Source organism: Pseudomonas sp. AC169, from assembly GCF_979258515.1.
This window is the reverse complement of record NZ_OZ409866.1, coordinates 890,784-1,005,524: the sequence shown is the minus strand read 5'-3', so window position 1 is coordinate 1,005,524 and position 114,741 is coordinate 890,784. Positions and strand designations below refer to the sequence as shown.

Genomic DNA, 114,741 nt, shown 5'->3' with positions numbered 1-114,741 from the left:
GCCGCAGGTACCAAGGAAAGGGCGCTGCTGTTCGCGGGCAAAACGGATTGCCCGCAGTGCGCCGTCTTCGCTTTTGTAAGGGCTGGCGGGGACGCACCAGAAACCGTCGAAGTGCTCGAGTGGCGTATCGGCGTGGATCTGCTCGGTGGGCAACCATTCGAATTGCACGTTGCGGTCGAGGTGTTCGGCGACGAGACCGAGGGCGACGGGAATGGCTTGGTGAGCGGTGACTTGCGGATCGTAGTCGCCGATCAGGGCGATACGGATGGCGCTGTTTTCCATGGGAAGTCCCTGCGCTTGTTGATGAATGGCACTCACTATAGATTGGCGTTCACGCACTCAACATTGGCGTTTCCCCAAGTGATCAATGCAGCCACGCACTATCAGCTCGACTACCCCGATCTGGCCCTGATTCTGGCCTTGGTGCGTGGCGGCTCTCTGGCCCGGGCTTCACAGCTGTTGAAAGTCGACGTTTCGACAGTGTTCCGTGCCGTGCGCCGACTCGAAGCTGCACTCGGCCAGCAACTGTTCGAAAAAAGCCGCGCCGGTTACTTGCCGACAACCCTCGCGCAGACACTGGCCGAGCAAGCCGAACGCGCCGAACAGGCACTCGAAGCCGCGCGGATCGGCGTGGAGCAGGGCGGCGAGGTGGTCAGCGGCACGGTGCGTCTGACCTGCACTGATTCTGTGTTGCAAGGCTTGCTGCTGCCGGCACTGGCGCAGTTCATGCCGAATTACCCTGCATTGACCATCGAACTGAGCACCTCCAACGATTTCGCCAATCTCAGCCGCCGCGATGCCGACATTGCCTTGCGCCTGACGCTTACACCGCCGGAGCATCTGGTCGGACGGCAACTGGCGAAGATCTCCTACCGGGTCTGCGCCAGTGCGGGTTATCTGCAGAATGTTGATGCATCGGATCTGGCCGCGCTGACCTGGATCGCCCCGGATGACTTTCTACCCGATCACCCGACCATCGCCTGGCGTCGGCAGCACTTGCCCGGCGTCACTCCGGGCTATCGTTGCAACAGTATGTTGTCGGTGACGGAGCTGGTTCGTGCTGGTCTCGGTGTGGCGGCATTACCGGATTTTCTGATCACCGAGGGTATGCAGGCGTTGAGCGAGCCGCTGCACGGTTACGACACCGCGTTATGGCTGCTGACCCGCCCGGATTGCCGGGCGTTGCGTTCGGTGGTGACGTTGTTTGATGAGTTGGGGCGAGCGTTGCGACTACCGTAATCAGGGCCGGCCTCTTCGCGGGCAAGCCCGCTCCCACAGGTTTAGCGGTCGTACACAACACGTGTAGTCGACTTGGTCCTGTGGGAGCGAGCCTGCTCGCGAAGGCGGCGCCTCGGTTTATCGCCCAGACACAATCTTGATTCCGCCGACTATTACGAGTGACCGCACCTCACCCCGGTGCCCGCTCATTGGCAAACATGCTCACGGCATCCACCGCCTCGCTGGCGCCATCACGAATCTGCAAAATTACCGTGCCCGCCTGATTCGCCAACTCAACCCCTTCTGCCGCGCGGCCCCGGGTACCTTCCATGCTCTTGATGGCCTGCCGGGTCTCGTTCTGGATCAAACCGATCATGTTGGAGATCTCCGCCGTCGAGCCGCTGGTTCGAGCCGCCAATTGCCGCACTTCGTCAGCGACCACGGCAAATCCGCGACCTTGTTCACCGGCGCGCGCGGCTTCAATTGCGGCATTGAGCGCCAGCAGATTGGTCTGGTCGGCAATCGCGCGGATCGTGTTGACGATGGCGGTGATCTGCTCAGATCGTTCCCCAAGTTGTGCAATCAGCGTTGAAGATTCGGCAATGTCCTCGGCGATTTCACGCATTTCACTGGCGGCTTGCTGGATCACCTGCGTACCTTGCTCGGCGACTTTTCGGGTTGCCACGGAGATGTGATACGCCGCGCTGGCACTGCGTGCGTCCTGCTCGTGTTGCTCGACCCGGGCAGTCACATCCGAAGCGAATTTCACCACTTTGCACAAGCGTCCGGAAGCGTCGTAGACCGGGTTGTAGTTGGCTTCGAGCCATACGGTTTGCCCGCGTTTATCTACGCGCTCGAACTGTCCCTGGAAAAGCTCGCCCTGGTTCAAGCGCCGCCAGAAATCCTCGTAAGCGCTGCTGTTGACCAGTGCCGGCGTGCAGAACAAACGGTGATGTTTGCCTTTCAGCTCGGCGAGGGTGTAACCCATGCGCGTCAGAAAATTCTGATTGGCCGTGAGAATACTGCCATCGAGGTTGAATTCGATGACCGCCATTGCCCGGTCAATCGCCTGCAGCTTGGCGTTGGCTTCGCTTTCCTGCTGCACCTTGGCGGTCACGTCCATGGCGTACTTGACCACTTTCACCACGCGACCCGAGGCATCCTTGATCGGGTTGTAACTGGCTTCAAGCCAGATCGGCTGGCCCTTGCCGTCGACGCGTTCAAACGTACCGGACTGAAACTGGCCGTTTTTCAGGCGTGACCACAAATCAGTGTATTGAGCACTACGCCCGAATTCTGCTGTGCAAAAGCGCCGATGCGGCTGGCCGATCGCTTGTTCGGCGCTGTAACCCATGGTCTTGAGAAAGTTGTCATTGGCACGCAGCACCACGCCATCGAGGTCGAACTCGATCACCGCCATCGAGCGATTGATCGCATCGAGCAGGCCAGCTTGTTCGGTGAGGGTGCGCTGAAGATCGTCGACGACGGCTTTGTGGCGATTGAAGAACATGTTCGAAGTACTCTGAAAGTAGGGAAGATCGAGGATTCAGTCCCTATTTCCGCGCCGGCAGGCCGAATGCGCGGACGGCATTCGGCTATGACTGCTCAATGCCAGTATTCCTTAGCTGGCAGATGGCTACTTATACAAAACTTCATAAACTTGTACAAGAAAGTAATTATTTGTAATTTTGTATAACTTTTTAGGCGCTAGCGTTGTCCGCCGCGGCACGGCTCAAGGCTACGCTGATGGTGTTGCGCCCCGTATGTTTAGCGGTGTAGAGCGCTTTGTCGGCATCGTCCAGCCAGTCCAGTGCGTCCTTGTACAAGGATTGATAGCGCGCCAAACCGATACTCAGGCCCACTCGCAACTCTGGCACGTGCGGATGACGATACTGCTGCAATGCCTCGCGCAATTGCTCCATCAGGGCTTCGGCCTTGTGCAGTGGCAGTGTCGGCAGGATCACGCAGAACTCGTCACCGCCGTAGCGCCCGGCCAATTCGTACTGATCCAGCAGGCGCTTGAGCTCTTTACTCAATTGCCGCAGCACCTCATCCCCGACGATGTGCCCGAAGCTGTCGTTGATCTCCTTGAAATGGTCGATGTCGATCAATGCCAGCGTGGCTTGGCTGTTGTGTTGGCGGCACTGTTTGAATCTCAGGTGCAGCAGGTCTTTCCAGGCGCCATGGTTGACTAGGCCGGTGAGGCTGTCGGTACGGCTGAGGGCGCTCAGTGCGCGTTTGTGTTGAGAGAGTTTGATCGCCAAGCGATAACAGACCATGCCCAGTGCCAGTGGATACAGGGTGAGCATCGGCAGGCAGGCCCAAACTTGCGTTTGGGTCATCGTCAGACTGAATTTGACACCAAAGATCATCCAGCCCAGCAAAACGCCGGCGAGTTGGGCGAGGGCGCCGAACACGAACAGCCGATAGCCACCGGCGGCGACGTTGTTCATGGTCATCATCGACAGGATCGTCACGGTGGTCAGCGGACTGAACTGAAAGCACGCCGCCCAGAAACCGCCGCACAGCGAGTCGTACAGCAAATTGCGCCGTTCAGCCTGATAGGGGAAGGCCGAGCGAGTGGAGATCTGATAAGCCAGATGCGGCCAGGCAAAACCGTTGAACATCAACAACGCCCAGATCCAGCCGGGCATGTTCAGCGGAGATAAAGCCGCAGCGACGCTGAAGAATCCCACGCCCAGACCAATGGCTCTGGGCAGGTAAATACGTCTGGCGAATGACAAGCCTTTGCCGCGTTGGTTTTCCATGATGCCCTGCGCGAAATTCATCCTGAAATACTTTGCTGTATTTTCTCAGGCTAACCGTTCGTCGGTCGATTGTCGGACATTGTCATTTATTCCAACGGGAATAATCAGTGTCCTTCCGAGCCATTTAATCGGTGGCTCGCGCAGGAGAGGGGCGATTTAGAGCTGATAGTGGGCCAGAAACATTTCCAGTGCCGATTCAGCGACGGTAGCCTGCATATCGACATCTAGGGCGGCGCGGCCCATCGACATCTGCGGCCAGAAGCCAAAGGTCTTGAGCAACCCTTGCACCTGATGCGCTGCGAATTCCGGGTCGACCGGTTTCAATCGACCGTCGGCCTGCGCAGCGCGAATCCACACGGTCAGGCCTTCTTCGCGCTCGCCCATGCGCTCGACCATATTCTGCGCGCGCTCTGGCGAGTGGATGGTGGCGGCAATTGCCACCCGTGCCAGGGTCAGAAAGTTTTCGTCGGCCATCAACTGCACTTTGGCCTGGAGCATTTGCCGTAATTGTTCGCGCAAGGGCTGCTCGCGGTTGTAGGTCACTGCTTGCTCAGCGCTGATTCGTGTCCACAACTGGTTGAGAATTTCGGCAAACAACTCTTCTTTGCTGGGGAAATGGTTGTACACCGTACGCTTCGACACACCGGCGGTGGCCGCGATTTTGTCCATGCTGGTGATCTCGAAACCGTTAGCCCGGAATTCGGCAATCGCCGCCTGAATAATGGCTTCGCGTTTACGGTCGGTGAGTCGCAGTGGAGCTGTCATAAGTACGCTTCGGCAGAGAAAAGATGAAATTACACTTGGCAGTTTACTTGTCATCCGCTTTGATGCAACCTAGAAACTACACCGATCAGTGTAATGTTGCGTTAATCCTCGCAGTCTAAAAACCAGACAGTTCGGCCTATGCGTGCAGCTTTGGCCATTTATCGTCCCACCGTGGAAAAACCGTGAATTGCGCGGTTTTTCTGGAGTCATTCAGTCATGGCCAATCCAGTTTCGATCCCGGATAACACATCCACGCCTGAAGCCTCGCGGCAAAATCAGGGGCTGTTTCGCAATCACGCACCCGTGCAACGCGAAGGCCTGCGCAAAATGCTGCGGATCATGTGGAACATGATTTTCCACAAACCGCGCAACACCCGGCCCGCAGCGCCGATCCCGGTGCAGGCGTTGACTCGAGAAGCGTTGTTGGCGGCGCCCAACCACAGCGTCTATCGCCTAGGTCATTCGACCCTGCTGCTGAAACTGCGCGACAAATTTTTTATCACCGACCCAGTCTTCGCCGAGCGCGCATCGCCGGTGCAGTGGGCCGGGCCGAAACGCTTCCACCAACCACCGATCAGCATCGACCAGTTGCCACCGATCGAAGCGGTGATCCTGTCGCACAACCATTACGACCACCTCGATTACCAGGCCGTGCTCAGGCTGGCCGCCAAGACCAACCTGTTCCTGACCCCGCTGGGCGTCGGCGACACGCTGATCAAATGGGGCATCGATGCCAGCAAAGTCCGCCAGTACGATTGGTGGCAGGGCGCCGAAATTGCCGGCATCCGTTTCGTCGCCACACCGTCCCAGCACTTTTCCGGCCGTGGCCTGTTCGATGGCAACAGCTCCCTGTGGGCGTCCTGGGTGATGATCGACGGCGACACCCGGATCTTCTTCAGCGGCGACAGCGGCTACTTCGACGGCTTCAAACGCATCGGCGAACTGTACGGCCCGTTCGACCTGACCCTGATGGAAACCGGCGCTTACAACGTCGAATGGCCGCACGTGCACATGCAGCCCGAAGAAACCCTGCAAGCGCACATCGACCTAAAGGGCCGCTGGCTCTTCCCGATCCACAACGGCACCTTCGACCTGGCCATGCACGCCTGGCACGAACCGTTCGACCGGATTCTGGCACTGGCGTGGGAACGCAGTATTTCCATTACCACGCCGCAGATGGGCGAGGCGTTTAACATCGCTCAGCCGCAACGGGGTGAGGCGTGGTGGTTGGCGGTTGAAGGGGAGAGTGAGGGTGTGATGCAGAACGCCTGATCAGATGAAGACGGTTCGCGCCTAAGGGGGCGAACCGGTTGCTCCAGAAACAAGCCCTGAAATCTTACGGCTGTAATCAGCCATAGTAGTAACCGACACTTCTCGAAATTTTCCACGAAGTAATTGCTGCAGGTTCTCCAGAGGTATTCCCAGTCTTTGTGCGGCTTCAGATTCGCTTTTGTCGGTGGACTCGATGAGCGAGATCAATTTGGTCGCGTACTCGGACTTGAGCAGCATCTCGCCTGCATGCTCAAGCTCTAAATCTTGATAAACATTGCCTGTGCTTTCTTCGATCTCGCTCATGTTTTTATCCTTACTCAGCCATCGCAAAATCCCCACGCCCCATCGCTTCCGACGACACGCCCTGAACACTCGCACTACGCCCCGGTGCAAACCCGGGAAAGAACACCAGCCCCTGCGCCTCGAACCGGTAAGCCAACGCCAGTCGCGCGGCATCCGCGACATCCTGCTGCGCTTCAAACCGTTGAATGTCTTCAACCGAAACTTCAGCTTCCCGCGATAGCTGTTCCACGCTCCAGCCCAGCATCGCTCGGGCCTGGACGCTGTGCGTCGGGGTGAACTGGAAAAGGGCAATGCGTTCGAGGATGTGGTTCATCGCAAGAGAGGCCATGGTGTGCTCCGGGCTCAAGAGTGCTGATTGAAAATGTACTGTGTTTTTGTACAGTTGTTTTCGGCCGGGATCAAACGCATTTTTTGATTTGCCCTAATTTGCCGCCTCCAACCAGACGGACGGTGCCTGACCAAGGATCCGCCGGAACATCGTCGAGAACGCCGCCGGACTTTCATAACCGAAATCCAGCGCGATGCGCGTCACCGCTTCACCTGAGGCCAAACGTGCCAGCGCCAGGACCACGCAAGCTTGCTGCCGCCATTGCCTGAAACTCAGCCCGGTCTGCTGATGGAAAAGCCTGTTGAAGGTGCGCAAGCTTATGTGCAATTGATCGGCCCACTGCTGTGGTGATTGATGGGCGTACGGCTGATGCAGAAAGTTCTGACACAGAGACAGGAGTTTTCCGTCAGTCGGCAGCGGAATGTGCAACGGCAGCGGCGCACTTCGCGTCAGTTCATGCAACAAGAGATCGATCAACACGCCGTCGCGTCCGCCCAAGTCATAGGCCAGCGGCGATTCCACCGCTTCCATCAACAAATGCCGCATCAACGGCGACACACTGATCACCTGGCAACGTTCACCCAAATCCACCGCACCGGGTTCGATGTACAAGCTGCGAGTGCTGACCCCAAGCATCAATACCTCATGCGCCACCCCCGGCGGAATCCACACCGCCCGCTGCGGCGGCACCACCCAGTTGCCGTCGTGGGTGCTGACCTGCATCACCCCGGTCGCGCCGTACAACAACTGCGCCCGGCGATGCGTGTGAAAAGGCAGTAAGTGACCGTGGGAATAATCCGTACCGATCGCCACCACCACGCGCGGCGTGTCATCCAGCAGATTGATCGAAACATTGCGCATTCAGACGTTTTCCGGTGGTTGGCGTAAACGCAAACATTATTGGCTGACTTGCTGAAGCAGGCCAAGCGCTGCCGCTCTATCGTCGACCGCTCTCCCACCACGGACGCTTCGACATGTTCTATTTACTGCTGACTTTCTTCGGTTGCCTCACCGGCATCACCGCCGTCCTGTTCGGCTTCGGCGGCGGCTTCGTCGTGGTGCCGCTGCTGTATCGCATGCTCACCGCCAGCCACGGCGCCGACGACCCGATCGGCCAGTCAGCGATGCACATCGCCGTCGCCACTTCGACCTGCGTAATGATCGTCAACGCCCTGATCGCCACCGACAAACACCGCCGCGCCGGCAATCTCATCCGTGATTACCTGTGGCCGTTGGGTGGGTTCATCGGCGTGGGTGCAATCGTGGGTGCAATAGCGGCGGTGTGGGTCAGCGGCGACGTGATTCGCTATGCGTTCATCGGCTACCTCGGCGTGACCATTGGCGATTGCCTGCTGAGGCGCGGCTTCCTCACTCAGAACGCAGAGGTCATCCCACGCCGACTTGGCGCTACGGAAACTTCCGCAGGCGGTGTAGGCATCGGCGCTATCGCGACGTTTCTCGGTGTAGGAGGCAGCGTCATGACCGTGCCGTTGTTGCGTCGTTGTGGACTGAGCATGTCGCAAGCGACGTCCATGGCCAATCCGCTGAGTGTGCCGGTCGCATTGGCCGGGACGCTGACGTACATGGCGCTGGCCGGGTTCAGTCAGGCTGACCTGGGCGCATGGTTTGTCGGGTATGTGGATCTGCTGGCGTTTGCGGTGCTGACGGTTGGCTCGCTCATCGGGATTCGCTTGTCTGCGCCGTGGATTGGACGGATACCAGATCGGGTGCATGCCTGGGTCTATATTGGTTTGCTGATTATTGTGCTGCTGTGCATTTCGCTTAAATGAACCATTGCCAGGCGGCAGCAGAAGAAATCAAAATTGATAACCAACGCTGTCCTCCAGCAATGACCAGAGAACCAGGATGTTGATCTTCAATTGCACCGAAGCCGCCAGTAAGTTTTTCAGTCGTGTTCATAAAGGCAAATTGATCACTCCGGTGGACGCTAAACCCCCGACCGCAGTGATCGAAGATGATGATCCGGGCAGCTCCAACGAGCAGTGGCTCGTGCACGCGATCACCGTGCAACGCAAACACGTGTTGCTCGTCATCCATGTGCAAACCCGTTATTGCATGATCCTCGCCGATGCCAAAAAAGCCGATGCTGAAGGGTTTGTCGCTGGATTTATCGAACGTTGGCGCGAAGGCTTGCTACGCGACGCGATCAATCATGACTTCATGCAATGGGCTGACGCGGGAATTCTATCGGATCGTTTTGAAGAAGCCTGCGCAGAACATCGGTTCTATCGTCGTAGCCATCGCGGTGCACAAAAGCACATTGAGCAAATCGCCTGGTTTTTCCAGGATTGCGCTGCCGAGTGGGGCTGTTTACCGCAGGGCGAACGTGCGGCTATCGGGTTCGATGCGCAGATGAACAGTCGACTCAGAAACAGCAAAGGGCGCAAGGATTACTTCAGGCCAGATGAAGAAATGATCGCCCACTGGTTGCGCCAATATTGCGCTGTCGATGAGTCTGGCATTCAGGCCGCGCTGGAGCGACGCAAACAGGCAGAGCGGGAGATCGAGGCATTTCAGAGTGAGCTGCAATAGCCTGAAAGGTACTGCGGGCCTCGCATGCCCGGGTTGCTCTGGCCATAATTCGCAACGTTCTCTTCCGGGCAAATGCCCAGTCACTCAAGGATGAAAGATGTATCGCGGACTGGTTCGAATCTCCGGCATTTTGCTGCTCGTCGGTTTAGTGCTCTCAACCCGGATATGGGCCGACGACAACAAGCAGGTGTACACCGGCACCCTAGGCAAAGCCGCAATCGTTGTGGAAATCGACACCCGCTACAGCGAGGGGCGTTACTTCTACAAAAAGTACCGCAAAGACCTGGCGCTGGACATCAGTAGAGAGGACGACGCACTGGTGATGGTCGAAGGCCCAGCGATGGACGGCGATTCGCGCCCGACTCTGCGCTTGCAGCCGAAACTCAACGGCTGGAGCGGCGAATGGAGCAACCCGGACGGGAAGATCCTGAAGGTCGAATTACAGCCCGCCACGCTCCCTGATGTTCCCGCCGGTGCCTTGCCGTATTTCACCGAACTGCATGACAACAACCCGTACGAGTACCTACGGCTTCAGGGTCTGCAACTTGTAAAAGGCAAAACCGAAACCTTCATGGGCTACACGGTGCAATGGTGGAGCGAAGCGAAGTCGGGGGCTTCGCTGTTTGAAGTGGTATCGGGTTATTCGCCGCAAGCGCGGGAGCGCATCAATCAATATTTAATGGCACGCTTGTGGGGCGAGGTGACTTCGCATTTCGACTGCGCGGGGAGTTATTCGCAATCCAGTCAGCCGCTATGGTTGTCGTCTTCGATGATGAGTGCGCGTATTTCTACCGAATATTATTGTGGCGGTGCCTATCCGGATCAAAACAATGAATCGCTCAACTTTGATGCGCAAACAGGGAAGTTGCTGACCCTTGAGGATGTTTTGTGGGTGGGGCAGGGCAAGCCGTTTCATTATCTGGAGGGATTTGAAAGCTCCTCTAACGCATCCTCCGATGAATACTTCAACTACCGCTCCAAAGAATTCGCACCTTGGCTCGTCGCACAGTTGTTGAAGCTTTATTCAAAAGAAATGACTGTGATTGCAGAAGGCGAAAACGACTGCGGGTACGATGAGCAAGAACCATGGAAATATCCGTCCTGGTACTTCGGGGAAAAAGGCATCACCTTCGTTCCCTCATACGCACATGTCGCAGCGGTGTGCGGATACGTCGGGTGGGGCGTTCTGCCCTATGACCTGATCAAACAACACCCCGGCGGCGTTCCATTGCAACTGCCCTGAATAAAGCTGGATTCGTGCGCCGAAGGGGGTTGGAATCAGTCAGCGTGTTCGCAAGAATATGTTTCCTTTCTGTAGAAATCACATAGGGCCGAGCATGCTGATCTTTAACTGCACCGAAGCCGCCAGCAAATTCTTCAGCCGTGTCCACAAGGGCAAAAAGATCACACCGGTGGACACTAATCCGCCGTCCGCAATCATTGAAGATGATGAGTCGAACGGCGCTGACGAGCAGTGGCTGGTGCACGCGATAACGGTACAACGCAAGCATGTGTTGCTGGTCATTCACGTCCAGACCCGTTATTGCCTGATTTTCGCTGATGCGAAAAAGGCTGACACAGAAGACTTTGTTGATCGATTTGTGGATCGTTGGGTCAAGGGGATAGTGATCAACGCACATCATCATGACCTCGGGCAGTGGTTCAACCCTGGGTTGATGTTGGCGCGGCTGAAACAGACTTGTGAGCATCAACGGTTTTATCGGCGTAGTCATCGCAGCGCGCAAAAACACATTGATGAGATTGCATGGATGTTCCAGGACAAGGTCGCCCATACGGGGTCTTTGCCACCGGATGACATCACAGCGATGGTATTTGACGAGCAAATGAATGACACACCGAGGAACAGCAAGGGCGCCAAGTCTTACTACTTTCCGGATGAGGAAATGGCGCTTCACTGGCTGCGTCATTACTGCTTTCTTGATGACGTCCAGCTTCATGCTGCCAAGGAACGTCGCCAACAAATGGCTCGGAAAATTGCGGCGTTGGAGCACGAAGCCTGGCTTAAAAAGTACGAGCAAGAAAACTCGAATAGTTGAGCGGCGCAGGCCATAATCCGCAGCGTATTTTTCAGCGTCGGCGCCTGTGTGCCGACGCGACCTCCGACTCCTTCAAGGATTGATTCATGCTCAAGGGACTGATGCGCCTGGCACCATATGCCGCGGCGCTGTTCACACTGATTTCCACTGCCCATGCCGAAGATGGCCGGCGCGTATTTACCGGCACATTGGGCAAGACGGCGATTGTTGTTGAACTCAACACCACACAGCCGGATGAAGTGACTGGGCGTTATTTCTACGAGAAATATCACCGTGACCTAGCCCTCAGCGGCTCGCTACAAGACAGCACGTTGAACCTCGTCGAAGGCAATAACCGCTACGGTGACGACAAGCCGCTGCCGACCTTGAAGCTGGAAGAAACCGGCAGCGGCTGGCAGGGCGAATGGCAAAGTCCGCAGGGCAAAAAGCTGCCGGTGAAACTCACCGAGGCCAGACTTACCGCGCCCACCTCAGCAACTTTACCTTTCATTGCCGCACTGCCATACGGCGAGCCTTACGAGTATTTGCGCCTGCAGGGACTCAAGCTCAAACCAGCGAAGAAAGAAAACTTCATGGGCTACGACCTGCAATGGTGGACCGAGCCTGAGACAAAAATTTCGCTGTTTAGCGTGGAGTCCGGATTGTCGAAAGATGATCAGCAACGTGTTAACCAGCAGTTGCTCGGACGCCTCTGGAATGAAGTCATCAGTTACCACAGCTGCCAGTTGCAGGGCGGCGAAAACGTCGATTTCATGCAACAGGCAGAACCGAAAATGATCTCGCCAGCCGTGGTCAGCCTGAACATCTCAACCAGCTATTACTGCGGCGGCGCGCATCCCGACTTCGGCGATTCACCCCTCAACATTGATGTAAAAACCGGCCACCCATTGTCACTCGAAGATGTCTTTTGGGTAGGTAAGGGCACGCCGATTTTGCATGCCGAGCGCGACAGCCTGGGCGACAAACCTCTGAGCGAGACCGAAAGTGACGAGCGTTATCGGTATGTAAGCAAAGAGTTGGTACCTTGGGTGATCAAGCAATTCACCGCCCTCTACCCCACAGAAATGAAGAAACGGAGGGGAGATGATGACTGCAACTTCCAGGATGAGAGCATCTGGGGCACTTCACCTTGGTACTTCACCGAGAAGGGCTTGTACCTCGGCGCCTACTTCGCTCGCGTACAACGCTCCTGCGATAGCCCCGACTGGTCGATCCTGCCGTACTCACTCGTCAAACAACACCCCGGCGCCGCCAACCTGCAATTGCCCCAGGGCTAACCGTCACTCCAGGCCCGGCGCTTCACGAATAATGAAGTGATCCAGGTTCTCGATATTGGCATTGAAGACCTCGAAAGGCTGTTCGGGGTTCTTCTTGCCAGGCACCTGCTTCAACTCCGGCGTCACCCCATAGAAGAAACAGAACAACGCCTTGTCGCTATCCACCGCGTGCTTGATCTCTTCCAGAAACGCCTTGCGCTTGCGGTAGTTGTCGATCAACTTCTTATTCAGATAAACGCTGACCGGATACGGCTTCTTCTTACTGTCCTCGGGCTTCTTGAACCAGACCTTATCCTCGAAATCGATACGAAAACTAGCACTGTGGAAGTCCTCGATCTTCTTGATCCGCCCCCAGTAAATCAGCCCCTTGTTGTCCGTCAGATACTCGATCTTCTTGAAGAACGAACTGTACGGCGCCGAATGCTCGCCGACCTTCAACGGCATCCGCTTAAGCAACTCCTTGTCCGCGAAGTTCGAAACAAAACACTCCACCGGATGCGCAAACACACTGGTCTTGTCCGGCGCAGACTCACGACTCGCCGACTCTTTACCACTGTCCGCCGCCACCCGAACCGGATCATCGCGCAACACATCCGCCGTCCCCGCTGGCGCGACAGGCTTGCGCACATACTCACGCCGGGTCAGCAACAACTCTGAGGGGAAGTGTTCCTCACGCCCGTCATCCACCTCACCATCCGCCGTCTCAATGCCAGACGCCGACGCCTTCAAACTCACATACGGACAACCCGCCACATGCTGCGTAGTGGGCAGATTCTTGAAGTGCGGCGTGCGCACATAATTCACGTTCTTGGCGTTGAACGTACCCAACTCGTTGGAAGCCTCGAACGCCGAACGACAAGCATCGTTGGGGCACTGGAAGTGTTCCTTCGCGGAATCGAACGCCACCGTCTCATCGAAATTGAGATCGCGAACATCATAGATCGACAACTTGTCGTCGAGGCTGAGGCAGTAGGCGAGATCGAATTTCATGGTGCGGCTCGGGTCCTTGAGTGGGGGAGGGGTATTAATAGCGGGAGGCGGCGCGGGTTGCACTGATTGTTTTCAGGATGGGTGATCGAACTTGAAGCTTGCCAATTTTATGTGGCGAGAGGAGAAAGCTCCTTCGCCACTAACTTAAATCAGCTCATCAAATAACGTTTTAGGCGTTTCACTTTTTCATAAAGCGACTCGGTGAACTCATCCTTGTCGCTTGAATAGTGACAACGACGATGGCAATTCGGGCATAGGGCCACGGCATTGGTTGTCCAGTCTGGGCCATCATTGGCAAGGTGCTGAACATGGTGTACTTCGAGAAAGTGCAAACCATTTGGAAGCTTGAAAGGGGCGTCTAGCCCGCACCCTTCGCAAACAGCGTTGGCGTTTTTCAAAACCCAGAGCTTGGTCAACGGATCGCGTGAAAATGATGTTGTTGTGCCGACTGTCCGTTGCGGTTTCTCGATACCGCGTGGGGTACCAACCAGCTCACGTTGCTCCAGCCTTGAAACCTTGGCATTTAGGGCTTGGTCGTCAGCCGTTGGTGAGTAGTCGTCTGGATCGAAAGCACCCTTTGCAATCATCGCAGCGCGAACACGCTGTGCTACTCCAGCACCCAGATGTTTGGCAGGTAGGTAACCGATGATATATGGCAGACACAAATCACTGAGTTCGGTGGAGATGTTACGCATGCGGAACTCAATAGAACCTCTACTGCGATTTTTCAACACGCCTTCGCGCAGCAACCGGTTCTCGTGCGCCTTGTTCAGCCTTTGACCACTTCTTTCAAGCGCGAGCATCTTGAGGTAACCATCGACCGCTGCTTCTAGCTCTTCGTCGCTCCAATCAGTCTTTTCTTTTTCGATGTCCATAAGATCGCCGAGGGTTGAAAACCCTCGGACGATACTGAGTGGCCATTACTGCTGTCTACGAAAATTCTTACAAAAAATAGCGACGGATCTCGCATGTGATCCTACAAACGTATCGCTTACCCCATCGAATGCTTCGACGACTGAAACGCCTGAGCGACCCTCCGCCACCAAGGCTTCGCCGGGGTAGCATTTCGCGGTATTTGATCGCTCAACAAATAGGGCATATCCCGCAACCGAATCCATCCTTCATTCTGCCAATGCAACAGGCTCAGAGACATCTCCGGCCAATTCAACAAACTCAACATCGGCCGTTCTGAATGTCCCGAGTGTTCCGCATCACGCAGGGCTGGCACCACCTGATGAGTCAGCCACTCACGCAACAATCGATTCCCTGGAACGTAGTGATACACCAATAACGCGTACACACCGGATTCGCTGAGCATCAGCTGTTTTTCGGGTTGCCGGAAATACTCAATCCACAAAACGCGACGCTGATCCTTGTCCAGTTTGTTGACCATGCGTTCGCTCAGATGGACACCCATTAAGCGACCGATATCGCGAGCGCAGAACCATGGCTGGTTTTCGAGGAGGAGGGCGTGGAGAGAGAGGTTGTGGCGGGTGAAGAGTGTGGGATTGTGTGAATCAGACATGATCTACCTCCTGATGCGGAGGCGGAATTTCAGCAGTGAAGCTGTAGGTGATTTCCTTCAATAAGAAGGGAAAAGTCTTAGGCATATCCATTACCTCTACTTGATAGCTTTCTTAGGGCTAAGGCGCCGGGAGTTAAGAAACCCCAAGTAGAAGGCCGGACATATTCCCCTTACGGGTCTTGTATTAGCCCACTCCCGACATAGCAGAGGTGTTTTGCGTCCACGAGAAATCCATAGGCACAAAAAAGCCGCATCTTTCGGGAGCGGTCAGGCCGCTACTTGAGGCGTTTCTTAGGCGCCGGGAGAGCAAGGTTATTGCTCCAGTCGAGATGGGTCAAGTCAAGAAATCTTGGGGGTGGGCGTCTTTTTTCAGCCCCACCGGAGGGAGTGCAGGGCTGCTCGGTATCGCCAAAGGTAGAAAAAAAACCGTTGGTGGGTATTTCAGTAGAAACGCCCCTTCTGCCGTGAGAGACTTAGAAAATTTTGCTACATGTGGTTTTAGAGAGAGGGCGGGCGAAATGATCATTAAAAAGACGGTCAAGGCGTTGGTTGATTTTCCTAAACCTCATTATTATTAAGTAGTCGTTTACAGCTATGAATCATACTATGTTTAAAACCGGCTCTTTCGAAAGTCTATCTGCTCCTGTAGTTAAAAGTTTAAATGTGTCGGTTAGAAATAGGGAGCTGATAGGTGTTGATCTATTTGCAGGGGCCGGTGGTTTTTCACTTGCGGCTAATAATGTCGGTATTAATATAGTTGCTGCCGTCGAGTTGAACTCTAAAGCCTGTGAAACATATGCCCATAATAGTTTAAAATTAGGTAAGCCGACTCTTTATGAAAAGAATTTGCTTTCGCTAAGCCCTGACGTTCTTAAGGCTAATCACTTTTCTGACGGTAAAGGATGCGATATTTTGTTGGGTGGGCCTCCTTGTCAGGGTTTTTCGGTTCATAGAATAAAAGATGCTGGTGTAGATGACCCTCGAAATAAACTTTTGTTGCGTTATTTTGAATACGTCAAACATCTGCAGGCAAAAGTCTTTCTTATGGAAAATGTACCGGGGTTATTGTGGCCCAGACACAAACCATTTCTTGATGCGCTTTATCGGCAGGGGAAGAAAGCCGGGTACCAGCTTCATAAGCCAATTGTGATTGATGCTAGGGATTACGGTGTGCCCCAGCGTCGAAAACGTGTATTTGTTCTTGGTGTAAGAAAGGACATAAAGTTAGATATAGTTTGGCCTCCTCAGCCAACGCACGGTGATGCAAAAGCTTGTTCGGCTAATGCTGATTTACTTCCTTGGTCTCCGGCATCGACGGTTTTCTCAAAGCCATTATCTTCGGTAGATGAAAATAATCGCCACATGAATCATTCGCAAGAGTTGATTGATGTTTTTAAAAAAACGCCTATAAATGGTGGTAGTCGTAAAGATTCTGGGCGTATTTTGCCTTGTCACGGTAAGCATGACGGCCACACGGATGTGTATGGTCGGATAGACCCCAGCGAACCAGGTCCGACTATGACCACCGCGTGTATTAACCCTTCAAAGGGTAGATTTGTCCACCCAACAGAACCTCATGGCATCACTCTCAGGCATGCAGCTAGATTCCAAACATTTCCTGAGGATTTTATATTTAAAGGCGGGTTGATCGCAGCAGGTGTACAAATAGGTAATGCAGTACCAGTTCTTCTTGGTGAGGCATTATTGAAAGCTATTTCTGATTCTCTTGTATATTGTGAAGGAATATAAAACAAGATGATTGAATCGATTGCGTTTCAAACGCGCGCTAGGACAATTGACCATTTAGGCCGCGAACAGATAGCTGATTGCCCAACCGCAATTTCAGAGTTGTGGAAAAACGCATACGATGCTTATGCTCGAAATGTAGGTCTACATATTTATGATGGCGAACCTGCAATCGCTGTAATCGTAGATGACGGTCATGGAATGAGTAGGGAGGAGTTTACTAGTCGTTGGCTTGTGGTTGGCACCGAATCTAAGATGGGGGAGTCGATTACTCCCGTGGAGGATCGGGATGGATTACGGGTTAGAGTGAAGCAGGGGCAAAAAGGAATAGGCCGTTTATCATCTGCTAATCTAGGGTCTCTTCTTCTTATAGTCTCTAAAAGGCGGAATCATCAATTTGTTGCATCTCTGATTGACTGGCGGCTTTTTGAGAATCCTTACCTTTTTTTAATGGATATAGAAATTCCAGTTGTTGAGTTTTTCGAAAAGAACGAGTTGTTTACCCTGCTTCCGGAATTATATCAGCGACTACTTTCCAATGTAGGACTAGCCCCCGATAATACTGAGCGTTCTCGGCGAGTTGCTAAGGCTTGGATTGATTTTAGCTCTCTGGAGTTGTCCGACGGAAAATTAGTGACAACTCAGTCGTTAATACAGGAAACAGTCATTAGTACCACTTACGAAGAGCGACATTTTTCTGAGTGGCCTTTGTGGAAAGGTGATAAAGATCAGGGAACTATCTTAGCGATCTCTGATCTGCAATTTGATCTATTAGCCCAACTTCCACGCCCTGAGTCGGAAACTGAGTTAGACGCGACCGCGCGACAAGCTAGAGCTCAGCTTTTTCAGACCCTATCAAACTTAGCAGACCCTTTTCTGACTGACTCTGAGCGTGAGCTAGGTTACGGGGTTGAAGGGTTTTCTTGCAAGGCGACAGCTAGGGGTAACAGGCAGTTAAGAGTAATTATAGATGATGCCCCCCCGTTTGATCTTGATTGGTTATATGAACTCGAACATGTGCTTGATGGGAAGTTTGACGGCGATGGCGTGTTTAAGGGGAAAGTAAAAGCGTTTGGTAACTGGATGGATGAGGAGATTGTAATTCCTCCGGCAGTTGATATGCCAAGCCGGCGGGACACGTTGGTCGGTGAATTTTATCTCCGAATTGGTACTTATGAACAGAGATTAGACTCGACTTCTCATAGTGAGGAGGCCTATAGAAGCTTTGAATCTAAATCTGAAAGCTATGCAGGTTTCATGGTCTATCGTAATGGTTTGCGAGTTATGCCTTATGGTCGCGAGGGTAGTGATTTTTTTCAAATAGAAAAGCGTCGATCGTCTCACGCTGGCCGAGAGTTTTGGTCACTGAGGCGACTCTTCGGACGTGTCGCCTTGAAAAAAGAAAAAAATCCAAATCTTAGAGATAAGGCTGGTCGAGAAGGATTAATTGACAATAAGGCAGCAAAGGTTTTCAGAGATTTGGTTGTTCACGTGCTTAGGGTCACTGCAAAGCAGCACTTTGGAACCGATTCAGATTTACGTGATAGCATTATTCCTGATCGTATCGCAGCCTATAAAAAGCAGAAAGAGGACGCTGCGAGAAATAAACAAAAATTAAAAAGTAGAAGAGCCTTTAATTCAAAGCTCGAAAAACTCGAACCGATACAGTTAGAGTTTTCCAGTGAAGTAGATGACTTATCTGAAGATGTCGCCAATACAGTTCTGGATGAAGAAAAGGTTGTAGTTGGCTTTCGCAGTAAATTGCATGACGCCAAGCGGAAGCTAAAGGAGATGGCGATATCAGATGTACCCAGAAATTTGGGAAGTTTAGAGGAGCGCTATAATTCTTATCGTGGAAAGTCAAGGCGTATCAAAGAGATGCTTGACTTGATGGAAGATCGGCTGGGAATTGCACTTGAAATAATAAAGCCAAAATCAGCAAGGGATATCGTTTATTCCGAGCTAAGCGCGAATGCGGCTTTTCTACATAGAAGAATTCGAGGGTGGGTACAAGAAGGCAAGGGGCTGCTCAGTTCTGAGCAGGAGCGTTTGCAAGTGCTTCAGGAAGAAAGAAACAAAGCTTATCATTTAAAGATGCTTCCATTGCTCGACGATGTGGATGCTGGCTTATTAAGTTTACGTGAAGCTACCCGTCAGTTGGATGAGGAGCGTGACATTCAAGACTTGGAAAATTCCGGGCTATTTGAGTCTTATGTGTCTGCCCTCAATAGCCTGAAAGAAAGTATTGATCTTGCAGCGTTAGCGCAAAATAGCGAAGCTATAGCTGAGGAGTTAAGAGAGGAGGTAGATAGGTTGCATGGCCTCGCTCAGCTCGGGATAACTGTTGAAATTATCGGTCATGAAATTGAGGGGCTTGAGCAAGCGGTTTCAAGCAATTTGCGAAAATTTCCAGAGGACGTGAAAAACTCCGATTTGTATTGTGGAGTGCGTGATGGATACGAGGCTTTGGTTGAGCGACTAAGGTTTCTTTCACCATTAAAGCTTTCTGGCCCTAAAACTCGTGTCCGTATAACTGGTTTAATGATACTCGAGTACGTACAGGGGTTCTTTGGTGACGGGCTGGTTTCAAAAGATATTGCGTTAATAGCTACTCCAGAGTTTTTAAGATTCTCTATTATCGATCAGCCAGCGCGAATTTATCCTGTATTTATTAATTTGATAAATAATTCTGCTTACTGGGTATCCCGTTCGAACGTATTTGAAAAACAGATACTGCTCGATGTAAATGAAAGTGGCGTTTTTGTTTCAGATAATGGGCCAGGCGTCGAACTGGATGATGTGGGATATTTGTTTCAGATTTTTTTTACTCGGAAAGTGCGCGGTGGCCGAGGAGTCGGACTTTATTTGTGTCGCGCCAACTTGGCAGCAAGTGGGCATGTTATTAATTATGCATCGAAGGCTGAGTCTTTGTTGTCTGGTGCAAATTTTGTAATTAAGTTTCGAGGTGCTAAATATGACTGAGGGCGCTGTTATGATTTCACAAGCAATGGAAGATGCCGTGAATGCAGCGGCTTTCAGCTATCGGGACTTGATTAACGAGGCGTTTATCGTCCCTATAAGAAGCGCTGTCGTCGTAGATGACGAATTTCCAACGCTTGATGAATTTCTTTCGGATAATGAGGCTGCGTTGAAAAAGCCTCACGCAGAAAGAGCTAAAGATATAATTGGTTTCTGTAGAAGTCGCACGCCATACCCTTGGATAGTCGATGTTCATGATGGACGTAACATAACCATCGATGGCGAGGTCCGAAGTGCTACGCATTTTGATCACACCGATTTGTTGGTGCTGGATTACCATTTGAATGGAGATAATGAAGGCGGCGAACGGGCAATCAGCTTGCTACGTAAGCTTTCTAGTAATGAGCATTTCAATTTGGTAATTGTCTACACCAATAATGATATTGCAGATACCGTAAGAGAAATTGGTTTGGCGCTTTCCTGCTTTTCGATGTATGAAAAGTCATTTCCCGTGTTCGATAATAAATTTTTAAGTGGTGTTGTTTTAGATTGGGAGGCTGTTGAGCCGAACATAGTAAAAGAGCTTGTTAATAGTATCGATGGATTAAGCTTGATCAAGGCCTTCGCGTTGGGGGGTGAAAATCTTAAGGGTTTTGAGATAAATGAGGACTTTAGTCTTTTTTGCAGTATTTTAAACAGGTGTGAAGCTAAGTTTAACCGGCTTGACATGCTGAAGTATGTGCTGGGTGAGAAGGTTAAGTTGCTTAAGAAGGAGATGTCTGAATCCGACTATGGTTTGGTTGAGGCAGGCGAAAATACTGTTGATGACGGCACAGTTGTTAACTGGATTCGAGTAGATAGTTTGTTTATCACTGTTATAAAGAAATCTGTGGTGGCACCAAGTGAGTTCGCGAATTGTTTGATTACAGCGATAGAGGCCTGGGATCCCTCCCCTCACAGATTGATTTTGTCTCGTATGCGAGGTGAAATAAGCAAGCGCGGTATCATTGTTGAAAAGGAGGTTTTAAAGAATCCTTATCTGCAAGCAGCTTGGTTGAAAGATATTTTTGATCGACAACCGTTTGAACTTCGTACAAGTGTTAGGCGGAACATCGCAAGGCACTGGGAAAGCTTGGGTGGTAAAGTAGAGCCGGGTGTGTTGAAGTTTGCGGAACAGCTTGGGCGCTACTTGACGGATAATAGCGTGGAATCTTCTCGATACAGTGATCCTGTTGTTTTATCGAGTGTTGGTAAAATTGCACTTCATGTTAATAATTTTGTTTGTAGTAAGCCTGTCGAGGGTTATCATTTATTTACCGGGCATGTTTTTGTTGTTGGGGAAGAGTATTGGATTTGTTTGACTCCCGCTTGTGATCTGGAGCCACGTGGAGATTGTTCTATTAATGGGCACTTGGGTAATTGGAAAGCTTTTAAAGCTGCCCAGTTAATTCCAATGCCAAAGTCTGATAAGGCTTTAGAGAATGCAACTCGTGGAAATCACCTGTTCCTCAGTATTGAAGGTGAAGAACCAGTGGCATTCACGTTTTCAACGGATCCTGGTTCTGAGCAATCAATTACACCAACGTTAAGGTGGCAGCAATTTTATGCTAAAAATCAGGGGAGATTTCTGGAGCACTCGAATGTTTTTGGGGTGGCAAGGAGTGCGGATAATCAAGGGAGTTTAGAGTTTTCCGAACATGAGGCAAAAGTGGTAGCTCATGTCCGCTATGAATATGCATTACATTTACTTCACAGGCTTGGAAGTCATTTGTCTCGAGTTGGATTGGACTTTGTTCGTCCCGAGGTGGTTGAGGAGTAATTCGTCTATAAAAGGGTTGTCAGTTGGCGACCCTTTTGGTTTTCCAAGTGCAGTGGTGGAATAAAAAGTCGTGCAAAAAAACCGATTTATATTTGTCGGGTCTGTTGCTATATGTCAAGCGCTACAATTTTTAGCTCGAATTTTTCATCATGCTTTTCCGCTTTAAAGAACTTGATGTGTTCTTTTTTGTTTTTTTTGCAAATATCTATAATGTTATTAATTTCTTGTTGATTGGTCCTTAAACCAAATGTTATGGATTTCATGCACCTAGGATTAAATTGTTTTAAACCGAAGTTTCTTTCGTCAATGAGCCTTATTTCCTGTTCGTATGCCCATTTTTCATATTTGTCAGTAAGAACAGAAATCCCCCCGCGTTGGTCATCAATGTGTTTTACAGTTTTCGCTAGCTTTTCTCTTTTAGCGTTCCATGCTTTATCGGGGAGATGAACGAAATTGTGAAATACATTTACGTAATAGTTAATGATTATAGTAGGGTCGCTTAGGTCGGTGAATGTTGTCTTGTAGTTTACAGGGAGCTGTTTCACCTGTGGAGCGGTGTTTAAATGCAAGTTTTCGAAACCGATACAGAATCCTCTGTGGTTATCCGCATAATGACTCCACATCAATATTTCATTATTGACTTTGCTGAGGCTGTAGATCCCCGTTTTAGCCATTTTCTCCCTAATTGTCTTGTGTGTTTTATCTAGCTCAGGATTTCCATTTTTTACTATTCTTTCGCATATGTTTTTTAACTCATAATAATTAGCTGCACTAAAAAATCCTTTTTTGTGCAGGATGTCTAATTGCTCGGATGCCCTACTATACATTCTCGCTAAATTGGGGAATGGCGTGGAAAGCTCGAATGGATCGTTAAAATCGGTGTATTGAGAAAAATACACGGTGTCGTTTTCGAGGGTTTCTAGTGAATATTTGTTTATCGCACGATATTTGTAACTAAGCATCGAAATACTCTAGCCATATTATTAAAAATTTTTTTTGGGCAAAAAAAACCCTGAATATATTCAGGGTTTTAATATGGTCAAAAAATTACAACTAGACTATTAATCCCAGCTCAGAGCACCACCAGTCTGATACTCGATCACGCGAGTCTCAAAGAAATTCTTCTCTTTCTTCAAATCCATAATCTCGCTCATCCAAGGGAACGGGTTAGTCGTCCCTGGGTATTCCTCTTTAAGGCCGATCTGCGACAAACGACGGTTAGCGATGAACTTCAGATAATCCTCCATCATCGCCGCATTCATACCCAACACCCCGCGAGGCATGGTGTCACGTGCGTATTCGATCTCCAGCTGCGTACCCTGCAGAATCATCTGGGTCGCTTCTTCCTTCATCTCAGCATCCCACAGGTGTGGGTTTTCGATTTTGATCTGGTTGATCACGTCGATGCCGAAGTTCAGGTGCATGGATTCGTCGCGCAGGATGTATTGGAACTGCTCGGCGACGCCGGTCATTTTGTTGCGGCGGCCCATGGAGAGGATTTGGGTGAAGCCGCAGTAGAAGAAGATGCCTTCCAGAACGCAGTAGTAGGCGATCAGGTTGCGCAGCAACTCTTTGTCGGTGTCCGGGGTGCCGGTTTCGAACTTCGGATCGGAGATCGAACGGGTGTACTTCAGGCCCCAGGCTGCTTTTTTAGCGACCGATGGGATCTCGTGGTACATGTTGAAGATTTCGCCTTCATCCATGGCCAGCGATTCGATGCAGTACTGGTAGGCGTGGGTGTGGATCGCTTCTTCGAAAGCCTGGCGCAGGATGTACTGGCGGCATTCCGGGTTGGTGATCAGGCGGTACACGGCCAGTACCAGGTTGTTGGCAACCAGGGAGTCGGCGGTGGAGAAGAAGCCGAGGTTGCGCATGACGATGCGGCGCTCGTCGTCGGTCAGGCCTTCCGGGTCTTTCCAGAGGGCGATGTCGGCGGTCATGTTGACTTCTTGCGGCATCCAGTGGTTTGCGCAACCGTCCAGATATTTCTGCCAGGCCCAGTCGTACTTGAATGGCACGAGTTGGTTGAGGTCGGCGCGGCAGTTGATCATGCGCTTTTCGTCAACGGCGACACGGGCGGAGGCGCCTTCGAGTTCGGCGAGGCCTTCGGCGACGTCGAGGGAGTTCAGTGCAGCCTTGGCGCGGGCGACAGCGGCCGAGTCGTCGGCGGTCACGGCGCGGGCTTCGATCGCGGCGGCACCGCCAGCGTTGTCGAGGCGGTCCATGTTGGCTTCAGTAGCGTGGCCGGCGTTGGCGCCTTTCACGGTTGCTACTTCACTGTCTTCTTTGTCGAATTCGTCCCAGCTCAGCATGACGTGTCGTCTCCTGCGTGAGGGCCTGTCGCCCGTGTGAAACCTGATTGGTTGGTTTTTCACACGGTCGTACAGACCGCGTTGGATGTCGTTTTTTGCAGCGATGCACGCAGGCAAATAAACAGAAATTTTGACGGGTTCCGAGAGCCTCTGATGGGCGCAATCAGCGTTGAACGCTGCTGCGGGGCTTCAGAATGGCTTTTGCTCCCTGTAAGGGAATATTGCTGACCCGTATGGGGCGGCATTATAGGGAAAAAAACACGGCTGTGCTGAGGCGAATCCGCGCATGGAGCGGTCGAGGCGGGTGGTTTTTCGACGAGAGTGAGGGTTTACAGGGCTTTGCCGGGGGAAGATTTTTTTTCGTAAAAATCTCGCCATTGTGAATTTGCTCAAAAAACGAACAAAAAAACCGGTTTTTCACTACATCTAGTGTTTTGCAAGCATTTTTGCCGCCTTCAAACACAACTGAGCCCGACCGAAGTCGGGCTGGAATCGACCCTCAATGAAGCGCTGAGAGATCCAATTCGGTGCAGTCTCGAATCATCAATTGGTGCAGCCGTTGCCCATGACGCTGTAACGCAGGATGTGGCGCTGACCTTTGGAGTCGTCGTATTCCATTTTCGCCGGTACTACTTCGCAGACGTTGGGAATTTCACTCATCGATACGACATTGGCGATGTCCAGGTGCGTGGAGTAAGTGTATTCCTCGATTACCGGTTGTTGCTGTGCGACATCAGTCGGGACCTCATCTGCCATGGCGGTTGCGCATAGACTGCTGAGGGCCAGAACCAATAAAGCTTTCATTTCAGATTTACCTTTTTCAGGTCGAGTGGGGTCACGCAACCTTTATGGGGTTGCGTGTGTAACTTCATCGTTTGCGGTTGTTACTTGAGAGCTGGATTAACGGCCTTCGTGGGGGCTGTATCGTTGTTAATCGCGTTTGCCTTGTTGGCGAGGTGGATTTTAGGGAGGTAGGGCGGGGGTAAACAGAGCGGGTTTTGATAAACACCTTTGGCAGATTTGGTAACAATCCCTTGAGATGGGGATTGATAACCGGGTGTTTTGTCAGTGGGACCGAGTTGTCTGATTCGCTTGCAGGCAAGCTCCCACAGGGGATTGGGTATGTTTGGAGGATCGGTGTAAGGGCCGCGTTACGGGTATCTGGATGTTTTGTAGGGGCTTGTTACTACCATCGTCGAATGGTTCTATGGCCCCCGCCCCGTTACAACAGGGTCATACAAAAACAACTATTACACCGAGGTAGGAAAGATGAGTGCGGCTTCTCTGTATCCCGTTCGTCCCGAGGTTCTGGCTAACACGCTGACTGACGAGGCGACCTACAAAGCCATGTACCAGCAGTCGGTCGTCAACCCTGACGGTTTCTGGCGCGAGCAAGCTCAGCGTCTCGACTGGATCAAGCCTTTCACCACGGTGAAACAGACGTCGTTCGACGATCACCATGTCGACATCAAGTGGTTTGCCGACGGCACCCTGAACGTTTCCTACAACTGCCTCGACCGTCATCTGGCCGAGCGTGGCGATCAAGTCGCGATCATCTGGGAAGGCGACGATCCTTCCGAAAGCCGCAACATCACCTACCGCGAACTGCACGAACAAGTGTGCAAACTCGCCAACGCCCTGCGTGGTCAGGACGTGCACCGTGGCGACGTGGTGACCATTTATATGCCGATGATTCCCGAAGCCGTGGTCGCCATGCTGGCCTGCACCCGGATCGGCGCGATTCACTCGGTGGTGTTTGGCGGTTTCTCGCCGGAAGCGCTGGCCGGTCGCATCATCGACTGCAAATCGAAAGTGGTGATCACCGCTGACGAAGGCATTCGCGCCGGCAAGAAGATTTCCCTCAAGGCCAACGTCGACGACGCGCTGACCAACCCGGAAACCAGCAGCATCCAGAAAGTCATCGTCTGCAAGCGCACCGGTGGCGACATCAAGTGGAACCAGCATCGCGACATCTGGTACGAAGACCTGATGAAAGTGGCGGGCACCGTCTGCGCGCCGAAAGAGATGGGCGCCGAAGAAGCGCTGTTCATCCTTTATACCTCCGGATCGACCGGCAAGCCGAAGGGCGTGCAGCACACCACCGGCGGTTATCTGCTGTACGCGGCGATGACCCACGAGCGCGTGTTCGATTACCGTCCGGGCGAAGTTTATTGGTGCACCGCCGACGTCGGCTGGGTCACCGGCCACAGCTACATCGTCTACGGCCCGCTGGCCAACGGCGCGACCACGCTGCTGTTTGAAGGCGTGCCGAACTATCCGGACATCACTCGGGTGGCGAAGATCGTCGACAAGCACAAGGTCAACATCCTCTACACCGCACCGACCGCGATCCGCGCAATGATGGCCTCGGGTCAGGCCGCGGTTGAAGGCGCGGATGGCAGCAGCCTGCGTCTACTCGGTTCGGTCGGCGAGCCGATTAACCCGGAAGCCTGGGACTGGTACTACAAGAATGTCGGCAAGTCGCGTTGCCCGATCGTCGATACCTGGTGGCAGACCGAAACTGGCGGCAACATGATGAGCCCGCTGCCGGGTGCTCACGCGCTGAAGCCGGGTTCGGCGGCACGTCCGTTCTTTGGTGTGGTGCCGGCGCTGGTCGACAACCTCGGTAACATTATTGAGGGCGAGGCTGAAGGCAATCTGGTGATTCTCGATTCGTGGCCGGGCCAGGCGCGCACGCTGTATGGTGATCACGATCGTTTCGTCGATACCTACTTCAAGACGTTCCGTGGCATGTATTTCACCGGCGACGGCGCACGTCGTGATGCCGATGGTTACTACTGGATCACCGGGCGTGTCGACGACGTGCTCAACGTGTCCGGACACCGTATGGGCACGGCGGAGATCGAGAGCGCGATGGTTGCGCATCCGAAAGTCGCTGAGGCGGCGGTGGTGGGTGTGCCGCATGACATCAAGGGGCAGGGCATTTATGTCTATGTCACGTTGAAGAATGGCGAGGAGCCGACCGAGCAGCTGCGTCTGGAGTTGAAGAACTGGGTGCGCAAGGAGATCGGGCCGATTGCTTCGCCGGACGTGATCCAGTGGGCACCGGGGCTGCCGAAGACGCGTTCGGGCAAGATCATGCGCCGCATTCTGCGCAAGATTGCCACGGCGGAATATGATGGCTTGGGGGATATCTCGACGCTGGCGGATCCGGGTGTGGTGCAGCATTTGATTGATACGCACAAGACCATGAATGTTGCTTAAGTAGCCGCTCTGAAAAGAAGAAAGCCCCGTCCGGTGTATGCCGGACGGGGCTTTTTTGTGTCTGCAAGTTTTGTGGCGGCTGGGCTGGCCTCTTCGCGAGCAAGCTCGCTCCCACAGTTGAACCGAGTACCTTCAGACAAAATGCAAAACCCTGTGGGAGCGAGCTTGCTCGCGAAGGCAATTTGTCAGACTCCGGGGTAGTCCATTGTCGGAATACAAATCGACCCAACCAATAATTATCGATCTCCCCCGTAAGACCTTTCCCACTGTTACCCGTTGCTTTTCACGTAACCGAATGTGTAACCGCCCGCCCTGGAGCGGGGCAAAGGGAAACGCATTGCCCCGTTTTAGAGCCTCTAAACCCGCAGTGAAAAATAAGACACAACGCTGCGCTTGCCGGATTAGAAGGGTTTGCGAATAATAGGCCCGCAATTTGCAGCATAGATCGGTTCACTGTCTTTCGCTCTTGCATGAAATTGCAAGGCTGTCAATGTGCCAAAGTCGCTTTCTCTGTGCATCTGTAATTAGTTGTCGCATTGAAGAAATATCGGCTTCGGGCCTGTCGTTAGAATGCCGATCACTCGCTCATCGTGGCTGACGTTGAAATCTCTGACGGTTTCAATGGGAAATTTCCCACCGATGCAGCAACCGATTTCCCGATTCACCCATTCGCATATTGGGCTGTCGCTCACTCTGCCGTTTTTGCCCTTTACCGATGGAGTCCCAAGATGAAGAAACTTGTGCTGCTTGGCGCCCTGGCACTGTCCGTGCTGTCGCTGAATGCCTTCGCTGACGAAAAACCTCTGAAGATCGGTATCGAAGCGGCTTACCCTCCGTTCGCTTCGAAAGCACCGGATGGCAGCATCGTCGGTTTCGACTACGACATCGGCAACGCTCTGTGCGAGCAGATGCAGGTCAAGTGTGTGTGGGTCGAGCAAGAGTTCGACGGTCTGATCCCGGCACTGAAAGTGCGCAAGATCGACGCGATCCTGTCGTCGATGTCGATCACTGAAGATCGCAAGAAGTCGGTCGACTTCACCAACAAGTACTACAACACCCCGGCACGTCTGGTCATGAAGGCCGGTACTCAGGTCAGCGAAGGTCTGGCTGAGCTGAAGGGCAAGAACATCGGCGTACAACGTGGTTCGATCCACGAGCGTTTCGCCCGCGAAGTCCTCGCGCCACTGGGTGCCGAGATCAAGCCGTACGGCTCGCAGAACGAAATCTACCTCGACGTGGCCGCCGGTCGCCTCGACGGTACCGTAGCTGACGCCACCCTGCTGCAAGACGGTTTCCTGAACACCGACGCCGGCAAAGGTTTCGCCTTCGCGGGCCCGGCGTTCACCGACGTCAAATACTTCGGTGACGGCGTAGGCATCGCAGTGCGTAAGGGCGACGCCCTGAAAGACAAGATCAACGCTGCCATCGCGGCCATCCGCGAAAACGGCAAATACAAAGCAATCCAGGACAAGTACTTCGCCTTCGATATCTACGGCAAGTAACACGTCTCTGCGACAAGTCCGAAATGGCGCAAGCAACAGGATCTCTGCGGTTTGCGCCATTTTTTCATCCCAACTTTCGAGGACCTGAATCATGTTGAAAGGCTACGGGGCTGTCATCCTCGATGGCGCATGGCTGACGCTTCAGCTCGCCTTGTCGTCCATGGCTCTGGCCATCGTTCTCGGGCTGATCGGTGTCGCGTTGCGCCTGTCGCCAGTGCGCTGGCTGGCCTGGCTGGGCGATCTGTATTCCACGGTGATTCGCGGGATTCCCGATCTGGTGCTGATCCTGCTGATCTTTTACGGCGGTCAGGACTTGCTCAACCGCGTCGCACCGATGCTCGGCTATGACGACTACATCGATCTGAATCCGCTGGCCGCCGGTATCGGCACCCTCGGTTTCATCTTCGGTGCGTACCTGTCGGAAACCTTCCGTGGCGCGTTCATGGCGATTCCGAAAGGTCAGGCCGAAGCAGGCATGGCGTACGGTATGAGCAGTTTTCAGGTGTTCTTCCGGGTGATGGTGCCGCAGATGATTCGCCTGGCGATTCCGGGTTTCACCAACAACTGGCTGGTGCTGACCAAGGCCACCGCGCTGATTTCCGTGGTCGGTCTGCAAGACATGATGTTCAAGGCCAAGCAGGCGGCAGATGCCACCCGCGAGCCTTTCACCTTCTTCCTCGCAGTGGCGGCGATGTACCTGGTGATCACCAGCGTCTCGTTGCTGGCATTGCGTCACCTTGAGAAGCGCTACTCGGTAGGCGTAAGGGCGGCTGATCTATGATCTTCGACTACAACGTCATTTGGGAGGCGATGCCGCTGTACCTCGGCGGCTTGGTGACCACCCTCAAACTGCTCGCGCTGTCGCTGTTTTTCGGTCTGCTCGCGGCACTGCCGCTGGGGCTGATGCGCGTCTCGAAGAATCCGGTCGTCAACGGCGCCGCCTGGCTGTACACCTACGTGATCCGTGGCACGCCGATGCTGGTGCAGCTGTTCCTGATCTACTACGGTCTGGCGCAGTTCGAAGCGGTCCGCGAAAGTATCTTCTGGCCGTGGCTGTCCAGCGCAACGTTCTGTGCGTGCCTGGCCTTTGCGGTCAACACCAGCGCCTACACCGCCGAGATCATCGCCGGCAGCCTCAAGGCCACGCCGAACGGTGAGATCGAGGCGGCCAAGGCCATGGGCATGTCGCGCTTCAAACTGTACAAACGCATCCTGCTGCCATCGGCTCTGCGCCGGGCACTGCCGCAGTACAGCAACGAAGTGATCATGATGCTGCAGACCACCAGTCTGGCCTCCATCGTCACCCTGATCGACATCACCGGCGCGGCGCGTACCGTCAACGCGCAGTTCTATCTGCCGTTCGAGGCGTACATCACCGCTGGCGCGTTCTACCTGTGCCTGACGTTCATTCTGGTCAAACTGTTCAAACTGGCCGAGCGTCGCTGGTTGAGCTACCTGGCCCCGCGGAAGCACTGATATGGAACGCATCGACCACGTTTTGCCGTGGAGCCATCTGGGCAGCGAGCGCAAGATTTCGGTCTTTCGCTTTGGTCACGGCGAGCGCAAGGCCTACATTCAGGCCAGCCTGCATGCTGATGAATTGCCGGGCATGCGCACCGCTTGGGAGCTGAAAAAGCGCCTTGTCGAACTCGAAGCCAAAGGCTTGCTCAACGGTGTCGTCGAGCTGGTGCCAGTCGCCAATCCGTTGGGTCTCGGGCAATTGCTGCAAGGCAATCACCAAGGCCGTTTCGAGGCCGGCAGCGGCAAGAATTTCAACCGTGATTTCGTTGAGCTGAGCGCGCCGGTTGCGGCCGCATTGGCTGACAGCCTCGGTGATGATCCGCACGCCAATGTGCGTCTGATCCGTCAGGCCATGGCTGATCATCTGGCGGCATTGCCGGAGGCGAGCAGCCAGTTGCAAGGCATGCAGCGCGTGTTGCTCAGCCATGCCTGCACCGCTGATGTAGTGCTCGATCTGCATTGCGATGCCGAAGCCGCGCTGCACATGTACGCGTTGCCGCAACACTGGCCGCAGTGGCGTTCGCTGGCGGCGCACCTGAATGTGCGCGTGGGTCTGCTCGCGGAAGATTCCGGCGGCAGCTCGTTTGACGAGGCTTGCTCATTGCCGTGGTTGCGTCTGTCGCGTCAGTTCCCTGATGCGCAGATTCCGCTGGCATGCCTGGCCACGACAATCGAATTGGGCGGGCAGGCCGACACCGGTCGCGCCGAAGCCTGCGCGTATGCTGAAGGCATTCTGGCGTTCCTCGCCGAGCAAGGCCTGATCACCGGCGAGTGGCCGAACCCGGCGCACGAAGCGTGCGAAGGCATGCCGTTCGAAGGCACCGAGTTGCTGTTCGCGCCGCACCCAGGCGTCGTGAGTTTTCTGCGCAAGCCCGGCGAATGGGTCGAGGCGGGCGACGAGATTTTTGAAGTGATTGATCCTCTGTCCGATCGGGTCAGCACGGTATGTGCTGGTACCTCCGGGGTGCTGTTTGCCATTGAACGGCTGCGTTATGCCCAACCCGGTTTCTGGCTGGCCAAGGTGGCGGGGCGCGAAGCGCTGCGTCACGGGCGCTTGCTCAACGACTGACTGACTGTTTTTGTGAGAACCGACCGCATGTACAAACTTGAAGTCCAAGACCTGCATAAACGCTATGGCAGTCACGAAGTGCTCAAGGGCGTGTCCCTGAAAGCGGCAGCCGGCGATGTGATCAGCATCATCGGCTCCAGTGGCTCCGGCAAAAGTACTTTCCTGCGCTGCATCAACCTGCTCGAGCAGCCGCACGCGGGCAAGATTCTGCTCAACAACGAAGAGCTGAAACTGGTGGCGAACAAGGACGGCGCGCTGAAAGCCGCTGATCCGAAGCAGCTGCAACGCATGCGTTCGCGCTTGTCGATGGTGTTCCAGCATTTCAACCTGTGGTCGCACATGACCGCCATTGAAAACATCATGGAAGCGCCGGTTCACGTACTGGGCGTACCCAAGTACGAAGCCCGCGAAAAAGCCGAGTACTACCTGAACAAGGTCGGAGTGGCCCATCGTAAAGACGCGTTCCCGGGGCACATGTCCGGTGGCGAGCAGCAGCGCGTGGCGATTGCCCGTGCACTGGCGATGGAACCGGAAGTGATGCTGTTCGACGAACCAACCTCGGCGCTCGACCCGGAGCTGGTGGGCGACGTTTTGAAAGTCATGCAAGCGCTGGCTCAGGAAGGTCGCACCATGGTTGTGGTTACACACGAAATGGGCTTCGCCCGTGAAGTGTCGAACCAGTTGGTGTTCCTGCACAAAGGTGTGGTGGAAGAGAGCGGCAACCCGCGTGAAGTGCTGGTTAATCCGCAATCGGAACGTCTGCAGCAATTCCTCTCGGGCAGCTTGAAGTAAATCAGGGCTGCCGTTGTGCACCGTGATAGTGCATGCTTCGCAGCCAGTAGGCCGACCTGCAATCTGTGTGGGAGCGAGCCTGCTCGCGAATGCGGTGTGACATCCAACACAGGTGTCGACTGATTCACCGCTTTCGCGAGCAGGCTCGCTCCCACAGTTGGATCTCTGCCTGGATCTCGGTTGGTTTCAAGATTTGTGTTCATTTACGGGCTAGCATTGGCCCATGCCTTCATCACTGTTCTTCGTTTCGGATTGCCCGCCCATGACTGCCCATCGAATTGGTTTCCTGATTTGGCCCAGCACTAAAGCGTTGACGCTGGCGCTGGCGGAGGAAGCCTTGCGTGTTGCTCAGCGTGTGCACCCGGACGTGGTTTACGAACTGTCGTTCCTGCAAGCCGAACCGCCGGCCGAAGGCGCCTGGCAATTGCCCGGCGAGGCATGGACCGGCAAGCTCGAAAACTTCCAGAAACTGTTCCTGCTCGCTGACGAGCCACCGACCACATTGGCCCCGGCACTCAGCAGTGCGCTCAAGCAACTGGTACGTGCCGGCACCGTCATCGGCGGTCTGTCCGCTGGCGTGTACCCGTTGGCGCAACTCGGTTTGCTCGACGGTTATCGCGCCGCCGTGCACTGGCGCTGGCAGGACGATTTCGCCGAGCGCTTCCCGAAAGTCATCGCCACCAGCCATCTGTTCGACTGGGATCGCGATCGCCTGACCGCGTGTGGCGGCATGTCCGTGCTCGATTTGTTGCTGGCGGTACTGGCCCGCGATCACGGTGCGGAACTGGCCGGCGCCGTCTCGGAAGAACTGGTCGTTGAGCGCATCCGCGAAGGCGGCGAGCGTCAGCGCATCCCGTTGCAGAACCGTCTCGGCTCCAGCCATCCGAAGCTCACCCAAGCGGTGTTGCTGATGGAAGCCAACATCGAAGAGCCGCTGACCACCGACGAAATCGCCCAGCACGTGTGCGTGTCCCGCCGTCAGCTGGAGCGGATCTTCAAGCAATACCTCAACCGTGTGCCGAGCCAGTACTACCTCGAACTGCGCCTGAACAAGGCCCGGCAGATGTTGATGCAGACCAGCAAGTCGATCATCCAGATCGGCCTCTCGTGTGGCTTCTCCTCGGGGCCGCATTTCTCCAGCGCCTATCGCAACTTCTTCGGTGCCACGCCGCGGGAAGATCGCAACCAGCGGCGCAGCAGCAGCCCGTTCGAATTGTCGTCAGTGCCGCCAGAGCGCGGCTAAGCATTGATCAGCCAATGCTGAATAATGACTACTGCGCTCAGGATTGTTCTCCACTGGGGAAATCTGCATTGGTGAAGGTGTCGAGCACTTGATTGAATCTGCTCTGACTCTCTAGCTCGTCCAGCAATCGTATTTCATTGGCCACGTTGTAAGTCGTCAGGCTCTGCTGACTCTGCGGGGTTAATGGATTGTTACGGAAGTCATAGACGACCGCTCTGCCGTCAGCAGCCAAAGGCAGTGGCGCAGGAAGTTGGGTAATGGCGTTGTCGGAAAGGTTGGCGTACGTCAGATGCGACATGTCAAAAAGTCCGGTCGGGATGTCGGTCAGTCCGCTGTTGTTCAATCGCAGCGTTTGACAGGCCTCGAGGTTTCTCAGGTCGGGTGTACGCCCCAGCGGGTTGTGGCTCAAGTCCAGTGTCTGCAGGTTTTCCATGACGGCCAATGCATTCACGTCTGATTCAGTCAGTTGCAGGCGGCAATCGGGCAATTGCAGATCGGCCAGATCACTCATGCTGAAGACGGCCTCGGGAATCACGTTGAGTTGATAGTTGCGAATACCGAGTGTCCTGACCTTCGGGAAGAGCTCGAGTAATCGGTCAACCCGTGGGTGCACATTGGCTGTGCTCGTCAGTGTCAATGCTTGGATCTGCTCGAAACGGCCGCTCAGTTTCGGCAGCTCGCCGCTGAAAGACAGGTCAAGCGCAAGGTCGGAGAGCACCAGTCCTACTGGCGCCACACGCAAGCGTTTTTCCAGGGCGTCCCTGAACCCGCTGCGCTTGGCATTTTCCTGGCGTAGCACCTCGTCTGCGTGGTCGCCGCCTGTCATCGGGGCACTTGGGGGTTCGCTCCGCCACACATCGAGTTCGCTCAGCAGCGTGGTGAGGTCGTTCTGGCGGCGCTGCAATTCGATACGGCCTTCGGCCATTGTCCCCGGCAGGGCATAGACCAGACGATTGGCGTCGTCCTCACTGATGTCGGGATACAGCGCTTGCGTCAGGGCAATGTCTGCCTGGTCGGCGGCAACGCCCAGATTCTGATCGCTGCCCTGGTAATAGGTTTTTATCCGGTCTCTGGAGGTGCTGGAGAGCGGATTGGCCCTCAGGACAACACCATTCGCACCAAATCCACTCATGTCTTCCGGCAGTTCCACAATCGCGTTTTCACTCAGGTACGTATTGCGCAGTCGCGGCAATTGACCTATGCCGACGGGAACCTGAGTGATACCGGTTCGGGTCAGGTCCAGCGATGACAGCGCTCGCATAGCGCTGACATCAGGCACTGTGCCCAAGGGGTTGCCATACAGACTCAAGCTTTTCAAACGACTCAGCGCGGTCAGCGTGTTCTGGCCCGTGGCGTCGAAGACAACACCGCAACCGTTCAGCACCAGTGTTTCCAGGGACGGCATGAGTGTCAGTGCCCGGGGAACGCGACTTAGCGCGAAACCGCGCATATCCAAGGCCTGCAATCCGCTGAAACACGCGAGGAAACTGTCCGGAGCATTCAGTGCTTCGTTGCCCCGGATGGACAAGTGCATGACGTGGCCGAAGTCGGCAGTCAGTGCAGGCATTTCACCGGCAAAAGGTGCACGGATATCAAGTGTGTTGAGCCTGAGTTCAGACCTGTCCGGATTTCTGCCGCGCCAGAACTCTTCGAGGCTTTGACTGAACTCTCTCCTCCTGAATTGCTGTTCCATTCGTTCCACTGCGCTCCAAGGGGTGCCGGTCAATGGGTCGCGCATCGGCACGCGCTCGGACCAGGTATTCAAGTCGCTGATCATCCGACTGATCTCAGCCTCCCAGCGCAGCAGTTGAGCCGTCCCCGCCTGCAGCGTGCCGGGCAAGTGGTAGATCATGTGACAGGCATCTTCGATGTCCATCTCCGGATACAACCTTTGCGCGCTGACCACATCGCTGACGTCGGGGATGACGTCAAAGTGTCGTCCATGCTCGACGTAGAAGCTCTTGATGCGCTCGCGAGCGGCCAGAGACAGTGGGTTGCTTGCCAGGTTGACGCCGTCGGCGAGGTCCAGATCGAGGCCGAAAAAAACCTCGGGCAGATCGCTGATGCGGTTGCTGTTCAACAGGGCGTTTTTCAGATTGGGATGACCGGCAAATCCATCTGGCAGGGCTGTAATGCCGCTATTGGACAGCAGGAGGTCCCGCAGGGCCGGCAGGGCCTGAAGGTCAGGTGTCGCGGTCAACGGATTGTGGCTCAGGTCCAGCAGTTCGAGGTTGCTCAGCGTGGCGAGCAGGGTCTGGTCGGCCTGGCTGAGCGTCACCCCGCAATCTCTCAGTGTGAGTTCCGTCAGGTTCGGCAGGTGGGTCACGGCCTGGGGTATTTCACCCAGCGCAAACTGCTGCAGGTCCAGTTCCCGTGCGTTGCTGAACAGATCGATGAACGCCCCAGGAGCGCCGATGGCGGCGTTGCCTTTGAGCTTCACACCTGAGACATGAGAGAAGTCCGTCGTCAGTCGGGGAAGGTCGCCGAAGAACTTCAGGTCGGACTCGAAGTAATCCGCGCGCATGCCTGACTCGATGGACCGGTGACGCCAGAATCGTTCCACCTGTTGGCCGAATTCCGAGCGCACCGCGTACTGATCAAACAGCTCGATGGCCGTGAGGACCTCACCCGTAACGGGGTGAACGCTGGGAACCTGCGGCGCCCAGGCGGTCAGGTCCGCAGTCATCCGATCAAGTTCGGCCCTCCACGCGACGAGCTGAGCCCGGCTATCGGCCAAGGTGCCGGGCAAGTCATAGATCACATCGCTGGCCTCTTGCTCGTCGAGGGACGGGAACAGTTCGCGCATTTGGGCGATGTCGGTGTTTTCGGCTCGCACGTCGAAGTCCAGTCCGGTGCGTCGGTAGTAGGTTTTCACTTTGTTGCGCGTGGCGATCGACAGCGGGTTGTCGGAGAAGTCGAAGCCATCACTGCGATTGGCGGACAGGTCGAAAACCGCATCGGGAATTTCAGTAATGCGGTTATTGCTGATAATCGCGGTGCGCAGGTTCGGATGGTTGGCCAGCCCGTCAGGCACTACGTTGAAGCCGCAGTTGGACAGGTCAAGATAGGTCAGTTGGGGAAAGACGTTCAGGTCGGGAAAGGTCCCCAGGGGATTGTTGCTCAGGTCCAGCGTATGCAGGTTGTTGAGGGAAACCAGTGTGGCCTGGTTTTCAGGGGTCAGCACAACTCCGCAATCGTTGAGCTCCAGGGCGCTGAGGCGAGGCATTCTGATCTGTGAAAGCGCAACGGGCTCCAGTTCGAAGGCGTGCAATTCCAGGGTCGCCAGATTCGCAAAACGCTGAATGAACGGGATGACTGCAGTGATGTTTTTATTGCCCGTCAGCGTCAGCCGGGAAACATGATCGAAATTGGCGCTCAGGGCCGGCAGATCGCCGATGAACTCAAGCGTTGCGGTCAGCTCGTTCTCTCTGTAAGCCGCCGATCTGGAGCGCCAGAACTGCTCCAGTCTCTGCCGGAACGCCTCCCGCGCACTGCGCTCCAGCGCTTGTTCATCGAGTGTCAGCGGTCGTGCGAAAATCGGGTCAAGCGCAGGAATCTGCCCGACCCATCCTTCCAGTTCGCTTTGCAGCGCACGGAGCTCAGCCTCCCAACTGGCGAGCTGGGCTCGGCCTTCAGCCAGTGTGCCGGGAAGTCGGTAGAGCATCTCGCTGGCCTGGTCGGCATTGAGGTCAGGAAACAGCGTTGTGGCGCGCAGAATATCCGCTTGCTCAGGCCGTACCCCGAAATGTCTGCCCGTGTGGTTATAGAACGTTTTCACCTGCTCTCGTGTGGCGACCGACAACGGGTTGTCGGCAAAACCGAAACCGTCACTGAGGGAGCTGGCGAGGTTGAAAAAGGCGTCCGGTATTTCCGTGATCTGATTGCCCTCGAAATTGCCTGAGATCAGTTGTGGATGATCAAGCAGGTTGTCGGGCAGTCGGGAGAGGCTCGTCTTCATTAGATTGAGGTAACGCAACGAGGGGATCGCACTGACATCGGGAGCGATACCCAGCGGGTTGCCTCGAAGATCCAGCAGCGAAAGTCTGGGCAATGATGCCAGCACGGCCTGATTGGCAGGCGAGTAGGTGATGCCGCAGTCGCGCAAGATCAACTGACGCAGTTCCGGCATTGCCGTCAAAGCCTGGGGCAGCGTCGGCATATGGAGATTTTGCGCATCCAGATACCACATGCCCGGGAAGTGTTGCATAAACGCCTCTACCGCTCCGGTGTTGGCACTGCCATTGATGGAGAGCATGACGACGTGGCTGAAATCCGCTTCCAGTGTCGGCAGGTCACCGAGTATCGGTTGCGCAATCTGTAACATGTGTCCGGCGGGGCCACGGGTTTGCCTGCGCCAGCAACGCAAAAGCGCATCTCTGAAGCCGGCACGATTGCGCAGAGCCGCACGGCGTTGGGCGTAGGTCAATGGCAGACCGCTGACCGGGTCGTTGGCGGGCACAGCGATCTCCCAGTTACGCAGGGTTTCACTGAGCCTGCTGTATTCGCTGCGACACCTCGCCAGTTCGGTGTTGAACGCCGCCGTATCATCCTGAAAGGCTGCGACGAAATGTTGCGCCTCTTGGTTGGACATGCCGCGATAAATCGCCTGCACACGTTCGTGGGGGCTAATGATTGACTGGCCCCTGGTGACCAGGTTGTCCTGGTTTTCTATGCCGAACGCACCGACTTCGCCTGCTTCAAAAAAGTCAGCGTCTTCAAGGCGTCTGGGGTTGTTCAGTCGCTCATTGCCAAAACCCTCCAGGCGCAGCGTGTCGACAGCGGGCTGGCTTATTGGCTCCTCGAACATCACGGTGCGTAGTTCGTCGCGTGGCACCGAGTGCTCGCGGATCGCCGCTTTCAGCGCGTCGCGCTGACCGATCTGCAGGTTCAGATTCCGGCGCTCACTGTCCGGCAGCGCATACAGCAGGCCGGAATAGAAATCCGTAGTCGACTGAAGTTCCTGGCCGCGATCATCGTGAGGTTGATAGCCACCGTCTTGTCGACGCACCAGTACTTTGTGCGCAGGTGCATCTTCGCGGCCGATGCTGTCCAGCACGGTTCCTTCGTAATGCCCTTCGCGTATTTCGATGCGCACATCGCCGCTCCAGCCCGGCAGAAGCTTGAGGCTGTGCAGCGCCAGGGAATCGGAATCGGGGTTGTCCACGGCGCTCAGTTCCAGCCCCTCATAAGCACGGGTAACGCGCACCTCCTGACGGGCCAGTTGCATGAGTGCCTGTTGGCGCGGCGGTATTTGTCCCTCGCTGATTTGCATCAGTTCGCTGCCGCTGGCGGTGTCGAGCAGTTCGCGGGTGATGCTCGCCGGCAGTGTCGGGTCGTAGTCGATGAGCGTTTGGGCCAGTGGGTCGTCGAGGGTCTGAAGGGCCTGATAGCGCGATTCGAATAGCGAATTGCGGTGACGTCGGGCGAGATGGGCGAGTTGCTTGCGCAGGGTTTGGCTGCGTGCTTGTAGAGAGAGAGTCGGCCCGCCGAACGGTTCTGCGAGCAAGGCTTTGATTTGCTGCTCGTCGAGGGACGCCAATAGGGTCTGGAGCAGGTCGCCGCCGATCAGGCTGCTTTGATCAAGTTCGGTCAGCGGCAAGGTGTCGTCCGCCGAAGACTGCCAGATCAACTCGCCCTGTCGATCCACCAGGCGCAGGCGTTGGCTGCTCGGCCAGCGACCGTGCTGAGTCAAAAGTTGCAGTTGGGTAACGGGATCGGCCCGTCGGTATTCTTCGGCTACGTCGCTATCGAGCTGATCGATCAAACGTTGCAATTGCTGATCAATCTTGAAGCGCTGGATGCTGTCGGCCAGCAGCGGGGGAGGCGTTTGCTGGTCGGCGTGCATCTTGCGCACGGCATCTTCGTTGACGCCACTGACCCGTAACAGCGTTTCGCGCTCAGTCGGCGAGAGCGACTCGGCTGCAGGGTTGATTCGCTTCAGCGCTGTGTCGGTGTTCCACTCCAGCGGTTGTTCCAGTTCGGTATGCCAGGCGCCGGCGCCATTGAGGCGAACCTTCGGTTGGTAGGCGTCGGGGCGGGTCGGGTGTTCGATGCGGTACTGACCGGGAACCGCGTCTTCGGTCACGGCAAAGTGGGCGTCCTCGAGAGGGAGCAGTTGTTTGCCTTGATGGGCGTGCAGGCCCAGTTCGTTAGGTTTTGAATTCGCATCGGGTGGTGCCGTGTGTTGGTAGCGGGTCAGGTCGGGATCCCAGTAGCGGGTCTGATCATTGGCCAGTTGTACTGGCTTGAAGCGGTCGATGAAGGCGACGATTTCTTTGGGCAAAACCTTGCGAAATTCACCCGCGCCAATCGCGCCTCCCGCGCCGAAGATGCCCAGTTGAATCAGCGACTCTACCGTGCTCATCAGGTGCCCGAAGGCTTCGGTGGTGCGGCTTTGCCCCCATTCGATGATGCCCTCGAAGGCTTCATCGAGCATTTGATAAGCCATGTACGCCATCATGGCTTCACCCAGGACCGGCACGAACGGCGCAACAATCAGCGCGGCGGTCTGGACGATGGTCGAGATGATGTTGCTCACCGAGTCCCAGAACGCCCAGCGCGCTTTTTGGTCTACCACGGCGGTGGGTACGGCGACCACTCGGGCATCATTGAATATCTTGTTGAGTTTCGCTTGATAGAGGTGCTGCCACAGATCGTCATGGAATGCGCTGAGGGTGGTCTGCAGATCTGGCCGCTCGACTTCGGTGGCGCGCCACGTCGGTTGCGAGCTGCCGGGCTCGGGCGGATGCCAGATGATCTGGCTCAAGCGGCTGTCGAGGGTGCTGAAGAAAAACCCTCGATGTTCGTGGTTCACGAATCGGCTGAAAAACTGTTGGTAGTCTTTCGAGCGTAACTGGCGGGTCAGTTCGGCGATCAACTCGTAAGTCGAGGCGTATTCCTTGAAGGGGTGCTCGGGATCATCGGGGACGTATGCCACCACGCGCGCAGGATCTCGCGATACGTACAGATCAGGCGCAAACACGACGATCCCGGTGAGCGGCGCGCACAGCATCCCCATGTCATGGCACAGCACCGGCGCCCCGCTGACATACAGACCTTTCATGCCGTCGAGCACGGCGTCGATCAGGCGAAAATAGCTTTCCGACACATCGCGGTTCATCCGCGCCCATTGCAGGGCGGCTTTCATCGCGGCTTTCTGACTGTCGTCGATTTTGCTGCGCAGTACGGACGCCACCATCGGATCGGTGTAACCGAGGTTATCTTCGAGATGAGTTTTGTGCTGCGCGCCGATATCCAGCTTTCTACACAGCCTGGTGAAGGCGGCAATACTCAATTTCGCTTTGATGGCCGGCAGGGTCGTGAACTGGCCGGTGGCGGAGGGGCGTGTGATGAAGGTCGAGTCAGCTTCGAAGGCGTCATCGCGGGTTTCCGCTTCTTCGAAGTTGTGCAGCGCGGCTTCCAGTAACGAGACGGTCCAGGCGCGTGTGCCGGTCCTGATCGAGAACCAGGGGGTAGTCGCGGGGATGTACAAGCGCACAAAGGTGTTGCGTACATCCAGATCCAGGTCGAAGTTTTTTTTCAGTGCCTCTTTGAGCAAGGGTTCGGCAAAGACGCTGGCGTCCTGCAGGTGCTCCAGGCTCTGGTCTACCTTGCTTTGTGCGGTCCAGTGCGCGGCGTTGAGGGCCGTCATCTGCTGATGCTGTTCGGCGGGTGCCGATTGGAGTGAGGCGGACAGGCGGGGCAGGCTGTTCTGCAATGCCTGGCGGCGGGTCGATGTGGCGTTGCCGAGCCAGTCGGGCACGGCGTTTTTCAGCGGCAGGTAATGATCGTCGTGATGCTGCGCGTCGCTGGCGACGGTCGAGGTCGTCGCAGGGTGTCGCTGAGTCAGGTGCATGGGCCAATCCTTGGCGTTGGAAGAACGCGCAGCAAATCAGGAACGGGCCACTCTTGTGCGGTACATATTTATATCTTTGTCGCGGGGCTGAGTTGGTATTCTCTGCAGCCTGCCGCAAAACGACGGCGGCAGTTAAACTGCGCCTTTGCGACGCTATATGTCGCATTGCCGTAAACCCGGGAAAATCCGGGGTTTGCGCTATAAGAAGTTGTCGCTTGGCGACAAGGCCGGGCTGAAAACTGTCCTTACAATCCCCCCATCGCTCGCCAGTTTCAGGCGGGTGTTCCTCATCAGGAGACTCCGATGTCCGTTGAGCACGCTGCGGTACAACGCGCCGATTTCGACCAGGTAATGGTTCCCAACTACGCGCCTGCCGCTTTCATTCCGGTGCGTGGCGCCGGTTCCCGCGTCTGGGATCAGGCCGGCCGCGAGCTGATCGACTTCGCCGGCGGGATTGCCGTTAACGTATTGGGCCACGCGCATCCGGCGCTGGTCGGTGCTCTGACCGAGCAAGCGAACAAGCTGTGGCACGTGTCCAACGTGTTTACCAACGAGCCAGCGTTGCGTCTGGCGCACAAGCTGATCGACGCCACATTCGCCGAACGCGTGTTCTTCTGCAACTCCGGCGCCGAGGCCAACGAGGCCGCGTTCAAGCTGGCCCGTCGTGTTGCGTTCGACCGTTTCGGCACTGAGAAGTACGAAATTATCGCCGCGCTGAACAGCTTCCACGGCCGTACCCTGTTCACCGTCAACGTCGGTGGCCAGTCGAAGTACTCCGACGGTTTCGGCCCGAAAATCACCGGCATCACCCACGTGCCTTACAACGACCTGGCCGCGCTGAAAGCCGCCGTTTCCGACAAGACCTGCGCGGTCGTGCTCGAACCCATCCAGGGCGAGGGCGGCGTACTGCCGGCCGAACTGGCTTACCTGCAAGGTGCCCGTGAACTGTGCGACGCGAACAACGCGCTGCTGGTGTTCGACGAAGTGCAAACCGGCATGGGCCGCAGCGGCAAGCTGTTCGCCTACCAGCATTACGGCGTGACCCCGGACATCCTCACCAGCGCCAAGAGCCTGGGCGGCGGTTTCCCGATCGCGGCGATGCTGACCACCGAAGCGCTGGCCAAACATCTGGTCGTTGGCACTCACGGCACCACGTACGGCGGCAACCCGCTGGCGTGCGCGGTCGCTGAAGCGGTGATCGACGTGATCAACACCCCTGAAGTACTGAACGGCGTGAATGCCAAGCACGACAAGTTCAAGGCGCGCCTTGAGCAGATCGGCGAGAAGTACGGCCTGTTCACTCAAGTACGTGGTCTCGGTCTGCTGATCGGTTGCGTGCTGAGCGATGCCTGGAAAGGCAAGGCCAAAGACATCTTCAACGCCGCTGAAAAAGAAGGCCTGATGATTCTGCAAGCCGGCCCGGACGTGATCCGCTTCGCCCCGAGCCTGGTAGTGGAAGACGCCGATATCGATGCCGGTCTGGACCGCTTCGAACGCGCCGCTGCCGCTCTGACGCAAGCCTGATAGACCCTTCGGCGCCTGGAATTTTTCAGGTGTCGAACCCAATTTTTGATGCCGGTGAGATTCATTGTGGGAGCGAGCTTGCTCGCGAAGAGGGAGATTCAGTCGCCATCTATGCTGACTGATACACCGCTTTCGCGAGCAAGCTCGCTCCCACAGTGTCCGGTGTTTTTTTCTGTGAATTTATAAGAGAAAGGAGTGACACCATGCTGGTGATGCGCCCCGCGCAAATGGCTGATCTGGGCGAGGTACAGCGTCTGGCTGCGGACAGCCCGATTGGTGTCACTTCCTTGCCGGATGACGTGGAACGTCTGAGCGACAAGATCGCCGCGAGCGAAGCTTCGTTTGCCGCCGAAGTGAGCTTCAACGGCGAGGAAAGCTATTTCTTCGTCCTCGAAGACTCGACCACCGGCAAACTGGTTGGCTGTTCGGCCATCGTCGCCTCGGCCGGCTATTCGGAACCGTTCTACAGCTTCCGCAACGAGACCTTCGTCCACGCCTCCCGCGAGTTGAAGATCCACAACAAGATCCACGTGCTCTCGCAGTGCCACGACCTGACCGGCAACAGCTTGCTGACCAGTTTCTACGTGCAGCGCGAGTTGGTCGGTTCGCCATGGTCGGAACTCAACTCCCGTGGCCGTCTGCTGTTCGTCGCCAGCCATCCGGAGCGTTTCGCTGATTCGGTGGTCACCGAGATCGTTGGTTACAGCGATGAGAATGGCGACTCACCATTCTGGGATGCCATCGGTCGTAACTTCTTCGACCTCAACTACGCCGAAGCCGAACGCCTGTGCGGGCTGAAAAGCCGTACGTTCCTCGCCGAGCTGATGCCGCATTACCCGATCTACGTGCCGCTGCTGCCGGATTCCGCCCAAGAGGCGATGGGCCAGGTGCACCCGCGTGCGCAGATCACCTTCGACATCCTGATGCGCGAAGGCTTCGAGACCGATCACTACATCGACATTTTCGACGGCGGCCCGACCCTGCATGCACGTGTTTCGGGGATCCGTTCGATCGCCCAGAGCCGCGTGGTGCCAGTGAAGATCGGCGAGCCGGTGAAAGGCGCCGGGCGCCAGTATCTGGTGGCCAACGCGCAGTTGCAGGATTACCGCGCGGTCTTGCTGGAGCTGGATTACGCGCCGGGCAAACCGGTGACTCTGGATCTGGAAGCGGCCGAAGCCCTGGGCGTCGGTGAAGGTGCCAGCGTGCGCCTGGTGGCGGTTTAACGCCTTAGCGAGTTTCACGGGTGGCGAAGGCGGCCCGTTTGAGGAGATAGCATGATTGTTCGTCCCGTACGCAGCAGCGATTTAGCCGCTCTGATCGACCTGGCCCGCAGCACCGGCACCGGCCTGACCACATTGCCGGCCAACGAAGAACGTCTGGCCCATCGGGTCGGCTGGGCTGAGAAGACCTTTCGCGGCGAAGCCGGCCGTGGCGATGCGGACTACCTGTTCGTGCTCGAAGACGACGACGGCCGCGTGGTGGGGATTTCCGCCATTGCCGGCGCCGTCGGCATGCGTGAGCCTTGGTACAACTTCCGTGTCGGCCTGACCGTCAGCGCTTCGCAAGAGCTAAACATCTATCGCGAGATTCCGACGCTGTTCCTGGCCAACGACCTGACCGGTAATTCCGAGTTGTGCTCGCTGTTCCTGCACGCCGATTATCGCAGCGGTCTGAACGGTCGCATGCTGTCCAAGGCGCGAATGCTTTTCATCGCTGAGTTCCCGGAACTGTTCGGCAACAAGATCATCGCCGAGATGCGCGGTGTCTCCGATGACGCCGGCCGTTCGCCGTTCTGGGAAAGTCTGGGTCGTCACTTTTTCAAGATGGAATTCAGCCAGGCCGATTACCTCACCGGTGTCGGCAACAAGGCCTTCATTGCCGAGCTGATGCCGAAATTCCCGCTGTACACCTGCTTCCTGTCCGAGGGCGCGCGTAACGTGATCGGCCAGGTTCACCCGGACACCGAGCCAGCACTGGCGATGCTCAAGGGCGAAGGTTTCAGCTATCAGGGTTACGTCGACATCTTCGACGCCGGCCCGGCCATCGAATGCGAAACCGGCAAGATCCGCGCCGTGCGTGACAGTGAAGCGCTGGTGCTGGCCGTGGGCACGCCGGGCGACGACGCCACGCCGTTCATCATCCATAACCGCAAGCGCGAAGACTGCCGCATCACCGCTGCGCCGGCGCGTCTGGCCGCCGGCACGCTGGTGGTTGATCCGCAGACCGCCAAACGTCTTCAACTCAACGCTGGCGACCAAGTGCGCGCCGTGGCGTTGTCCGCTGCACGGGAGTCGAAATAATGAATTCGCTATACATCGCAGGTGAGTGGCTGGCCGGTCAGGGCGAGGCCTTTCAATCGCTGAACCCGGTGACCCAGCAAGTGCTGTGGTCGGGGGAGGGCGCCACGGCTGCTCAGGTTGAATCGGCTGTGCAGGCTGCGCGTCAGGCGTTTCCGGGCTGGGCGCGTCGCACGCTTGAGGATCGTATCAGCGTGCTTGAAGCGTTCGCCGCCGCACTGAAAAACCACGCTGATGAACTGGCTCGTACCATCGGTGAAGAGACCGGCAAGCCGTTATGGGAAGCCGCGACCGAAGTGACCAGCATGGTCAACAAGATCGCGATCTCGGTGCAGAGCTACCGCGAGCGTACCGGCGAGAAGAGCGGCCCGTTGGGCGACGCCACTGCTGTGCTGCGCCACAAACCGCACGGCGTGGTTGCAGTGTTTGGCCCTTACAACTTTCCCGGCCACTTGCCGAACGGGCACATTGTTCCGGCATTGCTGGCGGGTAACAGCGTGCTGTTCAAGCCAAGCGAACTGACCCCGAAAGTGGCCGAGCTGACGGTCAAGTGCTGGATCGAAGCGGGTCTGCCGGCAGGGGTCTTGAACCTGCTGCAAGGTGCGCGCGAAACCGGCATCGCGCTGGCGGCGAACCCGGGCATCGACGGTCTGTTCTTCACCGGGTCCAGCCGTACGGGCAATCATTTGCATCAGCAATTTGCCGGGCGCCCGGACAAGATCCTCGCGCTGGAAATGGGTGGCAATAATCCGCTGGTGGTCGATCAGGTCGCGGATCTGGATGCAGCGGTTTATACGATTATTCAGTCGGCGTTCATTTCCGCCGGCCAGCGCTGCACCTGCGCGCGCCGCCTGCTGGTGCCGCAAGGCGCGTGGGGCGACAGCTTGCTCAAGCGACTGGTTGAAGTCAGCGCGACCATCGAGGTCGGCGCATTCGATCAACAACCGGCGCCGTTCATGGGCTCGGTGATTTCCCTCGGCGCGGCGAAAGCGCTGATGGACGCTCAAGAACATCTGCTGGCCAACGGCGCTGTGTCGTTGCTGGAAATGACTCAGCCACAGGCGCAAGCCGCGTTGCTCACCCCGGGCATTGTCGATGTGACGGCGGTTGCCGAGCGTCCGGACGAAGAACTGTTCGGCCCCTTGCTGCAAGTGATTCGCTACGTCGATTTCGAGGCGGCGATCGCTGAAGCCAATGACACCGCTTATGGTCTGGCCGCTGGTTTGTTGTCGGATTCCGAAGCGCGTTATCAGCAGTTCTGGCTGGAAAGCCGCGCAGGCATCGTCAACTGGAACAAACAACTGACCGGTGCTGCGAGCAGCGCGCCGTTCGGCGGCGTCGGTGCCTCGGGCAACCATCGCGCCAGTGCCTATTACGCAGCGGATTATTGCGCGTACCCGGTGGCGTCGCTGGAAACACCGAGCCTGGTGTTGCCTGCCTCCCTGACACCCGGCGTGAAAATGGTGTGATGCCCATTCGCGAGCAAGCTCGCTCCCACATTGGAATGCATTCCCCTGTGGGAGCGAGCCTGCTCGCGAAGGCCGCGCCGCGGTCGCACTGAACAGTTAGTTACTGAAGCCTATAACAACAGATTCTCGTGGAGCCTCGCTGATGAAATCCTATGAAGTCAATTTTGACGGTCTAGTGGGGCCGACCCATAACTACGGTGGTCTGTCCTACGGCAACGTTGCCTCCCAGAGCAACAGCCAGCAATCCTCGAACCCGAAGGAAGCGGCGCTGCAAGGTCTGGCGAAGATGAAAGCGCTGATGGAAATGGGCTTTCAACAAGGCGTGCTGGCACCGCAGGAACGTCCGGACGTGGCCGCTCTGCGCCGTCTGGGTTTCAGTGGCACCGACGCTCAGGTCATCGAGCGCGCAGCCAAGGAAGCCATGCCGCTGCTGGTCGCCAGTTGCTCGGCGTCGAGCATGTGGGTGGCCAACGCCGCCACCGTCAGCCCAAGTGCCGACACTGCTGACGGTCGCGTGCATTTCACCGCCGCCAACCTCAACTGCAAATATCACCGCAGCATCGAGCACCCGACCACCAGTCGCGTGCTCGGCGCGATGTTTGCCAATCAGCAACACTTCGCTCATCACGCGGCGTTGCCAGCGGTCGCGCAATTCGGTGACGAAGGCGCAGCCAACCACACGCGTTTCTGCCGCGAATATGGCGAAGCAGGCGTCGAGTTCTTTGTGTTCGGTCGCAGTGCCTTCGACAACCGTTTCCCGGCGCCGCAGAAATACCCGGCGCGCCAGACCCTCGAAGCGTCGCAAGCGGTTGCCCGTTTGCACGGTCTGCGTGACGAAGGCGTGGTCTACGCCCAACAGAACCCGAACGTGATCGATCAGGGCGTGTTCCACAACGACGTGATCGCCGTGGGCAATGGCGAGGTGCTGTTCTATCACGAGGACGCCTTCCTCGACACCGACTCGATGCTGGCCGAACTGCAAAGCAAACTGGCCAAAGCCAGCGGCAACTTCCAGTCCGTGTGTGTGCCGCGTTCGGCGGTCACCGTGGATGACGCGGTGCGCTCGTACCTGTTCAACAGCCAGTTGCTGTCGCGTCCTGACGGCTCGATGCTGCTGATCGTGCCGCAAGAGTGCCAGGCCAACGAACGTGTCTGGACTTACCTGCAAGAGCTGACCAGCTCCGGCGGTCTGATCCGCGAAGTGAAAGTCTTCGATCTCAAGCAAAGCATGCAGAACGGCGGTGGCCCGGCGTGCCTGCGTCTTCGCGTCGCGCTTAACGAAACCGAACTGGCGGCGGTCAACCCAGGGGTTATCATGACGCCACCGTTGTACGGTTCGCTAACCGCATGGGTTGAAAAGCACTACCGCGACCGCCTGAGCGAAACCGATCTGGCGGATCCGCAATTGCTGCTTGAATGCCGGACGGCACTGGATGAACTGACGCAAATCCTTAAACTGGGCGCGGTTTATCCATTCCAGATCAATTGATGGCCGGCGCGTCGCCTGAACGCGGCGCGCGGCTTGTCTCACCAAGAGAGTAAAAACATGAGCGATTCCCTGCAGCTGATCCTTGAAGACACCGACGGCACGCAACTGGAGACTTCCTGCACCCGCGTTGCGGTCATGTGGCAAGGCAAAGAGCTGTGGATCCAGCAGGACGGCCGTGGCCAACTGTTGATCGGTGTGGACGTTGAAGAAGGTGATGCCGAATACGCCAACCTGCTGCTGCGCCCATTGGCGACTAATCTGGTAAGTCTGCAACTGGAAATGGAACCGGCTGACGCTGGCGACGACGAAGACCACGTGCACGGCCCGGATTGCAACCACGACCACTAAGGAAACCGCTCTATGCTCGCCCTCGGCAAACTGCTTGAACTGACGCTCGCCGGCCGCGAACCGGCGGAGAAGACTCAACTGACTGTCGAAGGCGTGCGCATGCGCTGGTTGAGCGAAGGTGCGCTGGAAGTCCGGCCGCCGGAAGCACGCGACAATGGCCTGGACCTGCTGCTTTCGGCGGGCATCCACGGCAACGAAACAGCGCCGATCGAGTTGCTTGACCGGCTGCTGCACGACATCGCCCGCGGCGATCTGAAGCCGCGCGCACGCATTCTGTTCCTGTTCGGTAACCCGGAAGCGATTCGCAAAGGCGAGCGTTTTGTCGAGCAGGACGTCAATCGGCTGTTCAATGGCCGTCATGAACAAAGCAGTGGCAGCGAAGCACTGCGTGCCTGTGAGCTGGAGCGGTTGGCGGCGAGTTTCTTCAGCCTGCCGGATCGCCAACGCCTGCACTATGACCTGCACACCGCGATTCGCGGTTCGAAGATTGAGCAGTTCGCGCTGTATCCGTGGAAGGAAGGTCGCCAGCATTCGCGTGTTGAGCTGGCGCGTTTGCGCGCTGCCGGGATGGAAGCGGTGCTGTTGCAGAACAAACCGTCGATCGTGTTCAGCTCCTACACCTACGACAAGCTCGGCGCCGAGGCTTTTACGCTGGAACTGGGCAAGGCGCGGCCGTTCGGGCAGAACGACGGGGTTAACGTCTCGCTGCTGGAAACTCGCCTGCAGCAGATCATCGAAGGCACTGAGCCAGAGATGGCTGAAGCGCAGCTGGACGGCTTGCAGCTATTCAGCGTCGCGCGGGAAATCATCAAGCACAGCGATGCGTTCCGCTTGAACCTGCCGCAGGACATTGAAAACTTTTCCGAGTTGGAGATGGGTTATGTGCTGGCCGAAGATCTGGCCAATACCCGCTGGATCATCGAAGAGCAGGGCGCGCGGATCATCTTCCCCAATCCGAAGGTCAAGAACGGCTTGCGTGCAGGCATCCTGATCGTCCCAACCACCGACGAAAATCTCGCCTGACGTGATGATCGTTCCCACGCTCCGCGTGGGAATGCAGCCCGGGACGCTCCGCGTCCCAAAGCGGACGCAGAGCATCCATTGAGGCATTCCCACGCAGAGCATGGGAACGATCGTTGGAGGCTTAGACGGCTACAGCGCGCGGCTCTGTACGGCGCAGCGCCCGAACCTTCTGTAGCGTATCCGCGCAAGTCCGCGCCGCTTCCTGACCCTTGTGCACAAAGTGCTCGAAGAAGAACTTCTGATGCTCGTCGCCAGCATGGAAGTGATGCGGGGTCAGGGACACCGAGAACACCGGCACCTCAGTTTCCAGTTGCACCTGCATCAAGCCGCTGACCACCGATTGGGCGACAAACTCGTGACGGTAGATGCCACCATCCACCACCAGGGCTGCGGCGACGATGCCGGCATAACGACCGGTTTTGGCCAGCAACTTGGCGTGTAGAGGCATTTCAAAGGCGCCGCCGACCTCGAAGATATCGATGTCCGATTCCTGATAACCCAAGGCAATCATTTCGGCGACGAAGCCTTTACGGCTCTGGTCGACGATCTCTTTGTGCCAGCAGGCCTGGATGAACGCAACGCGTTCGCCGTGTGGGTGTTTGCTTTTGCTGTCGATAGCGGTGGGTTGCATGTTCTGACTCCTGTTTGTGTGAAAAACAGGGCGTTATGAATCGAAAGGGATTCAAGGGTGCGCACACGCACAACATTGCGCGGACGGCCCTTTGGCGTTAATCCCGTTCTCTCTTCATCCGGACTATGACCGTCGGCCCCGGGATCACACCGGGTCTGCTGACCTTGCCGTCGATCAACCGAAGTCGTGTTCGTCGCCAAGCGCTCGCGGGCTATGCACATTGCGCGCAATTACCGCCGGTGGGGAATTGCACCCCGCCCTGAGAACGTTTTTGCCGCCCTTTCTCGGGCGGCGCAGCGTTTTTAACACAGATTGTGTGTCTGTGCATTGCGCCTTTCTGATGATTGCCATCGAATTTTCTGGCGGTTCGAAACGACTTTTCCTTGCGCAAGGGTTGATTAATCCACGCGATGCCCGCAGTAATTCCACTTCGTAAAGGGATTTCCCCTGCTGATTAGAGGCCAGGTTCATGAGCGTTATCGATCTTCGCAGCGACACCGTCACCCAACCGACTCCCGCCATGCTCGACGCGATGACCGCGGCGGACACCGGTGATGACGTGTACGGCGAAGATCCGACGGTCAATCGCCTGGAAGCGGAGTTGGCCAAACGTCTGGGCTTCGCCGCCGCGTTGTTCGTCCCGACCGGCACCATGAGCAACTTGCTCGGGTTGATGGCGCACTGCGAGCGCGGCGACGAATACGTCGTGGGTCAGCAGGCGCATACCTACAAGTACGAGGGCGGTGGTGCAGCAGTACTTGGCTCGATCCAGCCGCAGCCGCTGGAAGTGCAGGCGGACGGATCGCTGGATCTGGATCAGGTCGCCGCAGCGATCAAACCTGACGACTTCCATTTCGCCCGTACTCGGTTGCTGGCGCTGGAAAACACCATGCAGGGCAAAGTGCTGCCGCTGGAGTATCTGGCGCGCGCTCGACGCTTCACCCAGGACAACGGCCTGCAATTGCACCTCGACGGCGCGCGCCTTTACAACGCGGCGGTCAAACTGGGTGTTGATGCGCGGGAAATCACCCAGTATTTCGATTCGGTGTCGGTCTGCCTGTCCAAAGGCCTCGGCGCGCCGGTCGGCTCGGTGTTGTGCGGTTCCGAGCAATTGATCGCCAAGGCTCGTCGTTTACGCAAAATGGTCGGCGGCGGCATGCGTCAGGCCGGACTGCTGGCAGCAGCGGGGCTGTATGCGCTGGATAACAACGTCGAACGCCTGGCGGATGACCACGCCAACGCGCAGTTTTTGGCCGATGGTCTGCGTGAAGCAGGTTTCAGCGTTGAACCGGTGCAAACCAACATGGTTTATGTGCAAATGGGCGACAAAGCCGAAGCGATCAAGGCCTTTGCCGGCGAACGCGGGATCAAGTTGAGCGCCGCCGCGCGTCTGCGTATGGTCACGCACATGGACGTCAGTCGCGCGCAAATCGAGCAAGTGATCGCGACATTCGTCGACTTTTCGCGCAAGTGACAGCGTTAGCCGTCCAATTGACCGTTTCTATCGTATAAACACGCTGTACCCCGCGCGCAGGGCCGATATAATGCGGCCCTTTGCCGTCGCTTCGTCTGTTGACGTTTCGAACAGGCCTTTGGCCGCAGCCTCCGTGGAAGAACCTAATGAAAAGCGCAGAAATCCGTGAAGCCTTCCTTCGCTTCTTCGAAGAGCAAGGCCACACCCGTGTAGCCTCCAGCTCTTTGATTCCGGGCAACGACCCAACCCTGCTGTTCACTAACGCGGGGATGAACCAGTTCAAGGACTGCTTCCTGGGCCAGGAAAAACGTGCGTATACCCGTGCAACCAGCAGCCAGAAATGCGTGCGTGCCGGTGGCAAGAACAGCGACCTGGAAAACGTCGGTTATACCGCTCGTCACCACACATTCTTCGAAATGCTCGGTAACTTCAGCTTCGGTGACTATTTCAAGAAGGACGCGATTACCTACGCGTGGACCTTCCTGACCGGCGTTCTGCAACTGCCGAAGGAAAAACTCTGGGTCACCGTCTACGCCTCGGATGACGAAGCGTATGACATCTGGACCAAAGAAATCGGTGTGCCGGTCGAGCGCATGATTCGCATCGGCGACAACAAAGGCGCGCCGTACGCCTCCGACAACTTCTGGACCATGGGCGATACCGGCCCGTGCGGCCCATGCACCGAGATTTTCTACGATCACGGCGACCACATCTGGGGCGGCCCGCCAGGCTCGGCGGAAGAAGACGGCGACCGTTACATCGAGATCTGGAACAACGTGTTCATGCAATTCAACCGCACCGCCGATGGCGTGTTGCATCCGTTGCCAGCACCGTCGGTCGACACCGGCATGGGCCTGGAGCGGATCAGTGCGGTGATGCAGCACGTCAATTCCAACTACGACATCGACCTGTTCAAGAACCTGCTGAAAGCTTCGGCTGAAGCGATCGGTTGCGAAAACGGCGACCAGTCTTCGCTCAAGGTTGTTTCCGATCACATTCGTTCGTGCGGTTTCCTGATCGCCGACGGCGTGCTGCCGTCCAACGAAGGTCGCGGTTATGTGCTGCGCCGGATCATCCGTCGCGCCTGCCGTCACGGCAACAAGCTGGGCGCCACCGGCAGCTTCTTCTACAAGATCGTTGCTGCACTGGTTGCCGAGATGGGCGAAGCCTTCCCGGAACTGAAGAAGCAGCAAAGCAACATCGAGCGCGTGCTCAAGGCTGAAGAAGAGCAGTTCTCCAAGACGCTGGAGCACGGCCTGAAGATCCTCGAGCAGGATCTGCTGGAACTCAAAGGCACCGTGGTGCCGGGCGACGTGGTGTTCAAACTCTACGACACCTACGGTTTCCCGATGGACCTGACCGCCGACATCGCCCGCGAGCGCAGCCTGACGGTCGACGAAGCCGGTTTCGAACGTGAGATGGAAGCTCAGCGTGTGCGTGCGCGTTCGGCCAGCTCGTTCGGTCTGGACTACAACACCCTGGTCAAGGTTGATGTGGCCACCGAGTTCACCGGTTACAAGGACACCAGCGGTTCGGCAAAAATCGTCGCTATCTATAAGGATGGCCAGTCGGTCGACGTCTTGAATGAAGGCGAAGAGGCGGTGATCGTTCTGAATCAGACGCCGTTTTACGCTGAATCCGGCGGCCAGATCGGCGACTGCGGTTTCCTCCAGGCAGGTAACGCACGTTTTGACGTCCGTGACACCACCAAGACCGGCGGCGCATTCCTGCACCACGGTGTGCTGGATTCGGGCAGCCTGACCATCGGCGCTCCGGTGGAAACCCACGTCGACGCCGAAGTACGTCACGCGACTTCGTTGAACCATTCGGCGACTCACTTGTTGCACGCTGCACTGCGTCAGGTTCTCGGTGAGCACGTTCAACAGAAAGGTTCGTTGGTGGATAGCCAGCGTCTGCGTTTCGACTTCAGCCACTTTGAAGCGATCAAGCCTGAGCAAATCAAAGCACTGGAAGACATCGTCAACGCCGAGATTCGCAAGAACTCCGCCGTTGAAACCGAAGAAACCGACATCGAAACCGCGAAGAACAAAGGCGCCATGGCGCTGTTCGGCGAGAAGTACGGCGACAACGTGCGCGTGCTGAGCATGGGCGGCGATTTCTCCGTCGAGCTGTGCGGCGGTATCCACGCCAACCGTACCGGCGACATCGGCCTGCTGAAAATTATCAGCGAAGGCGGTGTGGCGTCGGGCGTGCGTCGTATCGAGGCAGTCACCGGTGCTGCGGCACTGGCCTACTTGAACGCGGCAGAAGAACAACTCAAGGAAGCGGCCAGCCTGGTAAAGGGCAGCCGCGACAACCTGATCGACAAGCTGTCGGCTGTGCTGGAGCGCAACCGCCAACTGGAGAAGCAGCTGGAGCAGTTGCAGGCCAAGGCTGCCAGCGCCGCAGGCGACGATCTGTCGTCCTCGGCACTGGACGTCAAAGGTGTGAAGGTTCTGGCCGCACGTCTGGATGGTCAGGATGCCAAGGCGCTGCTGGCGCTGGTTGATCAGTTGAAGAACAAACTCGGCCGCGCAGTGATCCTGCTCGGCAGTGTCCATGAGGAAAAGGTCGTACTGGTTGCAGGTGTAACCAAGGACCTGACTGGCCAACTCAAAGCCGGTGATTTGATGAAGCAGGCTGCTGCGGCAGTGGGCGGGAAGGGCGGCGGTCGCCCGGACATGGCGCAGGGCGGCGGCGTTGACGCCGGCGCGCTGGATGGCGCACTGGCGCTGACCGTTCCATTCGTCGAGCAGGGTTTATAAGGCAGTCCGCCCGCCCCGCAGTCTAGTGGTGGGCCGGGCGGCTGTTCGAGTGATTATTGGGCGCCCTTCATGGGCAGAGGCGGCTTTGAAATGGCTTTGATCGTACAGAAATTTGGAGGCACCTCGGTCGGTACTGTCGAGAGAATCGAGCAGGTCGCCGACAAGGTTAAGAAATTCCGCGATGCCGGCGATGACCTGGTGGTTGTGCTGTCTGCAATGAGCGGCGAAACCAACCGTCTGATCGATCTGGCCAAGCAAATCAGTGGCGACGGCCAACCGGTTCCACGTGAACTGGACGTGATCGTTTCCACCGGTGAGCAGGTGACGATTGCCCTGTTGGCCATGGCGCTGATCAAGCGCGGTGTGCCGGCAGTGTCATACACGGGTAATCAGGTGCGGATCCTGACCGACAGTGCGCACAATAAAGCGCGTATCTTGCAGATTGATGACCAGAAGATTCGCGGTGATCTGAAAGCAGGTCGCGTGGTGGTTGTTGCTGGTTTCCAGGGCGTCGACGAGCACGGCAACATCACCACCCTCGGTCGTGGCGGTTCCGACACTACCGGCGTGGCACTGGCTGCTGCGTTGAAGGCTGACGAGTGCCAGATCTACACCGACGTTGATGGTGTCTACACCACCGACCCGCGCGTTGTGCCGGTCGCCCAGCGTCTGGACAAGATCACCTTCGAAGAGATGCTGGAAATGGCCAGCCTCGGTTCCAAGGTGTTGCAGATCCGTGCGGTGGAATTCGCCGGCAAGTACAACGTTCCGCTGCGCGTACTGCACAGCTTCAAGGAGGGTCCGGGCACCCTCATTACTATTGATGAAGAGGAAACCATGGAACAGCCGATCATTTCCGGCATCGCTTTCAACCGCGATGAAGCCAAGCTGACCATCCGTGGCGTGCCAGACACCCCGGGCGTGGCGTTCAAGATTCTCGGCCCGATCAGTGCCGCGAACATCGAAGTCGACATGATCGTGCAGAACGTTGCGCACGATAACACCACCGACTTCACCTTCACCGTGCACCGCAACGACTACCAGGCCGCACAGACCGTGCTGGAAAACACCGCTCGCGAGATCGGTGCCCGTGAAGTGGTTGGCGACACCAAGATTGCCAAGGTCTCGATCGTCGGCGTCGGCATGCGTTCCCACGCAGGCGTGGCCAGCCGCATGTTTGAATCCCTGGCGAAAGAAAGCATTAACATCCAGATGATCTCGACCTCGGAAATCAAGGTTTCCGTGGTGATTGAAGAGAAGTACCTGGAACTGGCCGTGCGCGCCCTGCACACGGCTTTTGAACTGGATGCTCCTGCCCGTCAAGGCGAGTAATTCCATTTCTTGAAGGGCGCGGTCTGACCGCGCCCTTTATTTTTTGAATGGCGCGAGCCCTGAACTGTTCTTTTGCTCGCGCTGGTCAATACTCAGGCATGTAGGGCTACGATCGCTCCGGTTGTAGGTCGGGTGCCTTTTTTTTGCAGACTGTTGTCCCTGAACTGAATTGCGTAAGGAGAAAGGTATGCTGATTCTGACTCGTCGGTGCGCAGAAAGCCTGATTATCGGTGATGGCGAAATCACCGTGACCGTGCTCGGCGTTAAAGGAAACCAGGTGCGTATCGGCGTCAACGCCCCGAAAGAGGTTGCCGTGCACCGTGAGGAAATTTACCTGCGTATAAAGAAAGAGAAGGACGAAGAACCAAGCCATTAATTTTTATCGATTTTTATGTTTGCAAACGGGGAAAAGGTTGGTTAAGATACGCCCCGTGTTGCGGAGAGCTGGCCGAGTGGCCGAAGGCGCTCCCCTGCTAAGGGAGTACACCTCAAAAGGGTGTCGGGGGTTCGAATCCCCCGTTCTCCGCCATTATTTGCTTAGTACGTTGTAATCTGGCTTTTTCTGTAAGTTGTTGAAATTAATAGAAAAAGTGGTTGGAATAGAGATTAGACGGGCTATAATGCGGCGCAACAAATGCACTCGTAGCTCAGCTGGATAGAGTACTCGGCTACGAACCGAGCGGTCACAGGTTCGAATCCTGTCGAGTGCACCATTTAAGAGTCAGTTACAGTGATGTAAATGACTTGGCTTCAACCAGGTGTGATCTGGTCTAACAAACACAAATGCACTCGTAGCTCAGCTGGATAGAGTACTCGGCTACGAACCGAGCGGTCACAGGTTCGAATCCTGTCGAGTGCACCATTTAAGAGTTAGTTGCAGCAATGTGAATAACTTGGTTTCAGCCAGTTGTGGTCTGGTCTAAAAACACAAATGCACTCGTAGCTCAGCTGGATAGAGTACTCGGCTACGAACCGAGCGGTCACAGGTTCGAATCCTGTCGAGTGCACCATATACCGAAAAGCCCGCGTTTAACGCGGGCTTTTTGCTGTTCGGGATTTGGTTTTTTCCTTCACGCATCCCCTCTGATCAAAATCGACTTGTGCAGAACGGCCTCGCTTGAGGTCATAGCGATAGGTTGTGGTCGACGTCCTGATATTTATCTTGTCTGGTTTGCCTAACGCGCTCTCGACATCCTGTGCGCTCATCCCGGCAATCACTCGCCGATTGATGATGGCTTCGCGGCGTTGCCTCGCATCGATCGCATTTCCGCAAATGTGCTCTGTGCCGGCGATGATGCCGGGGTCTCGACCTCGCGTACGCATGCCGGATGTTTTTTCGTGATGGGCTTCGGGCATCACTGCCACGACGGATCCGGGCGAGTAGGGGTGGACCTCTTGCTCTGAAAGGCTTTCGCCGTGAGCGCAACTCATTGACGTGAAGGTGACGCTACCGTCCGCCGCTTCACAGCGATGTAGAGTTGCCGCGTCACCGCCAAGCGGCAGGAAAAGCAGGCAGGTCGGTAGAAAAAGGTTGGGTTTTAATGGCACTCGATGTCCTCCGTGACGATCTACGCTCAAGGATAGTCGCTGCATTTTCTACTGCCTGTGTGTTTTCTTTTCAGGATAAGTCGTCGTATTTACAGGGATCAGGACAGCGCTCAGGTTTGTTTCGCAAGCGCTTGTTTCGACCGCGATTTTTTAACGTTTTAAACCGTCAGGCGGTGTATCATTGCGCCCGTCAGCCCCGCCGGGGCTTATGGAAAACCTCCATGGACTTACCCAGTAGTTACTCAGTACCCCGTTTCACCAATCATGAATTGACTGATTGATCCTTCCGGCGTGCCCCGCTGCTGGGAGTGGAGTTCGCCTATGTCTGAAATCGAAGTAAAGAAAACACAAGAAAGCCTGCAGGATCGCCTGGCTCAGGTCGTCGAGTTGCTGCAGCGTCAGCGGGTCGTCGAAGACCTGACTCATCGCCAGGAAGGCGCCCATCACGACCGCGTCGAAAACCTGGTTCACCGGCAAAATCTCGTCGAGCTGCAACGCAAGCTCGATGATCTGCACTCCGCCGACGTCGCCTATATCCTCGAAGCCTTGCCGCTGGACGATCGTCTGACGCTCTGGCAACTGGTCAAGGCTGATCGCGACGGCGACATTCTTCTCGAAGTATCCGACTCTGTTCGTGAAACGCTGATCGCCGACATGGACGATCATGAACTCCTGGCTGCGGCCAAGGACATGGATGCCGACGAACTTGCTGACCTGGCTTCCGAGCTGCCGCGAGACGTCGTCCATGAGTTGATGGAGAGTCTGGATAACCAGCAGCGTGAACGCGTGCGTTCGGCCTTGTCCTACGATGAGGAGCAGGTCGGTGCGTTGATGGACTTCGAAATGGTGACCATCCGTGAGGATGTCAGCCTCGAAGTAGTCTTGCGTTACTTGCGTCGCCTGAAAGAGTTGCCGGGCCATACCGACAAGCTGTTCGTAGTCGATTACGACGGTGTGCTCAAAGGTGTACTGCCGATCAAGCGCTTGCTGGTCAACGATCCGGAAAAACAGGTGGCTGAAGTCATGGCCAGTGATCCGGTGAGTTTTCATCCCGACGAAGATGCTTACGACGCTGCTCAGGCGTTCGAGCGTTATGACTTGATCTCGGCTCCGGTGGTCGACAAGAACGGTAAGCTGATCGGTCGTCTGACTATCGACGAAATGGTCGACCTGATTCGTGAAGAGAGCGAAAACGAAGTTCTCAACATGGCCGGTCTGCGTGAAGAGGAAGACATCTTCGCCTCGGTCTGGAAGTCTTTACGCAACCGTTGGGCATGGCTGGCGGTCAACTTGATCACTGCGTTTGTCGCCTCTCGAGTGATCGGTCTGTTCGAAGGCTCGATCGAGAAACTGGTAGCGCTCGCAGCGCTGATGCCGATCGTGGCCGGTATTGGTGGCAACTCCGGTAACCAGACGATCACCATGATCGTTCGCGCCATGGCGCTCGACCAGGTCAGCACCGGCAACACTTCGCGCCTGATGCGCAAGGAACTGGCGGTAGGTCTGATCAATGGCCTGGTCTGGGGCGGTGTGATTGGTGTGGTTGCTTATCTGCTCTACGGTAGTTGGTCGTTGGGTGTGGTGATGACGGCGGCGATGACGCTCAACCTGCTACTGGCTGCGTTGATGGGAGTGTTGATCCCTATGACCTTGGCGAAAATGGGGCGGGACCCGGCGATGGGGGCTAGCGTGATGATTACCGCAATGACCGACAGCGGTGGCTTTTTCATCTTTCTGGGGCTGGCGACAATCTTCCTGCTCTGATCTGCCGTATCGAAACAGCCCACCTGATTGGTGGGCTTTTTTGTGCCTGCGGAAACTCAAAACCCGCGCAAAAAAAAGCCAGCGGTTAAGCTGGCTTGAGGTGTTCGGTGTGGCTTAGGACGCGTCTGCTGCCATTTCGGCGTCATGGGCGATCAAGGAAACCAGAGCGTTCTGCTGACGGTGAGAGAGCTGCCGGAAACGTTGCAAGAGCTCGCGCTCATGCAGCGACAGTTCCGGGCTGTCCAGGCGCATGCTCAGCTCTTCGCCCAGTGCGCCTTCCTGAATAAGACTCTGCTCAAGGCGCGCAATGATCTCGGAGTTCATGCTGCGATGATGATTGCGAGCCACTTCGGCAATGCGTTCACGCATTCCGTCTGGCAGACGTACGACAAACTTGTCAGCCGTACGGCTGGAATAAATTGCCTGTTTCAATGGGCGCATATATTTAACCGGTTAGTTCAGGGGAGCGGTTCTCGGGATTGGCCGCAGGATGTGTGGTAGGACAAGCATCCGCGCCAAATGGTTCAACCTGAATTGTTAAGAGGCCCGCATCATGCCTCAAAATTGCCAGATCATTGGCGTCAATTCTGTGACAAATATTGAGCTGGGTAAAGGCGTAATGCCAGCACCAATTGTCAGAAATGCGGACTGGTTTGAAAACTTTTTCAGTCGCGCACCAGCCTTCGTTTTCTAACGTGCATCAGTTGATGCCCGCGGGGGTTAGAACGTGCATGCTATGCGGCTTTCTATCCATGCTCCTTGTCTGTACAGGATAGTGGCAAATTGCCGATTTACTAGAGGCAGGCTCGTGCCAGAGAGGTTTTCAGGATGGATGGCAGGCTTATTTATCTGATGGGGCCGTCTGGGTCAGGCAAGGACAGTCTGATCGCGGCTGCTAGGGTCCCGTTGCAGGCGATGAATTGCGAAATCGTGCGTCGGGTGATCACTCGATCAGCAGAGTCGGTGGGGGAGGATGCGCGAGGAGTATTGCCTGAAGAGTTCGAGCGACTCCAGCGTACGGGCTATTTCGCCCTGGACTGGCAAGCCAATGGCTTGTCCTATGGGATACCCGTGCAAATTGACCAATGGCTGAAAGATGGGCGAGATGTGCTCGTCAACGGATCTCGCGCCAACTTGCGTCAAGCCCTTGAGCGCTATCCGACACTCATGCCGGTTTTGTTGACGGTCAAAGATGAAGTGCTGCGTGAGCGCCTGCGTGGACGTGCCAGAGAGACGCCCGAGCAGATCGATGCCCGTATTGCTCGCAATGCATTGTTCAAAGACAGGCGATCAAGTGATACACCCATACACCTGATCGATAACTCCGGAGTGCTAGCCGATGCCGTCATCCATCTATTGGATTTGGTTCGGTTCAGCGCAATACCGGATCGAACTTGATCTTGCGTCCGGCCGCCAGTGCCAGCACAAACAAAAACGCAAAGACGCCGCAGGCAACGAGGGGCAGGGTGACTTCTGTTTCCGTAAACAGTGAAAAATGTATGACGCCACTCAGTAGGGCGAGGATTAGAAATCCTGCAGCTGACTTGGACATGCTTTGCTCCTGAAGGTATTTCAAAAAACCAATCGTTCGGTTGTCGGCGCTTGAGCCACTCCAGGCTCGCTGATGCGTTGACTGGTGGCGCTGCGTTCATCGCTCAACACTGCCCATTGAGGCGTTTTCTGCACCTGTAAATAATGTGGCATGCGCTGAGTGACGGGTTCCGCTGCCCTATCCTCGGGGACGAAGTGGGAGGTCGCTAAGATGGCTAGAGCAATTGCGTTTGCCAGCAAGAGGGTGCGGTTCATGAGTTGATGCTCCGATTGCTCTTTTATAAGAGCAAGCAAAGCAGTCCTCATGCCAGCAGTCTACCTATTGCTAAGTCCTTTAAAAACAAGTGCTTGTGTGGTTTTTTCAGTTCGGTCGAATTGCAATCTGCAATGATGGCTTTTTGGGAGAGTGCAAAATGCACGGTAAAACTTCCCGCAATGCTGCAGGATGCCTGCCTACACTTAAAAAGGCCGGCGGACGACATGACAAATTCCGGCTTGGCCGTTAACATGCACGCCGTCCGTCGTATGGCATTCCTTGTCCGCGACAACCGTGTGTCTCAGTAGCTCAATTGGATAGAGCATCCCCCTCCTAAGGGGAAGGTTGGCAGTTCGAACCTGCCCTGGGACACCATCTATTGTTTGTCCTTCTTCTTTACGCCTCATGCTGCTCAAAACGATAAGCATTTCGTCTGAGTGTTTGGGGTCGCATTGCGCTTGAGCTTCCTTATGTCTTTCCCGCTTTCTCGATAATTTTTTGGATATCCCTAGGTGTGCCTATATAAGCAGGCATTTTCAGGCGTTTCGATAGAAAACTGAAATTAACGGTTGACGGCAGATTCAGGATGTCTATAATTCGCCCCACTTCCGGCGCAGTCGAAACGGAAAACTCCTTGAGATTCAATGAGTTATGTAGGTTTCGGCAGCAGGTTGCTTCAGTTCATCGAAGCCAGAAGGAAGTTGAAAAAGAGGTGTTGACAGCAGCGTGTAACGCTGTAGAATTCGCCTCCCGCTGACGAGAGATCGTAAGCGCAAGTGGTTGAAGTTGTTGAAGAATTCTTCGAAAACTTCTGAAAATAATCACTTGACAGCAAATGAGGCTGCTGTAGAATGCGCGCCTCGGTTGAGACGAAAGATCTTAACCAACCGCTCTTTAACAACTGAATCAAGCAATTCGTGTGGGTGCTTGTGGAGTCAGACTGATAGTCAACAAGATTATCAGCATCACAAGTTACTCCGCGAGAAATCAAAGATGTAACCAACGATTGCTGAGCCAAGTTTAGGGTTTCTTAAAAACCCAAAGATGTTTGAACTGAAGAGTTTGATCATGGCTCAGATTGAACGCTGGCGGCAGGCCTAACACATGCAAGTCGAGCGGATGACAGGAGCTTGCTCCTGAATTCAGCGGCGGACGGGTGAGTAATGCCTAGGAATCTGCCTGGTAGTGGGGGACAACGTTTCGAAAGGAACGCTAATACCGCATACGTCCTACGGGAGAAAGCAGGGGACCTTCGGGCCTTGCGCTATCAGATGAGCCTAGGTCGGATTAGCTAGTTGGTGAGGTAATGGCTCACCAAGGCGACGATCCGTAACTGGTCTGAGAGGATGATCAGTCACACTGGAACTGAGACACGGTCCAGACTCCTACGGGAGGCAGCAGTGGGGAATATTGGACAATGGGCGAAAGCCTGATCCAGCCATGCCGCGTGTGTGAAGAAGGTCTTCGGATTGTAAAGCACTTTAAGTTGGGAGGAAGGGTTGTAGATTAATACTCTGCAATTTTGACGTTACCGACAGAATAAGCACCGGCTAACTCTGTGCCAGCAGCCGCGGTAATACAGAGGGTGCAAGCGTTAATCGGAATTACTGGGCGTAAAGCGCGCGTAGGTGGTTCGTTAAGTTGGATGTGAAATCCCCGGGCTCAACCTGGGAACTGCATTCAAAACTGTCGAGCTAGAGTATGGTAGAGGGTGGTGGAATTTTCTGTGTAGCGGTGAAATGCGTAGATATAGGAAGGAACACCAGTGGCGAAGGCGACCACCTGGACTGATACTGACACTGAGGTGCGAAAGCGTGGGGAGCAAACAGGATTAGATACCCTGGTAGTCCACGCCGTAAACGATGTCAACTAGCCGTTGGGAGCCTTGAGCTCTTAGTGGCGCAGCTAACGCATTAAGTTGACCGCCTGGGGAGTACGGCCGCAAGGTTAAAACTCAAATGAATTGACGGGGGCCCGCACAAGCGGTGGAGCATGTGGTTTAATTCGAAGCAACGCGAAGAACCTTACCAGGCCTTGACATCCAATGAACTTTCCAGAGATGGATTGGTGCCTTCGGGAACATTGAGACAGGTGCTGCATGGCTGTCGTCAGCTCGTGTCGTGAGATGTTGGGTTAAGTCCCGTAACGAGCGCAACCCTTGTCCTTAGTTACCAGCACGTTATGGTGGGCACTCTAAGGAGACTGCCGGTGACAAACCGGAGGAAGGTGGGGATGACGTCAAGTCATCATGGCCCTTACGGCCTGGGCTACACACGTGCTACAATGGTCGGTACAAAGGGTTGCCAAGCCGCGAGGTGGAGCTAATCCCATAAAACCGATCGTAGTCCGGATCGCAGTCTGCAACTCGACTGCGTGAAGTCGGAATCGCTAGTAATCGTGAATCAGAATGTCACGGTGAATACGTTCCCGGGCCTTGTACACACCGCCCGTCACACCATGGGAGTGGGTTGCACCAGAAGTAGCTAGTCTAACCTTCGGGAGGACGGTTACCACGGTGTGATTCATGACTGGGGTGAAGTCGTAACAAGGTAGCCGTAGGGGAACCTGCGGCTGGATCACCTCCTTAATCGACGGCATCAGCTGCTCCATAAGTTCCCACACGAATTGCTTGATTCATTGAAGAAGACGATAGAAGCAGCCCGAAATTGGGTCTGTAGCTCAGTTGGTTAGAGCGCACCCCTGATAAGGGTGAGGTCGGCAGTTCGAATCTGCCCAGACCCACCAATTTTGTGTGGGAAACGCCTGTAGAAATACGGGGCCATAGCTCAGCTGGGAGAGCGCCTGCCTTGCACGCAGGAGGTCAGCGGTTCGATCCCGCTTGGCTCCACCACTACTGCTTCTCTTGTATAAAGCTTAGAAATGAGCATTCCATCGTTGTGATGGTGAATGTTGATTTCTAGTCTTTGACTAGTTCGTTCTTTAAAAATTTGGGTATGTGATAGAAAGATAGACTGAACGTTACTTTCACTGGTAACGGATCAGGCTAAGGTAAAATTTGTGAGTTCTCTTAGTTGAGAAATTCGAATTTTCGGCGAATGTCGTCTTCACAGTATAACCAGATTGCTTGGGGTTATATGGTCAAGTGAAGAAGCGCATACGGTGGATGCCTTGGCAGTCAGAGGCGATGAAAGACGTGGTAGCCTGCGAAAAGCTTCGGGGAGTCGGCAAACAGACTTTGATCCGGAGATGTCTGAATGGGGGAACCCAGCCATCATAAGATGGTTATCTTGTACTGAATACATAGGTGCAAGAGGCGAACCAGGGGAACTGAAACATCTAAGTACCCTGAGGAAAAGAAATCAACCGAGATTCCCTTAGTAGTGGCGAGCGAACGGGGACTAGCCCTTAAGTGGCTTTGAGATTAGCGGAACGCTCTGGAAAGTGCGGCCATAGTGGGTGATAGCCCTGTACGCGAAAATCTCTTAGTCATGAAATCGAGTAGGACGGAGCACGAGAAACTTTGTCTGAATATGGGGGGACCATCCTCCAAGGCTAAATACTACTGACTGACCGATAGTGAACTAGTACCGTGAGGGAAAGGCGAAAAGAACCCCGGAGAGGGGAGTGAAATAGATCCTGAAACCGTATGCGTACAAGCAGTGGGAGCAGACTTTGTTCTGTGACTGCGTACCTTTTGTATAATGGGTCAGCGACTTATTTTCAGTGGCGAGCTTAACCGAATAGGGGAGGCGTAGCGAAAGCGAGTCTTAATAGGGCGTCTAGTCGCTGGGAATAGACCCGAAACCGGGCGATCTATCCATGGGCAGGTTGAAGGTTGGGTAACACTAACTGGAGGACCGAACCGACTACCGTTGAAAAGTTAGCGGATGACCTGTGGATCGGAGTGAAAGGCTAATCAAGCTCGGAGATAGCTGGTTCTCCTCGAAAGCTATTTAGGTAGCGCCTCATGTATCACTGTAGGGGGTAGAGCACTGTTTCGGCTAGGGGGTCATCCCGACTTACCAAACCGATGCAAACTCCGAATACCTACAAGTGCCGAGCATGGGAGACACACGGCGGGTGCTAACGTCCGTCGTGAAAAGGGAAACAACCCAGACCGTCAGCTAAGGTCCCAAAGTTATGGTTAAGTGGGAAACGATGTGGGAAGGCTTAGACAGCTAGGAGGTTGGCTTAGAAGCAGCCACCCTTTAAAGAAAGCGTAATAGCTCACTAGTCGAGTCGGCCTGCGCGGAAGATGTAACGGGGCTCAAACCATACACCGAAGCTACGGGTATCATCTTCGGATGATGCGGTAGAGGAGCGTTCTGTAAGCCTGTGAAGGTGAGTTGAGAAGCTTGCTGGAGGTATCAGAAGTGCGAATGCTGACATGAGTAACGACAATGGGTGTGAAAAACACCCACGCCGAAAGACCAAGGTTTCCTGCGCAACGTTAATCGACGCAGGGTTAGTCGGTCCCTAAGGCGAGGCTGAAAAGCGTAGTCGATGGAAAACAGGTTAATATTCCTGTACTTCTGGTTATTGCGATGGAGGGACGGAGAAGGCTAGGCCAGCTTGGCGTTGGTTGTCCAAGTTTAAGGTGGTAGGCTGAGATCTTAGGTAAATCCGGGATCTTAAGGCCGAGAGCTGATGACGAGTTACCCTTTGGGTGACGAAGTGGTTGATGCCATGCTTCCAAGAAAAGCTTCTAAGCTTCAGGTAACCAGGAACCGTACCCCAAACCGACACAGGTGGTTGGGTAGAGAATACCAAGGCGCTTGAGAGAACTCGGGTGAAGGAACTAGGCAAAATGGCACCGTAACTTCGGGAGAAGGTGCGCCGGTGAGGGTGAAGGACTTGCTCCGTAAGCTCATGCCGGTCGAAGATACCAGGCCGCTGCGACTGTTTATTAAAAACACAGCACTCTGCAAACACGAAAGTGGACGTATAGGGTGTGACGCCTGCCCGGTGCCGGAAGGTTAATTGATGGGGTTAGCTAACGCGAAGCTCTTGATCGAAGCCCCGGTAAACGGCGGCCGTAACTATAACGGTCCTAAGGTAGCGAAATTCCTTGTCGGGTAAGTTCCGACCTGCACGAATGGCGTAACGATGGCGGCGCTGTCTCCACCCGAGACTCAGTGAAATTGAAATCGCTGTGAAGATGCAGTGTATCCGCGGCTAGACGGAAAGACCCCGTGAACCTTTACTATAGCTTTGCACTGGACTTTGAATTTGCTTGTGTAGGATAGGTGGGAGGCTTTGAAGCGTGGACGCCAGTTCGCGTGGAGCCATCCTTGAAATACCACCCTGGCAACTTTGAGGTTCTAACTCAGGTCCGTTATCCGGATCGAGGACAGTGTATGGTGGGTAGTTTGACTGGGGCGGTCTCCTCCTAAAGAGTAACGGAGGAGTACGAAGGTGCGCTCAGACCGGTCGGAAATCGGTCGTAGAGTATAAAGGCAAAAGCGCGCTTGACTGCGAGACAGACACGTCGAGCAGGTACGAAAGTAGGTCTTAGTGATCCGGTGGTTCTGTATGGAAGGGCCATCGCTCAACGGATAAAAGGTACTCCGGGGATAACAGGCTGATACCGCCCAAGAGTTCATATCGACGGCGGTGTTTGGCACCTCGATGTCGGCTCATCACATCCTGGGGCTGAAGCCGGTCCCAAGGGTATGGCTGTTCGCCATTTAAAGTGGTACGCGAGCTGGGTTTAGAACGTCGTGAGACAGTTCGGTCCCTATCTGCCGTGGACGTTTGAGATTTGAGAGGGGCTGCTCCTAGTACGAGAGGACCGGAGTGGACGAACCTCTGGTGTTCCGGTTGTCACGCCAGTGGCATTGCCGGGTAGCTATGTTCGGGAAAGATAACCGCTGAAAGCATCTAAGCGGGAAACTTGCCTCAAGATGAGATCTCACTGGAACCTTGAGTTCCCTGAAGGGCCGTCGAAGACTACGACGTTGATAGGTTGGGTGTGTAAGCGCTGTGAGGCGTTGAGCTAACCAATACTAATTGCCCGTGAGGCTTGACCATATAACACCCAAGCAATTTGCGTCGAAGAGACCAGATTGCGGTGTGTGAAGACGAAATGAACCGAAAGTTCGAAAGACTCACAAAACACCTAGCTGTCACATACCCAATTTGCTGAAGCGAGGCCACAAGGCCACGACTCAGTACCCGAATTTCTTGACGACCATAGAGCGTTGGAACCACCTGATCCCATCCCGAACTCAGCAGTGAAACGATGCATCGCCGATGGTAGTGTGGGGTTTCCCCATGTGAGAGTAGGTCATCGTCAAGATTAAATTCCGAAACCCCAATTGCGAAAGCAATTGGGGTTTTGTTTTGCCCGCAGGAAAGTTTATCTGTGATAAAAGTTTGTGAAGATCATCAAGTTCAAATTTAGAACTCCGTCGCGTTGGAAATTGCGACGGGGCTTTTTTGCATTACCGTCAACCGATGAACTGCCACGGCGAGCCGCCACGGCACGATTGATTTTCGATATCACAGCAGATACGCGGCTAACCTCCGTTCAGCTCAACTTTACCGATTGAAGTGCTGACTTCGGTGATGTGTCGGCGACCGTAAACTTGGTATGTACGGCTACCGTCCTCGCTATCCGGTTTACGCAATGCCAGTTGCGCGAACAAGCCATTCTTTTCGCTGTAACTGCCGAACCAGTCGATCAAGGCGCCGATGTAACAATCGTTGCCAATGAAGACCGGCAAGTCCGCGACTTTTTCAATGCTGTAATGCGCCGGGCCAAAGCTGTAGTAATCGTTTTCACCGGCGCCGGTCGCCGGAATAGGGCAGAGCGGTTCTTTGGAAGGGATAGCGGTGGTTTCATTGACTTTGGCCACGGCCAGATTCAGCGCTCGGTGCAGATCGCGTTCGAGTTCAAACGTGCTGTTGCCGTCATCTTTGTGCTGTAGCACAGGCACGTCGAGGTCATAGCGATAACGAATCGTCAGCGTAGGGATCTGGACGTTGATTTTCAGCGGGTTGAGCAAGTAGACCCGATCAACGCCGTACTCGCTGTTTCGATAAGCCGCATAGGTTTTGCCGCGCAGGCTTATCCAGTCCACTGATTGATTGGCACCGCGATCATTGGTGTAGAACAGCGAACTTTCGGACTCAACAGATCGTTTGACGAACCTTTCGCCGTCGCGCCGCCAGGTTTCCACATAAGTGAACAGACCGGTGCCTCCGGCGTAGGTTTTTACGATCAGATCGCGCTGCCCGTCGCCATCCAGATCCTGCAAGGTATAAGAGGTCAGGCCGGTTTCGGCGGCGTCATTGATCCGGGAGGCGGTCAGCGCTCGCCATTCATCGGCACCAACGCCTTCGGGCTGCGATGTCGGAAAGTGTGTTATCAACGAGTCCTCTGCACTGGCCTCGCCGTGAAAACCGCCTGCAGGAGTTTTCACGGCCAGCGCGGCGAGTACCCGATCCAGCGCAAATTCTGGATCATCTTTACTGGCGGCTTGAATGCGCTTTTGCAGATCGTCCAGTGCCTGTCTATCGAGGTCATCCGGTTGATAGGCAACCGCTGCCTGCCACTGCGCGTGCAACACTTGCAGGCGCTCGCGATATTGCTGATCCAGGCAGGAAACGTCTTCGGCGCATTCATTGCGGGCTTTTAACCACAGCCGTTGAGTGCGCTTGAGTTCAGCTTGTGCGGGAGCAGAGGCTTTGAGTAAATCCCGATAAACCACACCCATCTGCGCATCCAGGTCATACAACGACTTGTTCGCGCAAACAGTGTTTTCGACGGCATTCGCCGCTTTTGTGCAATCCATTCCAGCCGCCATTGCCTGCTGAACAAATAGCAGAGCGCAGGCGGAAACGATGCAGCGTCCTTTGATGTACACGATCGAAGCCTTGTAGTGGGAGGTTGTCCTGGTGCGCAGGGTAAAGGCTGGGAGAGGAATCTTGAAGCGCCGGCTTCAGGGAACAGCACTTCTGGCCGATAACCCATTCGGTGACTTAAAAGTCGCGCGAAATCGCTTGATAGCATTTGGCCGCCAGCTATCATCTGCGCGCCTGAAATTGCCCTCACTTCAATTGCCTGGAAATCTTCGATGCTGTCGTATCACCAAAAGAGTTTTCTGATCGTCGATGATTTCTCGGATTTCCGCAGTTCCGTGCGTTCGATGCTGCGTGAGCTTGGGGTCAAGGACGTCGACACGGCCGACACCGGTGAGCAGGCGCTGAAGATGTGCGCACAGAAATCCTACGATTTCATCCTGCAGGATTTCCATCTCGGCGATGGCAAGAAGAACGGCCAGCAGGTCCTTGAAGATCTGATGTCGGAAAAGCTCATCAGCCATGAAGCGGTGTTCGTCATGGTCACCGCCGAGACCAGTCAGGCAATGGTGCTCAGCGCCCTCGAGCACGAGCCGGATGCGTACCTGACCAAGCCGTTCAACCGTTCGGGTCTGGCCCAGCGGCTGGAGCGTCTGGAGCAGCGCAAGACGTTGCTCAAACCGATTCTGCAAGCCCTCGACCGTGGCAAACCGGTCGAAGTGCTCAATGCCTGCATCGCCCTGTGCAAGCAGGACATCCGCTATTCGCCGCTGTGCCTGCGCTACCGTGCCGATGCGCTGCGCGACATGAACCAGAACGAAGCGCTGGAACGCCTTTACGACAGCATCATCGCTGACCGACCGTTGCCGTGGGCGTTTGCCGGACTGGGCAAGTTGCTGTTCAAACGCGGCCAGGTCGCCCAGGCCAAAGGCGTCTATGAGAAAGCCTTGAAGGTGTTCCCGATGATGCCGGCACTGTATGACGGCATGGCCGACGTGCTGGTTTCCGAGGGCGACACCAAAGGTGCGCAACGGGTGCTGGAAGAGGCGATCCGTCTCTCGCCGCTGGCGGTGCGTCGCCAGGCGTTGCTGGGCAAACTGGCGATGGCCAACGAAGATTTCGACACGGCTTCGCGCGCCTATCGTCAAGCGGTGGCGCAAGGCGCGCAGTCGCGCTTCAAGGACCCGGAAAGCAACCTTGGTCTGGCCCATGCTTTGATCAGCAAGGGCAGTGAGCGCGGCCTCGACACGCGTACGCGGCTGGAGATCAACACCACCCTCAGTGCGGTGGCCAAAGAGAACCCGACCGACCCCGGCCTGCAGATTCGCGCGCGTCTGATGAAAGCTACCAGCCTGCTGCTCAACGATGCCGAAACCGCTGACAAACTCACCGAACAAGCGCTGATGCGCCTCGACGGCATGGAGCAATTCATGAGTCCGGAAGCGGCGCTGCTGGTTGCCAAGCAATTGCAGATGCTCGGTCAGGCCGAGGCGGGCACCTCGATGCTCAAGAGCTGTGCGGAGATCTACGGTGATGATCCGGCGGTGATGAAAGACATCGCCAAGCTCACCGATGACCCGACTATTCTCAGCTCGAGCAACGCCGCCGCTGACCTTAACCGTCAGGGCGTGCGCGTGTACAAGACCGGCAATCTTGTTGAGGCCCGCGAGGTCTTCCGCAAGGCGCTGAAGATGCAACCGAAGAACATCAGTATCGCGCTGAACATGGCCCAGTCGCTGCTGCACGGCACTGACACCAGTGTGCCGTCGGCGGAGCTGGAAGAATGTCGGGCCTGCCTGAAAATGGTCGGCCTGATGCCCGACACCGACGCGCGTTTTGCGCGTTATCAGAAGCTGAAAAGCAAGGCGTTTGGCGAATGAACCACGACGAGCAATCTCTGGATTTTTCCACGGTGATCGCCTCCACCGTCCACGACATGAAGAACTCGCTGGCCATGCTGATGCAGGCCCACAGCCAATGGCTGGCGCGCTTGCCTGAGGCGCAACGGCAAGGCACCGAGCAGGGCGTGATCGACTTCGAGTTCGCTCACCTCAATGGCATGCTGGTGCAGTTGCTCGGGTTGTACAAACTCGGCGTCAATCAGTTGCCGCTGCAACCGGCGTATCACGAACTCGATGACTTTATCGAGGCGCAACTGGCGGCGCATCAAGAAGTGTTTGCCAGTCGCGGCATCGTCGCCACCTATGAGGTCGACCCGCTGAGTCCACTGGGTTTCTTCGACCGTGAGCTGATTGCCTCGGTGCTCGGCAACTGCATCAACAATGCGATTCGCTATGCCCGCGAATCGTTGCTGATCACCGTCAGCGACGAAGCCGGGCAATGGGTGCTGAGCATCAATGACGACGGCGAAGGTTATCCGGTCGAGATGCTCGAACGTCAGGCCGACTATGTGCAAGGCATCAATCACAGCAGCGGCAGCACCGGGCTTGGCCTGTACTTCGCTAACCAAATCGCGGCGTTGCATCAGCGCAATGGCGTCGGAGGTCGCACCGAAATCCGCAATGGCGGCCCGCTTGGCGGCGGGGTGTTCAGCCTTTATCTGCCGTGACACGGGTTTTTGTTTGACGCTGCTTGATATTCCGAACAGCCGGAGCCTATTTTGTACGAGTCGCCGTTCGCGGCTCGCACAATAACAAGGATTGCGTCATGACAACCGATGGCCAGCGTTCACTCGCGCAGCGATTGACCGGCATTGATGAGATTGAATGTGTTACGCCGGATTTGAATGGCGTACCGCGCGGCAAAGTGATGACCGCCGAGGGTTTCCTCGAGGGGCGGCGTTTGCAACTCGCGCGGGGCGTGCTGTTGCAATGCATCATGGGCGGTTACCCGGCTGCGCGGTTTTACGGCAGCGATGACGGTGATCTCGCGTTGATTGCCGAACCGACCCAGATCCATGCATTACCGTGGAGCGACGAACCGCGTGCTCTGGCCATTTGCGATGCCGATGAGCTGACCGGCGAAAGCTCAAACCTCTCAACCCGTGGTCAGCTAAAAAAGATCATTGCTCGTTACGCCGCACGCGGCCTGGCGCCAGTAGTGGCGACCGAACTGGAATTCTTCGTCTTCGCGCCGAACACTGATCCGACTCAACCGTTCCGGCCGCCAGTAGGTCTTGATGGTCGTCGTGAGGACGGCCAATCGGCGTTCAGCGTCAGTTCCAATAACGGTCTGCGGCCGTTCTTCAACGAAGTTTATAAATGCATGGCGGCTCTCGGTCTGCCGCGCGATACCTTCATGCATGAAATGGGTGTCAGCCAGTTCGAGATCAATCTGCTGCACGGTGATCCACTGCTGCTGGCCGACCAGACGTTCCTGTTCAAGCACCTGCTCAAGGAAGTTGCGCTCAAGCACGGCCTTACCGTGGTGTGCATGGCCAAACCGCTGGCGCACACGCCGGGCAGTTCGATGCACATTCACCAGAGCATCGTCGACAGCAACAGTGGCAAGAATGTCTTCAGTGATGAGCAGGGTCAGCCGACAGCGATGTTCCGCCATTTCATCGGTGGGCAGCAGGCAGGCATGGCTGAGTTCACCGCACTGTTTGCACCCAACGTGAATTCCTATCAGCGTCTGTGCCATCCGTATGCATCGCCAAACAACGCCTGTTGGTCCCACGACAACCGCGCGGCCGGGCTGCGCATTCCGGCCAGTTCGCCGGTCGCGCGGCGGGTTGAAAACCGTTTGCCGGGCGCCGATGCCAATCCGTATCTGGCAATCGCTGCCAGTCTGGCCGCCGGTTTGCATGGGATCGAGCACGAGTTGGAACCGACCGAGGCGATTCAGGGCGAGTTCGAGGTGCCGGACAATCTTTCGTTGCCATGTACTTTGCATGCCGCCCTCGAACGTCTGAAGCGTAGCCAATTGGCGAGGGAACTGTTCGGACAGGAGTTCATCGAAGGCTACATCGCTTCGAAGACCATGGAGTTGACCAGCTTCTTTGATGAAATCACTCCCTGGGAACGGCGTGTTCTAGCAGCCCAGGCCTGACGAACTGTCGCCATCGGACTATCGTTTTGATAGTCCGGTCTTTACTGCAAGGAGCCGCTCGGAACGCCGATGCGCCAAATCTGGAAATCCTTTCGAGCGCTGTATTTCGCCTCGCTGATGATGTTGATCGGCTCGGGCCTGCTATCCACTTATCTGGCATTGCGTCTGGCCGCTGACAATGTCGACGGTCTCTGGGTCGGTGCGCTGATGGCGGCCAACTATTTCGGCCTGGTGCTGGGCGGCAAGATCGGTCACCGACTGATCGCCCGGGTCGGGCATATCCGTGCTTATTCAGCCTGTGCCGGGATCGTCGGGGCGGCAGTGCTTGGCCACGGACTGGTTGATTGGCTGCCGGCGTGGCTGGTGCTGCGGACCATCGTCGGTCTGGGCATGATGTGCCAATACATGGTGATCGAGAGCTGGCTCAACGAGCAGGCCGACGCCAATCAAAGAGGCCTGGTGTTCAGCGGTTACATGATTGCCTCGTACCTTGGCCTGGTGCTCGGCCAACTGATTCTGGTCATGCATCCGGGCTTGGGCCTGGAACTGCTGATGCTGGTCGCGCTGTGCTTCGCGCTGTGCCTGGTGCCCGTGACCTTGACTCGACGGATTCACCCGGCACCCTTGCATCCGGCACCGATGGAGCCGCGTTTCTTTATCAAGCGCGTGCCGCAGTCGCTGAGTACGGTGCTCGGTGCCGGTTTGATCATCGGTTCGTTTTATGGTCTGGCGCCGCTGTATGCCTCGCAGCAGGGATTGTCGACCGAGCAGGTCGGTCTGTTCATGGGTAGCTGCATCTTTGCCGGTTTGCTGGTGCAGTGGCCGTTGGGCTGGTTGTCCGATCGTTACGACCGGGCGCTGCTGATCCGCTGCTTTGCCGGCTTCCTGGCGGTGGCGGCGTTGCCGTTGGCGGTGCTGCCGCAGGTTCCGCTCGAGGTGCTGTTCGGGGTTGGCTTCCTCTGTTCACTGGTGCAGTTCTGTCTGTATCCGCTGGCGGTGGCGTTCTCCAATGACCACGTCGAGGGTGATCGCCGGGTTTCGTTGACGGCGATGCTGCTGGTGACCTATGGGGTCGGCGCGAGTATCGGACCGTTGCTCGCGGGTGTGCTGATGAAGCTGTTCGGCAGTCAGAGCCTGTATGCCTTCTTCAGCTTCTTCGCGCTGGTGCTGGTGTGGCGGATCCGGCCGAAAGCCGTGACCAATCTGCATCAGGTCGACGATGCGCCGTTGCATCACGTGGCCATGCCCGACAGCATGTCCAGCTCGCCGTTGGTGGCCGCCCTCGATCCTCGCGTAGATGAGCAAGTGGTGCAGGAGCAGATGGTGCAGGACCCGGTGCAGACGCCGGTGAGTCCCGAGCCCGAACCTGATACTCAGCCAGAACCTGCGGCAGACGCCGAACCGGATAGCGGCAACGACAAGCCTGCACCGGATATCAGTGGCGGCAGACCTTGATCTGAATAAAAAACACCGCGCATAAAAAAGGGCAGTCCCACCAGGGGCTGCCCTTTTTTATTGGTCGCTGCGAATCACATGTCGTCTTTGTCGAAACGGCGTGCTTCACGTTGCAACTGATACACGAAACGCTCGACGTTACGCGCTGCCTGACCACTGATGTTGTGGAAGCGCAGGCCGGCGAAGGTGATGTTGAGTTTTTCTTCGAAGTGCAGATAACGCAGTTCGACGGAGGTTGGCTGGTTGCCGAACAGTGGCGGGGCGATCAAACGGTCATAAACCTGACCCAGTTGCAGGCGATCAGTGATATCGCCTTCGAAACGCAGCTTGCAGCCGGTTGCGGAGATATCCAGCAGTTTGCCGTTGATCGGTGCCTTGAGCTTTTCGCCACCCAGTTCAACGCTGACCAGATCCGTCAGTTTCAGCGCGGCGCGGAAAGCGTTGCGGCGCTGGTGGTAAACCACTTCGGTCGGTAGCTCGCCGGTGTAGAAGCGATCACCGTCGGATTCTTCGATATTCAGCGTGCCGGTGCATTCCCAGGCGATGCGAACGCCTTCATGAAAACCTTCAACCTTGAACGGCTCACCGGCCAGCAGGAAGCGTTCGCCGTCACGGGGGATCATCTCGTCCAGCGCGATCGAAGCGCTGTCGCGGTCGACTTTGATCAGGTAGCTCTGGAAGCGCTGGCTGCGCTCATGGAAGGTGATGATCAGTGGATCGTGGCTTTCTTGCAGCTGGCGCAGGTTGCTGGAGATTTCCAGTGGCGTGGTAAGCACCTTAGGGGGCTGCGGAGCATCATCCGCGCTGAGGGCGTTGGACACGGTTTATCAATCTCCAGACAAAATATGACGACTAGCCAGCATTTTGCCAGCATGTTCCGCGGGTTGATAGAGCTGGCGCATCAACGGCTCATGCCTGGCTGAGCGGACGCGGTACGGCGGGTTTGGCAAAAGTGCCGCTGGCGTTATACAGCGCCGGCGCTTCACCACCCGTGAGGATCTTCAGCTGATTGGCCGTAGCGGCCTGCTGGATCTGGATCGACTGGCCATTCTTGACGTTTGCCGCCTGGCATTGAGCGATCAGATCGGTCAGGGCATCGCCCTGGCTGAGCAGTTGATCGCCAATGCTCGACTGGCCGGCCAGTTGCTCAAGACCTGTACGATCAGTCGGCAGGTTGAGGCTGGCGAGGATTTCACTGCGCTTGCGGCCATGCTGTTCAAGCAGAATGATCAACGCCTGTTTGTGCGCCAGAATTTCTTCCAGCAACGGCATGTCGCGACCGTGCAAGGCGAGGGATTCGGTTTGCAGTAAATCCAGCAATTGTTGAGCTGGAGCAAAGTCGTCGTTGATCAGTTGCAATAAATTAGTGTCGTGCATGGCTGGCCTTGGGTTTTAAGCGTCCAAAAGCCTGGCGCCGGCAAAAGCCTAGCGCTGGGCTTCGAAGTTGAGCAGTTTGCTGGCTACACGGTTGCTGTCGACTTTATAGCTGCCATCGGCAATCGCGGCTTTCAACTCGGCCACACGGGCTTTGTCGACAGCAGGTTGATCGCGCAGCTTGTCAGTGACCTTCTGCAACTGTTGAGCCTCATTGCTGAGGTGTACCGATTCCCCGCTTTTTGCGGTACTGGCCTGTTCGGCCGGGGTATTCAGCGGCGCGGAGGTGCCGGTTTCGGCGGTTTCCTTGGCGTTGCTGGTACGTGTACTGCCCGTAAGTGACGAGGAGCTGTTCAAACGGCTGAAATCGATGACCATGATAAAAACCTCTGGGAATTTGGACGCTTGCCATGTTTTCGGCCATCCCCTGGAAAACTTTAGGCACATTTGCAATGAGCCTTGCATGCGCCGGCGCGTGTCCTGCTGCGGCACAGTTTAGGGAACAGCCGGGGCTAGCGCCAGTTTTCTACATCGCCACTTCCACTTGGCCGGGCGCGGTGACTTGCGCCTTGATGACCCGTTGCGAGTTTAGGTTTTTCACGCGGATCTGTTCTTTCAAACCGCCATTGGCCAGGGCTTCACCGGGCATTCGCACGGCGAGTGTGCCGCTGCGGGCGGTGATCACCACTTGATCGCCTTTGCGCACGACTTCGGCCTGTTCCAGATGCACCAGGGTAATGACCTGATCGGCGACCGTTGGTCGGGTTAATTTCTGTCCGATCGCTTCGTCTACCGAAGTCAGAAAGCCTTGGTTGATCGTGCTCACATCGCGTTCACGCAAGGTCACGTCCTGAGGCTCGATAATCCCTGCGCGTTTCAGCGGCCGGGTGGTCGTCACGATCTCGCGAAACAGGCGGACTTGAGCGGGCACGAACACGGTCCAGGGCGAGGCGCCCTCACAGCGGACCTTCACGGTAACCCGGCCCAATGGACGTGCCGGGCTCTCCAAAGTCGCTGTCAATTCCTTGTCGCACATAGGCATGCGCATACGGGGGTCGAGCTGGTTGACTTCGATTTCGTAGCGGCCTTCCGTTTGACTGGTAGCCAGATAGTCTTCTACGGTGAACTCAAGAAAGCCCTGAGTGACGCCGATAAGCATGTCAGGCAAGGTAACCGCATCAGCAATGGCAGGGCTGCCAGCGAAAAAGCAGCAGACGGCTGACATCGCGCAAAGGCTTTTGCGAGCGCGGGATGTCAGGTGTCGGAAAAATGTCGTTTGAGCGTTCATACGAGTTAAAAAGCAAGCGCCGTGCCGTTTAGCAATGAATGTGCGTCGCAACAACACTTGGCGTTGGTGTAGGAGTCTGGGCATGGCTGGTGTAATGGATTCGGTGAACCAGCGCACGCAACTGGTGGGGCAGAATCGCCTGGAGCTGTTGTTGTTCCGTCTTGACGGTCAGCAGCTCTACGGAATCAACGTGTTCAAGGTACGGGAAGTGTTGCAGTGCCCGTCGCTGACGTTGATGCCCAAGTCCAGTCCTGTCGTGTGCGGGGTGGCAAATATCCGGGGGGCGACCATTCCGATCCTTGATCTGGCAATGGCCACCGGTTCCGGAGCGTTGAAGGACAAGAACAACCCGTTCGTGATCATCACGGAGTACAACACCAAGACCCAGGGTTTCCTGGTTCGCTCGGTGGAGCGCATCGTCAACATGAACTGGGAAGAGATTCATCCACCACCCAAGGGCACGGGTCGCGATCATTACCTGACCGCTGTGACTCGGGTGGACAATCAGTTAGTCGAAATCATCGACGTCGAGAAAGTGCTGGCGGAAGTTGCGCCGACACCGGAAGCGATTTCGGTGGGCGTGGTCGATGTCGAGACCCAGACCAAGGCATTGTCGTTGCGTGTCTTGACGGTCGATGACTCGTCGGTGGCGCGCAAGCAGGTTACGCGTTGTCTGCAAACGATCGGTGTCGAAGTGGTGGCGCTGAACGACGGCAAGCAAGCGCTGGATTACCTGCGCAAGCTGGTCGATGAGGGCAAGAAGCCGGAAGAAGAGTTCCTGATGATGATTTCCGACATCGAGATGCCGGAGATGGACGGGTACACCCTGACGGCGGAAATCCGCGGCGACGCACGCATGCAAAAGCTTCATATCATCCTGCATACTTCGTTGTCGGGGGTATTCAATCAGGCGATGGTCAAGAAAGTCGGTGCCGATGACTTTTTGGCCAAATTCCGCCCTGATGACCTGGCATCCCGGGTAGTCGACCGGATCAAAGCAGCAGATATCAGCTAGGAGCGCTTTGCTCCTGGCGGTCAACACGATTTAAGAGGCGGCATCATTGTCTACGGGTAATTTGGATTTCGAACAGTTCCGGGTCTTCCTGGAAAAAGCCTGTGGCATTTTGCTCGGTGAAAACAAGCAGTACCTGGTCTCGAGCCGTCTCAACAAACTGATGGAGCAGCAAGGCATCAAATCCCTGGGTGAGCTGGTTCAGCGCATCCAGACCCAGCCGCGCAGCGGGTTGCGCGAGCAAGTGGTCGATGCCATGACGACCAACGAAACCCTGTGGTTTCGTGACACCTATCCGTTTGAAGTCTTGAAGAACAAGGTGCTGCCTGAAGCGATCAAGGCCAGCCCCAACCAGCGTCTGCGGATCTGGTCGGCAGCGTGCTCATCGGGTCAGGAGCCGTACTCGTTGTCGATGTCGATCGACGAGTTCGAGCGCACTAACCTCGGTCAGCTGAAGATGGGCGTGCAGATTGTCGCCACGGATTTGTCCGGCCTGATGCTCAACAACTGCAAGACCGGCGAGTACGATAGCCTGGCGATCGGTCGCGGTTTGTCCGCCGATCGTTTGCAGCGCTACTTCGACCCGAAAGGGCCGGGTCGCTGGGTGATCAAGGCGCCGATCAAGAACCGAGTGGAGTTCCGCTCGTTCAACTTGCTCGACAGCTATGCCGCGCTGGGCAAATTCGACATCGTGTTCTGCCGCAACGTGTTGATCTACTTCTCAGCCGAAGTGAAGAAAGACATCCTGTTGCGCATTCACAGTACGTTGAAGCCGGGCGGTTATCTGTTCCTTGGCGCCTCTGAAGCGCTGAACGGTTTGCCGGACCATTACCAGATGGTTCAGTGCAGCCCGGGGATCATTTACCAGGCGAAGTGATTGCAGCGGCAACACAAAAAACGGGAAGCCTTAAAGCCTCCCGTTTTTTTATGCCCCAATTATTTTCCACGAACACCACACCCCCCTGTGGGAGCGAGCCTGCTCGCGAAAGCGGTCTGTCAGTAAAACAGTTGGCGACTGACACGCCGCCTTCGCGAGCAAGCTCGCTCCCACAGTTGTCCGGCGGTGATAGTGATGGGACGGCAAGCGGCAGAAAAGCGGCATCCGGCGGAAACCGGTTGCCGCTTTTCTGGCATTGCCGCTTTGCCGACGTCCCGCAAAGCCCCGGTTTATGGGGGTTTTATGGTTTGGCACGACGCTTGCTAAAGCTCAGTTACGAAAAACCGGTCACCTGAAGGTTCCCGACATGAGCATCAGCTTCGATAAAGCGCTCGGCATTCACGAAAAGGCATTGGGCTTCCGCGCCCAGCGTGCCGAAGTGCTGGCCAACAACATCGCCAACGCCGACACCCCGAACTACAAGGCTCGGGATCTGGACTTCTCCAAAGTGCTCGAAGCACAGACCGAGAAAACCAAAAGCGGTGGCAACTTTGCCCTGAACATGACCAACAGCCGTCACATCGAAGCTGAAGGCTTGGGCAACGGCGACGAGTCGCTGATGTATCGCACGCCGATGCAGCCTTCGATCGACCAGAACACCGTGGACGCCCAACTGGAACAGTCGAACTACGCGGAAAACGCCGTCGGCTTCCAGGCCAGCTTCACCCTGCTCAACAGCAAATTCAAAGGGCTGGTGTCAGCCCTGCGCGGAGAGTAATCCATGTCCCTGTCCAGCGTTTTCAACATTGCCGGCAGCGGCATGAGCGCACAAACCACGCGTCTGAACACCGTGGCCTCGAACATCGCCAACGCCGAGACCGTCTCGTCGAGCATCGACCAGACCTACCGCGCCCGTCACCCGGTATTCGCCACCATGTTCCAGGGCGGCCAGAACAACGGCAGCAACTCGCTGTTCCAGAGCCAGGACGCCGCCGGTCAAGGCGTGCAGGTACTCGGCGTGGTCGAAGACCAGAGCAACCTCGAAGCGCGCTACGAGCCGAACCATCCGGCGGCTGACGCCAAAGGCTACGTCTACTACCCGAACGTCAACGTGGTGGAAGAAATGGCTGACATGATATCCGCGAGCCGTTCGTTCCAGACCAACGCCGAAATGATGAACACCGCCAAAACCATGATGCAGAAGGTGCTGACCCTCGGTCAGTAATAAGGGGCGACTGCCATGAGTGTTACCGATACCACCAGCACGCCGAGCCTGAAGGACATCCTCGCTAACTCGACGAAGACCAGCAGCACCACGACGGGCGGCATCGCTTCGGCGACCAACAGTGCCACTGGCGGTCAAGCGCTGGGCAAGGACGCGTTCCTGCAACTGCTGGTTACCCAGCTGAAAAACCAGAACCCGCTCGATCCACAGGACAACAGCGCATTCGTTGCCCAGTTGGCGCAGTTCAGCAGCCTTGAAGGCATCACCACGCTGAACTCCACCGTGAGCGGCCTGGCCGGCAATTACAACTCGTCGCAGGCGCTGCAGGCGTCGTCGCTGGTCGGTCGCAACGTCATCGTGCAGACCAACACCGCGCAGCTCGACGATCCGACCAAAGGCCTGACCGGTTCGGTCACTGTGCCATCGTCCATCGCCGGTGGCACCGTGACCATCACCGACAAGGATGGCAAGACTGTTCGCACCATCGACCTGGGCAGCCGCGCCGCTGGCGCCGCCAGTTTCACTTGGGATGGCAAGGACACCAGCGGCACTGTGGTGCCGGTCGGCACTTACACCTTCAAGGCCAACGCACCGATCAACGGTACGGCGACCGATCTGGCAACTTACCTGCCGGCAACAGTCAACAGCGTGACGATCAGCCAGACCGGTGGTGAGCTGATGCTCAACCTCGCTGGCAAGGGCTCCGTTGCCCTGTCCAAAGTACAAACCATTGGTATATAGAGCCGACTAACCGGCAACAAAGGAGTGGAATATGTCTTTCAATATCGGCCTTAGCGGTCTCTATGCAGCCAACAAACAACTGGACGTGACCGGCAACAACATCGCCAACGTCGCGACCGCCGGTTTCAAATCGTCCCGTGCAGAATTCGAAGACGTTTACTCGGCGACCCGTCTGGGCACCGGCAGCAAAGTCATCGGCAACGGTGTGCGCCTGGCCAACGTTTCCCAGCAGTTCACCCAGGGTGACATCAACAACACCGGCAACGTGTTGGACATGGGTATCAATGGTTCCGGCTTCTTCACCATGAGCAACAACGGCTCGATTTCCTATACCCGTGCCGGTACTTTCAAAGTCGACGACGCCGGTTTCATCACCAACACCGATTACACCTCGCGCCTGCAAGGTTACGCTGTGGATTCCAGCGGCAAGATTGTCAAGGGCGTGTTGACCGACCTGAAGATCGACACCTCGAACCTGGCGCCAAAGTCCACTTCCGCCGTGGCTTCGAGCATCAACCTGAACTCGTCGGCACCAGTGATCGTTGATACTGGCGCCACCGCTGTCAAGTTCGATCCGTCCAAGGTCGAGACTTACACCGAGTCGTTCAGCACCCCGATCTATGACACGCAGGGCAACAAGCACAACATGGATCAGTACGTCGTGAAGACGGGCGAAAACACCTGGAAGGTGTACACCCTGGTCGACGGACGCAATCCGGATGCCACCGGCAGTGATCCAGCCAACGCTGCCACCCCTCCGATTGCATCGACCCTGACATTCGACTCTGCCGGCAAACTGCTCCAGGTCAGCACGCCTGCCGCGGTTGCAGGTGATCCTCCGGTGATCAGCAGCGATCTGACCCTGATGAACTGGAAGCCAGGCACAGTGACCAATGGTGTCTTTACACCTAACGGCGCAGCTGCCAACCCGAATGGCGTGACCGTTTCCATGGCCAAGACCACTCAGTACAACGCGGATACCTCGCGTACCATCCCGACTCAGGATGGCTACGCCACTGGCCAGATCACCAACCTGACCATCGACGGCACCGGTACGCTGTTCGCCAACTTCAGCAACAACCAGAACAAGGCGATCGGCCAGGTTGCCCTGGCCAGCTTCACCAACGAGCAAGGTCTGCAAGCAGTAGGCGGCACCAGCTGGAAGGAAACCTTCGCTTCGGGCATCCCGGGTTATGACGCTCCGGAAACCGGCACACTGGGTTCCATTCAGTCCAACTCGCTGGAAGAGTCGAACGTGAACCTGACCAATGAGCTGGTGGACCTGATCAAGGGCCAGAGCAACTATCAGGCGAACGCCAAGACTATCTCGACTCAGAGCACCATCATGCAGACCATCATTCAGATGACCTGATTCTGGTTTGAGTCGTACCCAGGAGCCCCTCGTTTCGAGGGGCTTTTTTGTGGGCGTGGTAAGGGGGGCGGTAGTTCTGCGGAACAGTTGTGCCGGAAGTCTTCACTCTGCCTCCGTTCACTTGGACACTCAGGGTTGTCAGATACGACAGGCATGAGAGGGAAGGGCTTTTTCTCTCGGGCAAAAGAAAACCCCCGACACACCAGAGGTCTGTCGGGGGTTTCTCATTCAGGTGTCTTGCAACACCTGAACACGCTCAGCTTATTGGCAAGCTTCGCAATCCGGCTCGTCGATTGCGCAAGCCTTTGGCACTGGAGCAGGACCGGCAGGGGCTGCCAGAACCGAATCGTCGCCGTGGTTGCCGCCGCTGGAAACAGCGTTCAGCTTGCCGGTGTTGATGGTCGACTTCTCGGTGCTGGTCGCGGCCAGGGCACGGAGGTAGTAAGTGGTTTTCAGACCACGGTACCAAGCCATGCGGTAGGTCACGTCGAGCTTCTTGCCCGATGCGCCGGCGATGTACAGGTTCAGCGACTGGGCCTGGTCGATCCACTTCTGACGACGGCTGGCCGCGTCAACGATCCACTTGGTGTCCACTTCGAACGCGGTCGCGTAGAGCTCTTTGAGTTCTTGCGGGATGCGCTCGATCTGCTGAACCGAACCGTCGTAGTACTTCAGGTCGTTGATCATGACCGAGTCCCACAGACCGCGAGCCTTGAGGTCGCGAACCAGGTACGGGTTGATCACGGTGAATTCGCCCGACAGGTTCGATTTCACATAGAGATTCTGGTAGGTCGGTTCGATCGACTGCGATACGCCAGTGATGTTGGCGATGGTCGCGGTCGGTGCGATGGCCATGATGTTGGAGTTACGAATGCCTTTCTGTACACGGGCGCGAACCGGTGCCCAGTCGAGGGTTTCGTTCAGGTCGACATCGATGTACTTCTGGCCACGTTGCTCGATCAGGATCTGTTGCGAATCCAGCGGCAGGATGCCTTTGGACCACAGCGAACCCTGGAACGTCTCGTACGAACCGCGCTCGTCAGCCAGGTCGCAGGACGCCTGGATTGCGTAGTAGCTGACCGCTTCCATCGACTTGTCGGCGAACTCGACGGCAGCGTCGGAACCGTAAGGGATGTGCTGCAGGTACAAAGCGTCCTGGAAGCCCATGATGCCCAGACCGACCGGGCGGTGCTTGAAGTTGGAGTTCTTCGCTTGTGGCACCGAGTAGTAGTTGATGTCGATAACGTTATCGAGCATGCGCACAGCGGTGTTCACGGTGCGTTGCAGCTTGGCGGTATCCAGCTTGCCATCGACGATGTGGTTCGGCAGGTTGATCGAGCCCAGGTTGCAGACGGCGATCTCGTCCTTGTTGGTGTTCAAGGTGATTTCGGTGCACAGGTTCGAGCTGTGAACCACGCCGACGTGCTGCTGCGGGCTGCGCAGGTTGCACGGGTCTTTGAAAGTCAGCCATGGGTGGCCGGTTTCAAACAGCATGGAGAGCATTTTGCGCCACAGGTCTTTGGCCTGGATGGTCTTGAACAGTTTGACCTTGCCTGGGTATTCGGTCAGGGCTTCGTAGTACTCGTAGCGCTCTTCGAAAGCTTTACCGGTCAGGTCGTGCAGGTCCGGAACTTCGGATGGCGAGAACAGGGTCCACTTGCCGTCATCGAAGACACGCTTCATGAACAGGTCAGGGATCCAGTTGGCAGTGTTCATGTCGTGGGTACGACGACGATCATCACCAGTGTTCTTGCGGAGTTCGATGAACTCCTCGATGTCCATGTGCCAGGTTTCCAGGTAGGCACACACAGCGCCTTTGCGCTTGCCACCCTGGTTAACGGCTACGGCGGTGTCGTTCACCACTTTCAGGAACGGAACCACGCCTTGCGACTTGCCGTTGGTGCCCTTGATGTACGAGCCCAGAGCACGAACAGGCGTCCAGTCGTTGCCCAGGCCACCGGCGAATTTCGACAGCATGGCGTTGTCGTGGATCGCGTGGTAGATGCCCGACAGGTCATCCGGCACGGTGGTCAGGTAGCAGCTCGACAGCTGTGGACGCAGGGTACCGGCGTTGAACAGGGTCGGAGTCGACGACATGTAGTCGAAGGACGACAGCAGGTTGTAGAACTCGATCGCACGGTCTTCTTTCTGCTTCTCTTCGATCGCCAGGCCCATGGCCACGCGCATGAAGAAGATCTGCGGCAGTTCGAAACGCACGCCATCCTTGTGGATGAAGTAACGGTCGTACAGGGTTTGCAGGCCCAGGTAGGTGAATTGCTGATCGCGCTCGTGGTTGATCGCCTTGCCCAGTTTTTCCAGGTCGAAGGAAGCCAGCACAGGGTTCAGCAGTTCGAACTCGATACCTTTGGCGATGTAAGCCGGCAGTGCCTTGGCGTACAGGTCGGCCATTTCGTGGTGAGTGGCGCTTTCGGCCACGCCAAGGAAGCCCAGGCCTTCGGCACGCAGGGTGTCCATCAGCAGGCGGGCGGTGACGAACGAGTAGTTCGGCTCGCGTTCAACCAGGGTACGGGCGGTCATCACCAGGGCGGTGTTGACGTCGGTCAGGGCCACGCCGTCGTACAGGTTTTTCAGGGTTTCGCGCTGGATCAGGTCGCCGTCGACTTCTTCCAGGCCTTCGCACGCTTCGGTGACGATGGTGTTCAGGCGGCCCATGTCCAGCGGCGCCAGGCTGCCGTCAGCGCGGGTGATGCGGATCGACGGGTGCGCGTTGACTGCTTCTTCGGCCGGGGCGTGGGCAGCGCGTTCTTTCGAACGGCCGTCACGGTAGATCACGTAGTCGCGGGCAACTTTCTGCTCGCCGGCACGCATCAGGGCCAGTTCGACCTGGTCCTGGATTTCTTCGATGTGGATGGTGCCGCCCGACGGCATGCGACGCTTGAAGGTCGCGGTGACCTGTTCGGTCAGACGCGCAACAGTGTCGTGGATTCGCGACGAAGCGGCAGCGGTACCGCCTTCAACTGCGAGGAACGCTTTGGTGATAGCGACGGTGATCTTGTCATCGGTGTAAGGAACGACAGTGCCATTGCGCTTGATCACGCGCAGTTGACCAGGCGCGGTGGCTGCCAGATCCGAATTCGAATCGGCGGCCTGCGGCAAGGTGCCCTGCGGGTTCTCGCGAGTTGTGTCGGTTTGCATGGGGGGTGGTCTCCACATTCTCTATGTTTGTTTGGCACCGTCATGGTGCTCACCGTTCTGTACCGAAGCACTGCAACCGACAAACGTCGGCGTAACAACTTCGGAACAGTAGGAAAAAGGCTTGTAACGCCGCATCCTTGCCGAAGTCTTTGGCGCCGAGCCAAGGCTCGGGCCAAACTCCTTTCAGGGTGACAGTAATGACTGCAACACCCGTACCGTTCCGGTCGTTTCCGGCCTAAAAAACGGTGCCATCCGCAAGTGCGGTTTGGGCTTTGAAAAACTTGCTTGGTTCAACCGGAAACTGGCAATAAAGCACTTGAGTTTCAGGTCCTAAATGTGGTTGGGCGTTTGAGCGGAAAACCCCATATGTAGGGTCTCTCCTCGCGCCGTGCTACAAGATAATGCGTTTCAAGGGTGCTTGCAACGTACTAGCTGTGGATAAACCTGTGCGTAAATTGTGTAAGAAATCCGGAATTCGCGTGTAGGCCGCGAACCTGCTGAGCTAGACCGTCTGTCACTGTTTTTTCACTGGGAAAAACGCTTCAGCGGATTTTTAAGGGCGCGAACCCTATCACAAAAAACCGCCGTATCCGAACGCATTTACCGACTTGTGTTCTGGCTGTACGCCGTTTATACAATCGGCCCCTGTGCAGGCATTCTTATCCTCCCGAAACATGACAAAAGCACGGGAGGATCTGAAACTGTGGGAGCGAGCCTGCTCGCGAATGCGCTATGTCAGATGACTCGGATGTTGGCTGGCAGGACGCCTTCGCGAGCAGGCTCGCTCCCACAGGGAATTGTGTTGGGTCAGACGTTCCTCCTTTATCAATAACAATAGAAAGCAGAGGTCACCGGTGGAGCAACAAGCCTTTCAGGTATTGATCGTCGAGGATGACCAGCGGCTGGCCGAACTGACGCGTGACTACCTGCAAGCCAATGGACTGCGCGTGGACATCGAAGGCAACGGTGCGCTGGCGGCGGCGCGGATCATCAAGGAGCAGCCGGATCTGGTGATCCTCGACTTGATGCTGCCCGGCGAAGATGGCCTGAGCATCTGTCGCAAGGTGCGCAATCAGTACGACGGGCCGATTCTGATGCTCACCGCGCGTACTGACGATGCCGATCAGATCCAGGGCCTGGATCTCGGTGCCGATGATTACGTGTGCAAACCGGTGCGCCCGCGCCTGTTGCTGGCCCGCATTCAAGCGTTACTGCGACGTAGCGATACCCCCGAGCCAGTGGCAGAGAACCGTCGTCTGCAATTCGGCCCGCTGGTGGTCGACAACGCCTTGCGCGAAGCGTGGCTGAGTGACAACGGCATCGAGCTGACCAGCGCTGAGTTCGATCTGCTCTGGCTGTTGGTGTCGAACGCCGGGCGCATTCTGTCCCGCGAGGAAATCTTCACCGCACTGCGCGGGATCGGCTACGACGGCCAGGACCGCTCGATCGATGTGCGTATCTCGCGCATCCGCCCGAAAATCGGCGACGACCCGGATCATCCACGCTTGATCAAAACCGTGCGCAGCAAAGGCTATCTGTTTGTCCCCGAAGCCTGCGTCGATCTGCCGCTGTGAATTCGATCTTCCTGCGCATCTACGGCGGCATGTGCGCTGCGATCATTCTGGTGGCGGTGCTCGGCGTGCTGGCGCTGAACCTGCTCAATCAGGTGCGCAGCGAACAGTATCGCGAGCGCTTGGCCCACGGCACGTTCTCGCTGATGGCCAGCAACCTGCAACCGATGAACGAAACCGAACGTCATCGGGCGCTGCTGGTGTGGGAGCGGTTGCTGGGGATTCCGCTGGCGCTGAAAAAGGTCTCCGAAACCGATCTCGACCTGTCCCAGCGTACCCGCGTGCAACGTGGTCAGGCCCTGGTCGAGCAGACCGGCCCGCACGCGGCCAAGGTCTATCGAATGGTCAGCGACAAAGAGCAACTCGTCCTTACCGGCGAAGTGCAGCAGATCAGCGAGCAACTGGCGCGCGCGACCATTTATCTGTTGGCCGATGAACTGGTGCGGGTGCCCGTCGGCGAGCAGCCGAAACGATTGGCGCAGATAAAGGAAGAGAAGGGCTTCGGTTTTGATTTGCGCCTGGTCACGGTCAACGATGCCGACATGGACGAAGACCAGAGTCGTCGCGTGGCCGAAGGCGATACGGTGATGGCGCTGGGCAAGGGCGGCGATTCGATCCGCGTGTTTGCCGGCATGGTCGGTACACCGTGGGTGCTGGAGATCGGCCCGCTGTATCAGATGAACCCGTACCCGCCGGAATGGCTGGTGCTGATTGCGGCACTCGGTCTGAGCCTGATCGGCCTCATCGTTTATCTGCTGGTGCGCCAGCTCGAACGGCGTTTACGCGGTCTCGAAGCGGCGGCCACGCGGATTGCCAAGGGCAGCCTGGAAACCCGTGTGCCGGCGCGCGGTGCCGACTCGGTCGGGCGTCTGGCGTCAGCGTTTAATGGCATGGCCGAGCACTTGCAGCAGCTGCTGGCGATCCAGCGCGAACTGGTGCGCGCGGTGTCCCATGAATTGCGCACGCCAGTGGCGCGTCTGCGGTTCGGTCTGGAAATGATCGGTTCGGCGACCACCCCGCAAGCGCTGGAGAAGTACCGCGAAGGCATGGATCACGACATCGAAGACCTCGATAAACTGGTCGATGAAATGCTCACTTACGCGCGGCTGGAGCAAGGTTCGCCGGCGCTGACCTTCCAGCGCATCGATCTGGATGCGCTGGTCAATCAGGTGATTGAAGAATTGGCGCCGCTGCGTGCCGAGGTCACCGTGCAGCGTGGGTTGTGCCTGTCCGCGGCGGATAACGATGATGCCTGGGTCGAAGCCGAGCCGCGTTATCTGCATCGGGCGCTTCAGAACCTGGTGAGCAACGCCATGCGCCACGCACGCTCGAACGTGACGGTGAGTTATCAGGTCGGGCAGTTACGCTGCCGCGTTGACGTCGAGGATGACGGGCCGGGCGTGCCGGAAGTGGCCTGGGAGCGGATTTTTACGCCGTTTCTGCGCCTCGACGACAGCCGTACGCGGGCGTCGGGCGGGCATGGTCTGGGCTTGTCGATCGTGCGGCGGATCATTCACTGGCATGACGGCCGGGCGATCATTGGCAAGAGCAAAAGTCTGGGTGGGGCGTGTTTCAGTCTGAGTTGGCCGAGGAATCAGGAGCGCCGCTGAGTATTTGCGGTGGCTCGGCAGGCCCCATCGCGAGCAGGCTCACTCCTACAGGTTTCAGGGGTGTACCTTGAATTTGTGCTCACCACGGAAACTGTGGGAGCTGGCTTGCCAGCGATGAGGCCCTGACAGCCAATGAAAATCCTCAGGCTTGAATGCTGACCAGACTCAACAATTGCCCATCCCGCACACCGAACTGCGCATCAAGTTCGGTGCCGTGACGCCATTCGGCAGACAGGTCCGTCAGCAACCGCAAGCGCACCTGACCCGCCTCCGTCCATTCCAGCACCTCAGCGTGCTCAAAATAAAAGCGCTGCTGCACAATCGGGTACAGCGCTTTGAACAAGCTCTCCTTCACCGAAAACGTCAGCGTCACCCACAACGCCAACTGCTCTGGCGAACCCGCCGCCATGCGCTGCATTTCTGCCGGCGTGAGGATTTCCCCGGTCAGTCGCTCGGCGCGCTCGGTACTGAGCAGGTTTTCCAGATCCATGCCCAAGCCCCGCCAATGTTGCTTGTTGGCGACAATCGCGGCGGCGTGACCGGTGCTGTGAGTGATCGAACCGCAAATGTGCGCCGGCCAGATCGGCGCGCGATCTTCGCCGATCGCCGGAACCACGCTGGAGCCTTCCAGTTGCTGCAACGCCGCCCGGGCACAGATTCGCCCGGCGAGAAACTCGGCCTGACGTTTGGCGACTGAGCGCTGAATGCTTGGCGGCGCCTCGATGGCGCTGCGCAGGAAGTCGTCGCCCAGCAATCGCGCCGGGTCGAAGTGGGTGCTGAGCAGCACGGTGTCGGGCAATACCGTTGGCAACGGCCAGTGGCTGTCGAGCGCGGTGCAGCAGGCGGGGAGGGCGGGGGTGAGATTCATGGCGGGCATTTTGCCGGTTAGTCGGGGCGAGGTCGAGTTCGTAGGATGATCGTTCCCACGCTCTGCGTGGGAATGCCTCATCGGACGCTCTGCGTTCGGCTCTTGGGACGCGGAGCGTCCCGGGCTGCATTCCCACGCAGAGCGTGGGAACGATCAGCGTGGGAACGATCAGGTGCGGATGGGTTAGCTGAAGATTTTCTGGAAAAACGCTTTCATGTCCGCCCAGGATTTTTCATCCGCCGCTTTGTTGTACCCAATGTCCGGGCCGCCGTGCTCGCCATGGCTCAGGCGATCGGCATCGGGGTTGGTGAAGCCATGCTTGGCGCCATCCAGACTGACAAACTTGTAGTCTGCCCCGGCCTTGTCCATTTCCGACTTGAACGCGGTGACGTTGTCCGGGGTGACCATGCTGTCCAGCGCACCGTGCTCGACCAGAATCTTCGCCTTGACACTGCCAGGCGTTGCCGGGGTCTTGGTCGCCAGCGCACCATGGAAACTCACCACGCCCGCCAGCGGCTCACCTTGCCGCGCCGCATTGAGCACCACGCCACCGCCGAAGCAGTAACCGATGGCGGCAATTTTATTCACGTCGGTCTGCGGCTGCTTCTTCAGTAGATTCAGCCCCGCCTCGAAACGTTTGCTCGAGGCTGCCGCGTCCGCCGTCGCCGCCTGCATGAACGCCATCGCGTCTTTCGGGTGCTCGGTGTTCTTGCCTTCGCCGTACATATCGATCGCCAGGGCGCTGTAGCCGAGCCCGGCGAGATCCCGTGCGCGGCGCTTGGCGTAATCGTTCAGGCCCCACCATTCATGCACCACGACGACTCCCGGGCGCTTGCCTTTAATAGCGTCGTCATAGGCGTAGTAGCCGATCAGCTTGGTGCCGTCGGCGCTTTGATAGGGAATTTCTTCAGTCTTGATCGCCGCCTGAGTGAGGCTGCTGACAGCGAGCAAAGTAAGGGCGAGGAACAGGCGCATGGTCGGGTCTCCTGACAATAAAGGGTCAAAACAGCCTAGTTCATTTGGTTCAGGTCAGGTTCAGAGACGGTTCAGGGGCGGTACAGGGGAGGGTCAGTAACCTTGCGCCATACCCAAACAGCACTGTGAAAGAGGAAATACCCATGACTCGTTTTAACAAACTGTTGCTGGCATTGAGCGTAATGAGCGCCAGTATCGCGGCCCAGGCCGACACCACTTCGAACTTCGCCGGCCTGAGCTTCGGCCAGACCAGTGACAAGATCAACAAATCCAACTCGCTGAACAACAACCTCGATCATCCGAATGCCACTGGCGCGATCGACGGCAACAATACCTACGGCGTGCGCCTCGGTCAGCAAAACAGCCAGGGCCGTTATTACGCTACCTACGACAATGTGTCGGGTTCGCACAATGGCATTAAACTGCGTCAGGAAAACCTGCTGGGCAGCTACGATCTGTTCTACCCGGTGGGCGGCAGCACCAAGTTGTTCGGCGGTGCGACGGCCGGTTTGACCAAACTGACTCAGGAGTCGCCAGGCTTTAGCCGCGACAGTGATATCGGTTATGCCGTCGGCGGTCAGCTCGGTGTGTTGCAACAAGTATCGCAAAACACTTCGGTCGAACTCGGTTACCGTTACCTGCGCAGCAATGCCAGCACCGAGATGAGCGAGCGCGGTGGCAGCAAGCAAGGCTCGCTGGATTTGACCAGCAGCGCCCAGACTTACCTGTCGGCCAACTACAATTTCTAAGGCGTTGCCAGCAGGTTCAATGTGGGAGCGAGCCTGCTCGCGAAAGCAGTGAATCAGTCGATCAATTTATCGACTGACACACAGCCTTCGCGAGCAGGCTCGCTCCCACAGGTGTGTGACTGGAGATTCTGATTTACCCGGGAGAGTGTTATGAAACTGTTGGTCGTCGAAGATGAAGCGCTGTTGCGCCATCACCTGCAAACCCGCCTGACGGAAAGTGGCCACGTGGTCGAGTCCGTGGCTAATGCCGAAGAGGCGCTGTACCAGACCGGACAGTTCAACTTTGACCTGGCGGTGATCGATCTCGGCCTGCCGGGCATGGGCGGCCTCGACCTGATTCGCCAGTTGCGCGCGGGTGGCAAGACCTTCCCGATCCTGATCCTTACCGCGCGTGGCAACTGGCAGGACAAGGTCGAAGGCCTCGCCGCCGGCGCCGATGATTACGTGGTCAAACCGTTTCAGTTCGAAGAACTCGACGCGCGCCTGAATGCCTTGCTGCGTCGCTCCAGCGGATTCACCCAGTCGACCATCGTCGCCGGCCCGCTGCTGCTCGACCTCAATCGCAAACAGGCGACCCTCGACGAGCAACCGCTGGCGCTGACCGCCTACGAGTACCGCATCCTCGAATACCTGATGCGTCATCATCAGCAAGTGGTGCCCAAGGATCGCTTGATGGAACAGCTCTACCCGGACGACGACGAGCGCGATCCGAATGTCATCGAAGTGCTGGTCGGCCGTTTGCGGCGCAAACTCGAAGGCCCAGCCGGGTTCAAGCCGATCGACACCGTGCGCGGCCTCGGCTACCTGTTCAATGAGCGCTGCACTTGATTCGTTCCCTTCGCGTTCGCTTGATGCTCGCCGCCACCACGTTGGCGGTGTTGTTCATGCTTGCCTTGCTGCCGGCGATGCAAGGCGCGTTCAGCCTTGCCTTGCAGGATTCCATTGAACAACGGCTGGCTTCGGACGTGACCACGCTGATCTCGGCCGCGCGCATCGAAAACGGTCGGCTGGTGATGCCCAATCAGTTGCCGGATGAGCGCTTCAATCTCACCGATTTCCGTTTGCTCGGCTACATCTATGACCGCGAAGGGCACCTGGTCTGGCGTTCGAAAGCCACCCAGGAAGAGCAGATCAACTACAAACCGCGTTATGACGGCCTCGGTAATGAGTTTGCGCGGATCCGCGAAAGCAACGGTCAGGAATTCTTCGTCTACGACGTCGAAGTGAAATTGCTCGGCGGCAAAAGCGCGGCGTTCAGCATCGTTGCCCTGCAACCGGTGCGCGAATACGAAACCACCCTCGAAGGCCTGCGCGAAAATCTCTATCTGGGCTTCGGCGCTGCCCTTCTCGTGCTGCTGGCATTGCTGTGGATCGGCCTGACTTGGGGCCTCAAAGCCTTGCGCCGGCTCAGTCAGGAACTCGACGAAATCGAAGGCGGTACCCGTGAAAGCCTGACCGAACAACATCCCCGTGAACTGTTGCGCCTGACCGGCTCGCTCAACCGTTTGCTGCACAGCGAACGGCAACAGCGCAGTCGTTATCGCGATTCTCTCGATGACTTGGCGCACAGCCTGAAAACACCGTTGGCAGTGCTGCAGGGCGTCAGCGAAGACATGGCCCAGCGTCCCGAAGAACGCGATCAAGCCTGGGTGCTGCAGAGTCAGATCGAACGCATGAGCCAGCAGATCAGCTATCAATTGCAACGGGCCAGTTTGCGCAAAAGCGGGCTGGTGCGGCACCAGGTGCGACTGCAGCCGGTGCTGAAAAGTTTGTGCGACACACTGGACAAGGTTTATCGAGATAAGCATGTGCGGGTGGCCTTTGATCTCCCTGAGCATTGCTACGTGCCCATCGAGCAGGGCGCGCTGCTGGAGATGATGGGCAACTTGCTGGAAAACGCTTATCGCCTGTGTCTGGGCGAAGTGCGCATCAGCGTGCGCGAGACCCTGGCCGGAATTGAACTGTGCGTCGAAGATGACGGCCCGGGCGTGCCACCGGATCAGCGTGCGCGGATTCTTGAGCGTGGCGAACGGCTGGATGCCCAGCATCCGGGGCAGGGCATCGGGCTGGCGGTGGTCAAGGATATTATTGAAAGCTACAACGCCAAACTGGCGTTGGGTGATTCGCCGATGGGTGGGGCGGCGTTCAGGATTCATTTTTCGGCGGTGTGATTGGGAGAACCTTCACCCCAGCCCTCTCCCAGAGGGAGAGGGGACTGACCGAGGTGTCTGGCGTTATACATCGACCTGAAATAGCCAGTCGATTATGGATTCATTAGAGGGCGTTCAGATCGGCGTACATCTTGAACATCCCCCATTCAGTCCCCTCTCCCCCCGGGAGAGGGTTAGGGTGAGGGGCTTTTGATTTATAGCCTCACTGCTCCTGCGCCCGATAAGCCCCCGGCGTTAGCCCCGTCCACTTCTTGAACGCCCGGTGAAACGCCGACGGTTCGGAAAACCCCAGCTGCTCGGCAATCTGCTGCAACGACAGATCCGCCCGCCCCAAATGATAAATGGCGATATCCCGCCGCAGCTGATCCTTCAACTCCTGAAAACTGCTGCCTTCCTCACGCAAGTGCCGGCGCAGGGTTTGCGGACTGATGTGCAAATGCGCCGCCACCGCTTCCAGATCCGGCCAGTTAGCACTGTCGCGGCTGAGCAAACGGCGCAGGCGGCTGCTCAGGCTGTCGCCGTCGTCCGGGCGTGAGAGCAGGTCGGCGGGCGAGCGTTCGAGGAAATGTTTGAGCGTACGTTCGTCCTGCAACAGCGGCATAGACAGATAGCGGCTGTGGAACAAAAGGCTGCTTTGCTCGGTGCCGAAGGTCAGTGGGCAGGGGAACAGCAGATCGTACTCGGCGCCATGCTCGGGGCGCGGATAGCTGAAGCTCGCCTGTTCGAGGCGAATCCGCTGGCCGATCAGCCAACTGCCGAGGCGATGCCAGATCACCAGCAAACTCTCGGTGAGAAAGTGATCGGGATCCCATAACTGTGAGTCGTCGAGGCTCAAACGCACCCATTCGTCTTCGAGCGTCAGCCTCAGGCGCGGGGCTTCGGGGAATAGGCTATAAAACAATAAACCCCGTTGCAGCGCTTTTTCGAGATTGCGGCAATGAATCGAGGCGTGGCACATCATGGCGAAACTGCCGGGTTTGCTCGGCGCATTACCGAACCCCAGGTATTCGTCGTCCAGCGCCAGCCACAGGCCCTGAATCAAGCGGGTGAATTGTTCCGGGGCAATGCGCGCGCGGGGTTCATCGAGCAATTCCGGGCTGATGCCCAGTTGCAACAGCAGTCCCGAGTAATCGAACCCTTGACGGCGCGCGCCACCGAGGGCGGCACGGGCGAAATGACTGGCGATGGTGCGTTCGCGCATAAGCGGCAGTTCCTTCCTCAGGCGCCGGATGGTAGCCGGCGGCTGGACCCGTCTACAAGGCGGATTTCCGCCAAATTGTAGGACGAGAAGCGGCGAGATGGCGGAAATCCGCCACACTTGAGTCACCGGAGGGTGGCATCCATGACGCTGTAATCCCTGATATCAAAAGGCTTGCAGGCAATCGCACCAAAGTGGCACGACGTTTGCGATACAAGCCACAGAAGCGTGCGTTTCGCCCAGATGGAAAACGCTGCTCCAACAACAAATCCCTCCAGTGCAGGAGGGTTCGCAATTAAGGTTTCGCGGCCAACAGATGGATGTTGTCACGCGAGACGCTTGAGGAAACCTGCAATGACGACTCGTCAGCCACTGTACAAATCCCTGTATTTCCAGGTGATCATCGCAATCATCATCGGTATTGCGCTGGGTCATTACTATCCGCAGTTCGGTGTCGCGGTTAAGCCACTGGGTGACGGGTTCATCAAACTGATCAAAATGATCATCGCCCCGATCATCTTCTGCACCGTGGTCAGCGGTATTGCTGGCATGCAGAACATGAAATCGGTCGGCAAGACCGGCGGTTACGCACTTCTTTACTTCGAAATCGTTTCGACCATCGCGCTGCTGGTCGGTCTGGTCGTGGTCAACGTTGTACAGCCGGGCAACGGCATGCACATCGACGTTGCCACCCTCGACGCTTCGAAAGTCGCTTCCTATGTAGCGGCTGGCGCTGACCAAAGCGTTGTCGGCTTCCTGCTCAACGTGATCCCGACCACCATCGTCGGCGCGTTCGCCACCGGTGACATCCTGCAAGTGTTGATGTTCTCGGTAATCTTCGGTTTCGCCCTGCATCGCCTGGGTGCCTACGGCAAGCCGATCCTCGACTTCATCGATCGCTTCGCCCACGTGATGTTCAACATCATCAACATGATCATGAAGCTCGCGCCAATCGGTGCCTTCGGTGCCATGGCCTTCACCATCGGTGCCTACGGTGTTGGCTCGCTGGTGCAGTTGGGTCAACTGATGATCTGCTTCTACATCACGTGCCTGGCATTTATCCTCATCGTGCTCGGCGGTATCGCCCGCATGCACGGTTTCAGCGTGCTGAAGATGATCCGTTACATCCGTGAAGAGCTGCTGATCGTTCTCGGCACCTCGTCGTCGGAATCGGTACTGCCACGCATGCTGATCAAGATGGAGCGTTTGGGCGCGAAGAAATCGGTGGTGGGTCTGGTGATCCCGACCGGTTACTCGTTCAACCTCGACGGTACCGCGATCTACCTGACCATGGCTGCCGTGTTCATTGCTCAGGCCACCGACACGCACATGGACATCACTCACCAGATCACCCTGCTGGTGGTGTTGCTGCTGTCTTCCAAAGGCGCTGCCGGTGTGACCGGTTCGGGCTTCATCGTGTTGGCAGCGACGCTGTCGGCGGTAGGTCACCTGCCGGTGGCCGGTCTGGCGCTGATCCTCGGTATCGACCGCTTCATGTCCGAAGCTCGCGCACTGACCAACCTGGTCGGTAACGCTGTTGCGACCATCGTGGTTGCCAAGTGGGTGAAAGAGCTGGACACCGACGTACTGGACGCCGAGCTGGCGTCGGGCGGCCGCGGGATCATTGATACCCGTCCTGAAGACGACCTGGGTGTCGCTGAAGGCGCAACCCCGAGCAACGTGAAGTAAGCGCTGCTTGAATTGAAGAAACCCGCTTCGGCGGGTTTTTTCATGCCTGCGATTTGAGCGTAACGGTCACACCCGCTGACATTTCCGGTGATTGCTGCATCGGCAATGCCTGCCTAGGCTGAGTGCATCGTCCAAGGAGTTCGCCCATGTCTGCACCGCTGGCCTCACTGAAGATCCTCGATTTCTCGACCTTGTTGCCCGGGCCGTTCGCCTCGCTGTTGCTGGCGGACATGGGCGCTGAAGTTCTGCGCATCGAGTCGCCGACGCGCCTGGATCTGCTGCGGGTATTGCCGCCCCATGACGGTGGCACATCGGCCAGTCACGCCTACCTCAATCGCAACAAGCGCAGCCTGGCACTGGACCTGAAACAGCCCGAAGCGCTGGAGGTGGTCAAGCAACTGCTGGCCGATCACGACATTCTCCTCGAGCAGTTTCGCCCCGGTGTGATGGAGCGTCTGGGCCTGGGTTATGAAGCGCTGAAGGCGATCAACCCGAAACTGATCTATGTGTCGATCACCGGTTACGGCCAGACCGGGCCGTACAAGGACCGCGCCGGGCATGACATCAACTATCTGGCGCTGGCGGGGCTGGCCAGTTACACCGGCCGCGCCGACAGCGGGCCGTTGCCGCTGGGCATGCAGGTGGCGGATGTTGCCGGGGGTTCATTGCATGGGGTGATCGGGTTGTTGGCCGCTGTGATTGCGCGGCAGCAAACGGGGCAGGGTACACATCTGGACGTGAGCATGACTGACTGTGCGTTCAGCCTGAATGCCATGGCCGGGGCCGGCTACCTGGCCTGCGGTGAGGAGCCGGGCTGGGAAGAGCAGATGCTCAACGGTGGCAGTTTCTACGATTATTACCGTTCTCGCGATGGCCGCTGGATGTCGGTGGGCAGTCTGGAACCGGGCTTTATGCAGCAATTGTGTGCGGCGCTGGGGCGGCCGGAGTTGGCGGTGCAAGGGTTGTCGCCCCAACCCGAGCAGCAGCAGGCCTTGAAATACGCGCTGACAGTCGAGTTCGAAAAACATGACTTTGCCGAGTTATGCGAAATGTTTGCCGGGATCGATGCGTGTGTCGAACCGGTGTTGAGTCTGGGTGAGGCGGTGCGCCATCCACAGTTGCAGGCGCGGGAACTGGTGGCACAGGTGCCGCGTGACGATGGTACGACGCAGGCGCAGATGGCCTGCCCGTTGAAGTTTTCCGAAGCGTTGCCGGCGCCGCGGCATGTTGGCGCGGCGTTGGGGGAGCATACGGATCAGGTGTTGGGCGAGTTGGGGTTGAGTCCTTCGAAAATTGAAGAGCTGCGCCGGGCCAAAGTCATTCTTTAGTGCCTGTACCGACGCTTTCGCGAGCAAGCTCGCTCCTACAGGAGAATGCATTCCAAGGTGGGAGCGAGCTTGCTCGCGAAGAGGCCAGAACAGGCGATAAAAAACTGGCTATTCGACGCGCATCTCGCCACTGAACACCAAGGTATTGCGGCACCGCCGACACAAATACCGCCGCCCCTGCCGCACCATGCTATGGCGCTGCGCCGAAAACGGAAAATCACTGTCGGCACACGGGCACTTGTAGATATAGCGGGTCACGCTGCGGCGCTTGATTGCATAGGTGTGGCAGCGATCCGGCGGCAATTCGTAAACCCCGCGCATGATCAATTGCCATTCCTCGCCATGGGGCTGAATGCGGTCGCCAAACAACTGATGAGCGATCAGGTGCGCGACTTCGTGGGCCACAGTCTGCTTGAGGAAGTGTTCGGTGTTTTCCCGGTACAGCTGCGGATTGAAGCGCAGCAGGTTCTCATGCAAATGCGCGACACCGGCTTTTTGCCCGCGCAACTTGAGGCTGACGACAGGGCGTGGGAAAGAACGTTTGAAAAAGGATTCAGCGAGTTGGTAACAGTCTTCGACGCGGGTATTGAGTTGCTCGGGCATGCTTGATGGATCTCCAGAGGCGTCGAGTATGCCGCAACCCTGTGGACTTGCGAATCGCCGAGCTGCCGAATGGTCATCCGGCAAACGACAAGGCCGCCTTGCGGCGGCCTGTAGTTAGTCAATTAAATCAGTTGGTATAGACGGGTCCAACGCCCAGCCCCCAGACAATCACGGTGAACGCCATGATGGCGACCAGCACCACCAGACCCACCGCCAGCACCGAACTTGAGAACAGGAAACCTTCGTCCGAAGGAATATTCATGAACGTCGGCAGCCCCACATACAACAGATAAACCGTGTAGCAGATGGCCGCGGTACCGACGATCATCCCCAGCCACATATGCGGATACAGCGCCGCCAGCCCGCCGACGAACAACGGTGTCGCGGTATAGGTGGCGAACGCCACGCAGCGGGCCAGACTCGGGTTGGCGTCATAAGTGCGGGCCATCCAGTGCACGAAGGCGCCCATGACCGCGACCCCGCCGAGCATCGCCAGGTACGACATGATCGTCATCCACAGTGCGCTTTCAAAGGTGAGCATCACCGGCGCGCGGTTGCCGATTACCCAGCCAACCTGCGTGGTGCCGATAAACGCCGAGACAGCGGGGATCGCCGCCAGAATCAGCGTGTGGGTGAGGTACATGTGGCTGATGCTTTCCTCTTGGTCGCCACGGATTTCCTTCCATTCCTGATCGGGGTGGGTAAAAAGTCCCACTACGTGATGGATCATGCCAGTCACTCCTCTTGTTATTGCCATCGCCCCCCAACGGAGCGCCTACGGGCCAAGGTGGCCGAGCAAATACAGGTCTTCAGATTGTGTGCGACCTTATGTCGCAGTATAGAAAGGTCTTACCCGCACAGGTATTAGGGGCTTAGAGCAAATCGCGCTGTAAACACGGGGCTTAATCGCCTTGGGGTCTGTAAAGATTGCGTCCTTTGGCCATGACAACCTGTGCCCACAACCCCGGGGTTTTTGCGTAAAATGCCGGCCTTTCGTCACACCTCACGGATTTCGCGTCATGGGCACTCTTACGGTCAACCAGAACAAACTGCAAAAGCGCCTGCGCCGCCTGGCCGGCGAAGCGGTCGCCGATTTCAACATGATTGAAGACGGCGACAAGGTCATGGTCTGCCTGTCCGGCGGCAAGGACAGCTACACCATGCTCGACGTGCTGCTGCACCTGCAGAAGGTTGCCCCGATCAGGTTCGAGATCGTCGCGGTGAACATGGACCAGAAGCAGCCGGGCTTCCCTGAGCACGTGCTGCCGGCTTATCTGAAAGAGCTGGGCGTCGAGTACCACATCGTCGAGAAAGACACCTACTCGGTGGTCAAGGAGCTGATCCCGGAAGGCAAGACCACCTGCTCGCTGTGCTCGCGCCTGCGTCGCGGCACGCTGTACACCTTTGCTGACGAAATCGGCGCGACGAAAATGGCCCTCGGTCATCACCGCGACGACATCGTCGAGACGTTCTTCCTCAACATGTTCTTCAACGGTTCGTTGAAAGCCATGCCGCCGAAGCTGCGCGCCGATGACGGTCGTAACGTGGTGATCCGTCCGCTGGCGTACTGCAACGAGAAAGACATCCAGGCCTATTCGGACTTCAAGGCATTCCCGATCATCCCGTGCAACCTCTGCGGTTCGCAGGAAAACCTGCAGCGTCAGGTGGTCAAGGAAATGCTCGTGGACTGGGAGCGCAAGACCCCGGGCCGAACTGAAAGCATCTTCCGCAGTCTGCAGAACGTCATCCCGTCGCAACTGGCCGACCGCAACCTGTTCGACTTCACCAGCCTCAAGATCGACGAGACCGCGGCTTCGCGCTTCGTCAACGTCGTCAACCTGTAAACCCGATTCATGTGGGAGCGAGCTTGCTCGCGAAGGCGTCGTGTCAGCCGACATCAATGTTGAATGACATACCGCTTTCGCGAGCAAGCTCGCTCCCACAGTGTTTTGTGTTCAAAGATAGAATTTCATTTTCATTTCCCGGGAGAGGGCATGCGCGATTACAAGTGGCTGCACGAATACTGTCTGAACCGCTTCGGTTCGGCGGCTGAACTGGAAGCCCATCTGCCCGTTCCCAAGACCCCGGCGCAATTGCGCAAGATCAGCGACGACCGCTACCTCTCGACCATGGCCCTGCGAGTCTTTCGCGCCGGCCTCAAGCACAGTCTGGTCGACGCCAAATGGTCGGCCTTCGAGGAAGTGTTCTTCAAGTTCGACCCGGAAAAAGTCGTGCTGATGAGTGCCGAACATCTCGAACGTCTGATGCAGGACGCGCGGATCATCCGCCATTTGGGCAAACTGAAAAGCGTGCCGCGCAATGCGCAGTTCATTCTCGATGTGGAGAAGGAGAGGGGCAGTTTCGGCGCGTTGATCGCCGACTGGCCGGTGACCGATATTGTCGGTCTGTGGACCTACCTGAAAAAGCACGGCCATCAACTGGGCGGGCTGTCGGCGCCACGGTTTTTGCGCATGATCGGCAAGGACACGTTCGTGCCGAGCTACGACGTGGTCGCCGCGCTGAATGCGCAGAAGATCGTCGACAAGGTGCCGACCAGTCTGCGCGATCTGAAGATTGTGCAAGACGTGTTCAACCAGTGGCATGAACAGAGTGGTGGGCGGGCGATGAGCCAGATTTCGATGATGCTCGCCTACACCGTCAATCATTGAGTCAATCCGATCGTTCCCATGCTCCGCGTGGGAATGCCGCCCGGGACGCTCCGCGTCCCTGAGACGCAGAGCGTCTCTGGATGCAATCCCACGCAGAGCGTGGGAACGATCGAATGTAGGAGCTGCCGAAGGCTGCGATCTTTTTCCATCAGGCGACGGAAATCTCGCCTTCGCCAGCCAGTTTGCGATTCAACTGATACCGCCACCGCACATACAACAGCGCCGAGCAGAACACCGCCAGGCTCGCGATCATCTCCAGCACGCCAAACCACTGCCGGCTCGGGTCATACGCCGCCAGTGCGCCTTTGATGAAATACAGATTCACCACAAAACACATCCACGAATGCCCACGTGCGCTGCCCATGATCATTGCCGGTGCGAGAACAATCCACGGGATCAGCTCGACCAGCAGAATCACCCACGGTCGTGCGCCGTGCAAGTCGGCGAACAGCAGATAGTAGGCTGCCAGCAAACCGGCGAGGGCGAAAAAGCTCAGCAGGCTGAGCACCCGCATCGCCTTCACCCGTGGCTCAAGCCATTCGACACTGGGCAGAATCTTCGGCTTCTTCGCCATATCAGCCCACCAGTTTCTGAGCGGTTTTGGCCAGGCGCAGACCCAGTGCGCGACACAGCGCCATTTCATGCTGATCGAGACCTTTTTTACCGTCAGCCCCGGCGTGGTGGCTGGCACCATAAGGCGTGCCGCCGCCCTGGGTTTCCAGTAACGCCGATTCACTGTAGGGCAGGCCGGTGATGAGCATGCCGTGGTGCAGCAGCGGCAACATCATCGACAGCAGCGTGGTTTCCTGACCGCCATGCAGGCTGGCAGTGGAGGTGAACACGCCGGCCGGTTTGCCGACGAGGGCACCGGTCAGCCACAGGTTGCTGGTGCCGTCGAGGAAGTATTTCAGCGGCGCGGCCATGTTGCCGAAACGCGTCGGGCTGCCGAGGGCCAAGCCGGCGCAGTTTTTCAGATCATCGAGCGTGGCATACAGCGCGCCTTCGTCCGGAATGTCCGGCGCCACGGCTTCGCACTCGGTCGAGATCGCCGGCACCGTGCGCAGACGCGCTTCGAGACCGGCCTGTTCGACACCTCGGGCAATCTGCCGGGCCATTTCGTTGGTCGAGCCGTTGCGGCTGTAATACAGCACCAGAATGTACGGCGCGCTCACGGCAACAACTCCAGGATATTTTCCGGAGGACGACCGATGACGGCTTTGTCGCCGACCTCAAGAATCGGGCGCTCCATCAGTTTCGGATGCTGGGCGATCGCGTCGATCAGTTGCGCTTCGCCGAGGCTTTGATCAGCCAGCTGAAGCATTTTGTATTCATCTTCCCCGGTGCGCAGCAACTGGCGCGCGCTGATCCCGAGCTTGCCGAGCAGGGCCTTGATTTGCGCCGCATTCAGCGGGGTGTCGAGGTAACGCACGACGTTCGGGGTCAGGCCGCGGGCTTCAAGAAGCTCCAGCGCGCCGCGGGATTTCGAGCAGCGCGGATTGTGATAAAGCGTCAGATCGGTCATGGCGGGTCGCTTCTGGCGTAAAGTGGCGGCTATTCTAACTGTGCAGCGCGCAATCCAGAACCTTCGGAGGCAATGGGTCGCAGGCGCCTTCAAATTTTTACAAGGAACACGACATGACACGGCGATTGGCAGCAGCATTGACGGTTATCGGGGCGTTGATGCTGGGGGGCTGCGGTAACGATTACGGGATCGACCAGAACGGTCAGAAAGTGGCGTCCGAGCGTTTGGACAAACAATGGGTAGTGCTCAACTACTGGGCCGAATGGTGCGGCCCGTGCCGGACCGAGATCCCGGAACTCAATCATCTGGCTGATGAGCTCAAGAGCAAGAACGTTGGCGTGTTTGGGGTGAATTTCGACAACGTGCAGGGTGTGGAGCTGAAAGAGGCGAGCGAGAAGCTCGGCATCAAGTTCACCGTGCTGGCGCAGGATCCGGCGGAACTGTTCGAGTTGCCGCGCAGTGAGGCATTGCCGGTGACGTACATCATCGACAACAAGGGCAAGGTGCGTGAGCAGTTGATGGGGGAGCAGACGGCGGCGGGGGTGATGGCCAAGCTTGAGGCTCTGCAGGCGACCCAGTAACGTCAAAAGCCCCTCACCCCAGCCCTCTCCCGGGGGGAGAGGGGGCCGACCGAGGTGTCTGGCGAGTTACAGCGACCTAAAAAAACCAGTCGATTATGGATTCACCAGAGCAGGATCAGGTCGGCGTATCTCTCCAATTTCCCCCAATCAGTCCCCTCTCCCTCTGGGAGAGGGTTAGGGTGAGGGCTTTGGCAGACTCACTGACCTAAAAGATCCAGTCGATTATGGATTCACTAAAGCAGGATCAGGTCGGCGTACCTCTCCAATATCCCCCAATCAGTCCCCTCTCCCTCTGGGAGAGGGCTAGGCGGGCGGCGTTCCGATGAGGGCTTTGGCGATCCTGAGGCTTAACCCTCTTCCAGCCACCAGCGCAACGGCTTGCCTTCAGCCGGCCAGAAGCGCATCTGCTCGATTGGCGAAATGTCCCATCGTTCGACATGTTCCAGCGCTTGTAGAAAGCGTTGCTCCTGCTCCATCAGCGCCGGCGCGCAGAGCTTGCGGGTCTTGCCGATCTTGCCGAAAGTCAGCTTGTCACCGTCCAGCGTGTAAGGCGCGAACCAATGGTTGCAGCCACCGTTGCCGTAGGCGCGGCCATCATCGCCGAGGGTCACGGTCAGATGGCTGTAATCCATCAATGGTCGCTCACCGATCCACTCCAGAATGTAGCTGCGGTTCTGTTGCAGTTGCACAGGCTCCGCAGCGCAACCTACCAGACCTACACCGACCATAGCGGTCAGGGCAAAGCGTTTCATCACGCAGGCTCCTGGCATTTCGGGCACAGGTGCTTGTCGCCAACGGCTTTCCAGCCCAGCTCGGCGATGCGCGCGGTGGCCGCCGGTTTCTCGGCGGTTTTGCCGAGTTTGGCGTCCACGGCGAATTCGAAACTCAGCTCTTTGGCGCAGCTGTCGCAGTTGACCTGCCAGGTGTGGATCGCCAGTTCGCCGAACACCGGGCCCGTGGTCATCGCGGTCCATTGGCCCGGCGGGTTGATCAGGTGGCGGACGGTTTCAACGGTCAGGCGCATGGACAAGTCCTTGCTGCCTTTGAGGGTGACCAACAGCGCGTCACCGATGCGAATCGAGCCACCGTTGCCGGTGACCTGATAGCGGCCCGGATCAAGGGCGCGGCATTCGGTGAGGGTGTGTTGCGGGTTCATCAGGGTGTAGCGGAAATCGTGTTCGACCATGGGTCCTCCAAATATGCGCGACATGCTAGCACGGGCTTGATTGCAGAATGATGCGCGCGTGCGACCTTCGATCCGGTTCAAATGAGGCGGCGCTCATGGCAAACTGCCGGCCTCAACTCTGAAGGAACGGAACATGGCGCTGATCGAATGTTATGAATGCAAGAAGAGCATCAGCTCCGAGGCCAAGGCGTGCATTCATTGTGGGGCTCCAATGGCGGCGCATGCGGCCCACGCGCAGAGCGCCGCCGCGCCCGCTCAGGCCGCGACGATCTCGTTCGGCAGCCTGCCACGCGACAAGGCTGTTCCCGAGGTCACCGCCCCGGCACCCGCACCGCAACCTTTACCCAAAGTCATGCCAGCCGCCGCACGGCGTCGGCGCCCGCAGCAAGAAGAGCAGCCCGATACTGCGCAGGCCAATGCCGACGGCAGCCGCCCGGTGGAAGGCTGGCTGAAGATCATGATCTTCCTGCTGCCGATGGTTTTCGTCTGGTTCCTGCTGCGCTACGGCCACTCGATGAAACAACGCTTCTTCGGCTTCGGCTGGCTGGCTTTGTTGATTCTGGCGTCTTCACTTTAATCACGATAAAGCTGAAAAAATCTCAGCCCTCGACCTTGTTCTGCGGCGTTCCCGCTGCCCAGGTCGCGATGTTGTGCAGTGTGGTTGCGGCAATCGCACCCAGTGCTTCACGGGTCAGAAAGGCCTGGTGCGCGGTGATGATCACGTTGGGAAAGGTCAGCAATCGCGCCAGCACATCGTCCTGCAAAGGCAGGTCGGAACGATCCTCGAAAAACAGTTGCGCCTCCTCTTCATAGACATCCAGCCCCAGATAGCCGAGTTGGCCGTCCTTCAATGCATCAATCAGCGCCGGGGTGTCGACCAGTCCACCGCGACCGGTATTGATGAGCATGGCGCCGGCCTGCATGTGCGCCAGTGAATCGCAGTTGATCAGGTGTTTGCTCTGCTCGTTGAGCGGGCAATGCAGGCTGATGATCCGCGACTGCGCGAGCAGTTCCGGCAGGCTCAGATAGCGTGCGCCCAACGCCAGCACCTCCGGATTCGGGAAAGGATCGTAGGCGAGCAACTCACAACCGAAGCCGTGCATGATTTTGGCAAAAGTCGCGCCGATCTGACCGGTGCCGACAATACCCACGGTTTTGCCGACCAGATCGAAACCGGTCAGGCCATGCAGGCTGAAATCGCCTTCACGGGTGCGGTTATAGGCGCGGTGCAGACGACGGTTGAGGGCGAGGATCAGCGCCACGGCGTGTTCGGCCACCGCGTGCGGCGAGTAGGCCGGTACACGCACCACGGCCAGTCCCAGACGTTTCGCCGCGAGCAGATCGACATGGTTGTAACCCGCCGAGCGCAGGGCAATCAGGCGCGTGCCGCCAGCCGCCAGTCGCTCCAGTACCGGCGCGCTGAGGTCGTCATTGATAAATGCGCAGACCACTTCATGCGCGTCGGCCAGCGCCGCCGTATCGAGGCTGAGCCGGGCCGGTTGAAATTGCAGCTCGATATCCGCCGGGCAATCGGCGGCGAGGAAGCTGTCGCGGTCGTAGGTCTGGCTGCTGAAAACGATCGTGCGCATTGAATCCTCCTGGAGCATCGACACGGATTGAATCATCCGAACCCACTTTAGCGTTGCCGGCGTTGACCGGCATTGCCGTGGATCAGGCGCTGATCTTCGCTTGCGCGGCCAAGCGGTTGATCGCCCGTTCCAGTTCATCCAGCGCCAGCGCCGCTTTCGGGTCGTCCTGTTTGAGCAGGGTTTCACTGCGCTGGCAGGCTGCGCGCAATTGCGGCACGCCGCAGTAACGCGTCGCGCCATGCAAGCGATGCACGCGTTCGAGCAAGGCATTCTGGTCGTGGCTCTCGCGGGCGGTGCGAATGGCTTCGCGGTCGGCTTCCAGTGAGGCGAGCAGCATGGCCAGCATGTCCGCCGCCAGATCCGCTTTGCCGGCGGCCAGGCGCAAACCTTCCTCGTGATCGAGCACCGGCAGCTCATGGTTGCCCGCAGCACTGTCGCTGACCCGCTCTGGCCCTTGATTGCGCAAGGCCAGGCCGGTCCATTTCAGCACCACTTGCGCCAGTTGCCGCTCGCTGATCGGTTTGGTCAGGTAGTCGTCCATGCCACTTTGCAGCAGCGCGCGTTTTTCGTTGGCCATGGCGTGGGCGGTGAGGGCGACGATCGGCAGCGGCGTGCAATGCCGCTCGCTTTCCCACTGGCGAATGGTTTCGGTGCTCTGGCGGCCGTCCATGCCCGGCATCTGCACGTCCATCAGCACCAGATCGAAAGACTCGCTCTGCACCGCTTTGACCGCCGCGTAGCCACTTTCCACCGCAAGTACCTTGGCGCCCATGTCTTCGAGCAGGGTTTGCACCAGCAGCAGGTTGGCCGGGTTGTCGTCGACGCAGAGCACTTTCGGCGCCCGGCTGGACAGCGGTTCGCCCGGTTCATTGCGCGGCTGGCGCGGGTTGACCAGATCGGCCAGCGCACGGCGCAATTTGCGTGTGCAGGCCGGTTTCGCTTGCAACTGACTGTGCGGGTTCGGCACCGACAAATGGAACAGCGTCTGTTCGGTGGTCGGGCACAGCACCAGCACTTTGCAGCCGAGGTGTTCGAGGTCCCAGATGTGCTGATTCAAACGCTCGGGCAGCATGTCGTTGCTGGTGATGCCGATCACCGCCAGATCAATCGCCTGATCGGTCTGGTGCGCGCCGGTAACGCCATTGGTCAAGGTTTCAAGAGTGTTGAACGGTGTGACATCGAGGCCACAGTCTTCCAGTTGATGCTGCAAGGCCTGCCGCGCCAGTTCGTGATTCTCCAGCACCGCCACGCGGCGCCCGAGCAATGGCGCGGCCGGCAAGTCTTCGGCGTCGTCGCGGGTTTTCGGCAGGCTCAGGCTGATCCAGAATTCCGAGCCTTCGCCCGGTGTGCTGTCGACGCCGATTTCGCCGCCCATCTGTTCGATCAGGCGTTTGGAAATCACCAGCCCCAGACCGGTGCCACCGGGCTGGCGCGACAGCGAATTGTCGGCCTGGCTGAACGCCTGGAACAACGCGCGCACGTCCTGATTCGACAGGCCGATACCGGTGTCCTGAATGCTGATGCGCAGTTGCACGCTGTCTTCCTGCTCATCTTCAAGCATCGCGCGGGCGACGATGGTGCCTTCGCGGGTGAATTTGATGGCGTTGCTGACCAGATTGGTGAGGATCTGTTTCAGACGTAGCGGATCACCGACCAGCGACAGCGGCGTATCGCGATAGACCAGACTGACCAGTTCCAGCTGCTTGGCATGCGCGGCGGGGGCAAGGATAGTCAGGGTGTCCTGCAGCAGGTCGCGCAGGTTGAACGGAATATGGTCGAGCACCAGTTTGCCGGCCTCGATTTTCGAGAAGTCGAGGATCTCGTTGATGATCCCCAGCAAGCTGTCGGCGGACTTTTCGATGGTGCCCAGATAATCGAGCTGGCGCGGGGTCAGTTCGCTTTTCTGCAACAAATGCGTGAAACCGAGAATGCCGTTGAGCGGCGTGCGGATTTCGTGACTCATGTTGGCGAGGAATTCGGATTTGATCCGGCTGGCCTCCAACGCTTCTTTGCGCGCCAGATCCAGTTCGATGTTCTGGATTTCGATGGTTTCCAGATTCTGCCGGACGTCTTCGGTGGCCTGATCGACACTGTGCTGCAATTCTTCGCGAGCGTTTTGCAGGGTGCCGGCCATGCGGTTGATGCCGGAGGCCAGTTCATCCAGCTCTTGACTGCCGAGCGGCGGCAGACGCGTTTCCAGGTGACCATCCTTGAGCTGCGCGACAGCTTGTTTGATCTGGCTCAGCGGACGGTTGATGGTGCGGCCCATGCGCAATGCCAGCAGCGCCGCGCCCGCCAGACCGGCGGCGATCAACAGCAGACTGGCAAACAGACTGCGATAACCGCGCAGCAGCATGCCGTTGTGTGACAGCTCCAGTTCGACCCAGCCAAGCAAACGGTCGGACTCTTGCGGGATCAGTTCGCCAGCGAGGTTGCGATGCTTGCCAAACACCGGCATCAGGTAACGCGTCGCGTCATTGCCGCTGCGCCGTTGCAAATGCGCGCTGTCGCCGCTGGGCGCCTGATTGAGCATGGTCGGGCCAGCATGCGCCAGCGGCGAGCGATCCGGGGCGAGGAAGGTCACCGCGCGCACGTCCGGTTGTTCAAGAGACTGAGTGGCGATGCGCTCCAGCAGTTCGCTGTTGCCGTGGCCCATGGCGGGTGCCACCAGCGGCGCCAATTGCTCGGCGATCATTTCGCCACGCTGCATCAATTGGCTTTGCAAGTCGGACTGCTGCGTCCAGGTGAAATATCCACCCAGCACCAGCGCCATCAGGCTGGTCGGCAACAAGGTCAGTAACAACACGCGACCTTTGATTCCCAGTTTCTTGAGCACGCCTATCTCCTGCATCCCGCTGATCTGTTGACTCATGCGTGCATCCGGCACGCGACATGGGCGCAGTGTAGCGATTTGCTCGCAGGCAATCTCCGGAAAAATGTGCTCAGGGTGGGTCGGGGCGCCGGTGCTCGTTTGTCAGAAAGGGCAGCCTTGTGTTGCCCGCTGTCCGACAATCTTGAATAATCGCGCTCAACTGAGAATTACTTGCAGATACTCATGACTCCTGTTTCCGTCGGCCAGCCACGCATTCTTTCCATCGAAGACGATCCTGTCCTTGGTGCCTATGTTCACGAACATCTGGGGCGCAGCGGCTTTCAGGTGACCTGGTGCCAGAATGGCCAGGAAGGTCTGAGCATCGCCAAACGCCAGCCGTTCGACGTGGTGCTGATGGATATCCTGCTGCCGGGCATGGATGGTTTGAATGTGTTGACGCAATTGCGCCAGAGCCATTCGACGCCGGTGCTGCTGATGTCAGCCCTCGGCGCCGAGGCGGATCGCATCAGCGGTTTCCGTCTCGGTGCTGACGACTATTTGCCCAAGCCGTTCAGCATGGCCGAGTTGCATGTGCGCATCGAAGCGATCCTGCGCCGGGTCGCGCTGGATCGGCGCCCGGCATCGCTGGCGGCGCCAGTGGCGGTCGGTACGTTGCGTTTCGACGATGAGCAGTGCGATGTGTTTTTTCGCGAACAAGCTGCCGGGTTGACCCGCAGTGAATTCCGCTTGCTCGAAACCCTCAATCGCAACGATGAGGAAGTGCTGAGCAAAGCCTTCCTTTATCAACACGTTCTGCAGCGCGGCTACGCGGCCCACGACCGCAGTCTCGACATGCACATCAGCCAGATCCGCCGCAAACTCAAAGCCATCGGTTACACCGAGCGTGAAGTGCGCACCGTCTGGGGCAAGGGTTACGTTCTGAGCGCGGCTGATGAAACGCTCTGAAGTGCCGGGGCGGCATTCGCTGTTCTGGAAACTGGCGTTTTTGCTGGTCGCGTTCTGTCTGCTGATGATCTGGCTGAGCTGGTCGTGGGGCCGTTATATGGAGGAGCGCAATCAGTTCCTCTCCGACGAAGCGCACGGCACCCTCAGCCGCTATGCCGCGCAAGCGGAGCAGGCCTGGCAGCGCGGCGGCCGCAGCGGGGTCGATGACTGGTTGCAGAGCATGGAATTGCGTGAAGCCAGTTGGGTCGGTGTTATCGGCGGCAATTTGCAGTCGCTGGGCAATGATCCGCTCAATGATCAGGAGTTGCAGCGCCTGACCTTCCTGCGCGGCCTCGACTGGCCGATTCACAAACAGGGTCGGCCGTGGCTGCGCATTCCTTTTCCCAAAGAACCGAGTGCCGGCAGTCTGGTGATCGAATTGCCCGAGCGTTTCCTGCCAGGCAAATATCGCGTGTTCTGGCGCGTCATCACCAACGGCGTGATTCCCGGTCTGTTCACGTTATTGCTGTGTGTCGGTCTGTATCGCTTGCTGGTCGTGCCACTGAACAACCTGCGCGAACAGGCCAATGCCTGGCGCGCCGATCAATTGAATGTGCGGCTGTCGAGCGGCATCACCCAGCGCCCGGATGAACTCGGTGAGCTGGCCAGGGCGTTCGACTCGATGTCCGAACGCCTGCAATCCACCGTCGCTTTGCAACAGCAACTTCTACGGGATCTGTCACACGAGTTGCGCACACCGTTGAGCCGGCTGCGCGTTGCCAGCGAAAGCGAACAGGGTTTGCCGCAATTGCGCGAACGCATCGGTCGTGAAGTCGACGGCATGCAACGGCTGGTTGAAGACACGTTGCAACTGGCCTGGCTCGACACCGATCGCACCCCGCTGCCGGATGAAGCCATTCAGATTCAGGCCTTGTGGGAAATGCTCACCGATAACGCCTGTTATGAAAGCGGCTGGCCGAGTCTGCAATTGCAGTGTTCGGTCGAGGCCTCGTGCTGGGTGCGTGGCAACCTGAATACGCTGGCGCAGGCGCTGGAGAACATTTTGCGCAACGCGATTCGGCATTCGCCTGCGGGCGGGATTGTGCGTCTTGATGGACGGCGCGATGGCGATTTCTGGCATCTGTGGCTGGAAGATCAGGGCGGCGGCGTAGCGGAAGGGGATCTGGAACGGATCTTCTCGCCGTTCACCCGCCTCGACGGCTCGCGGCCCGGCGACGGTGGTTTTGGCTTGGGGCTGAGCATCGCGCGCAATGCCGTGCAGCGTCAGGGCGGAAGTATTTGGGCGGAGAATGGCGGGGCGGGGTTGCGGTTGAATCTGCGGTTGGTGGCGGATGACGGTGTCGCGCCGACTGACGCCTTCGCGAGCAGGCTCGCTCCCGCATTGGAACTCGGTTCGCCGCAGATTGTGTGAACAACACAGATCTCCTGTAGGAGTGAGCCTGCTCGCGATGTAGTCCATTCGGGTGGCCAATCCTCCGGTTTTGCGGGAGCGCTCGCCTTTTTTTGTACGACATTTCCCAAGCTGCATCGGCGGTCATTTCAAGCTTCCTGAAGGGGTTAGGCTCGTGCTTCACCTGATCTCCAAGGAATTGCGCATGACTGTATCCAGACTTACTGGCAGCCCGGATGGCGAACGTTTCAACGAAGTGCTCGCGCTGATTCACAGTTCCAGACATAAGGCCATGCAAGCGGTCAATACACAGCTGATTGAGCTTTATTGGCAGGTGGGGGCGCATATCAGTCGTAAGATTGAGCAGGCGGAGTGGGGCGATTCGGTCATAACTCAACTGGCCGCACATCTGGCGTATACCCAACCGGGCTTGCGTGGTTTCACCCGACCAAATCTGTTCCGAATGCGTCAGTTTTATGAAACCTATCGGGACGATCCAATTGTCTCACCACTGGTGAGACAATTGCCGTGGACTCATAACATGATCATTTTGAGCCAAAGCAAACACCCGGAAGAGCGTGGGTTCTACCTGCGAATGGCCGTTCAGGAACAGTGGTCGAAGCGCGAATTGGAACGCCAATTCAAGTCTGCTTTGTTTGAACGAAGCGTCACCGATCCTGCAAAAGCCTCCGCCGCACTGAAACAAAATCATCCCGAAGCTCTCGAGATATTCCGCGATTCCTACATGGTCGAATTTCTCGATCTGCCCGGCGCTCATTCTGAAACCGATCTGCACCAAGGCCTGCTATCTCGCCTCAAGGAATTCCTGATCGAACTTGGTCGCGACTTCTGCTTTGTCGGTTCCGAATATCCGTTGCAGGTAGGCGGTCGGGATTTCTCTCTCGACCTTCTGTTCTTCCACCGAGGGCTCAACTGCCTTGTAGCCATTGAACTCAAGGTCGGCCGTTTTGAGCCGGAATACCTCGGCAAGCTGAATTTCTATCTGGAGGCGCTGGATCGCAATGTCCGCAAGCCTCACGAAAGTCCGGCCATCGGAGTCCTGCTGTGTGCAAGCAAGGAAGATGAGGTCGTCGAGTACGCTCTCAATCGCAGTCTTTCGCCCGCATTGATAGCGGAATATCAAACCTGTCTGCCGGATAAGCAATTGCTGCAGGCCAAGCTGCATGAGTTTTATGCAATGGATACGGCGCCAGCAGAAAATAGCGACTAACCGCTGCTTATTCCCATAAACCATAAGCACCGCACTTTGCGTGATATGGCCTGCGCGGGTTTGCCGGTATGATAGGCGCCCCCGCACGTCTGGATTGCGAATACGCCATGACCCTGCAGTACCCAACCATCGCCGATTGCGTCGGCAACACTCCGCTGGTGCGTTTGCAGCGCCTGCCCGGTGCCACCAGCAACACCCTATTGCTCAAGCTCGAAGGGAACAACCCGGCGGGTTCGGTCAAGGACCGTCCGGCGCTGTCGATGATCACCCGTGCCGAGTTGCGCGGGCAGATCCATGTCGGCGATACGCTGATCGAAGCGACCTCGGGTAACACCGGGATTGCGCTGGCCATGGCGGCCGCGATCAAGGGTTACAAGATGATCCTGATCATGCCCGACAACTCCAGCGCCGAGCGTAAAGCGGCGATGACCGCGTACGGCGCCGAGCTGATTCTGGTCAGCCAGGAAGAGGGCATGGAAGGCGCCCGCGACCTCGCCCAGCGTATGGAGGCCGAAGGCCGTGGCAAGGTGCTCGATCAGTTCGCCAATGGCGACAATCCTGAAGCGCATTACACCACCACCGGCCCGGAAATCTGGCGTCAGACCCAGGGCACCATCACCCATTTCGTCAGTTCGATGGGCACCACCGGCACCATCATGGGCGTTTCGCGCTACTTGAAAGAGCAGAGCGACAACGTGCAGATCGTCGGTTTGCAGCCGATGGAAGGCTCGGCCATTCCGGGTATCCGCCGCTGGCCGCAGGAATACCTGCCGAAAATTTATCAGGCTGATCGCGTTGATCGCATCGTCGACATGGCGCAAAGCGAAGCCGAGGACGTGACCCGCCGTCTGGCCCGCGAAGAAGGCATCTTCTGCGGCGTGTCCTCGGGCGGTGCGGTGGCAGCGATGCTGCGCCTGTCCCAAGAACTTGAAAACGCGGTGATCGTCGCGATCATCTGCGACCGTGGCGACCGATATCTGTCGACCGGCATTTTCGACGCGCCCAACTGATGGCCAAGCACGAGAGAGGCCTGCGCTTCCAGCCCACCGGCGGTAGCAAGGCCGCGCAAATCCCGACCGGCAAAAAACAGCGCTTGAACATCGAGCGCCTGGCCAATGACGGTCGCGGTATCGCGTTTTTCGAAGGCAAAACCTGGTTCGTCCTCGGCGCCCTTGCCGGTGAAGAGGTCGAAGCGCGGGTGCTCGGCGCCCACGGCAAAGTGGTCGAGGCGCGCACCGAGCGCGTGTTCAAGGCCAGCGAACTGCGTCGCCCGGCACCGTGTCAGCACGCTGGCCGCTGCGGCGGTTGCAGCGTTCAGCATTTGCCCCACAGCGAACAGCTTGCCCTGAAACAGCGCATGCTCGCCGAGCAATTGTCGCGCGTCGCCGGTGTCGAACCTCAAGAGTGGGCAGCGCCGCTGACCGGTCCCGAATTCGGCTATCGCCGTCGCGCCCGGATCGCGGTGCGCTGGGACATGAAAGCGAAGAAGCTTGAAGTCGGTTTCCGTGCCGCCGGCAGTCAGGACATTGTCGCGATCAGCGAATGCCCGGTGCTGGTACAGCCCTTGCAACCGATCATGACCCGTTTACCGGAGATGCTTCGTCGTTTGAGCAAGCCGCAAGCGTTGGGTCACGTCGAGTTGTTCAGTGGCTCGTCACTGGCGGTGTTACTACGACACATGGCGCCGCTATCCGAAGCGGATCTGAACATCCTGAAGGACTTCTGCCAGTTCCATGAAGCGCAACTGTGGCTGCATGGCGAAGGTGAACCGCATCCGGTCGATGCCTCGCAAGCGCTGGGCTATCGTCTGGAGCAGTGGGATCTGGATCTGGCGTACCGGCCGGGTGACTTTATCCAGGTCAACGCCGGCGTCAACGAGGCAATGGTGGCGCAGGCACTGGACTGGCTGAAACCGGGTCGCGATGAACGCGTGCTGGATCTGTTTTGCGGCCTGGGCAACTTCGCCTTGCCGCTGGCCAAAAGCGTGCGTGAGGTGGTGGCGGTCGAAGGCGTGCAGACCATGGTCGATCGCGCCGAAGCCAACGCCGCCAGTAACAATTTGCATAACACAAAGTTTTTTCAAGCCGATTTATCGCAGCCTTTGAGCCATGCTCAGTGGATCGGCAACGGCTTTTCTGCGGTACTCTTGGACCCACCGCGTGACGGTGCTTTCGAGGTGGTTCGCAAGCTGGCGACCCTGGGTGCCAAACGGTTGGTGTATGTGTCGTGCAACCCTGCAACTCTGGCGCGCGACACGGTCGAATTGATCAAGCAGGGCTACCGGTTAAAACGTGCCGGGATTCTCGATATGTTTCCTCAGACGGCACATGTCGAGGCCATGGCGTTATTTGAAGCGAGCCAGGATGGCTCGTCTGAATCCGTCTGATCTGTCCGCACAGCGCTCGCTTTAGCCCCGCGAGCGCAAACGAGCAACAAGGATCAGCGATTTGACGCATTGAATCTGCGTCGTAGGGAAGGTAAAGCAAGATGGTACAGGTGAGAGCACACCAGCCGATCAACACTGACGGCAGTATCAATCTCGAGGCTTGGCTCGATCACGCGGTCAGTGTCGATCTGGCACTGGATCGCGAAGCCTTGAAAGAAGCCTGCGAGTTCGCTCGCGAGGCCGAACAACAGTCCAATGCCAAAAAGAATCTGTGGGCCGAAGGCTCCGGCAGTTTCAGTACTGGCCTGGAGATCGCCGAGATTCTCGCCGACCTCAAGCTCGATCAGGATTCGCTGGTCGCGGCGGTCTTGTATCGCGGCGTACGCGAGGGCCAGATCGAGCTCGCGGCCATCGGCCAGCGCTTCGGCCCGGTGGTGGCCAAGCTGATCGACGGCGTGCAGCGCATGGCCGCCATCAGCGCCAGTCTCAGCCCGCGTCAGTCGATGGTCATGGGCACGCAAGGGCAGGTGGAAAACCTGCGCAAGATGCTCGTGGCGATGGTCGACGACGTGCGTGTTGCGCTGATCAAACTGGCCGAACGTACCTGCGCGATCCGTGCGGTGAAAACCGCCGACGACGAAAAGCGTAACCGTGTCGCCCGCGAAGTCTTCGACATCTATGCGCCGCTCGCGCATCGTCTGGGCATCGGTCATATCAAATGGGAACTGGAGGACTTGTCCTTCCGCTATCTCGAGCCGGATCAATACAAACAGATCGCCAAG

At 57.1% G+C, this 114,741-nt stretch carries 95 protein-coding genes, 7 tRNA genes, 3 rRNA genes, 2 pseudogenes and 1 riboswitch (2 of these 108 running past the window's edge); of the genes and pseudogenes, 67 read left to right on the top strand and 40 right to left on the bottom strand.

Translation table 11 applies throughout. From position 1 onward, the window contains the following. Positions 1–282 carry the start of a CTP synthase C-terminal region-related (seleno)protein gene (locus ACZZ0G_RS04525; RefSeq protein WP_463555436.1) on the bottom strand. 423 nt of this gene lie to the left of the window's left edge, so 282 of the gene's 705 nt are visible here — the first part of the coding sequence; its start codon is at positions 280–282; the stop codon falls past the left edge of the window. Positions 283–297: 15 nt separating this feature from the next. On the opposite strand from ACZZ0G_RS04525, the gene ACZZ0G_RS04520 reads away from it, so the two are divergent. After that, positions 298–1,239 carry a LysR family transcriptional regulator gene (locus ACZZ0G_RS04520; protein ID WP_463555435.1) on the top strand — a complete coding sequence of 314 codons (942 nt, stop codon included), beginning with the start codon at positions 298–300 and terminating at the stop codon, positions 1,237–1,239. A 169-nt stretch (positions 1,240–1,408) separates the two neighbouring features. Here the strand turns inward: ACZZ0G_RS04520 and ACZZ0G_RS04515 are convergent. The 4 genes and pseudogenes from ACZZ0G_RS04515 to ACZZ0G_RS04500 all read right to left on the bottom strand — a co-directional run. Next, positions 1,409–1,846, bottom strand: a pseudogene (locus tag ACZZ0G_RS04515) (methyl-accepting chemotaxis protein); the annotation flags it as partial. Between the two features lie 108 nt (positions 1,847–1,954). Beyond that, a pseudogene (locus ACZZ0G_RS04510) lies at positions 1,955–2,638 on the bottom strand (PAS domain-containing protein); the annotation flags it as partial. Between the two features lie 280 nt (positions 2,639–2,918). After that, a complete protein-coding gene (locus ACZZ0G_RS04505; protein ID WP_463558820.1) occupies positions 2,919–3,986 on the bottom strand; it encodes a diguanylate cyclase in 1,068 nt (355 codons plus the stop codon). A gap of 156 nt (positions 3,987–4,142) precedes the next feature. Continuing rightward, positions 4,143–4,751, bottom strand: coding sequence for a TetR/AcrR family transcriptional regulator (locus ACZZ0G_RS04500; RefSeq protein WP_463555434.1), 609 nt, complete (start codon positions 4,749–4,751; stop codon positions 4,143–4,145). 216 nt (positions 4,752–4,967) lie between these two features. On the opposite strand from ACZZ0G_RS04500, the gene ACZZ0G_RS04495 reads away from it, so the two are divergent. Further along, positions 4,968–6,023: an MBL fold metallo-hydrolase gene (locus ACZZ0G_RS04495; protein ID WP_463555433.1), complete on the top strand. Its 1,056-nt coding sequence runs from the start codon at positions 4,968–4,970 to the stop codon at positions 6,021–6,023. A gap of 21 nt (positions 6,024–6,044) precedes the next feature. On the opposite strand, the gene ACZZ0G_RS04490 is transcribed toward ACZZ0G_RS04495, so the two are convergent. From ACZZ0G_RS04490 to ACZZ0G_RS04480, 3 genes are all read right to left on the bottom strand, one after another. Then, a complete protein-coding gene (locus ACZZ0G_RS04490; protein ID WP_463555432.1) occupies positions 6,045–6,326 on the bottom strand; it encodes an XRE family transcriptional regulator in 282 nt (93 codons plus the stop codon). A gap of 10 nt (positions 6,327–6,336) precedes the next feature. Further along, on the bottom strand, positions 6,337–6,654 hold the full coding sequence (locus tag ACZZ0G_RS04485; RefSeq protein WP_242208248.1) for a helix-turn-helix domain-containing protein: 318 nt from the start codon (positions 6,652–6,654) through the stop codon (positions 6,337–6,339). A 93-nt stretch (positions 6,655–6,747) separates the two neighbouring features. After that, on the bottom strand, positions 6,748–7,515 hold the full coding sequence (locus ACZZ0G_RS04480) for an AraC family transcriptional regulator (RefSeq protein ID WP_463555431.1): 768 nt from the start codon (positions 7,513–7,515) through the stop codon (positions 6,748–6,750). Positions 7,516–7,628: 113 nt separating this feature from the next. Between ACZZ0G_RS04480 and ACZZ0G_RS04475 the strand changes: the two genes are divergently transcribed. After that, positions 7,629–8,444, top strand: a complete 816-nt coding sequence (locus ACZZ0G_RS04475; RefSeq protein WP_463555430.1) for a sulfite exporter TauE/SafE family protein — start codon at positions 7,629–7,631, stop codon at positions 8,442–8,444. On the opposite strand, the gene ACZZ0G_RS04470 is transcribed toward ACZZ0G_RS04475, so the two are convergent. Then, the gene (locus tag ACZZ0G_RS04470) at positions 8,437–8,574 is read right to left on the bottom strand and encodes a hypothetical protein (protein WP_463558919.1); all 138 of its coding nucleotides are present in this window, start codon (positions 8,572–8,574) and stop codon (positions 8,437–8,439) included. The genes ACZZ0G_RS04475 and ACZZ0G_RS04470 overlap by 8 nt on opposite strands. Between ACZZ0G_RS04470 and ACZZ0G_RS04465 the strand changes: the two genes are divergently transcribed. The 4 genes from ACZZ0G_RS04465 to ACZZ0G_RS04450 all read left to right on the top strand — a co-directional run bounded on the left by ACZZ0G_RS04465 (position 8,521) and on the right by ACZZ0G_RS04450 (position 12,541). Next, on the top strand, positions 8,521–9,207 hold the full coding sequence (locus ACZZ0G_RS04465) for a DUF6933 domain-containing protein (protein WP_463555429.1): 687 nt from the start codon (positions 8,521–8,523) through the stop codon (positions 9,205–9,207). The two genes, ACZZ0G_RS04470 and ACZZ0G_RS04465, sit on opposite strands and share 54 nt — an antisense overlap. 97 nt (positions 9,208–9,304) lie before the next feature. After that, a complete protein-coding gene (locus tag ACZZ0G_RS04460; RefSeq protein ID WP_463555428.1) occupies positions 9,305–10,450 on the top strand; it encodes a hypothetical protein in 1,146 nt (381 codons plus the stop codon). Positions 10,451–10,544: 94 nt separating this feature from the next. Then, positions 10,545–11,264 (top strand): DUF6933 domain-containing protein, encoded by a 720-nt coding sequence (locus tag ACZZ0G_RS04455; RefSeq protein WP_463555427.1) that lies wholly within the window; start codon positions 10,545–10,547, stop codon positions 11,262–11,264. 86 nt (positions 11,265–11,350) lie between these two features. After that, complete coding sequence (locus ACZZ0G_RS04450) at positions 11,351–12,541, top strand: hypothetical protein (protein WP_463555426.1); 1,191 nt, start codon at positions 11,351–11,353, stop codon at positions 12,539–12,541. A 3-nt stretch (positions 12,542–12,544) separates the two neighbouring features. Here the strand turns inward: ACZZ0G_RS04450 and ACZZ0G_RS04445 are convergent, their stop codons facing one another. From ACZZ0G_RS04445 to ACZZ0G_RS04435, 3 genes are all read right to left on the bottom strand, one after another. Beyond that, positions 12,545–13,531, bottom strand: coding sequence for a hypothetical protein (locus ACZZ0G_RS04445; protein WP_463555425.1), 987 nt, complete (start codon positions 13,529–13,531; stop codon positions 12,545–12,547). A gap of 149 nt (positions 13,532–13,680) precedes the next feature. Then, complete coding sequence (locus ACZZ0G_RS04440) at positions 13,681–14,406, bottom strand: HNH endonuclease (protein ID WP_463555424.1); 726 nt, start codon at positions 14,404–14,406, stop codon at positions 13,681–13,683. A gap of 116 nt (positions 14,407–14,522) precedes the next feature. Continuing rightward, positions 14,523–15,056 (bottom strand): BRO-N domain-containing protein, encoded by a 534-nt coding sequence (locus ACZZ0G_RS04435; RefSeq protein WP_463555423.1) that lies wholly within the window; start codon positions 15,054–15,056, stop codon positions 14,523–14,525. A 594-nt stretch (positions 15,057–15,650) separates the two neighbouring features. Here ACZZ0G_RS04435 and ACZZ0G_RS04430 point away from each other — a divergent pair. From ACZZ0G_RS04430 to ACZZ0G_RS04420, 3 genes are read left to right on the top strand one after another with little or no spacing between them, the layout of a single operon-like run. After that, on the top strand, positions 15,651–16,805 hold the full coding sequence (locus ACZZ0G_RS04430; protein ID WP_463555422.1) for a DNA cytosine methyltransferase: 1,155 nt from the start codon (positions 15,651–15,653) through the stop codon (positions 16,803–16,805). A 6-nt stretch (positions 16,806–16,811) separates the two neighbouring features. Further along, entirely contained in the window at positions 16,812–19,784 is a 2,973-nt protein-coding gene (locus tag ACZZ0G_RS04425) for an ATP-binding protein (RefSeq protein WP_463555421.1), read from the top strand. Then, entirely contained in the window at positions 19,777–21,600 is a 1,824-nt protein-coding gene (locus ACZZ0G_RS04420; RefSeq protein ID WP_463555420.1) for a response regulator receiver domain, read from the top strand. The genes ACZZ0G_RS04425 and ACZZ0G_RS04420 overlap by 8 nt, the downstream gene beginning before the upstream one ends. 107 nt (positions 21,601–21,707) lie before the next feature. Here ACZZ0G_RS04420 and ACZZ0G_RS04415 read toward each other — a convergent pair whose 3' ends face one another. The 3 genes from ACZZ0G_RS04415 to ACZZ0G_RS04405 all read right to left on the bottom strand — a co-directional run bounded on the left by ACZZ0G_RS04415 (position 21,708) and on the right by ACZZ0G_RS04405 (position 24,716). Next, complete coding sequence (locus ACZZ0G_RS04415) at positions 21,708–22,562, bottom strand: DUF2971 domain-containing protein (protein WP_463555419.1); 855 nt, start codon at positions 22,560–22,562, stop codon at positions 21,708–21,710. A 99-nt stretch (positions 22,563–22,661) separates the two neighbouring features. Beyond that, the gene (locus tag ACZZ0G_RS04410; protein ID WP_008084848.1) at positions 22,662–23,912 is read right to left on the bottom strand and encodes a ribonucleotide-diphosphate reductase subunit beta; all 1,251 of its coding nucleotides are present in this window, start codon (positions 23,910–23,912) and stop codon (positions 22,662–22,664) included. A 543-nt stretch (positions 23,913–24,455) separates the two neighbouring features. Further along, a complete protein-coding gene (locus tag ACZZ0G_RS04405; protein ID WP_008084846.1) occupies positions 24,456–24,716 on the bottom strand; it encodes a DUF2790 domain-containing protein in 261 nt (86 codons plus the stop codon). A gap of 465 nt (positions 24,717–25,181) precedes the next feature. On the opposite strand from ACZZ0G_RS04405, the gene acs reads away from it, so the two are divergent. The 7 genes from acs (at position 25,182) to argR (ending at position 33,264) form a co-directional block, all read left to right on the top strand. Next, positions 25,182–27,137 (top strand): acetate--CoA ligase, encoded by a 1,956-nt coding sequence (gene acs, locus ACZZ0G_RS04400; protein WP_034153332.1) that lies wholly within the window; start codon positions 25,182–25,184, stop codon positions 27,135–27,137. 728 nt (positions 27,138–27,865) lie between these two features. Further along, a complete protein-coding gene (locus ACZZ0G_RS04395) occupies positions 27,866–28,639 on the top strand; it encodes an ABC transporter substrate-binding protein (protein ID WP_122598705.1) in 774 nt (257 codons plus the stop codon). Between the two features lie 91 nt (positions 28,640–28,730). Next, positions 28,731–29,420, top strand: coding sequence for an ABC transporter permease (locus tag ACZZ0G_RS04390; protein WP_016773583.1), 690 nt, complete (start codon positions 28,731–28,733; stop codon positions 29,418–29,420). Continuing rightward, on the top strand, positions 29,417–30,115 hold the full coding sequence (locus ACZZ0G_RS04385; protein WP_463555418.1) for an ABC transporter permease: 699 nt from the start codon (positions 29,417–29,419) through the stop codon (positions 30,113–30,115). The genes ACZZ0G_RS04390 and ACZZ0G_RS04385 overlap by 4 nt, the downstream gene beginning before the upstream one ends. A gap of 1 nt (position 30,116) precedes the next feature. Further along, a complete protein-coding gene (locus ACZZ0G_RS04380; protein ID WP_463555417.1) occupies positions 30,117–31,229 on the top strand; it encodes a M14 family metallopeptidase in 1,113 nt (370 codons plus the stop codon). Positions 31,230–31,256: 27 nt separating this feature from the next. Further along, positions 31,257–32,021, top strand: a complete 765-nt coding sequence (locus ACZZ0G_RS04375; protein WP_007912705.1) for an ABC transporter ATP-binding protein — start codon at positions 31,257–31,259, stop codon at positions 32,019–32,021. 262 nt (positions 32,022–32,283) lie between these two features. Next, positions 32,284–33,264: a transcriptional regulator ArgR gene (gene argR / locus ACZZ0G_RS04370; RefSeq protein ID WP_034153329.1), complete on the top strand. Its 981-nt coding sequence runs from the start codon at positions 32,284–32,286 to the stop codon at positions 33,262–33,264. Positions 33,265–33,301: 37 nt separating this feature from the next. Here argR and ACZZ0G_RS04365 read toward each other — a convergent pair whose 3' ends face one another. After that, entirely contained in the window at positions 33,302–41,119 is a 7,818-nt protein-coding gene (locus ACZZ0G_RS04365) for a dermonecrotic toxin domain-containing protein (protein WP_463555416.1), read from the bottom strand. 303 nt (positions 41,120–41,422) lie between these two features. Here ACZZ0G_RS04365 and ACZZ0G_RS04360 point away from each other — a divergent pair, with 303 nt between their 5' ends. The 7 genes from ACZZ0G_RS04360 (at position 41,423) to astE (ending at position 49,269) form a co-directional block, all read left to right on the top strand. Beyond that, the gene (locus ACZZ0G_RS04360; RefSeq protein ID WP_008077923.1) at positions 41,423–42,643 is read left to right on the top strand and encodes an aspartate aminotransferase family protein; all 1,221 of its coding nucleotides are present in this window, start codon (positions 41,423–41,425) and stop codon (positions 42,641–42,643) included. Between the two features lie 203 nt (positions 42,644–42,846). Continuing rightward, entirely contained in the window at positions 42,847–43,866 is a 1,020-nt protein-coding gene (aruF, locus tag ACZZ0G_RS04355) for an arginine/ornithine succinyltransferase subunit alpha (RefSeq protein WP_007919353.1), read from the top strand. 51 nt (positions 43,867–43,917) lie between these two features. Beyond that, the gene (gene astA / locus ACZZ0G_RS04350) at positions 43,918–44,943 is read left to right on the top strand and encodes an arginine N-succinyltransferase (protein WP_160041483.1); all 1,026 of its coding nucleotides are present in this window, start codon (positions 43,918–43,920) and stop codon (positions 44,941–44,943) included. Continuing rightward, positions 44,940–46,409, top strand: a complete 1,470-nt coding sequence (astD, locus tag ACZZ0G_RS04345) for a succinylglutamate-semialdehyde dehydrogenase (RefSeq protein WP_463558819.1) — start codon at positions 44,940–44,942, stop codon at positions 46,407–46,409. The genes astA and astD overlap by 4 nt, the downstream gene beginning before the upstream one ends. 142 nt (positions 46,410–46,551) lie before the next feature. Continuing rightward, complete coding sequence (gene astB, locus ACZZ0G_RS04340; protein ID WP_463555415.1) at positions 46,552–47,898, top strand: N-succinylarginine dihydrolase; 1,347 nt, start codon at positions 46,552–46,554, stop codon at positions 47,896–47,898. Between the two features lie 57 nt (positions 47,899–47,955). Further along, positions 47,956–48,246, top strand: coding sequence for a hypothetical protein (locus ACZZ0G_RS04335; RefSeq protein WP_008077915.1), 291 nt, complete (start codon positions 47,956–47,958; stop codon positions 48,244–48,246). Positions 48,247–48,258: 12 nt separating this feature from the next. Further along, a complete protein-coding gene (gene astE, locus ACZZ0G_RS04330) occupies positions 48,259–49,269 on the top strand; it encodes a succinylglutamate desuccinylase (protein ID WP_463555414.1) in 1,011 nt (336 codons plus the stop codon). A 121-nt stretch (positions 49,270–49,390) separates the two neighbouring features. Here astE and ACZZ0G_RS04325 read toward each other — a convergent pair whose 3' ends face one another. Next, on the bottom strand, positions 49,391–49,900 hold the full coding sequence (locus ACZZ0G_RS04325) for a 6,7-dimethyl-8-ribityllumazine synthase (RefSeq protein ID WP_016983960.1): 510 nt from the start codon (positions 49,898–49,900) through the stop codon (positions 49,391–49,393). Between the two features lie 101 nt (positions 49,901–50,001). Then, positions 50,002–50,171, bottom strand: a riboswitch (FMN riboswitch). A 198-nt stretch (positions 50,172–50,369) separates the two neighbouring features. On the opposite strand from ACZZ0G_RS04325, the gene ltaE reads away from it, so the two are divergent. The 8 genes from ltaE to ACZZ0G_RS04285 all read left to right on the top strand — a co-directional run bounded on the left by ltaE (position 50,370) and on the right by ACZZ0G_RS04285 (position 56,481). After that, a complete protein-coding gene (ltaE, locus tag ACZZ0G_RS04320; RefSeq protein ID WP_463555413.1) occupies positions 50,370–51,374 on the top strand; it encodes a low-specificity L-threonine aldolase in 1,005 nt (334 codons plus the stop codon). 146 nt (positions 51,375–51,520) lie between these two features. Further along, a complete protein-coding gene (gene alaS / locus ACZZ0G_RS04315) occupies positions 51,521–54,139 on the top strand; it encodes an alanine--tRNA ligase (RefSeq protein ID WP_463555412.1) in 2,619 nt (872 codons plus the stop codon). A 90-nt stretch (positions 54,140–54,229) separates the two neighbouring features. Continuing rightward, complete coding sequence (locus ACZZ0G_RS04310) at positions 54,230–55,471, top strand: aspartate kinase (protein ID WP_008086083.1); 1,242 nt, start codon at positions 54,230–54,232, stop codon at positions 55,469–55,471. A gap of 187 nt (positions 55,472–55,658) precedes the next feature. Then, positions 55,659–55,847, top strand: a complete 189-nt coding sequence (csrA, locus tag ACZZ0G_RS04305) for a carbon storage regulator CsrA (RefSeq protein ID WP_002554426.1) — start codon at positions 55,659–55,661, stop codon at positions 55,845–55,847. A 62-nt stretch (positions 55,848–55,909) separates the two neighbouring features. Further along, positions 55,910–56,000: transfer RNA gene (locus ACZZ0G_RS04300), tRNA-Ser, on the top strand. A gap of 107 nt (positions 56,001–56,107) precedes the next feature. Further along, a tRNA-Arg gene (locus tag ACZZ0G_RS04295) sits at positions 56,108–56,184 on the top strand. A 72-nt stretch (positions 56,185–56,256) separates the two neighbouring features. Then, a tRNA-Arg gene (locus ACZZ0G_RS04290) sits at positions 56,257–56,333 on the top strand. Between the two features lie 71 nt (positions 56,334–56,404). Next, positions 56,405–56,481: transfer RNA gene (locus ACZZ0G_RS04285), tRNA-Arg, on the top strand. Between the two features lie 19 nt (positions 56,482–56,500). Here the strand turns inward: ACZZ0G_RS04285 and ACZZ0G_RS04280 are convergent. After that, positions 56,501–57,019 (bottom strand): cell envelope protein SmpA, encoded by a 519-nt coding sequence (locus ACZZ0G_RS04280; protein ID WP_463555411.1) that lies wholly within the window; start codon positions 57,017–57,019, stop codon positions 56,501–56,503. A 321-nt stretch (positions 57,020–57,340) separates the two neighbouring features. Here ACZZ0G_RS04280 and mgtE point away from each other — a divergent pair, with 321 nt between their 5' ends. Beyond that, on the top strand, positions 57,341–58,783 hold the full coding sequence (gene mgtE / locus ACZZ0G_RS04275; RefSeq protein WP_008086078.1) for a magnesium transporter: 1,443 nt from the start codon (positions 57,341–57,343) through the stop codon (positions 58,781–58,783). 114 nt (positions 58,784–58,897) lie between these two features. Here the strand turns inward: mgtE and ACZZ0G_RS04270 are convergent, their stop codons facing one another. After that, on the bottom strand, positions 58,898–59,224 hold the full coding sequence (locus tag ACZZ0G_RS04270) for an Arc family DNA-binding protein (protein WP_003178899.1): 327 nt from the start codon (positions 59,222–59,224) through the stop codon (positions 58,898–58,900). Positions 59,225–59,611: 387 nt separating this feature from the next. Here ACZZ0G_RS04270 and phnN point away from each other — a divergent pair, with 387 nt between their 5' ends. After that, positions 59,612–60,181, top strand: coding sequence for a phosphonate metabolism protein/1,5-bisphosphokinase (PRPP-forming) PhnN (phnN, locus tag ACZZ0G_RS04265; RefSeq protein ID WP_463555410.1), 570 nt, complete (start codon positions 59,612–59,614; stop codon positions 60,179–60,181). On the opposite strand, the gene ACZZ0G_RS04260 is transcribed toward phnN, so the two are convergent. The 3 genes from ACZZ0G_RS04260 to ACZZ0G_RS04250 are packed head-to-tail and all read right to left on the bottom strand — an operon-like array spanning position 60,156 to position 60,843. Continuing rightward, on the bottom strand, positions 60,156–60,335 hold the full coding sequence (locus ACZZ0G_RS04260) for a PA3371 family protein (protein WP_463555409.1): 180 nt from the start codon (positions 60,333–60,335) through the stop codon (positions 60,156–60,158). The genes phnN and ACZZ0G_RS04260 overlap by 26 nt on opposite strands. 20 nt (positions 60,336–60,355) lie before the next feature. Continuing rightward, complete coding sequence (locus ACZZ0G_RS04255; protein ID WP_463555408.1) at positions 60,356–60,589, bottom strand: hypothetical protein; 234 nt, start codon at positions 60,587–60,589, stop codon at positions 60,356–60,358. Between the two features lie 47 nt (positions 60,590–60,636). Further along, entirely contained in the window at positions 60,637–60,843 is a 207-nt protein-coding gene (locus ACZZ0G_RS04250; RefSeq protein WP_463555407.1) for a hypothetical protein, read from the bottom strand. A gap of 45 nt (positions 60,844–60,888) precedes the next feature. Here ACZZ0G_RS04250 and ACZZ0G_RS04245 point away from each other — a divergent pair. From ACZZ0G_RS04245 to rrf, 6 genes are all read left to right on the top strand, one after another. Next, positions 60,889–60,965, top strand: a tRNA-Arg gene (locus ACZZ0G_RS04245). Positions 60,966–61,640: 675 nt separating this feature from the next. Continuing rightward, positions 61,641–63,177, top strand: a 16S ribosomal RNA gene (locus tag ACZZ0G_RS04240). Positions 63,178–63,258: 81 nt separating this feature from the next. Beyond that, positions 63,259–63,335 (top strand) — tRNA-Ile (locus ACZZ0G_RS04235). Positions 63,336–63,365: 30 nt separating this feature from the next. Further along, positions 63,366–63,441, top strand: a tRNA-Ala gene (locus ACZZ0G_RS04230). Positions 63,442–63,687: 246 nt separating this feature from the next. Then, positions 63,688–66,581: ribosomal RNA gene (locus ACZZ0G_RS04225) — 23S ribosomal RNA — on the top strand. 152 nt (positions 66,582–66,733) lie between these two features. Next, positions 66,734–66,849, top strand: a 5S ribosomal RNA gene (gene rrf / locus ACZZ0G_RS04220). Together the 16S, 23S and 5S rRNA genes with 2 tRNA genes alongside form the textbook arrangement of a ribosomal RNA operon. A 220-nt stretch (positions 66,850–67,069) precedes the next feature. Here the strand turns inward: rrf and ACZZ0G_RS04215 are convergent. Further along, positions 67,070–68,347, bottom strand: coding sequence for a lysozyme inhibitor LprI family protein (locus ACZZ0G_RS04215; protein WP_463555406.1), 1,278 nt, complete (start codon positions 68,345–68,347; stop codon positions 67,070–67,072). Between the two features lie 282 nt (positions 68,348–68,629). On the opposite strand from ACZZ0G_RS04215, the gene ACZZ0G_RS04210 reads away from it, so the two are divergent. The 4 genes from ACZZ0G_RS04210 (at position 68,630) to ACZZ0G_RS04195 (ending at position 73,820) form a co-directional block, all read left to right on the top strand. Further along, positions 68,630–70,234: a tetratricopeptide repeat-containing response regulator gene (locus ACZZ0G_RS04210; RefSeq protein WP_250605910.1), complete on the top strand. Its 1,605-nt coding sequence runs from the start codon at positions 68,630–68,632 to the stop codon at positions 70,232–70,234. Continuing rightward, entirely contained in the window at positions 70,231–70,923 is a 693-nt protein-coding gene (locus ACZZ0G_RS04205; RefSeq protein WP_463555405.1) for a sensor histidine kinase, read from the top strand. Before ACZZ0G_RS04210 ends, ACZZ0G_RS04205 begins: the two co-directional genes overlap by 4 nt. Before the next feature lie 200 nt (positions 70,924–71,123). Further along, a complete protein-coding gene (locus ACZZ0G_RS04200) occupies positions 71,124–72,365 on the top strand; it encodes a glutamine synthetase family protein (RefSeq protein ID WP_463558818.1) in 1,242 nt (413 codons plus the stop codon). A 69-nt stretch (positions 72,366–72,434) separates the two neighbouring features. Further along, positions 72,435–73,820 (top strand): MFS transporter, encoded by a 1,386-nt coding sequence (locus ACZZ0G_RS04195; RefSeq protein ID WP_463555404.1) that lies wholly within the window; start codon positions 72,435–72,437, stop codon positions 73,818–73,820. Between the two features lie 74 nt (positions 73,821–73,894). Here the strand turns inward: ACZZ0G_RS04195 and ACZZ0G_RS04190 are convergent, their stop codons facing one another. From ACZZ0G_RS04190 to flgA, 4 genes are all read right to left on the bottom strand, one after another. Then, positions 73,895–74,641 (bottom strand): flagellar brake protein, encoded by a 747-nt coding sequence (locus ACZZ0G_RS04190; RefSeq protein ID WP_038369504.1) that lies wholly within the window; start codon positions 74,639–74,641, stop codon positions 73,895–73,897. Between the two features lie 88 nt (positions 74,642–74,729). Beyond that, positions 74,730–75,197: a flagella synthesis protein FlgN gene (locus ACZZ0G_RS04185; RefSeq protein WP_463555403.1), complete on the bottom strand. Its 468-nt coding sequence runs from the start codon at positions 75,195–75,197 to the stop codon at positions 74,730–74,732. A gap of 48 nt (positions 75,198–75,245) precedes the next feature. Next, positions 75,246–75,572, bottom strand: coding sequence for a flagellar biosynthesis anti-sigma factor FlgM (flgM, locus tag ACZZ0G_RS04180; RefSeq protein ID WP_007960324.1), 327 nt, complete (start codon positions 75,570–75,572; stop codon positions 75,246–75,248). Between the two features lie 148 nt (positions 75,573–75,720). Continuing rightward, positions 75,721–76,482, bottom strand: a complete 762-nt coding sequence (gene flgA / locus ACZZ0G_RS04175) for a flagellar basal body P-ring formation chaperone FlgA (RefSeq protein WP_081265242.1) — start codon at positions 76,480–76,482, stop codon at positions 75,721–75,723. An 82-nt stretch (positions 76,483–76,564) separates the two neighbouring features. Between flgA and ACZZ0G_RS04170 the strand changes: the two genes are divergently transcribed. From ACZZ0G_RS04170 to flgE, 6 genes are all read left to right on the top strand, one after another. Next, a complete protein-coding gene (locus ACZZ0G_RS04170) occupies positions 76,565–77,497 on the top strand; it encodes a chemotaxis protein CheV (RefSeq protein WP_007917585.1) in 933 nt (310 codons plus the stop codon). 46 nt (positions 77,498–77,543) lie between these two features. Next, complete coding sequence (cheR, locus tag ACZZ0G_RS04165; RefSeq protein WP_463555402.1) at positions 77,544–78,371, top strand: protein-glutamate O-methyltransferase CheR; 828 nt, start codon at positions 77,544–77,546, stop codon at positions 78,369–78,371. 367 nt (positions 78,372–78,738) lie between these two features. Further along, entirely contained in the window at positions 78,739–79,149 is a 411-nt protein-coding gene (flgB, locus tag ACZZ0G_RS04160) for a flagellar basal body rod protein FlgB (protein ID WP_463555401.1), read from the top strand. 3 nt (positions 79,150–79,152) lie between these two features. After that, a complete protein-coding gene (flgC, locus tag ACZZ0G_RS04155; protein ID WP_463555400.1) occupies positions 79,153–79,596 on the top strand; it encodes a flagellar basal body rod protein FlgC in 444 nt (147 codons plus the stop codon). Between the two features lie 15 nt (positions 79,597–79,611). After that, positions 79,612–80,337, top strand: coding sequence for a flagellar hook assembly protein FlgD (gene flgD, locus ACZZ0G_RS04150; protein ID WP_463555399.1), 726 nt, complete (start codon positions 79,612–79,614; stop codon positions 80,335–80,337). A 31-nt stretch (positions 80,338–80,368) separates the two neighbouring features. Further along, complete coding sequence (gene flgE, locus ACZZ0G_RS04145; protein WP_463555398.1) at positions 80,369–81,709, top strand: flagellar hook protein FlgE; 1,341 nt, start codon at positions 80,369–80,371, stop codon at positions 81,707–81,709. A gap of 261 nt (positions 81,710–81,970) precedes the next feature. Here the strand turns inward: flgE and ACZZ0G_RS04140 are convergent, their stop codons facing one another. Beyond that, positions 81,971–84,865, bottom strand: coding sequence for a ribonucleoside-diphosphate reductase subunit alpha (locus tag ACZZ0G_RS04140; RefSeq protein WP_463555397.1), 2,895 nt, complete (start codon positions 84,863–84,865; stop codon positions 81,971–81,973). An 854-nt stretch (positions 84,866–85,719) separates the two neighbouring features. Here ACZZ0G_RS04140 and ACZZ0G_RS04135 point away from each other — a divergent pair. After that, a complete protein-coding gene (locus ACZZ0G_RS04135; protein ID WP_463555396.1) occupies positions 85,720–86,439 on the top strand; it encodes a response regulator in 720 nt (239 codons plus the stop codon). After that, a complete protein-coding gene (locus tag ACZZ0G_RS04130; protein ID WP_463555395.1) occupies positions 86,436–88,046 on the top strand; it encodes an ATP-binding protein in 1,611 nt (536 codons plus the stop codon). Before ACZZ0G_RS04135 ends, ACZZ0G_RS04130 begins: the two co-directional genes overlap by 4 nt. 142 nt (positions 88,047–88,188) lie before the next feature. Here the strand turns inward: ACZZ0G_RS04130 and ACZZ0G_RS04125 are convergent, their stop codons facing one another. Together ACZZ0G_RS04125 and ACZZ0G_RS04120 are read right to left on the bottom strand one after the other, a co-directional pair. Next, the gene (locus ACZZ0G_RS04125) at positions 88,189–88,914 is read right to left on the bottom strand and encodes a 4'-phosphopantetheinyl transferase family protein (protein WP_463555394.1); all 726 of its coding nucleotides are present in this window, start codon (positions 88,912–88,914) and stop codon (positions 88,189–88,191) included. 183 nt (positions 88,915–89,097) lie between these two features. Next, positions 89,098–89,889 (bottom strand): dienelactone hydrolase family protein, encoded by a 792-nt coding sequence (locus tag ACZZ0G_RS04120; protein ID WP_463555393.1) that lies wholly within the window; start codon positions 89,887–89,889, stop codon positions 89,098–89,100. Positions 89,890–90,032: 143 nt separating this feature from the next. On the opposite strand from ACZZ0G_RS04120, the gene ACZZ0G_RS04115 reads away from it, so the two are divergent. The 3 genes from ACZZ0G_RS04115 to ACZZ0G_RS04105 all read left to right on the top strand — a co-directional run bounded on the left by ACZZ0G_RS04115 (position 90,033) and on the right by ACZZ0G_RS04105 (position 92,809). Next, positions 90,033–90,638 carry a hypothetical protein gene (locus ACZZ0G_RS04115; protein ID WP_463395205.1) on the top strand — a complete coding sequence of 202 codons (606 nt, stop codon included), beginning with the start codon at positions 90,033–90,035 and terminating at the stop codon, positions 90,636–90,638. A gap of 150 nt (positions 90,639–90,788) precedes the next feature. Continuing rightward, complete coding sequence (locus tag ACZZ0G_RS04110; protein ID WP_016987432.1) at positions 90,789–91,466, top strand: response regulator transcription factor; 678 nt, start codon at positions 90,789–90,791, stop codon at positions 91,464–91,466. Next, positions 91,463–92,809 (top strand): ATP-binding protein, encoded by a 1,347-nt coding sequence (locus tag ACZZ0G_RS04105; RefSeq protein WP_463555392.1) that lies wholly within the window; start codon positions 91,463–91,465, stop codon positions 92,807–92,809. The genes ACZZ0G_RS04110 and ACZZ0G_RS04105 overlap by 4 nt, the downstream gene beginning before the upstream one ends. A gap of 202 nt (positions 92,810–93,011) precedes the next feature. On the opposite strand, the gene ACZZ0G_RS04100 is transcribed toward ACZZ0G_RS04105, so the two are convergent. Beyond that, positions 93,012–94,010 carry an AraC family transcriptional regulator gene (locus ACZZ0G_RS04100; protein ID WP_463555391.1) on the bottom strand — a complete coding sequence of 333 codons (999 nt, stop codon included), beginning with the start codon at positions 94,008–94,010 and terminating at the stop codon, positions 93,012–93,014. A gap of 351 nt (positions 94,011–94,361) precedes the next feature. Between ACZZ0G_RS04100 and ACZZ0G_RS04095 the strand changes: the two genes are divergently transcribed. Together ACZZ0G_RS04095 and ACZZ0G_RS04090 are read left to right on the top strand one after the other, a co-directional pair. Continuing rightward, a complete protein-coding gene (locus ACZZ0G_RS04095; protein WP_158954451.1) occupies positions 94,362–95,696 on the top strand; it encodes a dicarboxylate/amino acid:cation symporter in 1,335 nt (444 codons plus the stop codon). Positions 95,697–95,842: 146 nt separating this feature from the next. Next, positions 95,843–97,024: a CaiB/BaiF CoA transferase family protein gene (locus tag ACZZ0G_RS04090; protein ID WP_463555390.1), complete on the top strand. Its 1,182-nt coding sequence runs from the start codon at positions 95,843–95,845 to the stop codon at positions 97,022–97,024. A gap of 108 nt (positions 97,025–97,132) precedes the next feature. On the opposite strand, the gene ACZZ0G_RS04085 is transcribed toward ACZZ0G_RS04090, so the two are convergent. Both ACZZ0G_RS04085 and ACZZ0G_RS04080 read right to left on the bottom strand, forming a co-directional pair. Beyond that, positions 97,133–97,627 carry a SprT family zinc-dependent metalloprotease gene (locus tag ACZZ0G_RS04085; RefSeq protein ID WP_463555389.1) on the bottom strand — a complete coding sequence of 165 codons (495 nt, stop codon included), beginning with the start codon at positions 97,625–97,627 and terminating at the stop codon, positions 97,133–97,135. Positions 97,628–97,754: 127 nt separating this feature from the next. Beyond that, positions 97,755–98,357 carry a Yip1 family protein gene (locus tag ACZZ0G_RS04080; RefSeq protein ID WP_016773629.1) on the bottom strand — a complete coding sequence of 201 codons (603 nt, stop codon included), beginning with the start codon at positions 98,355–98,357 and terminating at the stop codon, positions 97,755–97,757. A gap of 289 nt (positions 98,358–98,646) precedes the next feature. Here ACZZ0G_RS04080 and ttcA point away from each other — a divergent pair, with 289 nt between their 5' ends. Continuing rightward, the gene (ttcA, locus tag ACZZ0G_RS04075) at positions 98,647–99,471 is read left to right on the top strand and encodes a tRNA 2-thiocytidine(32) synthetase TtcA (RefSeq protein WP_463555388.1); all 825 of its coding nucleotides are present in this window, start codon (positions 98,647–98,649) and stop codon (positions 99,469–99,471) included. 150 nt (positions 99,472–99,621) lie between these two features. After that, positions 99,622–100,296: a DNA-3-methyladenine glycosylase I gene (locus ACZZ0G_RS04070; RefSeq protein WP_463555387.1), complete on the top strand. Its 675-nt coding sequence runs from the start codon at positions 99,622–99,624 to the stop codon at positions 100,294–100,296. Positions 100,297–100,444: 148 nt separating this feature from the next. On the opposite strand, the gene ACZZ0G_RS04065 is transcribed toward ACZZ0G_RS04070, so the two are convergent. Genes ACZZ0G_RS04065 through arsC form a run of 3 tightly spaced genes read right to left on the bottom strand, consistent with a single transcriptional unit; the run spans position 100,445 to position 101,818 of the window. After that, positions 100,445–100,870 (bottom strand): DUF2069 domain-containing protein, encoded by a 426-nt coding sequence (locus ACZZ0G_RS04065; protein ID WP_460091940.1) that lies wholly within the window; start codon positions 100,868–100,870, stop codon positions 100,445–100,447. A 1-nt stretch (position 100,871) separates the two neighbouring features. Then, on the bottom strand, positions 100,872–101,468 hold the full coding sequence (gene wrbA / locus ACZZ0G_RS04060) for an NAD(P)H:quinone oxidoreductase (RefSeq protein WP_463555386.1): 597 nt from the start codon (positions 101,466–101,468) through the stop codon (positions 100,872–100,874). Beyond that, positions 101,465–101,818: an arsenate reductase (glutaredoxin) gene (arsC, locus tag ACZZ0G_RS04055; RefSeq protein WP_463555385.1), complete on the bottom strand. Its 354-nt coding sequence runs from the start codon at positions 101,816–101,818 to the stop codon at positions 101,465–101,467. Before arsC ends, wrbA begins: the two co-directional genes overlap by 4 nt. A gap of 113 nt (positions 101,819–101,931) precedes the next feature. Between arsC and ACZZ0G_RS04050 the strand changes: the two genes are divergently transcribed. Next, positions 101,932–102,399 (top strand): TlpA disulfide reductase family protein, encoded by a 468-nt coding sequence (locus tag ACZZ0G_RS04050; protein ID WP_463555384.1) that lies wholly within the window; start codon positions 101,932–101,934, stop codon positions 102,397–102,399. A gap of 347 nt (positions 102,400–102,746) precedes the next feature. Here ACZZ0G_RS04050 and ACZZ0G_RS04045 read toward each other — a convergent pair whose 3' ends face one another. After that, positions 102,747–103,151, bottom strand: coding sequence for an META domain-containing protein (locus ACZZ0G_RS04045; RefSeq protein WP_123453349.1), 405 nt, complete (start codon positions 103,149–103,151; stop codon positions 102,747–102,749). Then, complete coding sequence (locus tag ACZZ0G_RS04040) at positions 103,151–103,585, bottom strand: hypothetical protein (RefSeq protein WP_463555383.1); 435 nt, start codon at positions 103,583–103,585, stop codon at positions 103,151–103,153. Before ACZZ0G_RS04040 ends, ACZZ0G_RS04045 begins: the two co-directional genes overlap by 1 nt. Positions 103,586–103,718: 133 nt before the next feature. Between ACZZ0G_RS04040 and ACZZ0G_RS04035 the strand changes: the two genes are divergently transcribed. Next, on the top strand, positions 103,719–104,162 hold the full coding sequence (locus ACZZ0G_RS04035) for a hypothetical protein (RefSeq protein WP_463555382.1): 444 nt from the start codon (positions 103,719–103,721) through the stop codon (positions 104,160–104,162). Positions 104,163–104,184: 22 nt separating this feature from the next. Here ACZZ0G_RS04035 and ACZZ0G_RS04030 read toward each other — a convergent pair whose 3' ends face one another. Together ACZZ0G_RS04030 and ACZZ0G_RS04025 are read right to left on the bottom strand one after the other, a co-directional pair. Further along, positions 104,185–105,174, bottom strand: coding sequence for a 2-hydroxyacid dehydrogenase (locus tag ACZZ0G_RS04030; RefSeq protein WP_463555381.1), 990 nt, complete (start codon positions 105,172–105,174; stop codon positions 104,185–104,187). Between the two features lie 82 nt (positions 105,175–105,256). Continuing rightward, the gene (locus tag ACZZ0G_RS04025; protein ID WP_463558817.1) at positions 105,257–108,010 is read right to left on the bottom strand and encodes a response regulator; all 2,754 of its coding nucleotides are present in this window, start codon (positions 108,008–108,010) and stop codon (positions 105,257–105,259) included. A gap of 219 nt (positions 108,011–108,229) precedes the next feature. Here ACZZ0G_RS04025 and ACZZ0G_RS04020 point away from each other — a divergent pair, with 219 nt between their 5' ends. The 6 genes from ACZZ0G_RS04020 to relA form a co-directional block, all read left to right on the top strand. Next, on the top strand, positions 108,230–108,952 hold the full coding sequence (locus tag ACZZ0G_RS04020; protein WP_463395214.1) for a response regulator transcription factor: 723 nt from the start codon (positions 108,230–108,232) through the stop codon (positions 108,950–108,952). After that, positions 108,939–110,363, top strand: a complete 1,425-nt coding sequence (locus ACZZ0G_RS04015; protein ID WP_463555380.1) for a histidine kinase sensor domain-containing protein — start codon at positions 108,939–108,941, stop codon at positions 110,361–110,363. The genes ACZZ0G_RS04020 and ACZZ0G_RS04015 overlap by 14 nt, the downstream gene beginning before the upstream one ends. A gap of 184 nt (positions 110,364–110,547) precedes the next feature. Beyond that, positions 110,548–111,573: a PDDEXK nuclease domain-containing protein gene (locus tag ACZZ0G_RS04010; RefSeq protein WP_463555379.1), complete on the top strand. Its 1,026-nt coding sequence runs from the start codon at positions 110,548–110,550 to the stop codon at positions 111,571–111,573. A 107-nt stretch (positions 111,574–111,680) separates the two neighbouring features. Next, a complete protein-coding gene (cysM, locus tag ACZZ0G_RS04005; RefSeq protein ID WP_463558816.1) occupies positions 111,681–112,583 on the top strand; it encodes a cysteine synthase CysM in 903 nt (300 codons plus the stop codon). After that, positions 112,583–113,959, top strand: coding sequence for a 23S rRNA (uracil(1939)-C(5))-methyltransferase RlmD (rlmD, locus tag ACZZ0G_RS04000; RefSeq protein WP_463555378.1), 1,377 nt, complete (start codon positions 112,583–112,585; stop codon positions 113,957–113,959). The genes cysM and rlmD overlap by 1 nt, the downstream gene beginning before the upstream one ends. Before the next feature lie 101 nt (positions 113,960–114,060). Beyond that, positions 114,061–114,741 carry the start of a GTP diphosphokinase gene (gene relA, locus ACZZ0G_RS03995; RefSeq protein WP_016987453.1) on the top strand. Its footprint extends 1,563 nt past the window's final position, so the window shows 681 of its 2,244 coding nt (coding positions 1–681); the start codon lies at positions 114,061–114,063; its stop codon lies off the right edge, out of view.

Excerpts from the sequence above, each read along its gene's own strand:
- ACZZ0G_RS04045 (WP_123453349.1), bottom strand. The coding sequence starts at position 103,151 with ATGAAACGCTTTGCCCTGACCGCTATGGTCGGTGTAGGTCTGGTAGGT.
- ACZZ0G_RS04435 (WP_463555423.1), bottom strand. The coding sequence starts at position 15,056 with ATGTCTGATTCACACAATCCCACACTCTTCACCCGCCACAACCTCTCT.
- ACZZ0G_RS04310 (WP_008086083.1), top strand. The coding sequence starts at position 54,230 with ATGGCTTTGATCGTACAGAAATTTGGAGGCACCTCGGTCGGTACTGTC.
- arsC (WP_463555385.1), bottom strand. The coding sequence starts at position 101,818 with ATGACCGATCTGACGCTTTATCACAATCCGCGCTGCTCGAAATCCCGC.
- ACZZ0G_RS04140 (WP_463555397.1), bottom strand. The coding sequence starts at position 84,865 with ATGCAAACCGACACAACTCGCGAGAACCCGCAGGGCACCTTGCCGCAG.
- ACZZ0G_RS04455 (WP_463555427.1), top strand. The coding sequence starts at position 10,545 with ATGCTGATCTTTAACTGCACCGAAGCCGCCAGCAAATTCTTCAGCCGT.
- cysM (WP_463558816.1), top strand. The coding sequence starts at position 111,681 with ATGACCCTGCAGTACCCAACCATCGCCGATTGCGTCGGCAACACTCCG.
- ACZZ0G_RS04185 (WP_463555403.1), bottom strand. The coding sequence starts at position 75,197 with ATGCACGACACTAATTTATTGCAACTGATCAACGACGACTTTGCTCCA.
- ACZZ0G_RS04020 (WP_463395214.1), top strand. The coding sequence starts at position 108,230 with ATGACTCCTGTTTCCGTCGGCCAGCCACGCATTCTTTCCATCGAAGAC.
- flgM (WP_007960324.1), bottom strand. The coding sequence starts at position 75,572 with ATGGTCATCGATTTCAGCCGTTTGAACAGCTCCTCGTCACTTACGGGC.
- ACZZ0G_RS04255 (WP_463555408.1), bottom strand. The coding sequence starts at position 60,589 with ATGAACCGCACCCTCTTGCTGGCAAACGCAATTGCTCTAGCCATCTTA.
- ACZZ0G_RS04070 (WP_463555387.1), top strand. The coding sequence starts at position 99,622 with ATGCGCGATTACAAGTGGCTGCACGAATACTGTCTGAACCGCTTCGGT.
- ACZZ0G_RS04500 (WP_463555434.1), bottom strand. The coding sequence starts at position 4,751 with ATGACAGCTCCACTGCGACTCACCGACCGTAAACGCGAAGCCATTATT.
- ACZZ0G_RS04205 (WP_463555405.1), top strand. The coding sequence starts at position 70,231 with ATGAACCACGACGAGCAATCTCTGGATTTTTCCACGGTGATCGCCTCC.
- ACZZ0G_RS04405 (WP_008084846.1), bottom strand. The coding sequence starts at position 24,716 with ATGAAAGCTTTATTGGTTCTGGCCCTCAGCAGTCTATGCGCAACCGCC.
- astE (WP_463555414.1), top strand. The coding sequence starts at position 48,259 with ATGCTCGCCCTCGGCAAACTGCTTGAACTGACGCTCGCCGGCCGCGAA.
- ACZZ0G_RS04250 (WP_463555407.1), bottom strand. The coding sequence starts at position 60,843 with ATGTTAACGGCCAAGCCGGAATTTGTCATGTCGTCCGCCGGCCTTTTT.
- csrA (WP_002554426.1), top strand. The coding sequence starts at position 55,659 with ATGCTGATTCTGACTCGTCGGTGCGCAGAAAGCCTGATTATCGGTGAT.
- flgE (WP_463555398.1), top strand. The coding sequence starts at position 80,369 with ATGTCTTTCAATATCGGCCTTAGCGGTCTCTATGCAGCCAACAAACAA.
- ACZZ0G_RS04115 (WP_463395205.1), top strand. The coding sequence starts at position 90,033 with ATGACTCGTTTTAACAAACTGTTGCTGGCATTGAGCGTAATGAGCGCC.
- acs (WP_034153332.1), top strand. The coding sequence starts at position 25,182 with ATGAGTGCGGCTTCTCTGTATCCCGTTCGTCCCGAGGTTCTGGCTAAC.
- ACZZ0G_RS04485 (WP_242208248.1), bottom strand. The coding sequence starts at position 6,654 with ATGGCCTCTCTTGCGATGAACCACATCCTCGAACGCATTGCCCTTTTC.
- ACZZ0G_RS04380 (WP_463555417.1), top strand. The coding sequence starts at position 30,117 with ATGGAACGCATCGACCACGTTTTGCCGTGGAGCCATCTGGGCAGCGAG.
- ttcA (WP_463555388.1), top strand. The coding sequence starts at position 98,647 with ATGGGCACTCTTACGGTCAACCAGAACAAACTGCAAAAGCGCCTGCGC.
- ltaE (WP_463555413.1), top strand. The coding sequence starts at position 50,370 with ATGAGCGTTATCGATCTTCGCAGCGACACCGTCACCCAACCGACTCCC.
- ACZZ0G_RS04010 (WP_463555379.1), top strand. The coding sequence starts at position 110,548 with ATGACTGTATCCAGACTTACTGGCAGCCCGGATGGCGAACGTTTCAAC.
- ACZZ0G_RS04110 (WP_016987432.1), top strand. The coding sequence starts at position 90,789 with ATGAAACTGTTGGTCGTCGAAGATGAAGCGCTGTTGCGCCATCACCTG.
- ACZZ0G_RS04035 (WP_463555382.1), top strand. The coding sequence starts at position 103,719 with ATGGCGCTGATCGAATGTTATGAATGCAAGAAGAGCATCAGCTCCGAG.
- ACZZ0G_RS04480 (WP_463555431.1), bottom strand. The coding sequence starts at position 7,515 with ATGCGCAATGTTTCGATCAATCTGCTGGATGACACGCCGCGCGTGGTG.
- ACZZ0G_RS04170 (WP_007917585.1), top strand. The coding sequence starts at position 76,565 with ATGGCTGGTGTAATGGATTCGGTGAACCAGCGCACGCAACTGGTGGGG.
- ACZZ0G_RS04465 (WP_463555429.1), top strand. The coding sequence starts at position 8,521 with ATGTTGATCTTCAATTGCACCGAAGCCGCCAGTAAGTTTTTCAGTCGT.
- rlmD (WP_463555378.1), top strand. The coding sequence starts at position 112,583 with ATGGCCAAGCACGAGAGAGGCCTGCGCTTCCAGCCCACCGGCGGTAGC.
- ACZZ0G_RS04210 (WP_250605910.1), top strand. The coding sequence starts at position 68,630 with ATGCTGTCGTATCACCAAAAGAGTTTTCTGATCGTCGATGATTTCTCG.
- ACZZ0G_RS04375 (WP_007912705.1), top strand. The coding sequence starts at position 31,257 with ATGTACAAACTTGAAGTCCAAGACCTGCATAAACGCTATGGCAGTCAC.
- ACZZ0G_RS04100 (WP_463555391.1), bottom strand. The coding sequence starts at position 94,010 with ATGCGCGAACGCACCATCGCCAGTCATTTCGCCCGTGCCGCCCTCGGT.
- ACZZ0G_RS04195 (WP_463555404.1), top strand. The coding sequence starts at position 72,435 with ATGCGCCAAATCTGGAAATCCTTTCGAGCGCTGTATTTCGCCTCGCTG.
- flgD (WP_463555399.1), top strand. The coding sequence starts at position 79,612 with ATGAGTGTTACCGATACCACCAGCACGCCGAGCCTGAAGGACATCCTC.
- ACZZ0G_RS04095 (WP_158954451.1), top strand. The coding sequence starts at position 94,362 with ATGACGACTCGTCAGCCACTGTACAAATCCCTGTATTTCCAGGTGATC.
- ACZZ0G_RS04335 (WP_008077915.1), top strand. The coding sequence starts at position 47,956 with ATGAGCGATTCCCTGCAGCTGATCCTTGAAGACACCGACGGCACGCAA.
- astA (WP_160041483.1), top strand. The coding sequence starts at position 43,918 with ATGATTGTTCGTCCCGTACGCAGCAGCGATTTAGCCGCTCTGATCGAC.
- ACZZ0G_RS04090 (WP_463555390.1), top strand. The coding sequence starts at position 95,843 with ATGTCTGCACCGCTGGCCTCACTGAAGATCCTCGATTTCTCGACCTTG.
- ACZZ0G_RS04385 (WP_463555418.1), top strand. The coding sequence starts at position 29,417 with ATGATCTTCGACTACAACGTCATTTGGGAGGCGATGCCGCTGTACCTC.
- aruF (WP_007919353.1), top strand. The coding sequence starts at position 42,847 with ATGCTGGTGATGCGCCCCGCGCAAATGGCTGATCTGGGCGAGGTACAG.
- ACZZ0G_RS04325 (WP_016983960.1), bottom strand. The coding sequence starts at position 49,900 with ATGCAACCCACCGCTATCGACAGCAAAAGCAAACACCCACACGGCGAA.
- ACZZ0G_RS04430 (WP_463555422.1), top strand. The coding sequence starts at position 15,651 with ATGAATCATACTATGTTTAAAACCGGCTCTTTCGAAAGTCTATCTGCT.
- ACZZ0G_RS04490 (WP_463555432.1), bottom strand. The coding sequence starts at position 6,326 with ATGAGCGAGATCGAAGAAAGCACAGGCAATGTTTATCAAGATTTAGAG.
- ACZZ0G_RS04015 (WP_463555380.1), top strand. The coding sequence starts at position 108,939 with ATGAAACGCTCTGAAGTGCCGGGGCGGCATTCGCTGTTCTGGAAACTG.
- ACZZ0G_RS04390 (WP_016773583.1), top strand. The coding sequence starts at position 28,731 with ATGTTGAAAGGCTACGGGGCTGTCATCCTCGATGGCGCATGGCTGACG.
- ACZZ0G_RS04475 (WP_463555430.1), top strand. The coding sequence starts at position 7,629 with ATGTTCTATTTACTGCTGACTTTCTTCGGTTGCCTCACCGGCATCACC.
- ACZZ0G_RS04445 (WP_463555425.1), bottom strand. The coding sequence starts at position 13,531 with ATGAAATTCGATCTCGCCTACTGCCTCAGCCTCGACGACAAGTTGTCG.
- flgB (WP_463555401.1), top strand. The coding sequence starts at position 78,739 with ATGAGCATCAGCTTCGATAAAGCGCTCGGCATTCACGAAAAGGCATTG.
- ACZZ0G_RS04120 (WP_463555393.1), bottom strand. The coding sequence starts at position 89,889 with ATGCGCCTGTTCCTCGCCCTTACTTTGCTCGCTGTCAGCAGCCTCACT.
- ACZZ0G_RS04040 (WP_463555383.1), bottom strand. The coding sequence starts at position 103,585 with ATGGTCGAACACGATTTCCGCTACACCCTGATGAACCCGCAACACACC.
- ACZZ0G_RS04460 (WP_463555428.1), top strand. The coding sequence starts at position 9,305 with ATGTATCGCGGACTGGTTCGAATCTCCGGCATTTTGCTGCTCGTCGGT.
- ACZZ0G_RS04365 (WP_463555416.1), bottom strand. The coding sequence starts at position 41,119 with ATGCACCTGACTCAGCGACACCCTGCGACGACCTCGACCGTCGCCAGC.
- phnN (WP_463555410.1), top strand. The coding sequence starts at position 59,612 with ATGGATGGCAGGCTTATTTATCTGATGGGGCCGTCTGGGTCAGGCAAG.
- ACZZ0G_RS04470 (WP_463558919.1), bottom strand. The coding sequence starts at position 8,574 with ATGAACACGACTGAAAAACTTACTGGCGGCTTCGGTGCAATTGAAGAT.
- mgtE (WP_008086078.1), top strand. The coding sequence starts at position 57,341 with ATGTCTGAAATCGAAGTAAAGAAAACACAAGAAAGCCTGCAGGATCGC.
- ACZZ0G_RS04215 (WP_463555406.1), bottom strand. The coding sequence starts at position 68,347 with ATGGATTGCACAAAAGCGGCGAATGCCGTCGAAAACACTGTTTGCGCG.
- ACZZ0G_RS04505 (WP_463558820.1), bottom strand. The coding sequence starts at position 3,986 with ATGGAAAACCAACGCGGCAAAGGCTTGTCATTCGCCAGACGTATTTAC.
- ACZZ0G_RS04450 (WP_463555426.1), top strand. The coding sequence starts at position 11,351 with ATGCTCAAGGGACTGATGCGCCTGGCACCATATGCCGCGGCGCTGTTC.
- ACZZ0G_RS04200 (WP_463558818.1), top strand. The coding sequence starts at position 71,124 with ATGACCGCCGAGGGTTTCCTCGAGGGGCGGCGTTTGCAACTCGCGCGG.
- flgA (WP_081265242.1), bottom strand. The coding sequence starts at position 76,482 with ATGAACGCTCAAACGACATTTTTCCGACACCTGACATCCCGCGCTCGC.
- ACZZ0G_RS04125 (WP_463555394.1), bottom strand. The coding sequence starts at position 88,914 with ATGAATCTCACCCCCGCCCTCCCCGCCTGCTGCACCGCGCTCGACAGC.
- astB (WP_463555415.1), top strand. The coding sequence starts at position 46,552 with ATGAAATCCTATGAAGTCAATTTTGACGGTCTAGTGGGGCCGACCCAT.
- ACZZ0G_RS04050 (WP_463555384.1), top strand. The coding sequence starts at position 101,932 with ATGACACGGCGATTGGCAGCAGCATTGACGGTTATCGGGGCGTTGATG.
- ACZZ0G_RS04270 (WP_003178899.1), bottom strand. The coding sequence starts at position 59,224 with ATGCGCCCATTGAAACAGGCAATTTATTCCAGCCGTACGGCTGACAAG.
- alaS (WP_463555412.1), top strand. The coding sequence starts at position 51,521 with ATGAAAAGCGCAGAAATCCGTGAAGCCTTCCTTCGCTTCTTCGAAGAG.
- ACZZ0G_RS04085 (WP_463555389.1), bottom strand. The coding sequence starts at position 97,627 with ATGCCCGAGCAACTCAATACCCGCGTCGAAGACTGTTACCAACTCGCT.
- flgC (WP_463555400.1), top strand. The coding sequence starts at position 79,153 with ATGTCCCTGTCCAGCGTTTTCAACATTGCCGGCAGCGGCATGAGCGCA.
- ACZZ0G_RS04420 (WP_463555420.1), top strand. The coding sequence starts at position 19,777 with ATGACTGAGGGCGCTGTTATGATTTCACAAGCAATGGAAGATGCCGTG.
- ACZZ0G_RS04065 (WP_460091940.1), bottom strand. The coding sequence starts at position 100,870 with ATGGCGAAGAAGCCGAAGATTCTGCCCAGTGTCGAATGGCTTGAGCCA.
- ACZZ0G_RS04260 (WP_463555409.1), bottom strand. The coding sequence starts at position 60,335 with ATGTCCAAGTCAGCTGCAGGATTTCTAATCCTCGCCCTACTGAGTGGC.
- ACZZ0G_RS04360 (WP_008077923.1), top strand. The coding sequence starts at position 41,423 with ATGTCCGTTGAGCACGCTGCGGTACAACGCGCCGATTTCGACCAGGTA.
- ACZZ0G_RS04410 (WP_008084848.1), bottom strand. The coding sequence starts at position 23,912 with ATGCTGAGCTGGGACGAATTCGACAAAGAAGACAGTGAAGTAGCAACC.
- ACZZ0G_RS04495 (WP_463555433.1), top strand. The coding sequence starts at position 4,968 with ATGGCCAATCCAGTTTCGATCCCGGATAACACATCCACGCCTGAAGCC.
- ACZZ0G_RS04415 (WP_463555419.1), bottom strand. The coding sequence starts at position 22,562 with ATGCTTAGTTACAAATATCGTGCGATAAACAAATATTCACTAGAAACC.
- ACZZ0G_RS04080 (WP_016773629.1), bottom strand. The coding sequence starts at position 98,357 with ATGATCCATCACGTAGTGGGACTTTTTACCCACCCCGATCAGGAATGG.
- ACZZ0G_RS04425 (WP_463555421.1), top strand. The coding sequence starts at position 16,812 with ATGATTGAATCGATTGCGTTTCAAACGCGCGCTAGGACAATTGACCAT.
- ACZZ0G_RS04395 (WP_122598705.1), top strand. The coding sequence starts at position 27,866 with ATGAAGAAACTTGTGCTGCTTGGCGCCCTGGCACTGTCCGTGCTGTCG.
- ACZZ0G_RS04030 (WP_463555381.1), bottom strand. The coding sequence starts at position 105,174 with ATGCGCACGATCGTTTTCAGCAGCCAGACCTACGACCGCGACAGCTTC.
- argR (WP_034153329.1), top strand. The coding sequence starts at position 32,284 with ATGACTGCCCATCGAATTGGTTTCCTGATTTGGCCCAGCACTAAAGCG.
- ACZZ0G_RS04440 (WP_463555424.1), bottom strand. The coding sequence starts at position 14,406 with ATGGACATCGAAAAAGAAAAGACTGATTGGAGCGACGAAGAGCTAGAA.